The organism is Jeotgalibacillus alimentarius, assembly GCF_000829445.1.
In the GTDB taxonomy this organism is placed as follows: Bacteria; Bacillota; Bacilli; order Bacillales; family Jeotgalibacillaceae; genus Jeotgalibacillus; species Jeotgalibacillus alimentarius.
On sequence record NZ_JXRQ01000030.1, the window covers coordinates 1 to 113937 of the forward strand.

Below are 113937 nucleotides of genomic sequence, written 5' to 3' on the forward strand. Positions count from 1 at the left end.
AATTAAACAACCTGGCACCGATAGAGTATCGGTACCAGGCCGTAGCGTAGTTCTAACCTTTTTTCTTTTTTACTGTCTACTTGACAGGGCGCAGTTCACCTCATCATAGAGGGTGCTTTCTTTTAGTACAAGAAATTGATACGTTATAGATAAGACACATTCTGAGAAAGGGTAACCTATGGATATTGCAATATTTATTCTCATTATTTTATTCGCTTCCATCCTGCAGACGAGCACCGGGTTCGGTTTTTCAATTATGGCTACCCCTTTTCTCCTGCTGCTATTTAATCCAGTTGAAGCAATCCAGATTAACTTAGTTTTATCTATCGTCATATCATTTGCCATGATCAGAACTATACATAAAGATATTGACTATCAATTACTAAAGCGGTTTTCCCTTGGCAGCGTAATCGGACTGCCTATTGGCATATTGATCCTGCTTTTTGTGGATGTGGATACTCTTAAAATAGGTATCGGGTTGCTCATACTCGGTCTTACTTTATTATTAATCATTCGTTTTCGCGTCAATAGAACATCAAAAAGAGATATCACAGCCGGCAGTATATCAGGAGCACTCACAAGCAGCATTGGAATGCCGGGACCGCCACTTTTGCTCTATCTGTCCGGCACTGATACTGATAAAGCCAGGCTTAGAAGCACAACACTCGCTTTTTATCTTTTGATCTATACCGTTAGTCTGGTACTGCAAATCTCCACGATTGGCACATCAATCAGCACATGGACGCTTAGTCTGTATGGACTGCCACTTGTGTTTGCAGGGCTGTATATCGGTCAAAAATTGTATCATAAAATCAACCAGCAGCAATTTCGCCTGATTACTTATATCATTTTGATTCTGACAGGCCTTTACCTATTATTTGGATCTGCTTAACGAATCCGCGGATTAGCTGTTTTAAGCGGGAACTATCATTAAGTCGCCGCGCCGCCGCCCGCACCCTGATTCCTTTTTTCAATCGCATTCACACCCATAATCACTGCAATCAGTTCATCTGCTTCAAATATGTCTGTGTGATTCGTCAGCTCATAGGCAGATGATTGAAAAAAGCCACTTACTTTGCGGAACGCGGCAACCTCTTCCTTCGCGCTGTTAAAAACCGAATACTCTTTTGAAAATGCCGGAGACTCAATATCAAACTCCTGTCCTTTCTTATAGTAGCGGTATTTTTTTGTGAAGAATGACATTGCATATTTAACAAAACCAAGGTCTTCTTCTCCTCTTTTAATGCTCCATTTGTTCGAGAAGAAACTAAAGCCGGCTTCAATCACTGTTTCTCCATAGATATCTTCAATATTAATCCCGGAAGTAAAGGCACTCTTATGATCAATCGCACCGATTTTATCCTTATTTCCATTAAAAATGTCTGTCTTACCCGCCGAAAAGAATTGGTCTGAAAAGTACATTCTGTTTTCCATTTCCCATCACTCCTTACTCATTTATACGATCATAAATGGGAAACGTTTCAAAAAGCCTCTAGCATCAGCTGAAGGCTTATAATAAGTATACTAATTCATTTCGTTATACAGCTTCATTGGATTTTCCACGTCTGCATCAAGCTCCATTTTCTTCATCTGAAGCACACGATCCTCACGCGGCTTCTGCAAATCCGCATAAATATCACCTGACTTGCCAAGCCCTGCTTCAGCTGCTTCTTCAAGGGAAGCGCAGTAATAGATGTCACTGAGTCCGGCAAATGCCATCGTGGTGAGACACATCGGACAAGGCTCACCGCTTGCATACATTGTGTACCCTGACAGATCATGAGATGCTATGTCTTTTTGAAGACGCCTGATCGCAAGCATCTCAGCATGCCCGCTTACATCATAATGCAGATGAAGCTCATTCACCCCTTCCGCTACGATCTCATCTCCCTTTGTAATTACTGCTCCAAAAGGCTGTCCGCCTTCACGCACATTATCAGCTGCTAATTCGACTGCTCTTTTCATAAATGCATCCACATTATCTACCTCCTGTTATCTGATTCATGATCAGTATAGAACAATACCACCCGCTTTCAGAATAAAACGCTTTCAAAAATGTGCAATGTCATAATTGTGTCACTTGCTCTGAAGAAGCATGGCTTGGTACACTTAACAGAACGTTTTAGAAGGAAGGTGTCACGCATGCTATTACAAGCCTTGATTATTTTTATTGCACAGCTGATTTTTGTTCCCGTACTGACCCTTCGTACAATCATGATGGTGAAAGGAATGAAAGGTAAAGCTTCTGCTCTTGGTACGCTTGAAGGCTTTATTTATGTCATTGCTCTCGGCCTCGTTTTTAGTGATCTATCAAACTATCTGAACATGGTTGCCTATGCACTTGGTTTTGGTCTTGGTGTCTACCTTGGCCAGATTCTTGAGCAGCGCCTCGCCATTGGTTTTGTTTCTATAGAAGTAAATATCATGAAGAAAAATGAAGAATTGATTCAGAATCTCCGTAACGAGGGATTCAGTGTATCAACTTCTGAAGTGGAAGGGATGAACGAAGCGCGCCGCTACAGACTCGACTGTACTGCCCGCCGTGACCGCGAACGTGAATTTATTAATATCGTCAGCACACACGAGCCGAACGCGTTTATCGTCTCTTATGAACCGCGTAACTTTAAAGGCGGATATATTACAAAAGCAATGAAGCGGAACCGCAAGCGCGGTCTGCAGAAAAAAGAAGCATTAAAAGATTCTTAAACCGGCTTTGGGCGTTTGCCCGGCCGGTTTTCTATTGCTTAAAGCTTCCGTTCAAACATCACCATATCAAGCGCACGGATTCCATGTTCATAGATTGGCGGCTCATAATCTGCAAAAAAATCTTTCTTAATAGACCCCATACGAAAGCCCGCTTTTTGATAAAATGCAAGGTTTTCAATACTTGAGTTTGCAGTGCCGACAATCATACTTTTATATCCCTGGTCACGATAGAGAACAACCGCTTTTTCTATGACAGCTCTACCTGTCCCTTTCCCTCTCCGGTTTTCTGCGAGCGCGATATTCTTTAATTCTATCTGATCTTCACTAACCGGCGTCATCAAAACCACACCTGATATGTCTTCTTCAATATAGATCAGGTAAAAATCTCCGCTTTCTATGTAGGTAAGTACCGCTTCTTTACTGTCGTCCGCTAAAAGCAGCCAGTCGATATAGTCATTACGCTTTTCAACTGGCACACGCTCTAACCTCATACCTGTTACCCCCTGAAAATAAATAAACCCCCTGATCCTAAGACCAGGGGGTTCCTCAAAATTTGCGGCGCCGGACCACGCTCCACAACGTGATAACATCCGAACGTCTTATGCAAACGAGCTCATCGCAACGTTTACTTTACGTGATCTGCGGAAAACTGTCAATCTATTTTTCCATCTTCGCGCAGCACTTCCTCAAACAAATCGACGACCGTTGCGTCATACAGAATCCCTTTGTTCTCTTTAATCTCTTCCAAAGCACTTTCCGCCGTCCAAGCTTTACGGTAAACCCTGTCTTCCGTCAGCGCATCAAAAGTATCGCTCACCGCAATAATTTTCGCTTCAATCAGGATCTCATCACCCTTCAAGCCATCAGGATAACCCGAGCCATCGAGACGTTCATGATGCTGATGAATAATCGGTGCAAGGTCTTTGTAATAGGTTTGTGCAACCATCTCAGCGCCGTCGGCCGGATGCTGCTTAATGATTTCATATTCTTCTTCAGTCAGCTTACCGGGTTTGTTGAGGATTTCTTCAGGTACATTGATTTTTCCAATATCGTGAAGGAAAGCTGCGTGCGTTAATTTATTCAAATGCGAAGTATTCATTTTCATTTTTCTGGCAATACCAACCGAATATTCAGCTACACGTTGACTATGTTTGGCAGTATAACGATCTTTTCCCTCAACCTTCTTCGCTACATTTTTTAACGATGCGAGTTTTTCACTAATGTGATGAAATGATTCTTCGTTAGAAAACACCAATAATTTTACATCTTCCAATGTTTTAAAGTGCACAGGTTCATCCAAACCTTGCGAACATATATAATCACCAGGATTGAGGTCAATTTTTTCATCATGATAATCTTCGCATCTGATCTTACCTGATAAAACATAATAAAACTCTAAAACATTTGTATGGCTTCCCGGGTAAATATAAAACATTCTATTTTTCTTAATTTCCTGATGCATAATTTCCATATTTGAAGCATTAACTAGTAAATTTATCTTGGTAAATTCATAATCAGCCTTGTCAAGAGACTGACCAGCCTTTTTAATATTAAATCCCCTCATTTCATTGCCTGACCTCCTTCTTTTCAAAATAAAACGAGCTCCGGAGAACTCGTTTTATGTCCTTTAAAGAATCAAACTTACTTTGGGCCAATACCGACAACCTGAATCGGATCAATCCACTCTCTCGTGTCACCAAAGCGTACATGCACCCAGCTGCACTCCGCCAATAATCCGTTTGCTGCAGCCTCTTGAATTCCCTGTTCCGTCAGTTCAAGTGCAATGTCATAGACTTCCTGAATCACTGCATCGCGCTCAGCTTCATAGTCAGAAGTTAATGCAAAATAGTAAGCAATGTTTTCAAAAGATTGCTGTGCTTCTGCAGCCTTTTCGAGGAGAACAGCCTGTCCATTACCTCCTGCTTTACCCGCATTCGCTGTGAAATGTTCAGCATCTTCTTTTAATTGGTCTGCCTTTACCATCAACGCTGCTTCTTCTGATTTAATGTCTTCTTCTTTATCAGAAAGTGCCGCATTCAGCGCCTCATCAGTCTGTCCTGAGGGCTCAAGTGCTATCAGAATCTCCGTCTTTTCCTGCTTCAGCTTCAGTACCTCTGCAGCTTCTTCTATCTCATTGATCTTTTTAAAATAAGTATCTCTTAATGCATCAGTGGCAGTTACGCCATTTTCAATTTCATCATAAATCTCATCGTTCTTTTGTTCTACCTTTTCTACTGCCTCAGTCAGAGAAGCGTCTCCTGAAGCAAAAGCGGGTGTTGCCAAACTTAACAGCAAAATGAATGAAAACATTGTGGTTGTCAGCCTTTTCATTACGTGATCTCTCCTGTCCTATTATTCGCAAAGCACCTACTCTAATCTTTTTTCGAAATAATATCTTCCCCGATATTATTTCTTATTTATCCCCCTTTCATTATACATGTGCTTTATTCAGAACGCTATTATTTTTAAAATATTCCGAACTTTTTTGTATGTTTATACAACTCATATACATAAAAATGAAAAAACTTCCTTTTTTACAAGGAAGTTTATTGTCGAATACTTATTATAATTCAGAAGCATATTTTTTTAACTTTATACTCATTTCTTCGATTTCATCAATGAATGAAGAGATTTCTTCAGTTGCAGAAGCCTGTTCGCGGCCAATACTTACCACGTTTTCAACCATAGACTGGATTTCCTGAATGGAGCCCTGCATTTTTTTCAAAGTAGAGCTGACCTGTTCAGTTGAAGTTAATGTGTCATTCGACAGTTTACGGATTTCTTTTGCCACAATATTAAAACCGCGGCCGTGTTCTCCGGCTCTTGCTGCTTCAATAGATGCGTTCAAGCCGAGAATATTGGTCTGACTTGCGATTTTTTTAATCATATTGATCACTTCATCAGTATTTTTCATCGCATCAGTGGCTGATGTTGTCTGTTCGAGCAGCGAAGAAGTATGGGACGCAAGACCTTCGGAACCATTATGAATAGAAGTAATACGTTCATTTGCATGATTGATCGAATTAAAGATCTGATCAGAAATCTCCTGAAGCGCTTTTTCATTCTGCTCCTGGATCTGGATTGCAATCGCCCCGGTGACGTGTCCATTTTCTATGATAGGTGCTGCAAGTCCTGTGAATGAAACACCAAAGAACTCTTCCGGCACTTCCTGCTTAATATCTTTTTGTTCCCGGATGCATACAGCAAGCGGTTCTTCGGGATCAATAGCACGTCCAGCTCTCGCACCAATATCAATTTTACTTCCCGGATAATACGTCAGCCACTTCTCAGTATCCACTATACCGATGCCGATATCCGGGAGCATCGCATGAATCGTTGGTACGACCTGTAAAAACGCTTCCAATTTGTCTGTTGTTTGTTCAGTACGATTAATAGTTTGCATATGATGTACCCCTTTTTAACGATCTCTTTATTTCTACCCCATACTTTAGAATTATAAACTAAAGACCTATTCTTTGCAGTAGTGATATGTTGCTGAATGTTTACCCCATATTTAAAAGGGAAAATTCATAGAAAATATTGTTAAAAGGAGTTTTCAACTGATGAATATACCTGAATGGACCATGCATGATGGACATAAAATTCCCGCTACAGGGCTTGGTACTTATACGTTAAAAGGAGAACAGGGCGTTGAGTCCATTACGGCCGCGATTAAAAACGGCTACCGTCTGCTTGACTCTGCGATCCGATATGATAATGAAGGTACGCTTGGCGAAGCTGTTAAGAGAGCCGGCATTGCAAGGGATGATCTGTTCCTGACCTCAAAGCTCCGGGCACAATATTATGATTACGACCGTGCACTCGAAATGATTCAGGAATCACTTTACCGGGCGAATCTCGGCTACTGGGATCTTTTTCTGCTGCACTGGCCGAACCCCAAACAGGATCAGTACGTTGAAGCGTGGAAAGCCTTAATCACGGCTCAGGAAAAAGGCTTGATCAGATCAATCGGTGTATGTAATTTCATGCCCGAACACCTCGAACGCCTTGAAAAAGAAACTGGTGTCAAACCGGTTATTAACCAGATTGAAATGCATCCTTACTTCTCACAGGAAGAGCAGCGAGTTTATAATGAAAAACATGAGATCATCACGCAGGCATGGAGTCCGCTTGAAAGAGCCGGCAGTGTCTTAAATGATGAAACACTTCAAAGCATTGCGAACCATCATAACAAATCCGTCGGACAGGTGATTCTCAGATGGATCTTCCAACTGAACACAATTTCACTGCCAAGATCCTCAAATGCGCACAGACAGCGCGAAAACCTGGAACTGTTCGACTTCGAATTATCGGATGAGGAAATCGGAAAAATCAATGGGCTGACTCGTGAAGACGGAAGAATCGCAGATCAGGACCCTCGTGAATATGAAGAATTTTAATTGGAGTCAGGTCAGCCGTTTATACAGCTGACCTGACTTTTTTAATTGAAAATTTTTCTATTTAAGGTTAGATATCCGGCTGAAAAGGGTATGGTATAGGTGGCAGTAAAACTACATATTAAAGGAGTGGAGAAAATGAATCAGGAGCAATTTGACAAGGTCAGGAACGGAAAAGGTTTTATCGCAGCACTCGACCAGAGCGGCGGCAGTACACCGAAAGCGCTGAAAGCTTACGGCGTCGAAGAAAGTGCTTACTCAAATGAAGATGAAATGTTCGACATGGTCCACGAAATGCGTACGAGAATCATCACTTCTCCTGCTTTTACATCTGAAAAAATACTCGGTGCGATCCTGTTTGAACAGACGATGGATCGTGATATCGAAGGAAAACATACTGGTGACTATCTTTGGGAAGAAAAAGGTGTTGTACCGTTTTTAAAAGTGGATAAAGGACTTGCTGATGAAAAAGACGGCGTCCAGCTGATGAAACCGATCAATGACCTGGATGAAACATTGCGCCGTGCAAACGAAAGACATATCTTCGGAACAAAAATGCGATCAGTCATTAATGAACCGAACGAAGGCGGCATCAAACAGGTAATCGAGCAGCAATTTGAAATCGGCAAGCAGATCATTGCTGCAGGACTCGTTCCGATTATTGAACCGGAAGTGAATATCCACAGCGAAAATAAAGAACAGTGTGAAGCAATCATGAAGGATGAAATCTTACATCAGCTGAATAATCTTTCTGATGACCAGCATGTGATGCTGAAGCTGTCTATCCCGACAAAAGCGAACTTCTTTAAAGAGCTTGTTGACCATCCCCGCGTTGTACGTGTAGTAGCACTTTCAGGGGGCTACTCACGTGATGAGGCGAATGAAAAGCTGAAGGAAAACGACGGTCTGATCGCAAGCTTCTCACGCGCACTGGCGTCTGATCTTCGTCATGGTCAGACTCAGGAACAATTCGATGCAGGACTGAAGGATGCGATTGACACGATTTATGATGCATCTGTGAATAAGAAGTAATATTACAGGACTGTCTGGAGCTGAGTGCAGCTTCAGGCAGTTTTTTGTTTTGAGCGGTTGATGACGTATAGGTCTTTTTGCATGATTCTAAGAAGCAAAGACATTTTTCTAAGAACCACCACGTCTATTCTGCGAACCCCCAACCTCGCTCCGAACATACAAAAACGCCACAGCACAATCAAGGCCACGGCGTTTCAATTCAATTATACAGGTGTTGTCTCTGCTTTAATCGGATCCTCAGCCAGCGCGGCCCCTGTGTTAACAAGGCCGAGCGCATCTGAAGTCGTTTTGTTAATTTCCTGAATGAGATCAGGATCATCAAGCAGATTTTTACCATATGAAGGAATCATTTCTTTAATTTTCGGCTCCCAGCCCTTCATTTCCTCAGGGAAGCAGCGGTTCAGCACATCAAGCATGACAGAAACAGATGTCGATGCTCCAGGTGAAGCACCAAGCAGTGCAGCAATCGAACCGTTCGCACCGCTGATCACCTCAGTACCGAACTGAAGTGTGCCTTTTCCACCCTGTTTTGTATCCTTAATGACCTGTACACGCTGTCCTGCCACAACAAGCTCCCAGTCTTCACTGTTTGCATTCGGCACAAATTCACGCAGTGCCTCCATGCGCTGTTCTTTAGACTGCAGCACCTGTTCGATCAGATATTTTGTCAGCGGCATATTCTTCATACCCGCTGCCATCATTGTCGTCAGGTTGTCCTTTTTCACTGAAGTAATCAGATCCATATTCGAACCTGTTTTCAGGAATTTCGGCGAAAAGCCAGCGAACGGACCGAAAAATAGTGATTCTTTTCCGTCAATCAGGCGCGTATCAAGATGTGGCACAGACATTGGCGGCGCGCCAACCGTTGCCTTTCCGTACACTTTCGCATAATGCTTTTCAACGATTTCAGGTTTTTTACACACCATAAAGAGTCCGCTGACAGGGAAACCGCCGACGTTTTTACTTTCAGGAATGCCTGACTTCTGAAGTAAATGAAGGCTTCCGCCACCCGCCCCGATAAAGACAAACTTTGCCTGATGATATTCAAGACGATCATTTTCGAGGTCACGGATCTTCAGCTCCCAGCCGCCATCTTCCGTCCGTTGCATATCATCCACCTGGTGCTTGTAATTAACAGATACACCCTCTTCAGCTAAATGGTCAAACAGCTTACGCGTCAGCGCACCGAAGTTCACATCTGTACCTGCATCAATTTTCGTCGCAGCAATTGGCTCTTTCACCTGACGATCTTCCATAATGAGCGGAATCCATTCTTTTAGCTTCTCAGGATCATCTGAATATTCCATCCCTGAAAATAACGGATTATCTGAAAGCGCTTTAAATCTATTTTTTAAGAAGTTCACGTCTTTCTCGCCATGCACAAGACTCATATGAGGAAGCGCCATAATGAATTCCTTAGGATTTTTGATCAGGCCGCTGTTTACTAAGTGTGCCCAAAACTGCTTTGACACCTGGAACTCTTCATTCACTTTATTCGCCTTCGTTACATCAATCGTCCCATCAGGCATTTCATTCGTATAATTCAGCTCACATAAAGATGAATGACCCGTTCCTGCATTATTCCATTCATTCGAGCTCTCCTCACCTGCACTACCAAGGCGTTCAAAAGCTTTAATATTCCAATCCGGAGCCAGCTCCTTCAGTAAAGAGCCCAAAGTTGCACTCATAATACCGGCGCCAATTAAGATAACGTCTGATTTAATATGTTTGTTACTCATTTTTACCGTCCTTTTGTATATTAAGATTTTATTTAAAAGCGAAGTTGCCCTGTTAAATAAAGCTTCATTCAGGACACGTATCATTTTTCGAACTATTTCTACATATTAATATTGTATCATTACAGGGGGGTGTTTTAAATGTTTATTTGGTTGATGGCAGGGTTCCCATGCTGCACACCATGTTTACGCTCAATCAACCTTCCTTTAACCTGCCAAGCACCTCAGAAACCCCGATCGCAATCGCTGCATTCAGCATAACTAAAACAGACGTAATGAATACGATACCTTCATAGTCTCCAACAAAATTCATAACGAAAAAAAATAAAGCCTCCCGCGAAAACGAGGAGACCAAATATCATCAGAAATCTTTCCATCCGGACCACCTCTTTTACTATACTGAACGTCTGCTATTCCAGCCTGTTTGCAGCACTCCGCTGTCGCTCTATCTCTTTTCTTAATTTTTCACGCTGACCTCTTAATTCACGTGTAATCACGAGCTCATCTTTTACATCAGATGTTTTCAGCTTAAGGTACTGATCAATTGCTTTCTCAAACCCTCTGCTGACTTCATCAATCGCTTCGATCAACGTTGGATGTGTAATCGGAATCTGATCCTGCCCGGAAGCCTTGTTTACCTTTTGCATTAAAATCGTCTCAGCATATAACAGATTGGCATATGTCTCAATCGAATCCTTATTCACTGCCATCTTTTTTATTTCTGCTGCCATCTCAATCGTACGCACGATCATCCCCGTCATCGCATCGGGACTCATCTTCTTTCTGATAATCTTCCTGACTTTTGTTTCACCGACGCCATTCCTTAAAGATCGCTCAAACGTCTGCAGCTCTTTCACAAACGTTGCCCGGAAACGCTGCTCATTCATATTCTTCTTCATATTTTCGAACATGGATATATTCCTCCCTGACTGAAGTGCAGGATTTTAGGCTATTATACCAAAAAGTGGGGACGAAGGTTAAAGTGTCATCTCATGACACTTTAACCTCCGTCCCCACAGTGCACAGCCATCACCTCAAAGGACAATTTCCGCAATAAGGCTGTTCCTGTCCTTCTTTAATCTGATACAACCTGCAGCACGTCTCACGGACAGGGATGATGTCCCAGCTTTCGGGGCGCTGCAGATATTTGGTGAATGGATTTTTTTCGACGCCTGTCCACTGCGCGTCCGGGTCTGTCATTTCGTTAAATAGTGCTTCAAGCTGCGCTGCCTTGTAGGTGCCCGCTTTTTTCCTGAAGACAGCCTGCAGTCGTACCGCGATGTTTTCCCAGAGTATTTTCTGAGGGATTTTACAGGTCTTCGAAAACTGCTGCACCATTGGCGTCAGGTGTTCTGCAAAGACAACCGTTTTCCAGTCGCGCTTCATTTCATGAGAGCAGTCACCTTTAAGTAAGACAAAGTGGTCAAAATGAAACTCTGCTTCTTCAAGCCAGTTTTCCTTTCCTTTATGAAGACCGTAGTATTCAAGCGAAGCTGCAGCTGTCATCACTGCATACCTTTTCATAACGAGTGAAGCTGCAGTGGATTCAAGCTTAATATCACTGACACTCGCATAGCGGCCGACGACTTCTGCAATGACCTCGGGATCTTCCAGCTGCTTAATAGGAATACCAGTTCTGCCTTCTTTTTTCTCAAATCGATATTGTTGTAAGTCCATGATTTATCTCCTTTTAAAAGCGGTATAGTCATCACGTTACTGATTTCGGTATCGAAACAACAGGTACAGGAAGAACGGTGCACCAATCGCCGCCGTGAACACGCCTGCAGGGATATCGAGGGGCAGGAACACGGTTCGCGCGACAAGGTCTGCAATGAGCACGAGAAACGCTCCAATTAAAGCGGTCAATACGGCGAGCCCCGGGAATGATCGGTGCACAAGGCGCCTTGCAATATGAGGGGCCATCAGTCCGACAAATTCAATTCCACCGGCATAAGCAGCAGCCGTCCCGGCAAGCATGACGCTGCACATTAAAAAGATAAACTGCTGCAGCTGCACGCGGATCCCTACACTGACAGAGAAGTCCTGTCCCAGCTCAGTTACATTCAACCCTCTGCCGAATACAATCAGAAACGGAATCGGAATGAGCAGCCACCATATCATGGAGGTTACTTCACTCCAGGACGCTGCATAAATGCTTCCTGTCAGCCAGATATAAGACTTTGTGGTCGTTGCCGTTTCACTCATCACCAGCATAAATGTAACGCACGCTTTCATAATCGCTGAGAGTCCTACCCCGATTAAGACTAGTCTGATCGGGGTAACACCTTTATTCCAGGAGATAAGGTAGATCAGCAAAGCTGCGAAAAGGCCGCCTCCAATTGCTGCGAGCGGCAGGTACTGCATGCTGATAACGCCTGCACCAAATGAAATAAATGTGACAGCCCCAAGAGATGCACCACTTGTAATCCCAATAATATCAGGCGATGCGAGCGGATTTCTGACAAGACTCTGAAGAATCAGCCCTGCCACTCCAAGTGCTGAGCCGACTAAAATAGCCATCATCGCACGCGGAAGGCGCAGCGTTTCTACAACAAACGCATGCTCATCAATTTGTCCGGTGACCTGCATGAACACTTCGGTGAGCGGAATCCAGTTACTGCCTGAAGACAGACTTAATAAAAAAACTGCTGTTACAGCTAACAGCCAGATACCTGTCACCATCAGCCAACGCGCTGAAAACTGAAGGGAAATACGATCATTAAAGAATCGGAATGTCCACTGCTTCATCGTTTCGACACTCCTTTTTTAGCAAGGTAAATAAAGAAAGGTCCGCCTATAAATGCGGTCATGACGCCAATTGGCACTTCCTGCGGCGCGATGACGACACGTGCAATAATATCTGCAGCGAGTAAAACAGCTGCACCTAAAAGGCCGCTGTAAGGTAAAATCCATCTGTAATCATTACCCACCAGACTTTTTGCCATGTGGGGAACGATCAGGCCGATAAAACCGACTGATCCAACGACTGCAACAGAGCCGCCTGCAAGTACAATGACAAGCATACCCATGACGAGCTTTGTCAGCCAGACCTTTTGCCCGAGCCCTTTTGCTACATCATCCCCTGATGAAAACACACCCATTGGACGCGCCATAAAAAGGCTGATAACAAGTGCGCCGAGGAGAAATGGCAGTACTGACAGCAGCATATCCAGATCACGCCCTGCAACTGACCCTGAAATCCAGAACAGCACAGTCTGAATCGATTGTTCATCAAGAACCAGCATTCCCTGGGTAAATGAGACAAATAATGCCGATAATGCTACCCCTGCAAGAATAACTTTAATGGGTGTAAGTCCGTCACGCCCAAGGCTTCCAAGAAAGAACACCGTTCCCCCGGCAATCGCTGCACCGAGGAAGGCAAACCACATGTAACCTGACAGTGAAGACACTTCAAGCCAGGTAATCGCAAATACAATAAAGAAAATCGCACCTGCATTAATGCCCAGCAGATCAGGTGCTGCAAGCGGATTTCGCGTCAGCGCCTGCACAAAAACCCCTGCAAGTGCAAGGTTCATGCCAACAACGAGTGAAATCAGGCCTCTTGATAATCGCGAGGTGCCAATAATGAGGTGATTTGTATTATTCGGATCATAGCTGATCATCGCTTCCCAGGTTTCTGACAAAGGAATTGACGTCTGTCCCACTGCGAGACTCGTCAAAAATAGAAAGATGACAGTAGCGATTAAGCTGATCAATCCAATTAGTTTTAACATCGGGGAACGTAACATCATAACGCCTCTTCTTTCATGAGAAAAAGGGGACGCAATTCGCCTCCCCCATACTCAATTCTTATTGCTCAAGCTCAAAATACTCGTACATATCATCAAGCATCAGGTTTGCAGCCTGCAATCCGCCAGCCATATTCCATGCAACTTCATCTACAGTAAATACATTTTCATTTTGAACCGCTTCCAGGTTCTGATAAAGCGGGTGAGACGTCCACTCTTCAAAGTTTTTCTGAACATCAGGCGTATCCTCCATGAACTGGAAGAACACATCTGCATTCATCTGAGGAATAGCTTCTTTATCATTCAGCATCACAATTTCTTCATTCTGCCCCTGAAGTTCAATCGGCTCTTCAAATCCTGCTTCCTGAAGAATTGAACCGGCAAAACCAGTAACATAGATACGTGCGTGATCTGCACGGTAGTTCAATACAGCAGCACTCATCGGCCAGTTTTCATTAGATGAGATCTTTTCCTGGAAGTCACCAATACGGCTATCCCAGTCAGCTAAAAGTGTTTCGACTTTTTCTTCTTCTCCAAGTGCCTGACCAATCAGGTTTGTTGTTTCTTTAAAATCATAGATTGTTTCATTCACAATCGTTGGTGCTATTTCAGAAAGCTGTTCATAAATCTCTTCATGACGGATCTGTGAAGCGAAAATCACATCTGGATCCAGTGCAGCGATTTCCTCAAGGTTAGGCTGCGTTTCCTGCCCAACATAAGTAACGTCCTGGAGGTCTTCTTTTATGTAATCATACATTGGTACCTGTACCCATGACTCAACTACGCCAACAGGTGTCACACTAAACGCTAAGACAGTATCAGTTGCTCCCTGATAAAGTGAAACGACACGTTCAGGCTTTTCTTCAAGCGTCGCAGTGCCCATTGCGTGTTCTATTTCAATTGCGCTGCTTTCCTCAGCAGATTCAGTTTCCTCTGCAGCGTTAGAGCCGCTATCTGATTCAGTCGCATCTGTTGACTCTTCCTCACTACCGCCACAAGCTGCAAGCACAAGAGCTGATAACAGACATGCAACAATCAATAACAATAACTTTTTATTCATATTTCTAATCTCCTTTAGTGATAATGATTTTCATTTGCAATAAGATTGTAATACAATTGAAAACCATTATCAATACTTAATTGAGAATTAATTTCATTTATATTTAATTTGATGACTTGAACGAAGACGGTTCACACGAAAAAAAGCAGTCCGCAGACTGCTTTTCACCTTTTTCCATGATACAATTTACCAATTGGTCTGATGAATAATGGAATGATACTCATTACCGCAAGAAAGATAAAACCTGTAGCTAGCGTGTAATTGATAGCGATATAACCAAAACCCGTTCCAATTCCTATCAACACTGCATGAAACACCAGTGACTGGAAGGATTCCAGGGTAGCTCTGATCCGGCCGTCTGCTTTTTCATGGAGAGCACCTAAGATAAGCGGTTCAGTCATTCCAGCTGCCAGTAAAAAAATAATAATGGCTGCCGCTCCACTCCAATTCACCTGAAAAGCAGAAAAGATCAGTGCAGCTGCACCAGAAAGGATCACAATCTTCAATAAGCATTCACGGCCAAATTTCTTTCTTAATGTGTGGGCCAATAACGCGCCCGGAATCTGAACGATCAGTATGATGCCGTAAAACACCCCAAAAAAGGATAGTCCAACACCTGCATCGGTCAGATAGAGTTGCCAGAACTCCTCAACAAATCCCGCTGCAAGCCCTACTGTAATACCCAGAAGCAATAAGTAAACCAGAGCAGGCTGCCTGACAAAAAACCGGGCTGCTTCAGTCATTTGGCGTGACATTGAACCTGCAGCTTCACTATTCTTCTGCTTAATCTCTTTTAAAAAGAATGTCAGCAAGAAAGCAATCATTGTACTGATAAGTGACAACCAGTAATTGACCTCCAATGGAACATACATGCCCAAAAAGCTTCCTGACATAGCCGCAATAAATAATGAAATCATTCTCACTGCCTGCAGTCTGCCGAGGTACCAGTCAAACTTTTTTTCTTTATGAATCGCAGCCAGGGAATCATAAAGTAAAGCATGTTCAGCACCGCTTAAAAAGGCTGCTCCTGCTGCTGCAAATCCAATTGCAAGTCCGAACTGCCAGAAAGAATCTGCGATTAGCAGCACTGCAAACATCATGCCTTCAAGAAAAACTCCTGCCACAATCAATGGTTTCCTGCCAATCCGGTCAGCCAGAACGCCAGACGGAACTTCCATTGATAACATTACAATACCGAAAATAATCTCTGTTAAAACAACGTCCAGTACAGACATTCCGCGCATTTCCCAAAATAACCGTTCAATGACATACGCAGGTATCAGTGAAAAGAAAAAACCAATGAAATAGATAAATCTGATATTCCGTTTTGCACTCATCGTTTATCCGCCCCTCTCCTGTATTGATAAGAGAGGTTCTCCGGCGGTTCACGTGCTATGTTTTAACTGGGTGGACGGGGATATGTGTTCACAAGCAACTCCTCCTTTATGTGGTGGTTATCATTTATTATAACACCTTTGACTGAATGTTCAGATTATTGTATAGCCTTTTATTTTAAAATTTAGCTATGTTAAAGAACAATGTTGTTTTAGCACAGCTGTTGATTGCAGCGGAAGGGGGACGACTCCAGCAGGAGAAGCGTCGAGGAGGCTTACCGCACGCCCTGCGGAAAGCGTTCCCCCTGAAGCGGAAATCAACAGCCACCTTTAACAGTGCAAAAATATTAAACCCGGTCAATGATCAGCTGAATGATCAATATTGCTGTGACGATTCTCAGAAGCGGCTTCACCCGGGATGGTTTCATACGTTTTGCCAGACGCACCCCCGCCTGTGCGCCAAGAAATGAACCCGCAAGCAGCGCGATGGTTAGCGGCCAGATAATATGGCCCGCCGCAATATAAGTAACTGCTGCACCGAAACAGCTTGAAAAAGTAGCGAGACGCACAAGCCCGACTGCTTTTACATAAGAGACCTTCAGCCAGCTGAAGAGGTAAAGCATAAGTGTCCCCTGACCCGGCCCGAACAAACCATCATAGATCCCAATACCGTAAAGTCCTGCTGCACCGAATCCACTTTTCTTTAAAGTCTGATCATGTTCAAACGTACTTTTATTAAAAAACGATGTAGTTAACGCAAAAACTAACAGGATAACAGCAATCATCGTCAGGTTTTCAGCCTGCAGTGCAGACGCAATCACCCCGCCTGTGATCCCTCCTGTCAGACTGAAAGGAATGATCCATAATGACTCTTTCAAGCTGATATTTTTATGACGCAAAAGGTAGAAAAAAGCTGAAAATGAGCTGACAGTGTTAGATACTTTATTCGCCCCAATCGCGCTGTGCACCGGTAAACCCAGAAGTAACATGACGGGCAGACTGATCAGCCCGCCTCCTCCTGCAAGGGTACCGAGTGTCGTGGCGATCACTCCTGTGAGAAATATGCAAAGCAGGTCCATATCGATCACTCCTCTTACCTTTTATTGTATGAGGAGGTATGGGATAAGTAAAATTGATAAATGTGATGGTTTGTGATTGGTTTTGGTTATGATTTGAGGGGCACAGCGGGGACGGAGGTTACTGTGCTGTTTTGATAATCATTCTAAATTTGGCCCGCCCCTCCTGTGCCGCACAATAAAGTAGGGAAACCACTCTCGTGGCTTCCCCCTTATCAAACCGTACGTGCCCTATTAAGGCATACGGCTTACCCATATGTTACAATGTTTGATCAAGAGGATGCGTTCCAGGCATTCTGCATCTTTTGGAGTCGGTGAGGAGTGAAATACTCTTCACCTTTTTCTTTTGCACGCCTGTAGGCGCCTTGTTGTTTTCGGACGGTGCGTCCTTTCATCTCTTCGAGATACTCTTCTAATGTGTACCCAAAAGCTTTATTCAGGTATAACCAGTAGCTAGGGATCAGCTTAATGCCTATAAAGAAGCGATTATTCCATTTGTATCGCATTTTCATCTCTTTCCTTTGGTTTGGATGCTTATGTATAAATGCCACACGCAGTCTTTTCCTGATGTAACCATCTATGTTAAGAAGCATTTTCCTCATCCATCGTGTGATACAACGGCTTTTCTGACCTAGCTCATGGTTTGCTTTTATCGCTTTAATAATCATCACATAATAGTTTACTTTCCCTCGAATGATTGGGTTAACCCGTTTAATCCATTCTTCTTTACTAAGCGTTAATGTCTTTTGGGTTTTCGCCTTGATTTTCAGACGAAAATCTTTTATAGATTCTTCTTTAGGCGTCACATGAAAGACAGGCTTTTGATCTTTCTTTCCCGGTCTCCAGTGATGGAAAGTAAACCCCAAGAAGTCAAAGTCATCATGTTTAAAATCCACCATTCTCGTTTTCTCATTTGAGATTTCCAACCTTAACTCTTTTAACTTTGATTTCGTTAAGGCTGATGCTTCGTCAATGGCTTCTTTTGATTTGGCAAACAATAAGAAGTCATCAGCGTATCTGACAAACCGAATGTTGTGTAAATCCCATTCCCAGTCCAATTCATTCAGGTAAACATTTGCGAGTAGTGGTGAAATGACACCACCTTGCGGTGTCCCGTAGTCAGAATGTATAAGTTTCCCTTCTTCCATGAAACCTGCTTTCAACCACTGTTCAATCATCCCTAATACGGTTCTATCTGATACGTATTTCTTTAATACGTTCATCAGCTTTTGATGAGGGATATTATCAAAGAACCCTTTAATATCGCAATCATAAATATGATTGTATCCCTGTTCAATGTTCCATAAAATGATTTGAAGTGCTCTTTGGACACCTCGGTTTGGTCGATATCCTACTGACCAGTTATGAAACAAAGTATCTTCGAACTCGGGCTGAAGCACATTCACTACACTCTGTTGAACAATTCGATCTTCAATTGTAGGAATGCCCAACGGGCGTTTCTTACCATCCTTCTTCGGAATATACACCCTTTTTACTGGACTAGGCTGATAGGTTTTGCTTCTTAGTTTATCTAACAATGACATAATGTTCTTTTCTAAGTTAGCGTCATAGCTTTCAATCGTTTCACCGTCAATTCCACCAGCACCTTTGTTGGCTTTCACCTGATCAAAGCTCTGAGTTAATTTACGGTCAAATAGAAGTTGTCCATAAACACTGTGTAGTTTAAATTTCCACTCTTGATTCATTGCGTATTCCACGCCCTTTCTCGATGTACATTCAAACGGTTTTACCGCAGTAACGTGCTTGTTGACATTACATCTCGTCCATGACTTGGAGCCATAGGTCGTTCCCCTTCCGTTCACCTCACGTTATGGTCATGAAGCTACTTCCGTACTATGAGAACGTCTGAATTCTCCCTCGTTCTTTGTCATTTCGGATTGCCCTTATAGACTAGAACCCTGCCTGTTTGGTAAAGAGAGAACCTCACGGGGTCATCACATTTCCCTTCTAGACATACCCTGCACCATCACGAAATAAGTCACATTCCCTCGATCTGACTTCTAAAGAAAATGCCTGTTAGTGGGTTTCCTCACTTTTCGAAGAGTCACCAACTTATCCCGCCGCCGTGCTTCACACTTATTGCATTAGGGTCTATCTATTCGCCTACGGGTCTCTCGATTTTCCGCATCTCCTTCAGACAACCTTTCACAAGAATTGCCCTAGATTAAGCTTCCCGAGCTAGGTCAGTCTCCTCGGGGATGGACTTCCACCATCTGGGATTCATTTCTCTTTTCTTCAACCAGTCGTTTCATCGAAATGACGTCTCTATCTGAAAAGAGAAAAGAAGAGTGCCAGCTAAGCTAGCACTCCTTGCGACTGCCCATCGCACAAAAAACCGCCCTCTCCAGAGCGGTTTTTCAATCATTCCATTATGCAGTTTGTGCATCTTTTTCAAGCACATCATCATCTTCCTGTTTTGTCATTGTCAGACCGGTAATTCCATAGAAGATCGAAACGATCGGTGTGACGAATGCAAGGAAACAGAACGGCAGGTAAGCGACGGTTGCAACACCGAGTGCGCCTGCTGTGTATAGTCCGCTTCCCGTCCAAGGAAGGAGTGCGGCACTTTGTGTACCGGTATCTTCAAGCACACGTGACAGGTTTTCAGGCTTCAGGTTCAGCCTGTCAAATATCGGCTTCATCAGCGTTCCACCCATCACAGTAGAGAAGTAGACTGATCCACCGATTGCCAGGGTGAAGTAGCTGACAATACTTGTCACTGCAACCAGTACGCCAGTATGCTGAATTTTTTCAGCAAACGAAGCGATCATCGCTTCAAGTACACCTGCTTCAGCAAGCATACCGCCAAGTCCAAGGGCAAATAAGAATAGCGCAACAAGTGCAAGCATACTGACAAGTCCACCGCGGATCAGCAGGCTGTCTACGATTTCGATACCAGATTCAACTGTGTAACCGTTATAAAATGTAGCGATTGTTTCACTGAAACTAAATCCCTGTGCAAAAATCGCCACGACACCGCCAGTGGCAGCTCCGATAAAGATTGCAGGAATTGCCGGCTTTTTCATCATCAGCAGTGCAATTAGTACAACAACAGGAATTAACGGCACAAGACCGAGACTGAAGTTTTCACTCAGATAAGTAGTCATCTGTGCAACAGATTCAGCATTGACTGAACCATTATATTGAAGGCCAATCACTGTGAAAATAATTGCGGTAATAATATACGCCGGAACAGTTGTCCAGAGCATATGTCTGATATGCGAGAAAAGGTCTCCACCGGTTACAGCCGGTGCGAGGTTTGTTGTATCTGACAGTGGCGACATCTTATCTCCAAAGTAAGCCCCACTGACAATGGCACCTGCTGTGATCCCTGCAGGAATACCAAGCGCTGCACCAACACCCATCATCGCAATTCCGGCAGTACCGATCGTTCCCCATGACGTACCGGTTGCCACTGCAACAAGTGAACAGAATAACAGCGTCGTGACCAGGAAATACTGTGGCGAAATCGCTTCTACACCGTAGTAAATCAGTGTGGGTACAGTTCCTGACGCGATCCATGCACCAATTAAAATTCCGACGGTTAAAAGAATCAGTACAGGCTGAAGCGCCTTCCCCATCGATTCAAACATGGATTTCTCAATCTGCTTATAAGTAAAGCCGAGCTTTAACATAAACGGCATCACCACAAGCATACTGATAAACATCAGAATTTGAATAGGTGCATCGAATACTAAAATACCGACTGATACAACAGCGACCGCTGCTGCAAGCATCAGCATTGCATACGTAAATGACGGTTTTTGAATATCGTTTTTAATATCGGGTTCCAACCAACCACTCCTTTTTCATCTACTATTATTTTAAAATAGTGATTATTTTTTCTCGTGAGTAATAAAATTATAGCCCAACCTGAATTATCAGTAAATTTTGATATTCTATTATTTTTTCATGATCATGATGCTTATGCTTGCTGAGCGTACGTTCATTCCCATTATTCATAGAAATACGCTGAAATACTTTGTATTTGTATATAAGTTCGCAATATTGGCAGAAAAAATCGGGCTGTCCTTGTGAGGCAGCCCGATTTTTATAGATCCTCATTTATTTTTAAGCTGTTTCTGATCTCCTGCGTTACCTTTTTTTCGATTGCTCCTTCAAGATAAAGCGGATGCCACTCTCCAATCGCACGGTCAGCCTGATCCAGTGAAGCAAGTGCCTGTGAGTTTTCGCCGCGTACAATCGCCAGGTAAGCATCGCGCATATAGCCTGACACTTCATTTTTATCGCTGATCAGCTGAAGCTTTTCTTCAATATTATCCGTTTCACATAATTTTCCTGCAAAATAAAGCCCTGTCGCTGCTGCTGTATCAATCATATCCTGCAGCACAACTGCTTTATTCGTTCTATTTTTAAACACTCTGCCATCGGTCAGCTCAAGAAAACGCGCCGGGTCAGACCCATAATAATAAGGACCGATCGTAACTAGTAAAAAGGCAGCGAGCGGCCTGTCTGGATAACGTCTTATAATATGCTCTGTCCTTTCAACCGTCTCTCTCTTCCAATGACCAGCACCCGTCGGATCCTCCTGCAGTAATTTGTGGCTGACAAGAATCACCTCTGCACCAGGCTCTCTTTCTTTTAACATAGAAATTATTTTACCATCAGTCATTACACCGGCTGGCGTTTCAATGCTCGCAAGGTTTGTCAGGCCAAGAAACAGGCTGACCATTGCAAACGTTAAAATAATGCCGGACGGCCAAATAAAATAACCAATGATAAGCGCTACACCACCAGTGATAATATTCGAAACAGGCCCTGCATAGATCATACGCAGCAGCTTTTTCCGCATTGCTTCGTCAGACACCTGCTCAGGAAAACGCATCACCGCACGGCCAATATAACCGAGAGACGGCAGCTTAAAGAAAAACCGGCTTTTTCCGTTTACTTTCGCATACACAAGCGGACCATAGGATAAATTCATCACTTCCATGCCACCAAGCTTTCCCCCGATCGCATGCCCTGTCTCATGAATCATCACAGTGACAATAAAACTGATTACAGCCATAAGCAAAATAAATAATACACCCGTCAATGTAATCGTCACTTCTTCACGCAAAACAAAAGATGAAATCATCGCACCCATCAAAAGACCAAAAAGTGCCTGTATTCCCTTCGTCCTGAACCTCGACTTGGGCTGCACCGTTTTCTTTTCAGTAACCTGCGTCATAGCGTCCCTCCTTATCCCGGAAAACATCTGTTAAGTTATGTACGTGTTTAGTAGAGAAAAGGATTCATTAAATAGATAAGGCGGCACAGCGGGGACGGAGTTATGTGTGCCATTTTTAGAATGATTACAAAAATGAATCACACAACTCCGTCCCCAGCGAGCCACCTAATTTATCCCATCAACCAATAAAACCAAACCCACTCTCCTCACTCAAATCCAAAACAAATGCCTTCAGCAATTCCTTCGTTGCATTCAAATCCCCTATATCAATCACTTCAACCGGTGAATGTGCATAACGTGACGGAATAGACAGCACGCCTGTCGGGATACCGTGATTCGCTAAGCTCATCGCTCCTCCGTCTGTTCCAATGCCGGGGAATACTTCAAGCTGGTAAGAGATCTTTTTGTCATTTGCTAAATGAATCAGCTTTTCTTTTACAGCAGGGTGAGAAATCAGACTGAAATCAAGCACTTTGATGCCTGTGCCGGCGCCAAGTGCAAGCGTTGCATCCATCGTCTCTTCTGGTGTATCACTGACCGCTGTTGTATCAAGCGCGATCGCAACGTCTGCCTCCACCTGTCTGGCGGCGACCTGTGCGCCGCGCAGGCCAACCTCCTCCTGAACCGTGAAAACAGCCGTCACTGTCCCGGCAAAATCTTCTCTCTGCAGCTCCTGCAGCGTCTGAATCAGCACCGCACATCCAGCACGATCATCAAAACCTTTCCCAACAAAACGCCCTGTCGTCTCATCACCAAGAAACTCCATATCCGGCTTCCAGGTCACAGGCGTTCCCACTTCAACACCAAGCTCAATCGCATGTGCTTTATTTTTTACACCAATATCTATGTATAATTGTCGATGATTACGCACCTTTCCTGCATCATCAAACTTTGCGTAATGTGCAGAAATACTGCCGATTACACCAGTCAGGAGCCCCGTCCGTGTACGCAGCTGAACCTTCTGCGTCAACAGCAGCCGGTCATCATTTCCTCCAAGCTTCTCGAAGCGCAACAGGCCATTCTCTTCAATTTTTTTAATGATAAAACCTACCTCGTCCATATGAGCTGTCATGACCATTACCGGTCCGGGCTTCGTCCCCTTTTTCGTTGCAATCACATTGCCAAGCGCATCAACCTTTACAGTATCTGTTAAAGGCTTTACCGTATCTCTCACCCATTTACTGACCGGCTGCTCATGGCCGCATGGTCCGTGCAGGGCAGTTAATTGTTCTAAGAGCTTCTGCATGCTGATTCCTCCTTTAAATGTATTAAAGAGTATTATATCCTTTTATTTAGTAAAGCGAAATATCGACCCTCAATCTAGCCACCAATCTTCAAAAATGAGAAACTGGTACAAAATCCATCCAGAAAAGGTGAACCAGATGACAACTGAAAAAGAAAAAATGCTCGCTGGCGAAATGTATGATCCAGCTGATCCAATTTTAATGAAAGAGCGAGAAGAAGCGAGAAAAAAGGTCAGATTGTTTAACCAGACGACTGAATCTGAAGGGGAGCAGCGTGTTAAGATGCTGAAGGATTTACTTGGTTCAAGCGGCAGTCACGTATATATGGAACCGAATATCCGCTTTGACTATGGTTACAATACGCACGTTGGCGAGAATTTTTTCGCTAACTTTGATTGTACGATTTTAGATGTATGTGAGGTGCGTTTTGGTGACAACTGTATGCTTGCACCGGGCGTTCAGATCTATACAGCAACCCACCCGCTTGATCCTGTTGAGCGCAATTCGGGAAGAGAGTACGCAAAGCCGATTACTTTTGGGAATAACGTTTGGATAGGCGGTAATGCTGTGATTAACCCCGGAATCAGGGTTGGAGATAACGCAGTGATTGCTTCCGGCGCTGTCGTAACAAAAGATGTACCGGCCAATGTTGTGGTAGGCGGGAACCCGGCGAGAGTAATTAAGGACATTGAACCTGAATCCATATGACATTCCTGGATATAGAAAAAAATAATCGGCAAAGGACTGACAATATTGAATCAAATCGATGAAATCATTCAATCTATCAACGACTTTCGTGAAGAAAGAAACTGGGGAAAAGCACATAATCCAAAAGATTTAGCGATTTCTCTATCAATTGAAGCCTCAGAACTGCTCGAGGATTTTCAGTGGAAAAGCAGTGAACAGGCGATTGAACAGAATATTGAGAATATTAAGGATGAAATTGCTGATGTCATGATCTATGCACTCACACTCAGCAGCGTACTGGAGCTGGATGTTGAGGAGATTATAAGAGAAAAAATTAAGAAGAATGGACTCAAGTATCCGGTTAAAAAATAACTTTTAAATAGACAGGAGTGACCCCACATGCCTTTATTTGAAATCAATCTTTCCTCTGCAGCGCTTGGCATTGAGACGTCTCTAAATGTTGTATTGCCTATCAGCGCAGACCAGAAAGTGCTATCGGAAGAACATACATACTCATACGGCAGCCGGAAGTTTCCGGTGATGTATCTGCTGCATGGTGCTTCAGATGATTACTCCGGCTGGATGCGCCGGACTTCAATTGAGCGGTATGCAAACGAAAAAGGAATTGCCGTTGTGATGCCGAGCGCAGACCTCAGCGCGTATACAGATATGAAGCACGGCCATGCTTACTGGACGTATATCAGTGAAGAGCTGCCGGCTTTTATCGAAGCGACATTTCCTGTGTCGGCGAAAAGAGAAGATACATATGCTGCAGGGCTGTCAATGGGCGGATATGGTGCCTTTAAGCTCGCACTCCGGAAGCCTGAAAAATTTGCGGCAGCAGCTTCCCTCTCAGGTGCCCTGGATATGGCGGACCGTGTGCAAAAAGACAGAAAGTACGACAATGCCTTCGGTGATCACGCAGACCTTACCGGGACTGAAAATGACTTGTTACACCTGGTGAAAACGGCATCCGGAGATCTGCCAAGGCTTTTTCAGGCGTGTGGCACAGAGGATTTTCTATATGAAGATAATATTCGTTTTAAGAAGCTTGCAGAAGAACACGGCCTGGACCTGACTTATGAAGAAGAGCCCGGAGATCATAACTGGGCTTATTGGGATATGAAGATCAAGCGCGTGCTTGAGTGGCTGTGAATAAGCAGGAAAACCGCCGCCTGAGAGGGCAGCGGTTTTATTGTCATGAATAATTATAGTAGCGGTATAGCTCGACCATTTCATTCGCAGCTTTCTCATGATAGGCTGCGAGCTCAAGCTCAATCCTTTTCATACGCGCTGAGTCTGTTGTGATAAGAGGCTTGTGCTGTTTTCTGGATTCAATATATTGCAAGCGATAGGCCGTTGGCGGGTGGGTATCATCAGCCCTTGCCTTTTCAAGCTCTGAGATCTTCTGGATCCTGAGCTTTTCTTTTGCCGGCATAAGATTGAATTGTTCTTTGAGTTCAGTCAGAAAATGAGTATTGTCATTTGCAATCACCGTTTTTCTGAGGCTGTAAAGATAGGTTTCACTGTACTCAAGCTTTTTAAGCGTGCCAATCAATGCTTCCCTTCCTGCAACTGATGCTGCCAGCTGATCAGCATAATATTCAGCACGCTGCATGTTTTGATATAGCAGATATAAGAGTGTTAAAAAGAGTACTTTTGGAAAGAAAGCCAGTACACGCTGTATCTGCTGACTGAGCCAGTTCAACGGCCCCAGCCCCACAGGGTTAATCTCATCCATATAATCCAGCAGTCCCATATCATATACGGTTTTACGCTCCGGGATTAATACATGAACCCATGTATAGGCAGTAAAAAGCGCTGATCCGATATAGCCGTGCCGGTTCAGGTCTCCATTGACCAGATGCCCGATCTCATGACTGAGCATAGCCGTCCGCTCTTCGTGATCAAGCACTGTCCATAATGAGGATCCGATTTTTAAAATAGCCCGCTTTTTCCATCCGTAATAACCAATTGACGCATTATAATCACCGTTAATGACCACCCCATCAATCTTTGGACTGCCAAGCGCAATTCTAACCTCATCAATCAGATCAAATAACTCCGGCAGCTCGTCTGCTGTATGCACAATTTCATCCTTTTCAAGCTTTTGCACTCTTGGGCGCGCCAGCCATGAAATCGCAAGCAGCACCACACCTGCAAAAATAGCAGCTATATTCTGATTTAATGCGATCAGACAGTAAACTGCAACACCGAATAGCAGCAGACTCGTCATATGGATCAAAGTTGCCATGATAAACGCTATGATCGTTTTAATAGTGATGCCAGGCTTTTCTGTCTGGTGTGAGCGCACTGCTTCAAACAGCTGCTTCCCCTGTTTCCGCCCAAGCCAGTCAAAAACCCTTGCCATCCAGTGCTTTGGCGGTTTTTCATACTTTCTCTCATGAACCTGGTCAAGACAGTATTCACACCACTTCACATAGCCGGGCACAACCTCAATCTCTTCACCACATGACGAACATACCTCTATTTTTACTGCAGCCTCCATCCGTTCCCCTCCGATGTGCTTTTTTATAGTGTAATATATTGACAGATTAAAATGAATGGTTTTCTGATTTTTTTGACAAAATACCGATAGAGTGAATGATTTCATAATTAAGTGACAGTGAGGAGATGCATGTGTCATAATAAAAGTGTTTAAATATGCAACACGTTAGGAGTCGAAATTGTGAAAGCAATGTTAATCGCCCCATATAATGGAATGGCAGAAATCAGTAAACAACTGACACTGCCGTCTGATGTCATGTTGGATATAAAAGTAGCAAATCTGGAAGATGGAGAAAAATATGCGCGTCAGGCTGAAGACGAAGGATATGACATCCTGATCAGCCGCGGTGGAACAGCTTCTGCAATTGAAAAGGCTGTTTCCCTCCCTGTTATTCATATAGATATTACCGGGTACGATATGTTACGGGTATTCACACTCATTAAAAATATTGATAAAAAAGTAGCTTTAGTAGGCTTTTCACCTATTACGCATGGTGCAGCGACATTGTGCAATATTCTGGAGTATGACGTAGAGGTTAAGACAGTACATGCGAGCGGAGACGTTAAGCCGATGCTTGAAGCACTAAAAGCAAATGGATTTCAAATCGTCATAGGAGATGTTATTACTGTTCAGGTAGCTGAATCACTCGGGCTGCAGGGCGTATTGATTACATCAGGTAAAGAAGCATTGTTACAGGCAGTTGAAGAAGGCCGAAGAGCTTTTTTACTCTCGAAGAAAGTGAAGCATAATTTCAGCTTGCTTCACGAAATGTTTGAGTACTTCCCTTACCCTCTCGCACTCTTAAATGAGCGGGCTGAGATTGTTGAACATAATGATGTGTTTATATCTGCTGATTTCAAGGAAAAGATGACATACGCTGCGTTACAACAGGACATTACAGATCTCCTTGAAAGCGGAAAAAGTTACTGGTCAGCTTATTCAACTGAAGAAGCATACTATGCGGTCCATTTGTTCCGTGTGAACAGCCATACTGCAGGCTTGATGTTTTATCCCTCTGCACCTGGTGCGATGTCTGATTCTATATCGGTTCAATATGCAGTCAAGCCCCTCCCTCTAATTGGGGACAGTGATTTTACACAGGGGTTAAAAAGACAAATTACAAAACTGTCACAGCACCGATCTCCTGTATATATCACCGGGGCAGCCGGGACAGGCAGATCCGCACTGGCTGTATTGCTTCACGTTGAACAATTCGGAAGTCATGTACCGCTGATTTCAATCAATGGAGCTGATTTCACTAACGACGATGCTGCATTCCTGGCGCATACCCTTCGCCCGCTTCAGTCAGCCACCATATTAGTGCATCAGTCTGCACTTATGCATGACAAGCTGCAGGAACAACTAAACAACATCATACAATCTCAGTCAGCTTCCTATCAGATCATCTATATTCTAGATCACTATACGACTGACGCAGTGGCAGTTGGAGAGTACATTCATCTGCTACCTCTATCTTTAAGAAAAGACGATATTCCTGCTTTTGCAAATTACTTTTTAACAGCTTTTCATGCTGATAGCGGGAGCGAGACACTGGGCATTAAAAAAGACGCAATGACATCACTTCAGCAATATGAGTGGCCTGGAAATTTAATTGAACTGAAACAGACGATCCATGAGTTAAGCAGAATATCTGCAGGTTATTTTATTGAGAAAGAACAGGTTGAGCATCTCCTTCAGACGAAGAAGAAGATGCAGGTTTCATTACAAATGGATACAAGTATCACGCTGAAAGAAATGGAAAGACGCATGATTTTGCAGGTCCTGCAGGAAGAAGACGGCAACCAGTCCAAGGCTGCTAAGAGACTTGGCATCAACCGGTCTACATTATGGCGTAAATTAAGTGACTAAAAGAGACCTTTAACGGGTCTCTTTTATGTTTCATTTTGCAACACATTTAAAATATAATAATTAAATTTAATATTTATGTTGCAAGAAGAAACTTTCGAGTATAATATAAATTATTGAAAGCGCTTTACATTTAAAATTTCATCAATTATTCACAAAGGGGATGGCAAAATTGAAGATTAAAGCTACACTTGACCGTATTCCTGGTGGTATGATGGTAGTTCCATTGTTGCTTGCTGCAACACTTAACACCATCGCACCTGACCTTCTCAGAATCGGAAACTTCACTCAGCAGTTATTTGTTGATGGGGCAGGTACATTGATTGCACTTTTCCTGTTATGTACAGGGGCACAAATTAACCTTAGAAACGTTGGTGTCAGCCTGGGTAAAGGCGCAACACTTTTGACAGTAAAATGGGCTGTTGGGGCAGTTGTCGGTTTAATCGCGTATATGTTCGCAGGTGATAACGGGCTATGGCTTGGCCTTGCCCCGATCGCAGTCATCGCAGCAATGACGAACAGTAATGGTGGCCTTTATGTTGCACTGGTTGGACAATACGGAGACAAAACTGACCGTGCAGCTTACTCACTTCTGGCATTGAATGACGGACCTTTCCTTACTATGGTTGCGCTATCGATTTTTGGTGCAATGGGATTTGTAGACGGACTGTTCTCGTTTACATCATTCATTTCTGTACTTCTTCCTATTGTCGTAGGTATGGTTTTAGGTAACCTTGACGAAGACATGCGGGATTTCCTGAATAAAGGAAGCTCAATGTTAATTCCATTCTTCGCATTTGCACTTGGTATGGGTATTAACTTTGGCGCAATTCTTGAAGGCGGACTTGCCGGGATCGTACTTGGACTGCTGACAGTATTTGTTACAGGAACAGCAGGCTACTTCGTATTTAAAGCACTAAAATGGAACCCCATCGTTGGCGCAGCAGAAGGTTCAACTGCAGGTAATGCGGTGGCTACACCAGCAGCGATCGCAGCGGCAAGTGCAGGATTTGCAGCGAATGTTGATATTGCAACAGTACAGGTTGCAGCTTCAACTGTGACAACTGCTATACTTCTTCCTTTGTACGTTGCATTTCTGGTGAAGAGGCTGGAGAAAAAAGGCGTACGATTGCCGGAAGACTATTTAACAAAGGAATCAAAGACACAAGCATCTTAGATTAAATGAGGGATTTAGATGGAAAAACTGATCGGAATTATTGCAGATGATTTAACCGGGGCAAATGACAGCGGTGTGCAGCTGACTGAAAAAGGCATTTCAACCTCTGTACTGTTTGATCTTACTGATCAGGCTCAGACACTCGATTCCGGAATTGTCATAGACACAAATGCAAGAGCGCTTCTTCAGCAGGAGGCGTATGAAAAAACGACGGAAGCTGCACGCTTTTTGAAAGAAGCCGGATACCAAACAATATATAAAAAAATGGATTCTACCCTGAGAGGGCACATTGGTACCGAGCTAAAAGCCGTGAAGGATGTCTTTCAACCGGAATTTTTATTCATTACACCTGCTTTTCCTGCTCTGCATCGCACAACATTAGATGGTATACATTATATAAAAGGTCAGCCATTATCAGAAACCGAGATATCAAAAGACCCTAAGCACCCTGTAACTGAATCCTCTATTCCTTTACTGATCGAACAGGAAATTGGAGTAGCTGCCGGACTGCTTAGAAAAGCTGAATTGACAACTGAAGAAGCATTTATAGAAAAAGTTCAGACGTTCAAACAGCAGGGAATCGATTATCTCGTGTGCGATGCAGAAACTGAAGAAGATTTGAAGCTGTTCTCAGCCTGGATGAACCGTTTTTCATCCAATGTGATATGGGCAGGATCAGCGGGGCTCGCGGAAGTTCTCCCTGATATCCTTGCATTCCATCATGCTCCTTCTTTAAGAAAAATAGAGCCTGCTGAACAGATCGTAACTGTCTGCGGCAGTCTGTCTGAAGTAACTCAACAGCAGGTCCTATATGCTGCCGGACGCAGTGATGTAGAAGGAATTGAAGTTGATACACTTGAGATTTTTTCTTCCAATTGGAAACAGAGAGAAGCAGACTATCTCAAGAAGTGTGAAGAGGCACTAAGCCGGCAAAAACATATTGCGATTTTTGTTCCATCTAATCCACAAATCCGAGCAGATGTGAAAACACGGGGTCAGGAGCTCGGTTTATCAAGCTATGAGATTGGCGAACGGATTTCAACAGCTCTTGGTACGATGGTCCAGACGCTATATCATTCCTGTCAACACCTGAACAGCTTTGTACTGACAGGTGGAGATACTGCAAAAGAAACAGCAAAACTGCTGGGCGGTAACGGAATCAGACTGATTAAACAGATAGAAGCCGGTATCCCGGCAGGAGAATTGATTGGTACTGAAAAACCCGTTACAGTGGTAACCAAAGCCGGGGCTTTTGGAGATGAACATTCTATCTACCGCGCAATGTGCCAATTGAAAGGAGCGGCTATTTATGAGCAATAAACCAATTATCGGCATTACGATGGGTGACGGGGCCGGAGTAGGACCGGAAGTCATTGTAAAAAGCCTGCAGCATAAGCATTTATATGAAGAAGCCTATCCAATCGTGATTGGCGATGCTTCACGTCTTGAAAAAGCTGCTGAAGCAATTGGCATCAGCACCACCGTTAAGAGGATCAGCGAGCAGGATTCATTGACCAATACACAGTACGGGGACATTCACTGCCTTGACTTAGACCTGTTATCTGCTGACCTTCCATTTGGTGAGGTGTCAGCTGAAGCAGGAAACGCAGCATTTCAATATTTAAAAAAAGCAATTGAACTTGCAAATGAGGGGTTAATCGATGCAATTTGCACAGCTCCTCTCAATAAAGAGGCACTCCATAAAGGCGGCCATCAGTACCCGGGACATACTGAAATCCTGGCAGATCTGACTGGCACGACAGACTTTTCAATGATGCTGTCTTCACCAAAACTGAAGGTGATTCATGTTACGACGCACGTTGGATTAATTGACGCCATTAATATGATTAAGCCTGAACGTGTACTGAAAGTGATTGAGCTTGCTCATGAGACACTATCAAAGTCAGGAATACAATCACCAAAGATCGGTGTATGCGGCATTAACCCGCACGCTGGGGAAAACGGTCTATTCGGTTATGGAGAGGAAGAAGAAAAAATTATTCCCGCTGTAAATGAAGCCACAGCAAAAGGAATTGATGTAGAAGGTCCCCTCCCTGCTGACACACTGTTCTTCCGTGCCCAGCGCGGTGACTTCGATATCGTGGTCGCGATGTATCACGATCAGGGACATGGACCAATTAAAGTACTTGGCCTTGAATCAGGCGTCAACATTACAGTAGGACTGCCCATTATACGGACAAGCGTGGATCACGGTACGGCTTTTGATATTGCAGGCAAAGGGATTGCAGATGAAGGCAGTATGATCGAAGCGCTTCGTCAGGCAATTGAGCTGGCTCCGGAAAAATAGATGAAAAAAGACAGATCAGGCTGCTGGAGGGCACTGAAAAAGTCTCTAAAAGGGACCGGTTCATTTACGCTCCAGGCGTAGGCTTTCCGGACGGCGGTCGCTGAGCCTCCTCACCTTCGGTTGCGGGGTCTCAGCTATCCCGCTAATCGTCCCGGAGTCCACGCCTTCCGCTACAATAAACCTACGTTTTCAATAACACTCTTATAACCAAAAGGAAGATGACGCTTAAGAAAACAGAGCGTCATCTTTCTTTTTTGTTTATAATAATCGTAACGAATTGAAAGTGGGTGAATACATGATTTCGAGACAACAGTCCTTAAACTTAAGTCCATATTCTGCACTTTAGGCTGCTGATCTGTCTTTTTTCATTAGTCGGGTGCCACAACTTCCACCTTCATCCGGTCAGGATCCTCAAAAAACACTGCATAATGATTCTCTCCGCCTGCAAAAGGGTGACGGTCTTCATATAAAATTGATATGCCTTTAGCTTTCAGCTGATCTGTCAGCTGATCCACGTGCTTTCGGGAATCTGCATGAAAGGACAAGTGGTTAAGACCTGTGCGCTTACGATGATAAGGAACGTCCATGTACGCATCTTCAGTCTGAACAAATACAAGGTACGTCTCACTATACTTCCAGCTCCGCCCGTTCTCCCATTCCTGGAACAATTCGTACCCAAGTTCCTCAAGCAGCCAGCCCCAGAACTCAGTGGATTTTTTTAAGTTTGATACATATAGCTCAACATGATGAAGCATAATGTCACCCCTAATATTTTTGTTGCATTTACAACAAAAAGTGATAAATTAAGTTTATGAGATTATATTGCATTTACAATAAAAAGAAAAGGAGACAGTAATGAAAGATATTCTTCGGGAAATTGGAATGATAGCGAGAGCACTGGATTCAATTAGTAATATTGAGTTCAAAGCGCATGATCTAACGAAGGGTCAATACTTATATCTTGTACGCATTTGTGAACATCCCGGCATCATTCAGGAAAAACTGGCTGAAATGATTAAGGTTGATAGAACCACTGCTGCACGTGCAGTCGAAAAACTTGAGAAGCATGGTTTTATTATAAAAAAAGCTGATCCTGATAATAAAAAAATCAGACGAATCTTCCCTGCTAATAAGGGTTTGGAAATCTATCCTTTCATTATGAGGGAACACAAATACTCGAATCAGATTGCATTAGAGGGATTCTCTGATCAGGAAACTGAGGTGCTTGCTGAAGCGCTTGAAAAAGTAAGAAAAAACATCGAAAAAGACTGGGAATCAGTTAAAAAAGGACATAAACGCATGTACTGACTGCTTAGGAGTGAAAAGAAATGGACGTACAAATTAGAACCTGCAACCTTGATGATCTATCAGTTTTACAAGAGATCAGCTATGAAACATTCAACGATACTTTCAAAGATCAAAACAGTCCTGAAAATATGAAGGCATATCTGGAGAAGGCTTTCACTTCGAAACAGCTTGAATCCGAGTTACAGCAGCCCCTGTCTACCTTCTTTTTTATCCTTGCAGATGATCAGCCGGCAGGCTATTTGAAGGTGAATATTGAAGAGGCACAATCTGAAAACATGGGTCCTGCATCGCTTGAAATTGAAAGAATCTATGTCCGCAAAGCGTTTCAGAAGAATGGGTTTGGAACATGTCTACTCGATCAGGCGATCCAGACAGCAATCGATCATCAAAAAAACAGCATATGGCTTGGTGTGTGGGAAAAGAATGAAGGTGCCATTGCTTTTTACAAACGGATGGGATTTGAGGAAACTGGAGTCCATTCATTCTATATGGGGGATGAAGAACAGTTTGACCTGATTATGAAGAAGCAAATTGATTAGCTTCTAATCCGTAAAGGTGTAAGGCCACCAGCAGGCCTTACACCTTTATTTATGATCTATTCTTTTATGCGCTGTCATACGTTCCCTCTGCGCTCTCAGCTCTCTGCTGATCTTCATTTCCTCTCTCATTCCCTCGGTCCGCAAGTCATAAAAATGATCGACTGTTTTCTCAAATCCAATCGCAATTTCCTCAATCGACTCCTGAATGGTTTCATTTTTAATCGATAACCCATCCTTTTTAGCCTGAAGAACCTGTCTCATTAAAATTGTTTCTGAATACAGCAGATTCGCCAGCAGCTCTGCCCCATCTCTTGATCCCGAAATCTTCTGCACCTTTGCTACAATGCGCGCAGCCCTGATCATTGTCAGATAATGCGACTCAATCGGCTGATTCTGCTTTTGCGCTTTCTTAATCTTTTTTTCGTTTATATGTGAAAGTAATAATCCATGAAATTCATATAACGTATTGATGAAATAGTTACGGAATCTTCTTTGTTTGAAATAGGAGATAAGACTTTTCATATTGTGGCTCCTTTACTGAAGAAATCATTATGTATATTATAACAGGAAACCACTGGGAGTTAGTGTTGTATTAGCTATGCTAAAATGAATATATGAAATTAAAGCTCAGGAGTTGTCGTGATGAAAAAGAAAGTAAAAGTCGTTGCTGCTGTTATTGAAAATGAACATAACGAGATTTTATGCGCTTTGCGCGCTCATGATATGCTGATCCCGAACATGTGGGAATTCCCCGGTGGAAAGGTCGAAGAAGGAGAAAACCTTCAGGAAGCACTGGAGAGGGAAATTACTGAAGAACTTGAATGTGAGATCAAAGCTTGTGAGGTCATTAACAGAAATACACATGAATACGATACATTTATCATTGAACTGATCTCTCTTAAAGCAGAACTGATTAAAGGCACACCAGTCGCAACAGAACACGCCAAGTTAATCTGGATGCCGCGTGAAAACCTTGAATCACTCGTGTGGGCGCCGGCGGATATTCCGGCTGTTAGGGATGTGATGAACCAGGTGAATATATAAAAGCAAAGGGCCGGCGCTCTTTGCTTTTTTATATACAAACCATTCATTGACATTTAACAGTACAGAATGTAATATATAAATTGCATATGCAAACTATATCTTACATCACGTGGGTGAAAATGTGAAAAACAATGTGAAAATAACGAGAATGAATGCTTCAATTACACAGGAGCAATTGGCCAGGCGCACAGGCGTTACGCGGCAGACGATTGGTCTGATTGAAAAAGGGGAGTATAATCCGAGTCTTCAATTATGTGTAGCGATCGCAAAAGAGCTGAATAAAACGCTTGATGAATTATTTTGGGAGGTTGAATGAGATGAAAACGTGGATAGGATTCTTATTACCTGATGATGAATATAAGGAGAAAAAAATACTGATCTTCCTTGCTGAGGGGGCTGTACTTCTCTTTTTGTCTTTAGTAGTGATGACCCTCATCAGCAGATTCATGACACTGGACGCTGAGACTGTACTTCTTATCTCGATGGGCACTTTTGTATTGTATGTTGGAATCAGATACATCACTTCGGGTATTGAGTACACAGATGTGGCTACAGAAAATGCATACAAAAAGGAACGAAAAATCATTCTGTTCAGAACGTTTACTTTTGCTTTCATTTTTCTCATATCGTATATATTTATTGTTGAGATCCCGGCAACAATCGCTGAGTGGTTCGAGATCACCGGATTACTGACAACAGCCGTGTTATTCATGTTCGTTTCAAGCTATGTCTCATTAAAACGCTCATATCACAAGAATAAAGAGCTGATATGACAAGAAGAGATTGCCGACGTCTCATCACGGAGACCGGCAATTTTTTTGTTTGAATTCTACTGTTTCAGCTGACAGGTAAGGAGTGGAATGGACTTTCAAAAAAGCTCCTTCATCATAAAACCGCTTCTCAAAAAAAATTTTAATCAGAATGGTATTTTAGAACCTCCTGGGGTATAGTTAAAACATAGGCATTATGACTTATTAAGAGGTGCATTTAATTGATTATTAAAGAATTAATATCTAACCTTGGCATCCTGATTACATCAATATTTTTATATACACAACTCACTCGTAAATCAGCAGTAAATTTACAGTCTTCATTGAAACGAAAGCTTGCAGCCGGAGCGTTAGCAGGTTTACTTAGTAATGTACTGATGCAATATAGTATGAGTTTTGGATCTACAATTATCGACCTGCGCCATATACCAATTCTACTTGTAGCTTATTATGGCGGGCCAATTCCGGCTTTTACAGCTATGCTTCTTGTTATTGGAGGAAGATTTCTAATCGGCTTTAATATCTCCTCTATTTTTGCGCTTCTGCTGATTGTATCGATTACTTTATCAGTTCTGCTCATTTTCAGAAGCACATGGAAGAGACGCACTAAGATTTTTTGGGCACTGACTGTTTCTAATATTATTTTTACGGTTATCATCACCTTTCTGTTAAATGATTTACGCTCGCTGCCAGCATTGATTTCTGTCTATTGGTCAATCTCCTATGCGGCAGGATTTGCTGCTTTCTCAACAGTCGATTATCTCCGAAAGAATCAAGCGTTGATGGAGCGATTTAAAGCAGAAGCTACAACGGATGGGCTGACTGGTCTTCACAACGTCCGCAAATTTGATCAGGTGTTTAATGATCTCTGTCTGAAAGCTGAAACTAAACAAGAGAGGATGGCTCTCCTATTCATAGATATTGATCATTTTAAGCAGGTAAACGATACGTATGGTCACAATGAGGGAGACCTTGTTCTATCAGAGTTAAGTCAAGTGTTAAAAAGAACAGTCCGATCCTTTGATATTGTCAGCCGGAATGGTGGGGAAGAATTCACAGTCATTTTACCTGATTGTTCTTTATCTAAAGCAAAAAATATTAGTGAACGTATCAGGCAGGAGGTTGAGAAAAACACCTTTATCCTGTCATCAAATGAGAAAATCAATGTGACGGTCTCAGTCGGCCTTGCCTCTTATAGAGAAACAACTTCAGAACCAAAGAAGCTATTACAAGACGCTGATCAGGCATTGTATAAGGCAAAGCGGACCGGCCGCAATAAAGTCTGTACAGCAGATTCATTGTTACGTGCTGAGTCTGTTATTCATCGCCATATCAGCAAATAAAAAACTTCCGGTAAATGCCGGAAGTTTTTTTGCCCCATACCCACCCTCACGATATGAAAATCAGTACCTGGTCGTTAATTGTTATCAGTCATTTGTCATCATGTAATGTGTTCTGGGCATTCATTGTCAGCCGGGTGAAAACCCAATAGAGCAGCCCCTCGCCCTACTAATTAAAGTGAGTTCCAATGTTCCTCATTGGATAAGGTTCGGTACTCGCTTTTTCAATCGCTACCTGCTAATCGTTATTCTGCCAGGTCAGTCAGCCAGTTCAGCTCCTGAATTCTCGTATCGATTTTCCGATAATCCTGAGACAGATCGTCCACCCGCTTTTGTGTTTCTTTTACGTTGATTGTGGAAATTGACTTGATCTCTGAACGTGAATAGCGGTCATGACGCACAGCTGCCTGAGTGGCAAGTTCACTGAAAATGCGCCTTTCCTGACCAATTAATTCGCGTTCGGTCAGCGCATCTGCAAGCGTACGCTTTTCGTCAAATGATGTCTTCAGGTTAGTCCTGTTAATCTTCTGAATCAATGTTTTCAGCTGCTTTAGGATCTGTTCAAGCTCAATCATCAGCTCTTTTGGATCCTCATTCGGCTCTTCCCCTTCCTGCACTCTGACATTCTGAGCAAGACGGTGTCTTAATTGCTCAACCCGCTTCTGATAATCCGCACGCATGATCAATGCTTCAGCTAACTTCATCCAAACCTCTCCTTCAGCGCTTGTTATATATTTCCTTATTTTAGCATTAGATGGAGGGGAAGGACAGGAGAAAGATTTTTTGGGTACGGAGTTGGTACTACGAGGTCAGACCTCGTAGTGCCAACTCCGTACCCGATTTTCAAGTACTACATCTCCTCAGGCGCTTCCACGCCAAGCAAATGCAACCCCTCCTTCAACACAATCTGAACCGCGTGCACAAGCGAAAGCTTTTCCTGTCTCTCTTCAGCAGCATCCAGGATCCGCACATTTCCATAGAATTGGTTGAATACTTTTGCCAGTTCAAGTACGTATTTCGCTGTTTGCGACGGGTCATTCCCTTCGAATGAACGCTTGACCGCTTCAGGAAATTCCATCAGGCACTTGATTACAGACCAGGCCGTCTCACCTGAAAACGCCAATCCATTAGCTTTCTCCTGGTAGGCACCTTTTCTCAAAATAGAAGACGCACGCGCATGCGTGTATTGTACATACGGACCGGTCTCCCCTTCAAATTTCAGCATCGTATCCAGTGAAAATTCCACATCATTCAGGCGATGATTTTTTAAATCATGGAAAATGACTGCACCAGTACCTACCTGATGTGCGACCTGCTCCTGATCAGCAAGTGAAGGGTTTTTATCTGCAATATTCTGCCGCGCCAGACTGACTGCTTCTTTCAGCACCTCTTCAAGCAGCACGACCTTCCCTTTTCGCGTAGACATTTTCTTACCGTCTTTTAACATCATGCCAAATGGAACGTGTGACAGTTCTAGACTCCAGTCATAACCCATCTTCTGAAGCACATGAAACAGCTGCTTAAAATGAAGCGTCTGCTCATTCCCCACTACATACAATGACCGCTCAGATCCATACGTTTCATGACGATAGATCGCCGCTGCAAGATCCCGCGTCGCATATAGTGTCGTCCCGTCCTTCTTTTTAATCAGACAGGGCGGCATGCCTTCTGCAGTCTCAACCACGAGTGCCCCATCAGACTCCTCTAAAAGTTCTTTCTCTTCAAGTAGCTGCACAACGCGATCCATTTTGTCATTATAAAACGCTTCACCCTGCACCGAATCAAACGTGACCCCGAGCAGCTGATAAATGCTGTTAAATTCCTTCAGCGACTCATCTCTGAACCACTTCCAAAGGGCGAGCGCTTCCTGATCTCCGTCTTCAAGCCGCTTAAACCACAGGCGTCCCTCATCAATCAGAGTGGAATCATGCTCCGCTTCATCATGAAACTGAACATAGAGCTTTAACAGCTCTTTAATCGGATTTTTACGAATCTGCTCTTCATTCCCCCAAAGCTTATAGGCCGCAATCAGCTTTCCAAACTGCGTCCCCCAGTCCCCTAAATGGTTAATCCGCACAACTTCAAAACCATTCTTTTCAGCAATCCGCGCAAGCGAATGGCCAATCACCGTAGAGCGCAAGTGTCCCATTGAAAAGGGCTTTGCGATATTGGGCGATGAAAAATCAATCGTGATGACAGCTCCTTCGCCCTGATTCACTGCGCCATAGTGACTTTTCTTCTTGAGCACTTCTTCAACAACAAAAGATGATACCTGACTCTTATCTAAAAAGACATTTACATAACCACCAGCTGCCTCAATTTTAGTAAATGCGTCCGGCAACACAACCTGCTCCGACAGCTCAAGTGCAATCTGATGAGGCGCCTTGCGAAAAACCTTCGCAAGCTCAAAGCACGGAAACGCAAAATCACCCATTTCCTGATATTTCGGTTTTTCAATCAGCTGAATGATCTTATCCTGCTTCAGCTGGTCCTTTAATTGTTTGTATAAAGCTTCTGCAAATAACAATTGATAATCCACTGCAATTCCTCCTCCATATAAAAAACGCCCGTCTCTTCTCCACACAGGAAAAGAGACGGGCGTATCATTCGTCCGCGGTACCACTCTAATTGTTTGTACAACCACTCAAATTGATAACGGGGTTCTCCCCGGCAGCACCTACTCCAGTTTCAGTGCTGCATCTTCAAAGTGCGCTTCACTTCCTGCTTCACAACCGGGCTCCCACCACCCCCGGCTCGCTTCACATCCACAGACAGCTACTCTCTTTGTCATTGACGTTAGCTTTTTTCCTATTATAGAGATTGTTTTGGAAAATACAATCCTTTTTTTGGGGAAGGCGATGGCAAATCATAATTTGAAAATCTATTTTTATTAGGTAAAAAATAAAATTTTAATACGCTATAAAATTAATTCTATTAAATTATTTTTTTGAAATAATTCGAAATTCGTTGACAACGCTTTCATATTTTTGTAATATGCTAGAAGACAAGTTAATAATTGCACGTACAGAATCCAGAGACGAGTGTTGCATACCACCTTTCTAGAAGGTGTGTATTGTGATGCTTGTTTTTTATGCGTCTTAGCTTGAATAATTATACTTAGGAGGTACAATATGAAAAATATATTTAAGCCCGCACCACCGGTTGAGCGTCTTCCTGAAGAAAAGGTAGATGCAGAATATAAACGTCTGAGATTTCAGGTATTTATGGGAATTTTTATTGGATATGCGGCTTACTACCTGATCCGTAAAAACTTTTCCATTGCGATGCCTTATCTACAGGAAGAAGGTTTTACCAAAGGTGAATTAGGGCTTGCATTATCAGCAATCTCTATCGCCTATGGTATCAGTAAATTTGTTATGGGAACCGTGTCCGATAGGAGTAACGCCAGGTATTTTCTTGTAACAGGACTTGTTTTATCTGCATTGATCAGTTTATCAATGGGCCTTGTTCCATTCTTTACTTCATCCGTAACAATTATGTTTGTGTTGCTATTTTTAAACGGTTGGGTACAGGGAATGGGCTGGCCTCCGTCTGGAAGAACCCTTGTACACTGGTTCAGTGTCAGTGAACGTGGCGGAAAAACTGCAATATGGAATGTAGCCCATAATGTAGGTGGTGGCTTAATGGCACCACTTGCAATTGGTGGTGTAGCATTTGTTAGCACTTATTTCGGTGGAACATTTTCGGGGTATGAAGGCGTCTTTATTCTCCCTGCAATTGTTGCGCTAATTGTAGCAATATTTACATTTATTTTGATGCGTGATACACCTCAATCTGTAGGCCTTCCGCCAATCGAGGAGCATCGGGATGACTATCCGAACAAATCACGTAAAACACTTGAAACTGAGCTTACAACTAAGGAAATTCTATTTAAATACGTGTTAAATAATAAATGGGTATGGATGATTGCATTCGCAAATATCTTTGTTTATTTCGTCCGATATGGTGTGCTTGACTGGGCGCCTACTTATCTGACAGAAGAAAAAGATTTTGATATGACTTCTTCAAGTATTGCATATTTTCTTTATGAGTGGGCAGGCATTCCAGGAACTCTTCTTTGCGGTTACTTGTCTGACAAACTCTTTAAAGGACGTCGTGGACCAGCCGGTGTGGTCTTCATGATTGGTGTACTAGTTGCGGTCATTGTGTATTGGTTGAACCCTGCCGGCAATCCAATGATCGACAACCTTGCATTAATTGCCATCGGATTCCTAATTTACGGACCAGTTATGCTTATTGGGCTTCAGGCACTTGATTATGTACCTAAAAAAGCTGCCGGAACAGCAGCAGGACTGACAGGACTATTTGGTTACCTGGGTGGTGCTGTAACTGCTAATGCCTTAATGGGCTTTGTCGTTGAAGGTGCCGGATGGGATGCAGGATTTATCATGCTAATCTTTTCATGTATAATGGCGATTATTCTCTTCTCATTCACATGGAATGTGAGAGGTCAGGAAGTCGTAAAAAGTCATTAGATAATATATTAATCTGGAAAAGCCCGGGATTTCTCCGGGCTTTTATTCTTTCCTTTCTTTTTGGAGACAGAGTTCACACTACGAAGTCTGACATCGTAGTGCCAACTCTGTCCCCAAATCTTAAAAAAATTACCAATCTTATTCTTAAAGCTTTTTTAGATTTTGTTATAAAATAGCAGTAACTTTCAGAATCAGGAGCTGATATTAAATGAATATCCAATTAATCAGAAATGCCACACTCATTGTTCATTATGCAGGCAAAAAGTTTCTTGTAGACCCGTTTTTAGCTAAAAAGGGGGCCTACCCGCCTTTTCAGAATTCAGCGAGACAGGATCAGAACAATCCGCTGGTAGATCTGCCGGTATCAATCGATGAGATCATTCAGGACATTGACGCTGTAATCTTAACGCATCTTCACCTCGACCATTATGACGACGCGGCAAAAGAAGTGCTGCCAAATGGGATGAAGATTTTTGTACAAAATGCAGAAGATGATGAAAAAGTAAGAAACGACGGCTTTGAAAATGTAGAGGTACTTACGGAACAGGCGGAGTTTGAAGGCGTTCAACTGATCAAAACAGAGGGACAGCACGGCAAAGGTGAAATCCTGAAAATGCTTGGACACGTGTGCGGGGTTGTATTTAAACACGAGAGTGAAAAATCACTTTATATTGCCGGGGATACAGTCTGGTACGAAGGAATTGAAAAAGAAATCCGCACGCATCAGCCGGAAGTCATGGTGCTGAACGCCGGGGATAACCAGTTCCTTGAAGGTGGATCACTTGTGATGGGGAAAGATGACGTGTTTGAAACATTGAAAGCTGCTCCAAACGCAGCGATCGTAGCGGTTCATATGGAAGCAGTGAACCACTGGGCCCTACCACGGAAAGAATTGAAAGTTTTTGCTGAGGAGAAGGAGTTTGCCGGCAGATTGACTGTGCCGGATGACGGGGAAGCACTGTCTTTTTGAGTTCTGCTTTCCGGAGGTTTGGGGACGGAGTTAATACTACGACGTCATCGCAGTGCCAACTCCGTCCCCGGTTTCGCCTCTCACACTCCCTGCATAACCGATACGCTATTCTTCAAAATAGTCCCGTATTTCTTCAGGAGGCTCTTCAATATTTAAGATATAAAGCTGATCAGTTCCCGGCGAAGATTCTACCAGATAAGTTCTATCGTGAAATTCAACGAGTGTAAACTGCTCAATTCCAAGCGCCTGGCGATCCGCACGCATCATATGCTCTACCGCTTCAGGATCGAAGTTTTCCTCATACCCTTCAAGCATCAGTGCTTCAACCTCTTCCATATCATCTGCAAAAGCTATTTCCTGATAGAGAGTAAGACTGTTATCGGGTTTTTGCATCATGTCTTTTATTTGCAAGGCACCAAGTATAAGAACTGCGAGCGCCAGGATGGCAATAATCATTTGAGACCTGTTCAATTTAACTATTTTCAACAGATCCCCCCTTTCTAAAAGCTGAACTCAACTCACTCCACACATCAAACAAATTGCCATCCGGGTCTGAAAACACAAAGTTTCTCCCGGCATGTCCTCTATTTTCAATCACACCAGTCTTTACACCCAATGAATGTAATGTATGATGGAACGATTTTAAAGACTCGATCCCATCCACTTCAAAAGTAAGCGAGAAGCGTTCAGCACCCTTTTGATCGAAAAAGTTGGCCTTTTCATTCTCAGATGCTTTTACGAGAAAAAAGCTTTGACCAGCCAGATCTATAATTGCTTTGTCCTGGTCTTCATAGTTAACCTCTGCCCCAAGCTTTTCTTTATACCAGGCTGCAGATACCCGCGGATCTGATACAGGAATATACGTCGTGCCAACTCTGATTAATTGATTTTCCATTCCAGCTTCCCCCTATACCGACACTTCACTCATAAGTGCATGTGTATTTCCTTCCGTGTCTTTAAAAAAGGTCATCCAGGTTTCTGTCTGATTCATTTTCGCTACCACATGCGGCTGATCCAGAAAGGAAACGCCCTTATCCTCAAGCTTTTGATAGGCTTCTTCGATATCCTCCACGCTAAAATAAATCACTGAGCCCGGATGATCAAATGACTCATTTTCCGGCAGTGTCAGCATCAGCCGAAGACCGTTTTGTTCAAAAAATGCCATATTTTCTGTTTCAAATAACAGCTGAAGACCCAAAGTTTCTCCATAAAATGCTGTCGCCCGCTTCACATCTTTCACCGGTATACCAATCTGTCTAACCTGCTGAATCACCATTGATTTCTCCCTTCCAATTCCCATATAAATTTGTATGATAGCAGCCTTTAAGCTACACTCAACTTATATAATACCTTACAAAAAACGGAAAGAACAGGAGGGTTTAGACATGTTATTTGATCCACCAAAGTGTATAAATTGCGGAAAAGAAATCGAAGACGGTGAGCAGGTATACGCAAAGCTGCGCTATCCAAAAAGAAAAGGTTTTACAGAGATCAAAGCTTATTTGCGAAACGAGGCTTCATTTTTATGTGAAAGCTGTTTTGAAAAGAAAGACTGATCGATTTGGGGACGGAGTTCATTTCATCCAAGGATACACAACCTCCCCGCTTTCCTCAATCACAGGAACAGCCCCCCATTTACCAAGCTCATGATCTACTAATTCAGGTTCACCTTTAGAACCAGGGACTATATGACGAACCTGCCACCCATTCGCCTGAAGAAAATTACTGATGATCAGCCTGTGACATCTTGCGGGGTGGTGTTCGGAGCACATATAAGCGACCTGGTGACGTTCGCCAAGCTTCAACAGCTCCCCAGCACCAATTTTAAATTCTTTCGTCAGCGTATAATCTGCATAGTTGTGAAAAGAACGGTTCTTCCAGCCTGCATTCAAGGTCTCGCCAACCTCCCCCGAAACCTTTTTTCTGCCTCCAAGCTCAGGAAAGTGACGGTAGCCAACCCCTGCCCCTTTCAGCCATTTCTCAAGATTCTCTTTTTTAAATTGAGGACTTCTTTTACTCCCAGGAAAAGCACGCACATCTGCAATGAAATCAATATTTGCAGCCTGCAGCATATGTAAGAATTCTTTTTCAGTATGATTGTAGTGTCCGATTGTGTGAAAGATCATGGTACTGCCTCCTTTTTATATGCCTTTACCCGATTTCAGGTCCGCGCATTCTCCGGGGACGAAGTTCACACTGCGAGATCATCGCAGTGCCAACTCCGCCCCCAAAAAGGAGATCCCCCTTACATCCAATTCCTGTACAAAAAACAGAGATATACTCCCCTCCATCCTTTTGTTATAATTTACTGAATATTAATTCACACATAAAAGGAGATGCTTTCGTGGTATGAGAAAGCTTTTAATATTGATGGTTTCAGCTGTTGGACTATTTCTGTTCTACTTTACTTTTCAGGCTGCTGCAGCTGTTTTTTATACAGACTGGGATTTGCCTGATGCGGGTGAGCAGGATGAAAATGTGCCGCGCGTTGTGCTGATTACAAATGAGACTGATCATCCTTTCTGGCGGGATGTGACGGCCGGCGCTGAGAAAAAAGCCGGTGAACTGAACGTGGATCTGGATGTGAGCGGAATTTATGGCAGCAATACAGAGGATTTTCTGAGGAAGATTGAAATCGCCATCTACTCAAAGGTTGATGGGATTATCGTGCAGGGACTTGATAATGAAAAATTTAAAGAGCTGACAAAATTGAAAGCGGCTTCATATGGAATTCCGGTGCTGACGGTTGCCCATGATGTCCCGAAAGAAGAGAGCCTGCGTAAAACGTATATCGGGTCAGATCAGTTTGAAGCCGGTGAATTGCTTGCGCGGGAATTGCTTAAAGACATGGGCACAACTGGTGAAGTGGTTCTGATGATGGATAGTGAACCTGAGTATTTTCAACGGAAAAGGTTTGAGGGCGTGGAGCACGTTCTGGCTGGTTATCCTGATATTGAGATGATTGAAGCCAAGATTGGTGACCGTGAGCAGGGTTTATCGACTGTGAATGATCTGCTGAATCACTTTCCGCAGGCAACATCATTTCTGGCAGTTAATGCCTCATTCACTGAGGAGCTGGTCAAAGAAATTGAGACCAGAAGAAAAGTAGAGCCTTACTATATATACACGTTTGATGAGGAACGTGGAGCGTATGCGCTGCTTGAGAGCGGGAAGATTGATGGGGTTGTTCAGCAGTCTCCTGAAGATATGGGGCAATTAAGCGTTGAACTGATGTCAGACTGGCTTCAAAAAGACAGCCAGCCGCTCGATATTGAAGGGTATTTTACTGAGGTCAGTATTATAAAGGATTTGAGTAGCCAATGAAGCATTTACAAAAGAAAATATGGCTGCTGGCAATTGTTGTGCTGATCATTATGGTGATTATCTGGATTTCCCTTACCTACTATAATCAGAAAATGCAGGATCAGTATAATCAGATTCTTGAACGCTATCTGGTGATGAATGAACTGAATATGATCAGTCAGGAAACGGTCACCTCACTGAATGCCTATCTGCTCGACCCGTCTGATGCCAATTACCGTACCATTGAGCGGAGGAAAAACCGCATGCGTCAGTTATACGAGGAGGTTACTGCCTTCAGAAATACGGATAATGAGTCAGAGCTGACGAATTATACGAATCTCACAGTGAGTCTTGTGGAAATGACAGAGCGCTCCGTGAACTTTCAGATCTCAGGAGAAATCGAAACAGCAAAATCTGCTTTGAATGAAGCCATTCATATTGCCGATTATGTATCTGAAATGAGACTTTCCGTGATTGATAAAGAACTGCGGACGTATGATATCTTCTATCGGGAAATGATTGACCGGTCGGAGAAGCTGACGGAGCTTGGTGTATGGCTGTTAATCACAATTATTCTAATGCTGCTGTTTTTTACTTACTGGTTCTCTCTAAGGATTACAAAACCGCTTGAAAAGCTGACGGAATCAGCGAAGCGGCTGTCAAAGGGTCAGTTTGATAGAGAGATTGAAGCAGATTCAAAGGATGAGACTGCCATTTTAGCAGGAACGTTTGAACAGATGCGGATTAACATTAATAATCTTTTTATTGAGACGAAACAAAAAGCAAGGCTTGAAGCTGAACTCCAGAAAAGTAAGTATTTACTGAAGGAAAGTCAGCTGCTCAGTCTGCAAAGCCAGATCAATCCACATTTTTTGTTTAATACGCTGAACACATTATCTAAAAAAGCTTATATTGAAGGGTCAGAGGAAACGAGTGATCTGTTAGTCAGCATTGCGGATCTGATGCGCTACAACCTGAGACATATGGATAAGCCGACTGCCCTGCATGAAGAGCTTCATGTGCTGAAGCAGTATATTCAGATTCAAAAAGCAAGATATACTGACCGCCTGACCTTTATCACTGAGATCGATGAAACGTGTCTCGATATACAGATCCCGGGCATGACCCTTCAGCCGATTGTAGAAAATGCGATTATACATGCTGTTGAGCCGAGTGAAGACGGGGGCACGATCCTGTTCCGGGTCAGACATGCACTAAACCATGTGGTGATAGAAGTTGAAGATGATGGACCCGGCATGACAGAGGAAAAAATAGAGATGCTGAAGGATGCACGCGCAGTCACAAGTGAAAAAGGAAACGGTATCGGTTTTAAAAACGTGGTGCAGCGCCTGAAGCTTTTTAACGCAAGTGATGACGTTGTAGATATTGTGAGCCAGCCTGGGCAAGGCACGAAGATATCACTGTATATCTTAAAAGAAAGGAGTGGACAGACATATGATCAAAGTTCTCATAGTGGATGATGAGCAGATGGAACGTGACGGGCTTGAGATGATTTTAAACAGGCATTTTGAGCTTGAGATCAGCCAGGCGCGTAATGGCAGGGTTGCGATTGATATGTGTGAGCAGTTGAAGCCTGATCTCATTTTTATGGATATCCAGATGCCCGGCATGTCAGGCCTTGAAGCGATTGAGCAGCTGCACCGGGCCTATCCTGGTACAACATTCATTCTGGTGACTGCTTTTGCTAAGTTTGAATACGCTCAGCAGGCAATGAAGCTCGGCGTGCACGACTATATCGTAAAACCGAGCAAGGTAAGTGAAATTGTGAAGATTGTTGAAGCAGCATTGGATAAAATCCGTGCTGAGAAAAAATCTTCAGAAGAAAGTAAGCGCTATCAGAGTACGATTGAAAAAGCGATGGCTGTTTTTGAAACAGATGTCGTGACACAGCTGCTGTTCGATCATGTTCATGAAGTTCACCTGAATCAGCTTGTTGACCTCCTCCATATTCCGATTACACAGGATAAATTTGTGATGAATCTGCTGATTCCTGAAGAAGCAAAAGGCGCTTATTCCGCCGTAAAAGAAGTAGTCAGAAGTACCGGCAGCGGCTGGACAGGTGCAATGAATGGCAGACAGGTGCCGATTATTGTTTTCCGTAACAGCGGGGAGTCATTCCGGCATCAGGCTATTACGATGGCAAAACGTATTCTCTCACTCAGAAAACCGGATCATGATGCGTGGTTTATCGGGATTGGGGATGTCTACGGGGAGATCGAGCGGATCAAACAGTCTTATCAGGAATCACTCATTGCCACCAGAAACTATCATCAGCCTGTTAAATATCAGTTTTATTCAGATATGCCGGCACTGACGCTTGATTTCTACTCCCAGTCTTATAAAGCGTATGAGCAGAAATTTGATGGGCTTCTGCGTCAGGAGCAGTGGCAGCTTTTAACAGAAGAAGTAAATGAAAGTATTGATCAGTATGAACGGGAAAACAGAGATATCATGCAAACGCAAAAGCAGGTAGCTGAAATTCTCTGGCTGATCTCCTCCATTCTGTCTGATATGGGGGTTGAAGTGGACATGCCTGTCTATGCTGTCCAGGTCAACGGTTACAAGCAGCTGAGAGCTGAAACCAGCTATATGATTGACCGGATGAAGTACGCTCATCAGGCACACAGCCAGAATACTGACGGCGATATGATCGAGCAGATCAAGCATTACATTATTGAACACGCCCATGAAGATCTGTCACTTGAGATCATCAGTAAAGAAGCCGGCTTAAGTCCGATCTATGTCAGTAAATTGTTCAAAGAAAAGCTCGGCATCAACTATATCAGCTTTCTGACTGAGTGCCGGCTTGAAAAAGCAAAAAAATTAATGAGAGATTCTGAAAAGAGTATGAAGGAGATTGCGATTGAAATCGGCTATCATGATCCGAATTACTTCAGCAAGGTGTTCAAAAAAGCCTATCGCCTCTCTCCTACGGCCTACCGGAGTAAAACAGTCACGTGATCACTTATCAGAAAAGGACTGTATGCACATGAATAAACGATTCGTACTGTTATCGGGGTGGGTGATGACGATCCTGTTGATCGCCTGTACACCTGATGAACAGATCAAAGACGTCACGCTGCCCCCTGAAGCTGAATCAAAGAGCCTCGAGGAGATTAAAATCGGTTTCTCCATGGATACACTTCAGGAAGACCGCTGGTTCAAGGATCGCGATCTTTTTGTAGAAGCTGCAGAAAAAGCCGGGGTTGAAGTAGAGGTCACTGTCGCAAATGGAGATGACGTCAAGCAGGTCTGGCAGACAGAAAAGATGATCAGTGAAGGGATTGATGTGCTGGTCGTTGTTCCCCATAATGCAGAATCGATGGCTGCGATTGTGGAAAGAGCCCATGATGCAGGGATCAAAGTATTATCGTATGACCGGCTTGTGAGAAACGCGGAAGTGGACTTATATCTATCCTATGACAATGAAGAGGTCGGTATCCTGCAGGCAAGGGCGATGACAGAGCTTGTACCAAAAGGGAATTACGTCTACCTGGGCGGTGCGGATACTGATTACAATGCCCACTTGATGAAGCAGGGCGTCTTTAAGGTACTGAAGCCATACATTGATAAAGGGGATGTCACTGTCGTATTCAATCAATGGACGAAAGACTGGGTCCCTGAAGTGGCGCAAGCAAATATGGAAACGGCCCTTGAAGTGAATCATCAGCAAATTGATGCAGTCATTGCCGGTAACGATGCGACTGCAGGAGCTGCAATCGAAGCACTTGCTGCATATGACCTTGCCGGCAGCGTCCCTGTCGCCGGTCAGGATGCAGACCTGGCAGGCGTGCAGCGCATCGTCCAGGGAACACAGAACCTGACGATGTATAAAAGCATTGACGACTTGTCCGAACGCGCTGTGGAACTCGCAATCAAGCTCGCATTGAACGAGGAGATCCAGGAAGACCGGACAATCAATAACGGAAAAATTAACGTCCCTTCCATCCTTCTTCCCCCGGTGCCAGTTGACCGGACAAATATCAAAGAAACAGTCATTGCAGACGGATTTCACCAGGAAAAAGATATTTATCAATAAGTCAGATCAAAAAAACTGCGGCCTGAATGGGCTGCAGTTTTTTTGCATACATTTATCTCAATATTAAAAAAATACAGCACAATGATAATTTACTACTAGAAGAAAGCGTTTTCAGTCTATTTTTCGATGCTATATTTACCATGTAATCAACAAACATTTTGAAAGGGGTCTTACAACAATGGGGAAAAAATCAAAAGCATTTGGTTTACTTTCAGCTGCAGTCTTAACATTCGGTCTTGCAGGATGTGGAAGTGATGGGGGTTCAGGAGACGGAAGCGGCCTGGATGTAGGAATCGTATTACCAACAAAGGATGAGCCGAGATGGGTTCAGGATGAAACAAGATTCCAGGATGCACTGTCAGACTCTGATTATACAACTGAAATTTTATTCAGCCAGGGATCTTCAGCAAAAGAAAAAGAAAACGTTGAAACATTGATCAGTAAAGGAATGGATGTCCTCATTATCGCTCCACATGATGGTACAGCTGCAGGTTCTGCTGTTGAAGCCGCTCGGGACGAAGGCATCACAGTTATCTCATATGACCGTCTGATTACAGACACAGAAGCTGTAGACTACTATGTCACTTTTGACAGCGTGGCTGTTGGTGAAGCACAGGGACAGTATTTAATTGATCAGGCTGAAGGTTCAGGCATTCCACTTTACCTTTATGCCGGCGCTGCATCAGATAACAACGCATTCCTATTCTTTGAAGGCGCATGGAAAGTGCTGCAGCCGAAAATTGCAGACGGTACATTCGTAATCGCTAACTCAGGTGAAGCTGAAGCTTTAAAAGATAAAGCAGAATTAAGCCGTGACGAGCTTGGAAGCATTCTTGGCCAGGTAACAACAAACTGGGATCCAAGTGAAGCTAAAAACAAAGCAGAAACGCACCTGACATCAGCAGGCGCTGATATGAAAGGTGACGTATCAATTCTTGCACCAAATGACGGTACTGCCCGTTCAATCGCAGACGTATTCGCTTCTGACGGCGCCATTACAGATTATACGATTACAGGACAGGACGCTGAAAAAGCATCGATCCAGTATATCATTGACGGCAAACAGTCTATGACAGTATTCAAAGACGTACGTACACTTGTTGAAGATGCAATGGGTATGGCAGTAGACGTACTTGACGGCAATACGCCGGAAACAACAGCTACTTACGATAACAACAGCATTGAAGTAGATGCAAAACAAACAGACGTGATCGTGGTTGACCAGGAAAATGTTCAGCAGGAACTAATCGACTCAGGCTACTATGAAGCAAGTGAGTTTGAAGGATTAGAATAACGTAACCATCAGAGTAATCGTGCCGGCTTACCTCCCCTGTCACGATTACTCTATGTTTTACATGAAGCCAGGTGCTTAGGAGGCATGAAAATGAGCGAACCAATTCTGGAAATGAGAGGCATATCCAAAGAATTTACCGGTGTAAAAGCCCTCTCAAACGTTAACTTTAAAGTTGATCAAGGGGAAATTCACTGTCTGGTAGGTGAAAACGGCGCCGGAAAATCCACACTGATGAAAGTACTGAGCGGCGTATATCCACACGGTGAATACTCAGGCGATATCTATTTTGATGGTCAGGTCCAGCAATTTAACAAAATCAGCGACAGCGTTGACCGCGGGATCGTGATTATCTACCAGGAACTCGCCCTGTTCCCTGACCTCTCTATCTACGAAAACATTTTTATCGGTAATGAACTGCAGCGAAAAGGCGTGCTCGACTGGAATGAAGCAGTTGTCCGCTCTAAAGAATTACTGAACAAAGTAAACCTTCATATTAATCCCGAAACATTAATTAAAGAAATTGGCGTGGGAAAACAGCAGCTTGTTGAAATCGCAAAAGCGCTGAGTAAGAAAGTAAAACTGCTGATCCTCGATGAACCGACAGCAGCTCTTAATGATAAAGATAGTGAAAACTTACTGAATTTATTAAGAGAATTGAAAAAACAGGGAATTACTTCAATTATGATTTCTCATAAACTGAATGAAGTAATCTCAATTGCAGATAAAGCGACCGTCCTCCGGGATGGACAGACAATTTGTACGCTTAATGCAGCAAAAGGTGAAGTAACAGAGGCTGCGATTATTAAAAACATGGTCGGCCGTGAAATTGAAGACATTTATCCGAAAAGAAATCACCAGGTTTCTCCTGACAGACTGCTTGAACTCAAGAACTGGACTGCCTATGATCCGAAACTCGGAAGAAATATTGCAGAGGATGTAAATATCCATGTCAATTACGGAGAAATCGTCGGGATTGCCGGCCTGATGGGTGCCGGAAGAACAGAGCTTGCGTTAAGTATTTTCGGAAATTCAAAGAAATATAAAATCTCCGGGGACCTTTTAGTAGACGGTAACCAGATCCAGTTTAAGCATACAAGTGATGCCATAAAGTCCGGCATCGCCTATGTAACCGAAGACCGCAAAGGAGACGGGCTGTTCTTACTTCAGGATATTAAAAACAATATATCGATCTCGAATCTAAAGAACCTGTCAGACTATGGAGTTGTTAATGATAACGAAGAAATTAAAACAGCAGAAGAATACAGAAAATCGCTTGGGATTAAAACACCGTCCATTGAACAAAAGGTCGGGAACCTGAGCGGTGGGAACCAGCAGAAGGTATCCATCGGAAAATGGCTGTTTGTCGGACCGAAGCTGCTGATTCTTGATGAACCGACCAGAGGAATTGATGTTGGCGCCAAGCTTGAGATCTATACAGTGATGAACAAGCTGATCGAAAGCGGCATGAGCATTATTATGATTTCTTCTGAACTTGGGGAAGTGCTCGGTATGAGTGACCGTGTGTATGTCATGGCTAAAGGTGAAATTAAAGGTGAACTGTCTTCAGAAGAAGCAACTCAGGAAAAAATCATGGGACTCGCCACGCTATAGGAGTGAAAAACGATGAATCTATTTAAAGAAGCAAAAGGATTATTAAAGCATAATATCCGTGATTACGGTATGTATATTGCGCTGCTTGTCATTATGCTGATCTTTACCATTTTAACAGACGGCTTATTTATGTCTTCAAGAAATATCAGCAACCTGATTGACTCCTCCGGCTATATCGCCGTACTCGCGGTCGGTGTCATGCTTGTCATTGTCATCAGACATATCGACTTATCAATCGGATTTCTTGCAGGATTTCTTGGTGCAATCGCCGCGATTTTGTTAGTTCAATATGATTTGCCAGTGTTTCTGGTAATTCCAATTATCCTGGTGCTCGGTATGTTTGCAGGTTCAATCACAGGCTTCCTGGTCGCAAAAGTAGGGATTCCTGCTTTCGTGGCAACACTGGCCGGCTGGCTGATTTATCGCGGAGCATTATTGCAGGCAACTGAAAAATCCGGAACGATTAACGTAGATAATGACACGTTCAATGCGATCGGAAACGGCTATATCCCTTCAATTGCAGAAGTTGGCGGGCTCCACCTGCTATCGCTTTTAATCGGAGCAGTCTTTATTCTTTACTATATCTACTCTACGGTTAAAAACCGCAATAACAAGATCAGATATAATTTTGATGTTGTCTCTAAACCGCTTTTCATCATTCAGCTTGTCCTTGTCTCTGCACTGATCGGTTACATCACGTGGATCCTTGCAGGCTACAACGGCTTTTCATGGACGATGATCATTATTCTTATCGTACTGATTGTCTATCACTTCATCACGACAAAAACAGTACTTGGCCGTCATATCTATGCGGTCGGAAGCAACCCTGAAGCTGCCCACCTGTCAGGGATTAACGTGAGTAAAATCACATTTATCGTATTCGGTTCAATGGGTATGCTGTCTGCACTCTCAGGGATTCTCTTCACCTCAAGACTGCAATCAGCCACCACCACAGCCGGAACCTTATTCGAGCTTGATGCCATCGCAGCAGCCTTTGTTGGCGGCGTATCAGCAGCAGGCGGTGTCGGTAAGGTAACTGGTGCTGTTATCGGAGCGGTTGTTATGGCCACCCTTGTAAACGGTATGAACCTGCTCGGCGTCGGCATCGCATCACAATATATGATCCGCGGAGGCGTACTTGCCCTTGCAGTTATTTTTGATGTGATGACGAGGAAACAGAGAGCTTAATTTTAAATCCACCTTAAAAAGGGTGGATTTTTTGTTGGGGACGGAGTTGGCACTTCGAGGTCTGACCTCGAAGTGCCAACTCCGTCCCCAGTTTCTGTTTGACATCTCCTGCTAAACACTGTAAATTACTAAATGTACGAACAATAATTAATATAAACTATTAAAATATTCGCTTTTAGGAGTGTTTCATATGGATAATGTATTTGATTACGAGGATATTCAATTAATTCCCGCAAAATGTGTGGTTAATAGCCGTTCTGAATGTGATACATCCGTGCAGTTTGGCAAGCATACGTTCAAGCTGCCGGTTGTACCTGCAAATATGCAGACAATTATTGATGAGAAAATCGCTGTGCATTTAGCTGAAAACGGTTACTTCTATATCATGCACCGCTTCGAGCCGGAAGCACGTATTGCATTTATCAAAGACATGCAGGCAAAGAACCTGATTGCTTCAATCAGTGTAGGTGTGAAGGAAGATGAATACGGATTTATTGAAGAACTGGCTGCTGCTAATCTGGTGCCGGACTATATCACAATCGATATTGCGCACGGTCATTCGAATGCCGTCATCGACATGATCCAGCATATTAAAAAGCACCTGCCGGAGAGCTTTGTAATTGCCGGAAATGTCGGGACACCTGAGGCAGTCAGAGAGCTTGAAAATGCCGGTGCTGACGCTACAAAAGTAGGCATCGGGCCTGGTAAAGTATGTATCACGAAAATTAAAACAGGCTTCGGCACAGGCGGCTGGCAGCTCGCAGCACTTCGCTGGTGTGCAAAAGCGGCAACTAAACCAATCATCGCTGACGGCGGCATCCGAACGCATGGCGATATCGCCAAATCAGTCCGCTTCGGCGCATCGATGGTTATGATCGGATCGCTGTTTGCAGGTCATGAGGAATCACCGGGCGAAACAACAGAAGTTGATGGAAAGCGTGTGAAGGAGTACTTCGGATCAGCCTCAGAATTCCAAAAAGGGGAAAAGAAAAACGTCGAAGGTAAGAAAATGTTCGTTGAGCATAAGGGCTCGCTTCAGGACACGCTGACTGAAATGGAACAGGATCTGCAGTCATCGATTTCATACGCAGGCGGCAAAACGCTTGAGTCGATTAAGCATGTGGATTATGTTGTGGTGAAGAATTCGATTTTTAATGGGGATAAGGTTTACTGAGTTTGGGTTGTTCGTGGTTTGTGGGTGATGTTCGGTGTAAAACCGGTCAGGTTCGACACATAACACCGCTTGTTCGACGCTGAACCCGGCTGGTTCGCCACTCACAGCACAACCTTCGCCACATAGGGTAATTTGACCCACTAAATTCAAGCACAATAAAGCGGCCAGCACATCGCCAGCCGCTTTATTCACTAAAAGTAATATCTCATATCACTTCAACCTCCGTCCCAACATGCACACGCGCTTCACCAACCCCAAGCTTCCCACGCAGCCGAGCAGGCGAATCAGTAAACACACCATCCACAAATTGAAGTGAAATGCCTTTCAGGTCTTCGGGTTCATTCACAGTATATAATCTGATCGGCAGTCCTGCCGCTTCGGCGCGGAGGGATTCTGCCGTGTGCATGAATCCGGGCCGCGCATGGATGGCATCTGCGCCAAGGTGGCGGGCACATTTGACGATGCCGTCTATGTTGTCCCATACAAGCACAGCAATAGAAACAGAACTGCTGATATCGCGTACACGCCTTAAGGTTTCCAGATTGAAAGAGGAGAGCACCACCCGATCTGCCAGCTCATGACGCCTCACTGCATCGATAACAACCTGTTCGATCCCCGGGTATGGTTCACGGTCTGTTTTCAGTTCGATATTCAGCTTCAGCTCTGTACGGCCAATCCATTTCAGGACTTCCTCTAAAAGCGGAAGCGTTTCTCCGGCGCATGCCTGGTTGTACCAGCTGCCGGCATCGAGCTGCTTGAGTTCAAGCACAGTCATATCTTTCACAGCGCCTGTCCCATTCGTCGTACGGTCTACGGTTTCATCGTGTATGACGACGGCTTCTCCATCCTTTGACAGCTGCACATCAACTTCAATGCCATCTGCTTTTTCGCGCAGAGCCTGTCTGAAAGCGGCCATGGTGTTTTCAGGACACATCGTGCTTGCGCCGCGGTGGGCATAAAAGGTTGTCATATGCGTGCCTCCTTCTGTTCAGTTACCGTTTTTGGCTGCATCCACTTCAAGTGCACGGTTTGTTTCTTCTGCTGCCTGGTCAAGTGCTTCCTGCGGGTCCGCTCCCTGATATAAGCTTTCCATAGCATTGACTACACGCTGTCTTGCTTCAGGGAATACTGAGATCAGTGCGCCGCCTGTTGCTGCATTTGCCTGCGTTTCTTTCAGCTGATCAACTGTTACTTTTAATTGCGGATATTCCGCCCACTGATCAACCACAATCTGCTCCTCGTATGCTGCCGGGTTGATTGCAAAGTAGCCTGTATCCACGTGCCACTGTGCCTGTGCTTCAGCTGATGATGCGTACTTCATGAATTCCCATGCACCCTGCTTCTGCTCAGCTTCGATGTCATCTGCCATCCAGAGTGACGCACCTCCGATGATCACACCGTTACGCTCTGCATCATCCGGTACTGGCAGGTAACCAACACCTACTTCAAACGGGGCGTTATCAATCATCCCTTTTACACCTGCAGATGAATCAAGAATCATCGCTGTCGCACCCGACTGGAACGCTGCACGCATATCATCCCAGTTCTGACCTGAGTTATAGAATGTACCCTCATCATGCATATCCTTGATTAAGTTGAAGACATTTAGGCCCTCTTCTCCGTTAAATACCGCTTCAGTTGCCTGACCTTCACGTCCATTTTCAGCGTCAACGAACAATCCGCCCTGCGCTGCCACAAGCTCTTCAAAGAACCAGCCATAGTTTAAAATTGAGAAGCCTTTCTGCTCACCTTCAGTCAGTGCCGCTGCAGCTTCTTTCAGCTCGCTGTAAGTCATTGGCGACTTTTCAGGATCAAGTCCAGCCGCTTCAAATGCGTCCTTGTTATAAATCAGAACCGGCGTTGACGAGTTAAATGGCATTGAATACTGAACGCCATCCACGCTGTAGTAATTTGTGATATTTTCTTCCCAGATTGATGTATCAAAGCCTTCTTCATCAATAAAGTCCTGAACGGGCTGAATGTGCCCTGAGTCGATCATGAATTTTGTTCCGACTTCAAATACCTGCATCATAGCAGGCGATTCGTCTGTTCCTGCCACTGTGTTCAGCTTTGTCAGCGCCTCTTCGTATGTACCCTGGAAGACAGGCTCAACTTCATATTCCTCCTGGGATGCATTGAAGTCGTCCACTAATGTATTCAGTGCTGTCTCAAGCTCGCCGCTCATCGCATGCCAGAAAACAACTTCTGTTTTACCAGTATCCTCAGCAGGTGCTGCTGTTGCATCTGTTGTCTGTACCGCTTCCTCTGTTTCACTTGTACACGCCGCCAAAAGTAGTGCCATTGCTGTTGAACCGATCCAAAGCTTTTTCATTGATTGTTTCCTCCTTATTTTAGCGCCCCTTGTGTGAGGCCTTCCTGAAGTCGTTTTTGCCCTGCAAATAATAGAATCAATGTCGGTAAAATCACCATGACCACACCTGCCATCACAACGCCCCAGTCACTTGCAATCTCCTGGGTCTGCATCTGCTTTAAGCCGATCTGAACGGTGCGGTTCGCCTCATTATTCGTGACAAGAAGCGGCCACAAATACATATTCCATGCCGTTAAAAAGCTGTAAATCGCAAGCGTTGTGATGGTCGTTTTCGCAACTGGAAGCACGACACCGGTAAAAAAGCGCAGCTTGCTGATGCCTGCAATTTGAGACGCTTCATATAATTCTTTTGGAATCGTCTTGAACTGCTGGCGTAATAAAAACGTGCCAAATGCCATGGCGAAAAACGGAATCGTCAGCCCTGCATAACTGTTGAGCCAGCCAAGCGACTGCACCGTCTGAAAGTTCGGCACCATTGTCGCTTCCCACGGAATCATCATCGTGGAAATGAACAGGTAGAAAATCCACTCACGCCCTTTAAACTCAGTAAATACAAACGCAAAAGCTGCCAGACTGCAAAGAATGAGCTGTCCGGCCATAATCAGCACAGACACCAACAGACTGTTCCAGAGATACGTGAGGAGCGGCACCCGCTCGAATGCAGACACATAGTTTGCAAGAGAAAAAGTTTCCGGCCACAGTGAGCCCTGCAGTACTTCTCCACCCTGCATAAAGCTTATGAGAAAGGCGTAAAGAATCGGGAACACCATCACAAGTCCTGAGACGGTAAGCGTCATATAAAGTAAAACCTTTTTTCCCATGCTCACTGATAGTGCACCTTCCTTTCACCGATTTTGAACTGAAGCACTGTGACGACCAGCACCGTCACAAACAGCAGCACTGCCTGCGCACTGGCGGAACCAACGTTATAGTTGATAAAAGCGTCCTTATAAATGGAATAGACAATCACGTTAGTGGACTCCATCGGCCCGCCTTTTGTTAACAGATCGATCTGGCCGAACGTCTGAAACGCATTGATCAAAGAGACCGTTGTCACGAAAAAGAGCGTTGGTGACAGCATCGGCAGTGTAATTTTACGCAGCTTACATGACTCGCTTACACCTGCAATCCTTGCACTTTCATACAAGGACTGATCAATGTTCTGCAGACCGCCAAGGAGAATTAGAAAAGCAAAGCCAGTATTCATCCAGATCGTTGCAATCGAAACAGAAAGTAATGCGTACTGCGGATCCAGCAGCCACTGCACGCCCGAAATATTCAGCGCTGCGAGTATCCGGTTGAACAACCCTATCGATGGATTAAACAGAAACATCCAGATCACAGAAGATGCTGCTACACTCATCCCCATCGTCGCAGAAAACATCGTGCGGAAAAGGCCGATGCCTCTCAACTTCTGATTCGCTAAAATCGCAAGTGCAGTCGCAAGCACAATCCCTGCAGGAACTGTATAAAGTACAAATAGCGCAGTTGCCTTTGCACTGATTTGAAAACTCGTGGACTGAAACAGATTCAGGAAGTTCTCCCAGCCCACAAAGACAATCGGCACACCCTGCGAATCGGTTAAAAACAAACTCAAGTACACAGTCCTGACCATCGGATAGAAGAGAAAAACCCCAAACAGCAGCAGCGATGGCAGCAGAAACAGCATGCCGGTTGCCCAGTTGGACCAGGCACGCTTCCGCTCCACCTGGCGATCAGCGGTGAATTCGTGCTGCATTGTGGTCATAACGACACCTTCTTAACTGGCGCTGCCTCACATACAATCCGCTCACCCTTTTCAGCTGAAAATAACGCCAGGTGACGATCATCTACGCAGATCCGGATCTGTTCTCCAGGCTGAACGCTGCTCTGACCCGGCCATTTTGCAATCCACTGCGTAGCCTCTCCAAAGTCGAAAGTAACAAGCGTCTCCGTTCCCAGCACCTCTACATTTGCGACCTGAACTAAAAACCCAGGCTCACTATCCTTCGCAAGCGAGATATGCTCCGGCCTCACGCCAAGCGTCACGCGTCCTGAACCGATCTTCTGCTTCATAGCTGCAGTCACCGGCGTCATCCAGTGACCATCAGCAACCAGTACAGAATCCTTCATCTCCGCATCAATCAGATTCATCGGTGGTGACCCGATAAACGAGGCTACAAACGTATTCGCCGGATTGTTATATACATCGAGCGGCCGTCCGATCTGCTGTACGTCGCCGTCTGATAAAATCATCATCCGGTCTGCCATCGTCATTGCCTCTGTCTGGTCATGCGTCACATAAATCATTGTCAGACCAAGCTTTCTCTGCAGCTGCCTGATCTCAGAACGCATCTTTGCACGCAGCTTGGCATCAAGGTTTGAAAGCGGTTCATCCATCAGACAAAGCGGCGCCTGCGTGACAACTGCGCGGGCAAGTGCTACACGCTGACGCTGACCGCCTGATAGCTCGCGCGGCTTCCGCTTCATATAATCTGTGAGCCCGAGCATCCCGCACACTTCCTTACAGCGTTCCTTCTGCTCTCTTTTTGACACCTTTTTAACATGTAAGCCAAATGTGATATTCTGCTCTACTGATAAATGAGGGTACAGCGCGTAATTCTGAAATACCATCGACAGATCGCGTTCGCTCGGAGTTAAAGCATTTGCCCGCTTCCCATCCAGTGCAAGCTCGCCTGATGTGATCGATTCGAGTCCTGCGATCATGCGGAGCATCGTACTTTTCCCGCAGCCTGAAGGCCCGACCAGCACAAAAAATTCACCCGGCTCGACTGTGACGTCAATTGCTTTTAACACGTCCTGTTTTCCATCATAGGATTTCGTAATCCCTTTTAACTCAACCTTCCTCATTGCGTCACCTCCACAAGCGGCTTCCAAAGATGCGTCCTTCCTGTAGAAACAGCTGTCGCACCGCGCTCAATCGCCTTCTCCATCTGTCTGCGGTTCTGGATCAGGCCACCTGTAATAATTGGAATATCCGTTTTCTTTTTTACATGATCAATCAAATGTGGCACCACACCAGGCATCAGCTCCAGAAAATCAGGCTGTACCTGCTCCGCACTCTCAAGTCCGTTCTTTAAAGCATCTGAATCGATTAAAAACAGACGCTGAATCACAATTAATCCTTCTTTTTTCGCAGCCGTCACAAGCGATGACTTCGTTGTCACAATCCCGGTTGGCTGAACATGCCGCGCAATAAACTTTAACCCTTCACGGTCATAGCTGATCCCCGGAATCTTCTCAATATGTAAAAACACATCACGATTATGTGACTTCAGAAAATCCACATACCGCTTGATCACCGTAAGATTTCCAAGCAGTAAAAAGGCCGCCTTAATGTCTGTCTCTACAAATTCCTCAAGCTGTCTGGGCTCTTTGATCGACGCAATCACCCGTGACTCTTTCACTCTATCTAAAAACAAAACGCTCACTCCTTTTCCACCGGTACTGGCATAAAAAAATCCACGAAAATATAAAGAGGCCTATCTGTCTCTCGTTTTCGCGGTTCTCATCAGCCATACCGGACTGCTATTCACTTGTCTTTCACAGCTATGATGTTACAGATGGAATGTTAAGGAAGTTTGAAGGGATTGTAAGGGGATTGATAAGGTTTTGTTAATGCGGGTGTGGGACTGGTGCGGGAATGGTTCGGCGTATCTTGCTGGATGTTCGACTTATAACTGTTGGGGTTCGGCGGATGTCCCCGCATGTTCGACGCTTTCCCCTGTCCGTTCGACACTTCTCACTCAAACTTCGACGTTTAGTGTCATTAGACCCACCTCACAAACCACAAAAACCCCCTGACCGATCCACCGGCCAGGGGGTTTTCAGCGCGAATCTGCAAGTTACGCAGTACGCACATTAAAGCTCACATCAATATTTCCACGCGTCGCATTAGAATAAGGGCACACCTGGTGGCCTTCCTCTACCAATTGACGAGCTGTTTCTTCATCTACACCTTTGATCAGTACATCCATTTCCACTGATAGCGCATAACCTGCATCGCCTTTATTCAGTGATACGTCTGCTTTGATTTCAGAACCGTCATGCTTAATGCCTTTTTGCATGGCAACAATATTCATTGCTGAATCGAAGCATGCAGCATAGCCTGCTGCGAATAGTTCTTCAGGGTTACTTTTTCCTGCTGTATCAGCGCCTGGCATTGGCATTGCAAGGCCAAGGTCGAATGATCCGCTTTCTGCTGTTACGCGTCCTTCACGTCCGCCTACTGCTGTTGCTGTTGAAGTAAATAGCTTTTTCATGAATGATTCCTCCTGTTAAATGTGATATATTTAAGTTGTGTACAATTTAATTTTATACAACTTAAATATTTTTGCAACTAATATGATTCTCTCAGGAGGAGATTTTTTATGAATCCCTTACATTTATCCAATCAATTATGCTTTCCCTTTTATGCGATCTCTAAAGAAATCATTAAGCGATACCGTCCTTTTTTAGCGCCGCTGAATCTGACTTACCCGCAATATCTGGTGATGCTTGTACTATGGGAAGAAGATTTTGTCACGTTAAAATCAATTGGTGGACGGCTTCAGCTTGATTCCGGCACGCTGACACCGCTGGTTAAAAAATTGATCCAATCCGGTTATATAGAAAAAGCACGGAATCCTGAAGATGAACGCCAGCTCGTGATCAGGCTGACTGAACGCGGGAGAAGCCTTGAAGAAGAAGCAAAGGAGATCCCGGCCCGAATTAACGAAGTACTTGGCCTGAATAAAGAGGAGTACGATCAATATAAAGACATGCTCGATGAACTGGCGGGTAAACTGGATATTAAGCGTGAGAATGGGTATTGCTGAGTCGTGTGGAGAGGATGTTCTAGGTAAAACGGCGGATGTTCGCCGTTCACAGTCATAGGTTCGAAGGAAAACCCGGACAGTTCGTCACTTCTCATAACATCTTCGCCACATAGTATAAAAAGACCTATACCACCAATCAACAAAACCGCCGGCTGGATCTGTCATCAGCCGGCGGTTTTATTCATTTGCTCCACTGTCCACTTTTTAAAGTCCGCGGCAGTGAGCGGTTTAGAAAAGTAATACCCCTGAATAGTCAGATCAGCAGACAATGTATGAAGAAAATCAATCTGCTCCTGCGCTTCAACACCCTCGATGATGATTGCGAGTTTGAGAGATGCACACAGGTCGACTATTGCACTCAACAGACCGGCATCTTTTAGTGAAGTTGGTACTTCATCGATAAACGATTTATCGATTTTAATCGTATTAACCGGCAGTTTTCTCAGGTAGGATAGGGATGACAGCCCTGTTCCAAAATCATCGAGAGCAACAGATAAACCGAGCTTTCTGTAATCACTAACGGCTGCGATCGCATTATCGATATCGTGGATTACGCTCGTTTCAGTGATTTCGAGCTCCAGCATGGCAGGGTCAATTCCGTGTGCTGCAAGCTGAGCTTTGATTACGTTCATCAGCTTCGGGGAAGTCAGATAGATTCCCGGTATATTAATAGAAATGGGTCCAAAATTAATATGGTTTCCTGACCAGGAGGCGATTTGTGCACATACCTGCTGTACAATCCAATCCGTGAGATCACACACTTTTTCATGTTTTTCAAGCAGTGGGATAAAAACAGCCGGTGAAATAAATCCGTGTGCCGGGTGCTTCCATCTGATAAGCGCTTCTGCCCCATTAACACGATGCGTTTTCATGCATACTTTAGGCTGATACACTATATAGAGCTGGCCCTCTGCCTTCGCTTGTTCGAGATCGGCAACAACCTGACTTTCAAAGTTGTAAGTGTGAATCAAATGGTCGTATTCGATTACTTCATTTCTGTCATGAGTTGATGGGTGTTCTAAGACGGCAATAGCATTTGAAAACAGCTCCCAGCCGTTTTTCTTTTCAATATAGGAAAACGCAGCAGTCATTTCGACTATAACTGACTGGCTGACAATCTCAAGCGGCTTTGACAATTCATTTAAAACACGTTGCATTGCTGATTTCGCTCTGCTGACAGACTGCTCTTTCAGATTGAGCACAGCAAACCGGTTTTCCTCAAGCCTGTAGATGCGGGCATGCGCAGGTGCGTTCTTTTGAATCACATGCCCAATTTCAGCGACCAGCTGATCACCAAAACCGAACCCCTGGCCGTTGGTAAAAGCAGCGAGGTTCCTGATATGGAGGACTGTCAGACTGCCTGCAATTAGCTGCTGGTTGATATCTTTCTCAAATTGCCGCTGATTCGGAAAAAGTGTCAGGGAATCAAAGTGACTCATCCGGTGATCCACATAACGGTCAAGCACACTGGTGAGTCCCGATATCAGAAGAATTAAAAGCATTCCCACTGCCACGAATCCAACAAGACCCATATCCATTTCATGCGCATGCATATGATACTCGACCGGTTCGTCTGTATAAAAAACGACCGCTGCCATTCCAATATAATGCATACTCGAAATCGCGCCGCCCATCAGTATGGCTGTGACAATTTTGATCAGCTGGTTTCCCATAAAACGCTGAAGATTTGAAAAAACGTAGAGCGAAACGTATGATACAGCAACAGCCACAAGGATAGAGGCAATAAACATCCACGTTTTATAATAATAGTCAACGCTCATGATCATTGCTGCCATCCCGATATAATGCATAGCTGAAATACCAAACCCCATAATCAGCCCTGCTGAGAGAATCGGATATAATGACTTTCTTGGCCGATTCGCAAAATAAAAAGCCAGATAGGATGCTAAGATAGCAGGCACTATTGAAATAAACGTCCATTTTGTATCATAAGACATCTCAACCGGTATCATAAGTGCACTCATGCCGATAAAATGCATCGACCAGATCCCAAGCCCCATCGCAAATGAAGCCAGTACCAGCCAGAAATTCTTATGAAAAAAACTACTCTGCTGCATCCGCTGATTCATCGACAGCGCCACATAAGCAGACACACAGGCAATTACGACAGATAAGACCACAAACCCATACGAAAATTCACCATCCACAACAGTAATCGAATCTAACCCATCCGATGAGAACATACCCTCCAGGCCTCTTTTCTCTTTTATCTACAGCTTGTAAGCTGATATCTATGTATCACTCATTATAAAATATTTATGTATATATATCTATGTGTAATTGAGTTTTTTGGGTATTTAGTATGCATAATACAGGGACGGAAGTTAACGTGTCATCTCATGACACGTTAACCTCCGTCCCCGTAGTGCACAGTGCACACAACTCTTTAATTCGTCACAACTCTCAGCCCGACAACAGCTACAACAATCAGCGTCAGAAAGAAAATACGCTTACGGTCTGCAGGATCGCCGTAGAAAATCATTCCCACAACCACACCTCCGATTGTGCCCATCCCTGTCCAGACTGCGTATGCGACGCCGAGTGGAATGGTGGTCATCGCAAATGACAAGAGGTTCAGACTGGCAACGAACCCGCCGATCAGGAAGGCAAATCCGCTCAGCTTTTTGCCTGATGAGATCCGCTGCATCCCATTAACGCCTAATACCTCACAGAATCCCGCAATAATTAATGCAATCCAGCTCATGACTGCTGCACCTCCTTCTCGTTTTCATCCGTGACAAACTTCAATCCGACTACACCGACCAGTAGGATAACCACAAAGAAAATCACGCCTGCACTGACGCCGGCGTCAAAAAAGATCATATCGACTATGACTGTTCCAAGTGTGCCAAGTCCGACAAACACTGCATATACAGTAGCTGTAGGAAGCTTGGTTGAAGCCTTCAGTAACCCTACGAAGCTCACAATAATTGCGCCAATCGTAAGCGCCCACGTTAATCCATTATGCGCATATTTCAAGCCGGTTGCCCAGCCAACTTCAAATAATGCTGAAATTGCTACTACTAACCACCACACTAAAATCGCTCCTTTTCCAAATAAAATAAAAAACCCAGGACATATCACTTGTTAAGTGGTATCTCCCGGGCTTTTCTCCCTCCGTGTACAAAGATTGCTCTTTGCGCTTTCTCTCGGACCAGACCCGTAATGGCGGAACCCTAGAAAGGCTTTAATGTCTATGGCGTTTTCGTCACTCATATTATTACAGGCTCATTCAATAGTCAAGTAGATGAACCAAGACTTACTGACTCAATCTTATTCTGATAATTACGACTTTTAATGAATATAAAGAACTATAAAAATTAGGACTTTTTTATCAATAAATCCTTTTTTATAGGCATATTAGTGTCATAATCATTCTCGTGCGTTACAGCAACCTTATATTAATATATTATTTTTAACATAATATTCTTAAAATAAGGTTCTTTTGAATCACAAATCTCAAACAGGAAGGTGTGCCGGATGTTAATCGTTGATAACCATATACTATCTCCGTTTCTCATTCAAAGTGCATTAAAACACAGCATACCGATTTATTATCATAACGATAGACGTGAACTATCTGTAGCACCGTTTTCAAAGCTGTTGACCAACTCGGAAAGCTGCTTAACGATTTTAGAGAAAAACAACCCTGATCACCCGCATATGATTGCGTCAAAACTGGTCAAAAACAAGGCCGCTTTCCAGGATCTGATTTCATCTGTAAACCCTGACTACTTCTTCTCACTTGTATCACTTCAGGATTTGCTGACGCTGGATAAGAATGATATATTGATTGAAATAAAGTTTGCAGGGATCTGTCACTCAGACCTTCACACTGCACACGGCGACTGGGGAGAAGTGAACTATCCTCTTGTACCGGGTCATGAAATTGCAGGAATTGTCACTGATGTCGGTGAAAATGTAACGAAATATAAAGTCGGGGACCGCGTTGGCGTCGGCTGCATGGTTGACTCATGCGGTGAATGCGAAAACTGTAAAACTGGCGAGGAACAGTACTGCCTGAAAGGGAATGTGCCTACTTATGCAGGCGTGGATAAATACGGCGAGCCGACACAGGGCGGTTATTCTACACATATCGTTGTTGTAGAGGACTTTGTGCTTGGTATTCCTGAGAGCATTCCGCTTGATAAAGCTGCACCGCTTCTTTGTGCAGGGATTACAACCTTCTCACCACTTAATCATTGGGAGGCTGGTCCCGGCAAAAAGGTAGCAGTAGTGGGAATGGGCGGACTTGGCCATATGGCGGTTAAAATTGCGCATGCCATGGGCGCTGAAGTAACAGTTCTTTCACAGACACTGAATAAAAAGGAAGACGGTCTGGCATTTGGTGCAAGCAGTTATTACGCAACAAGTGACGATGAAACATTTGAAAAGCTTGCAGGTACTTTTGATCTGATTATCAATACCGTCAGTGCGAAGCTTGATATCAACGCCTACCTTTCACTGCTGACACTGAACGGCACGCTCGTCAATGTCGGTGCCCCTGCTGAACCGCTTGAAGTCAATGCATTCTCACTCATCCCGCATCGACGTTCATTTGCCGGATCCATGATTGGCGGTATCCGTGAAACGCAGGAAATGCTCGACTTCTGTGCAGAACATGACATCGCACCAAGCATTGAAGTGATCTCTGCTGATGAAATCGATGAAGCGTATAAGCGCGTGATGGATTCTGATGTGAAGTATCGTTTTGTGATTGATATTAGTACGATGTGATTTGGGCAGCACAATGGGGACGGAGCTTAGTGTGCCATTATAATAATCATTCTAAAACCAGCCCGGCAGTTTCTGCCGGGCTGGTTCAATTATATAAAGCGTATTGAATCAAACAGCTCTCTTTCCCCAGATACACTTCAACACCATCACGGCTCACTTCTCTAAACTTCAGCTTCTCAAGCATCCTGCGTGAGCGGACGTTTGCTTCATGGGTTTCCGCGTAAAATGTGTGGAGGTTCAACTCTTCCACCCCATATTCTATTATAAGACCAGCTGCCTGAGCGCCAATGCCTTTTCCCCACACAGCACTTTTGCCAATCGCAATGCCAAGCTCAGCTGATCCGTTATCGATTGAGGCTAAGTCTGCATAGCCGATCAGCTCTCCGTTCAACTCCACGCCCATCCGCAAAAAACCCTTTTCAGCATTATTCACGCAATGCCTCCACCAGCGCTGCAGTTCGTCTATCTTTCTATTAGACTGCCAGCCATTTGCCTCACAAAAAACTGAATCACGGCTCCACGTTAAAACATCTTTAAAATCCTCTTCATTAATGGATCTTACTCTCATATCCATATCTATCACTCTTTCTTTGTCGTCACTAACAGCTCATCATACAACCTGCGCTTGTCAGGAAATTCGTCGAGCACCTTGTACTCTATAGCCGGAGATGCCGCGATGTAAATAAATGAATCTTCAAGCTCCAGGATGATATCGCCCAGCCAGACCTCCCCTTCATCTGTGAATCCATATCCCCATACATTTTTAATTTCACTCCGAAAGGTTGTAAAGCTTGCAGATGAGACAATATATTTTTGCTGCCCGAATTCTGTTTCTTTATAGTTTAATGGTGCAGGTGTATCCTGCTCTTTAACGATCAGTGCATCATTTCCTGAGTACAGCTCTTCCCACTGAATCAGCCAGAACTTTTCATCACGATCCGCATGTTCCTTCATAAAACAAAGCACACCAGGAGATGCGATGACAGAGATCTTGTTACCGTCTTTATATGTATGCAGCATATCACAATAGATCGCAGAGACATTCATTCCTTTTACTTTTGTAAGAAAGTCGAAGTTTGTTTTCATGGTCTCCCCCCTTTTTAAAATGTGATTTTCATCAGGATTTCAGGTAATTTATATGATCCGTTATCGCTTACTCCACCCTCACACTTCTGTCTCACACATGTGAATTCCTTTATTTTCCTGTAAAATAGAGTAAGATATTATACCGCTTTTACATACAGGAGGAGTACGACATGGTCATTGGCTTACATCACGCTCAAATTACGATTCCAAAAGGGACTGAAGAAGAAGGCAGAAAATTTTATTGCGAGGTTTTGGGCTTTACTGAAAAAGAAAAGCCTGAATCGTTACGGGGCCGGGGCGGCTTCTGGCTGAAAGCTGGCCATGCTGAGGTTCATGTAGGAACTGAAGAAGGCTTTGACCGGACAACCACAAAAGCGCATCTTGCTTATGAAGTGACTGATTTGAGCCATTGGAAGAATACGCTTGAAGATGAGGGAATTGAAATTCTGGAAGGTATTCCGATTCCGGGTTTTGACCGTTTTGAATTCAGGGATCCTTTTGGAAATAGAGTAGAGATGATTCAGAGGATCGACTGATTTAATGAAAAAGGTGACTGAACACTTTGAGGCCAGTCACCTTTTCTCATTAACCCCTTACTTTTTTACACACATAGATCATCTCATAGCTCTCGTTTGTCACTGGAGTCTCTTTCCAATCCTGATAAAGATGTACGATTTCAAATCCATGCGCAATTAGTAATCTTTCCATCTCTTTTGGATACACGTATCTCAAGCTGATATTCGTCCGCTTTTCATCCACAGCCTCATCATTGCTGTTTTTATATGTACGAATGGTCGTATAATGCTGAATCTGCTGAAGCGCGTCATAGCGGCTGATCGTGGAGACGTCCACTTTATATTCCCCGTCCCGATAGGTTCTCCAGTATTCCTCCGTCTCAGGCTGAAGCAGCTCGTCAGCATGTGGAAATCTGGTGTTGAAAATAAAGATGCCGTCTTCTTCTAGATGCCTGTTCACAGAAGAAAGCAGGTCATCCTGATCTTCATTGGTCAGGAAGTGCTGAAAAGAGTTGCCTGCTGAATAGATGAGCGGGCTTTTCACACTCAAATCAAGTCTGGTGCAGTCCTGTTGGATCCAGTCGATGGACAGCCCCGCTGCATTGCTTTCTGCCTGATTCAGCATCCCTTGATGTACATCTACACCCAGCACCTGAAGCCCGCTCTCTGCTAAAGGAATCTTTACCCTCCCTGTTCCGCAGGCGATATCAATGATTGTGCCCTGGCTGTCTGATGCCCACTTATGTAAGAGGGTAAGCTCTGGGATATAATGTCCATTCTCTTTATCATAGAGTTCCGGATCGTCGTATTCTTCAGAATTAAACATGATGTTGCCTCCTTATTGACCTAATCTCATCTCACTGGTTTCAATCAGTGGTTCTGATCTGCCCGTCAGGATATACATACCAGCGTTGTTCCACGTGAAACCCTGGTAAGGCGTATTATGTACCGCTTTTCGTCCCGAAGATTCTATCTTCTTCATGATAGGCAATGACTTTGTTACGCCCTGTCCGCTTTGCTTCATATAGCGCTTTATCTGCCTGGTTCAGTAACTGGAACAGGCTTTCATCCGACAGATGTGTGGCTGTTGCTACACCCAAACTCAGTGTGATGGATAGCAGCGTTTCTTCAGTTTGAAACGGATGATTTTCTATATGCTGACGAAGGCTTTCAGCCAGTTTCATCCCTTCATTCAAATCCTGGTTTTTCAAAGCCAGCACGAATTCTTCCCCTCCATATCGACCGAATAGCTGATCACCTCCGAGCTTTCCCTTACACTGATCAGCCATATGCTTAAGCACCATATCTCCGACAGCGTGTCCATAGGTGTCATTTACTTTCTTGAAATGGTCGATATCCATTAGGATGACTGTCATTGGAAGTGACCTTTCCACCGCTTCAGTATAATGCTGTTTACAGTGTTCAAAAAAAGCACGTCTGTTATAAATTTGAGTAAGTTCATCGTAGTAAGCCAGATGCTCAAGCTTCAGCTGCAGCACTTTTACCTCCGTAATGTCAGTAAAGATCAGCAGCTGTCCTTTATGGTGAAGACCGTGGTGAAGCGGTGTTGATCGTACTTGATAAGTGAAGGAATGCCCGTCTGCCCCTGACAGCTGCAATTCCTGCTGAGCTGCTGTCTCAGCTGCCTGAAAAGGAAACGGTTCTCCTGCCAACTGTTTCCATACTATATTGAATTCATGTCCAAACATTGCTTTGGTCAGCTGAGGAAACATCTGTTCAGTTGTCTGATTGTATTCAATGAGCCGCCGCGAGCTATCCAGCACAATAACCCCGTCATTAATACTGTTAAAAATAGTCGTCTTCGCAATCGGCATAATTCTGAATAGGCGGGAATAGCCAATCGCCCAAAGATATAGAATAGATGAAACCCACATGATCACAGGTACTGGATCAATGCCTGGCGGCGTTAGACCAATCAGATAAATAAAAGCAGTAACCATTGGTATAAACTGTCCCAGCATCAGTGCAGCAAGCTGCTGACGGTACTCTCTATCTATATCCCTCCAATGAGACATTAATAAATATAAAGCGACAAACATACTGGAAAAAGTCGTGATACCATGCACCAGATACCAGATACCAACCTCCTGATAAACATAAGGTGCACCCAGCACAGGATCTACTTCATAGACACGGTAATACAACTGGTGAAAATCATTCGTCGCCACCATCAAAAAAGTCACTAATGGAATGATCAGAAGAGATAGATACCTTTTTTTCAATGCATTGATACCTAAATACTGCATCACAAACAGCAGACCCACAGGCGCTGAAAAAGGCATACCTATATACAGGATTACTGTCCAGAACTTAATTTCGCCAAGCGTTTCAGACATAAGACCAAACGCAGTACCAAAACAGTAAATACTGATCAGTAACGTATAAGCAATAAACAGGCTTGCAATGCTCGTATACTGATGCCGCTTAAAAAAGACGTACAGACTTAAAAACAAATTTAAAACACCTGACGTACAGGTGAGTGTAATATATGTAAATAATTCTAAATTCACGATAAGCACCCTCTTTTTGCAGGAACTTTTTATTTAACTTTAGCATATGTGAATTTAAAATAGAGCGTTTTGAACTATTTCACTTTAAAGTTTTAGTATTTTTTGATCAGTATTTACTATGGGATTTCAAATCACATGTTTGTATATGCTGCTTTAAAAGGATTACCTGTTAATATAATCTCTACACCTGCGTTCGAAATGAATAAATTAAAACGGATAGAAGTTTAGACCAGTTTACTGAGAAAAGATAATCGTTGTTTCGTTAACCCATCTGTTCTTATTCTCCAAAAGAACCAGCATATCCAAATAAAGTCACGAAAAACAACAGAACGAACACGCCACTGACCATCAATGCACTCACTGGAGCCAGCCTTGCTTTACCACTTTCTTTTCTGAGACCCAGCACCCCGAAAATAATACCAAGTGATGCCGTAACGATTGTGAATTGAAGAAACACAACAATTGCACCAAATCCATTTACAAAAATCATACCGAAAACAAAGATGAACTGAAAAACGAATAACAAACATACAGCAATTGAAATTTTCCCCGGAAGAGAGACTGGCATATGATCACTCCTTCTTATCAACTTCAATGTTCCACGTGAAACAAATCAGGTCGTGCTTCTGAGTTTTTCTTGAAGTGTTATATAGATTATTGTCATTTACATTAAACAGCAAAAATATCAGAAAAATTAATCATTTCCTTTTTTTATGATATCACATTTATTAAGTAGGCGGTTTGTTGAGTACGAAAATGAAAAACATTATGTATTTTTCTGCAGGTATTCTTGCTGTTACATTCTTTATTCCGTTGCTAAAGGCAATGGGCCTTCCTCCATTTGACGTTGTTTTGACTGCAATGTTTGGGGAAGGAAATCCACTTGCGCTTGTCTTCTGTGCAGCACTGATTGCTGCTGTGTTGTTTGTGATGAATTTTATCGTAAGAAGAGAGGCACGTGCTGAGTGAATGCGTTTTTGGGCTGTGCACTATGGGGACGGAGGTGAAAGAGTCGTGAGATGACCCTTCCACCTCCGTCCCTGTTTTTTATGATGCATTCCTCCCTTAAAAACGGTACAATCAATACAAATAACTGGAAGGTGTGGTTACATATGAAAAACGCTAAAAATATCGAGGTTACTGGGCTTTAAAACGGGTAGTTCTATATGAATGCCCGTCAGACTGAAACATACAGGGGGAGCATTCTTGTTAAATAACACAGGATTTAATTTATGGGCAAATGATTATGATCAGACGGTAAAGGTGAGTGAGGAAAGTAATACGTATCCTTTTGCCGGCTACAAAGAAATATTGAATACGATTTTTAATGCAGTGATGCAGCAGAAAAATACTGACGTGCTTGATATCGGATTTGGTACAGGTGTCTTGACGAATAAGCTGTATGAAAATGGACATTTGATTGATGGAGTCGATTTTTCTTCTCAAATGATCTCTATCTCCCAGGTGAAGATGCCTGCTGCAAATCTGATGGAGTGGGATATTACAAACGGAATCCCGCCTGTCCTTCAGGATAAAAAGTACGATTTTATTGTCAGCACGTACACACTTCACCATCTGAATGATAATGAAAAGGTTAATTTTATCCGCGAACTGTTATCTCATTTAAAAACAGGCGGTCAGCTATTGATTGGTGATATTTCATTTGAAACGAGAGATCAGCTTAATACATGCCGTACAGATAATCTTGCGCATTGGGACGAGGATGAATTTTATTTCGTATTCGATGAACTGAAGGCTTCACTTGAGGGAAATTGCGAGATTGAGTTTCACAAGGTTTCTCATTGTGGTGGCGTGATGGTCGTAACTGAATAATGTGATTGATATGAGGCAGCTCCGGTTATTTAGCCGAGCTGCCTTGTTTTTATAGACAAGTTGTTAAAATCCGATATCGTATGTGTGCAGCAGACAAATAAAAACTGCTTCATTTAGATCAGGTCTTAGAAACTCCAGTGTCATTTCACGTGGCGGGAGGCTTTTGTTATAAGACATTGTAAGCACCAGTTCATCTTCCAGGTAAACCCTGGTTTCTTTATCACCAAAGTCACTCTCAATATTATATTCTGTATCATCCATGTAAAAGATTGCACGAGGGTGGGTTTTCACCATACTTTTATCCTGTAAAATAAAGTTAGCATCTGATATTAAATTATTTACTTCCCATCTCGGACGACCAAACATTTTTACGGCATCAATCGTTTCTGCAACCGCTTCTCCATTACGATAGACTCTTACATTCGTAACGAAGCCCGGCATAATTCCCGTCAGTACAGACTGCCACTTACTCTGAAAGAACCTTTCAATTGTATACACTTCTTCGTTATATATCCCTTTGACTGAAATGGCTTCCATTGAGTTTGTTAGGGCCGGCATTTGATATTTATATGTATTCATTATTTTAAAACCTCCTGAGTGTTAATAAATTACACTTTAGCGCTCATGAAAATGGATGTCTATGACAAGCGCCAGTGCAATAATCAACGCTGGATCAATCGTTTGCTGATCAAGAAGAATTGTACGATACACATCAGGTGCGACAATCAATTCTTTTAAGCTGAAAGGGGCTGCAGTCTTCTCGACTTTCAGTATATTTTCCCCTGACTCATTGGTAAATGCAAAACGGGTCGCATAAAAATCGGCTGAGCCTCTGAACAGCTCATGACTTTGACTTGATACCGTTACAGAAGGCTTACGCTGTTTAAAATTTGCTTTTGCCTCAATGGTGTAAACTGATTGATCCTCCGAAATAAATTCATATGTACTGCTGAAGCCTTTGTTCTTTTTTAACATACCGGTATGCTGGTCCTGCTGATTAAGGATCTTTAAGTGCATGCTCGTCACCGAATACAGACTGAGTCCTTTTAACAGCAGGTTGACCTTATCCCTTGAGCTTGTAAGATCCTCCTCAATTGTGCCAATGAGCTCCTGTTGATTTCTGATCGCATAGCGTTTGCTTTGGCTTTTTATGCTATTTTCCTGACTGATGATGTATTCACTATATTGCTGCATATGTAAAACTCCTTATTTCTTCGCCAGAATCGTAAACTCCCATGGAATATTCTCCCCCTTCCAGCCGCGGTGTTCATCAAAACGATCTAAAATAAACCCAATATTGATAACAGAATTAATGATTTCGCTTAATGTATAATACCTCAAAGAGACATCAGGAAACGCCTGCTGTTCTGATTCATCAAAGAACTCTTTGTAAGAAATATCCCCCTTAGATAATGGCTGATCAAAATAAACAGGATGATAACGGAGGTCCTCGTCTATGCATCTTTTCACCGGGTGATAGTCGCTTAAAATCATACGGCCGTCTTTTTTCAGCATGGAAAAAAGAATCGTCATCAATTGATCAATATCATTAAAGTAATGCAGGATCCCTCCTTCCAAATAAAGCAGATCAAAGGAATTGCTATATGTTTTCAAATCAATATCATATATGTCGCCTGTTATGTACTGAATCGTCATGTCTGCATGATGAGCTAATTCCAGCGCATATCTTTTATTCTCTTCTGACAGATCGAAAACAGTTACCTCGGCTCCCAATAAAGAAAGAGGAACCGCTTTTCTGCCATTTGATCCGCAAATGTTAGCGACCTTCACGCCTTCTATCTCTTCAAAGTAGGGTTGATGTTTTTTCAGGGCTGCTGTTGGATTGTTTATGATCTCTTTTGCCTTATCCTCCGGGGTACCGTCTCTTTTACACCAGAACTCATATGCACGGTGCTCCCAAGCAAATTTATTTTGCCTGCTCTGATGATTCATGTGGTACATCCTCTCATTTATGGAAGTCAATCTGTGTGACTATTATACACTTAGCTCCGTTATTTTTTCACACACCTCCGTCACACTCTTGCGCCTATAATCATGTAAACTATACACAAAACAACCAGACAGAGGTGAAGACAATGATACATATTCTTGCGGTAGATGATGATGCACGGATGCTGGATTTTACAGGACGCGAGCTGCGTGAAGCGGGTTATCAGACGATATTGGCGTCAAGCGGTGATGAGGCGCTGAGACGCCTTGAGGCTGAACGGGTGGATCTGGCTGTGGTGGATGTGATGATGCCGGGAATTGATGGGTTTGAGCTGACAAAGATGATTCGGGAAATGTATGGGATTCCCGTGATTCTGCTGACGGCGCGGCATCATATTGAGGATAAGGAAAGAGGATTTTCTGCAGGTTCTGATGATTATATCGTAAAGCCCTTTGAAGCAAAAGAGCTGCTGTTCAGGGTGAAGGCGGTGCTCAGACGGGTACACGGGTCTGATGAGACGCTGACGGCCGGTGATCTGGTCATTGATCGCAGAAGCTACGAGATCCGGATTGGCGGTAAGAAACTGATTATACCTTTGAAAGAGTTTGAACTGCTCACACTGCTTGCTGCCCACCCGGGTCAGGCTTTTTCACGCGATCAGATCATTGAGCGCGTGTGGGGATTTGATTATGAGGGAGACGAGCAGACAGTGAATGTACATATTAAAAGGCTTCGCAGTCGGCTCCAGCATTCAGAGGTTGAAATTGTCACTGTGCGCGGTATCGGATACAAGCTCGAGGTCATGCAATGAATTTATATGTGAAATTTATCTGGTTTACTTTCACCACGATGCTGCTCAGCAGTCTGATCGGATTTCTAGTCATGAATGTGTATTATGACCTGAACCTGAAGGATGCGAATAATGATAAAAATATGCGGATTTTAATTGAAGTAGCGGAGCAATTAGAGTCCGGGTCCGGTCAACCTGCTGAAACACTCAACCTTCTCGGAGATGCCGGATATCAGTTTTACCTGACCGGAAATGGCCGGAGTGAATTTTACGGTGGTGAGTACCGGGAGCAGTCACTGAGTGATGACGTTATTTCAAGTGTGTTAAATGATGAGCAGTATCACGGCATCAGTGAGTTTCCACGGTCGGCGTTTATCACTGGATTTTTTGCGAATGAACTGCGTAATACAGTTGGGGTTCCGGTCACAATTGAAGGGGCAGATTATGCGCTGTTTATGCGACCGGATATTGGACTGCTCTTTCAGGAGCTGCACTGGCTTTTTGCCGGGCTCGCTGGCGGTATCATTTTACTAAGTTTTCTGTTAATGATGATTGTGGCAAGGCTTTTAACGCGACCGATTGTGCAGCTGACTGAAGCGGCTGAACAGATGGAACGTGAATCATTTGATCAGCCGCTGAAGGTAAAGCGTCGTGATGAGATCGGTCGTCTCGCTGAGCGATTCACTGCGATGCGGACACAGATTGCCCGGTCCATTCAAAAGCGTGAGGAATTCGTTCATAATGTCTCACATGATATTCAGTCGCCTCTTCATAAAATCCAGAGTACCCTTTCACTGCTTGAAAAAGAAACACTGACTGAATCGGAACGTCAGCATTATTATGGAATGATCCGGGGTGAAGCAGCACAGATTTCCAGTCTGACAAAGCAGTTGCTGATTCTGGCTTCTTTTAACGAAGAGGAAAGCCTCTCTGAACAAGTTGAAGTCAGTACGCAGCTGACAGCGATCATTGAGCGGCTTAGGTATTTATTTGATGAAAATGGACTGGCAGTTGCGGCTGACCTGGAGCATGCGACAGTCCGTGGAAATGGTGTTCTGCTGCAAAGTGTATGGGAAAATCTGCTGACAAATGCGATTAAATACAGTCATGGTGGCGGCCTGGTTGAGGTGATCTGCCGCGCAGAAAAAGATCATGTGGAAGTCATCATTAAAGATGAAGGAATTGGCATGACTGAAGCACAGGTCGCACAAGCATTCGATCGTTTTTACAGAGCAGATGAAGCAAGGTCAGAGCAGGGTTCGGGGCTCGGTCTCTCCATTGTGAAAGAAATCATTGATCTTCACAGCGGGACTGTGCGGATCGAAAGTGAGACAAGTCAAGGCACAACTGTAAAAGTACGGCTGTAGAGCAATTGTTACGCATTGTTCATGCTCCGTTCATCTTTCCTCTATAAGATTGGGCTTATCAGTTCAACAGGAGGAAAAATGATGAACCTTGCATGGAAAGAAATGAAGAAGAACAAACTGAAGTTTTTTATTCTGGGCAGTATCGTCTTTCTCGTGAGCCTGCTGACCTTTGTGATCTCAGGACTTGCGAATGGCTTATCAGAAGATAACGCCTCGCTGATCCGCAATATGCCTGAAGGTCAGTTTCTGATGAGCAGCGATGCAGAAGAAACCTATTCTATGTCTGTAATTGACCCCGGGCTGCGTGATCAGGTGATTAGTGAACATGGCGGCTATGCCATGTCACTCCAGATGGGCTTTCTAACCGATGATGAAGACAGGCAGACGGGTGTGACTTTTGTTCATTCAGGAGATCATCAGGTTTCTAACGGCAGAATCATACTTGATGAATCCCTTCAAAAAGATTATCAAACCGGCGATCATCTGACACATGAACAGTCCGGCACCACATTTACAGTCGCAGGATTTGTTCCGCAGGCAAAGTTCAGCCATGCACCATCTGCCTTTTTATCAGCAGACGACGCTGAGCAGATAACACGCACAAAAGCTTCCCAGCTGATCTTTGTGCCGGGTAGTGATGAACTCAGCGTATCCGGGCTGACTGCCTTTTCTAAAAGTGAATTCTTAAATACAATTCCCAGCTACAATGCAGAACAGCTATCGTTAAATATGATCGTCTGGTTTCTGATTGCCATCAGCGGGATGCTTTTTGGGATCTTCTTTTATATGATGAACGTTCAGAAGATCGGCCTGTACGGTATTTTAAAGGGACTTGGCGTGAAAACACGGGACTTGTTCCGGATGATGTGGACACAGCTCATCATCATCACCCTGATCGCGCTGACTGCGTCACTTTCTATAGGATTTTCACTAAATGCCGTGTCTCCGGGTGACCTCCCCTATCTGCTTGCACCAGCTACAGCTTTTCAGCTCTCAGCTGTCTTCACTTTAGTCGGCTTTTTTGGTGCAACACTATCAGGCGTTCAGATTAAACGAATCGAGCCGCTGCAGGCGATCAGACAGGGAGAGGTGTAAACATGATGGAATTAAAACAGATCGAAAAATCATTTTCAGCTGGCGAAGTGTCTGAACAGGTGTTAAAAGGCGTGACACTGACCATCGAAAGCGGCAAACTGACTGCATTAACCGGTGTATCAGGCTCCGGGAAAAGCACACTGCTTTCAATTGCAGCAGGCCTGCAGTCCACGACTTCAGGCAGTGTGCTTTTTGACGGACGCGACCTGACCTCGCTCGATCAGGAAGAATTAAGAGCACTGCGCGCCGGATCATTCGGCTTTGTCTTTCAGTCATCGCACCTTGTTCCGTTTCTGACAGCCGCTGAACAGCTGGAACTTATGCTGAAAACCTCAGGCAGAAAGCTTTCTAAAAAGGCAGCCGCTGCTGAGATCAGCCGCGTACTCACCAGGGTGGGAATGGAACACCGACGGAACGCATACCCTGACACCATGTCAGGCGGTGAAAAACAGCGGATCGCGATTGCAAGGGCCCTGATTCACCAGCCAAAAATTGTCTTCGCTGACGAACCGACCGCTTCACTGGATTCGAAGCGGTCACACGACATCATGAAACTGTTAAAGGATATAACAACAGACACCGGGACAGCTGTTCTAATGGTGACGCACGACGAGGAAATGCTTGGTTATGCGGATCGTGTCGTGGAGATGCGGGATGGGTTGATCGGGTAATTTGCACTGCCTCCCCGGAGGTTAAAGTGTCCTCCCTTGACACTTTAACCTCCGCTTTAATTTGGTCGTTTACCCATTTTAAAGCTTCATCTCATTCATCCGCTGCTCGTAATAGCCCAGCACATAGCAGTCATATACCTCTGCCAGCTTTACCACCAGCCTCGCACCATCCGGCATTGATTCCCATCCGTTATCTGCCTGTTCATCTAAAGCCCGCTTCATTGCCGATAAAACCTCTTGATCAAAAGGCCTGTTATGTAAAAGAGAACTTGCAAGCGCACTGTTAATAAAGTCGTACACTTCAGCACGTCTCTGTGCTTCATCGAGCAGATTAACAACGTCACATCCCAGTGCTGAAAGTGCCCCCTGTCTCAGGATCTCGGCCTCTTTTGCATGAAGAGAAATGCTGCCTTCATCAACTTCTGTAAACAGGAAGCGCTTATAATCAATTGGTTCAAAGTCAATATTGTGCCCAAATCCCCCATACATCCTGGTCATATCATGATACATCCACAGAATTTGCTTGATCGTATTCCGGCACTCGTCAAAGTGATCCCATGTCAGGATGAAAGAATTGTTCATCTCACCTATCCTCCTAAAACATTTTTTACCATTATACAATACAGTGCGGATTCCAGCCTGATATTAACCCCATCCCCTTGCACTTTCACCCAAATCCTATTAAAGTATATAAAGACCAAAGTCAAGTGTAACCAGTCATTGGTGTGAAAATATATTATTTCGGGAACGTGTTTTCCTTTATAGAAAGGGTTCAGATATATGTTGAAAGATAACTTTTGGCAGGAGTTACCGCGGCCGTTTTTTGTGCTTGCGCCGATGGAAGCGGTGACGGATGTCGTGTTTCGTCATGTTGTCAGTGAAGCAGCGAGACCGGATGTGTTTTTTACGGAGTTTACGAATTCTGAGAGCTACTGTCACCCGCGCGGTAAAGACAGCGTAAAGGGACGGCTTACCTTTACTGAAGATGAGCAGCCGATCGTCGCGCATATCTGGGGCGATAAGCCGGAGTATTTCCGTCAGATGAGCATCGGGATGGCTGAAATGGGCTACCGCGGTGTGGATATTAACATGGGCTGCCCAGTGCAGAACGTTGCAGCAAACGGAAAAGGGTCAGGGCTGATCCGCCATCCGGAGACTGCAGCTGCCATTATCCAGGCAGCAAAAGCGGGAGGCCTTCCCGTCAGCGTGAAGACCCGCCTTGGCTACACGCATGTGGATGAGTGGCATGACTGGCTGAAGCATGTTCTTGAGCAGGATATTGCCAACCTTTCGATTCACCTGCGTACGAAAAAAGAGATGAGTAACGTGCCTGCGCACTGGGAGCTGATCCCTGAGATCAAAAAGCTGCGCGATGAGATTGCACCGCACACGCTGCTTACGATTAACGGTGATATCGAGGACCGCCAGATGGGCCTTGAGCTTGCTGAGAAGTACGGAATTGACGGTGTCATGATCGGACGCGGTATTTTCCATAATCCATTCGCATTTGAAAAAGAAAAGAAAGAGCATACAAGCGAGGAACTGCTTGATCTGCTTCGTCTGCAGCTTGACCTGCATGATAAGTATTCAAGAGAGCTTGAGCCGCGTGCCTTCAAGCCGCTCCGCCGATTCTTCAAGATCTACGTCCGCGGATTCCGTGGAGCAAGTGAACTGAGAAATCGCCTGATGGAGACAGAAACAACAGATGAAGTACGTGATCTGCTGAATGAGTTCATGGAGCAAAATGGTGTGAATGAAGAGCAGGGATTTTCAGTTTCTAAATAAGTGAAGCGCAGTCTGGGACCCAGCCTGCGCTTTTTTTAACGTTTCTCTTTCAAAAAATCCTTTACTCTCTCAACTGAGCCCCCTCTGTCATACCTGCTGTACAGCTGATCTGCAAGCCTGATCGAATCCCCAAAAAAGAACCGTTCATATAATTGCTGCCTTGAACCAAAGGCACTCATCGATAGATCCCATGCAAGCCGGAACAATTTAACCCTTTCATATCCATCCTGACAGACGGACTGTAAATGATGATTCAACAGCTCTTTTTGGTCTGACGCAAAATCCTTTTCAGAAGGAATGGCGACCAGTCCGCTTGCACTCATCAGCTGAATGATTTCGATAAAGCGAGGGTAGATACGCGGGTAATAATTCACCGCAGCCAGAAGCGGGTTCGGATCAGGCGTCATCGTGCCCCACTGGTTGATTTTTGCATTTCGCTCTGATTCGTGTAAGAAGCCCTTCATTGCTTCAAGCGCGATAGCCACTTCTGAAAACTTTTCCCTGACATGCTGGTATTCACTGATATTTATACTGTTAATGATTAATTGAATTGTTCCGGTAATAAACTCCGATTTAACCACGCTTTTTGACACAACCTGGTGCGCCGTCTGTTCAAACATATTACTTTGGCTGTATAAAAGATTTTTTACAAAAGAACTTCCATGCAAAAACACTCGCTCCCACGGAACAAGCACATTGTCAAACACAACAATTGCGTCCATTTCGTCATACCTTGAACCTAACGGATGGTCGTAAGAGGCATCTTTATAGGCAAAAGATTCACGGCATATAAAAGATAACCCCGACGTATCACACGGGATTGCAAACGCGTAAGCAAAAGCTTCATCATCCACGTTTGACGGCACCGGATAGACCAGAATTTCATCTGTCATGCCAGCCTGAGTGGCTAGGATCCGCGACCCATGAATGACAATGCCGTCTTCTGTTTTTCTGACCATCCGTGCTGCAATCTGTTCACCTTCTGCTTCCTGTCTGCCACGGTTATTCTGAGGACTGACAAATACGTGTGTTAACGATAGATCATGTTCCTTTACGTATTGATAGTAATCCCTGATGTTTGCTGCACACTTTTCGTCTTCAGCAGTAAAAAGCTCTGCTGAAGCATTTAACACCATCAGAATTGTATTCATGTAGTCCGGAGATCTCCCCATCATCCCGGCATGGCTCCTCGCCCATTCCTGTATCATCAGCCTTCTTTTCTCTAGATCTTCTTTAGTTTTTGGTTCTAAAAAAGACACTCCTATACGGTTTCCTGACTCTGTAGAGACAAACGTCATTATCTCCTGTAGTTCCGGCTGATGCTGAAGGTCATACAGCTTCGCCTGGCTTGCAATCACCCCTTTAAAGGCTTCATGCTCTGAGATATTACCGGTAACCCGGCTTCCGTCGAGCCATATATTCGTTTTCAGCTGATCAATCCGGCTGACATACTGCTTCCCCGTTGAGATACCCATTAGGACGCACTCCTTTTTTGTGAAAAGTTTCTTTATTATAAGTATGAATTCAAATAATTTTGGTGTGTCAGGACAGGAGATCAGCCTGTTAAGCAGTGTTTTGAGAAGTCACAAAATTGTTACAGCTTATTGCAATCGCTTTAAATCGTGTTGACATCAGGTCCAATACCGTTTAAAGTGATGATAATGATAATTGTTATCAATTAAAAAACTGAAAGAAGGAATTAAATCAATGGGTATGAAAAGAAAGTCTTCTATATTTACATTATCAATGTCAACCATGCTGATGCTTGCACTCGCAGGATGTGCAGATGATTCATCAACTGAAGATAACGGCGCATCAGAAGATACAAATACAGAATCAACTGAAACGGCTGACACTGAGGCATCCTCTTCAGAGTATCCGATCGTCATTGAGCATGCTTTAGGTGAAGCTACGATTGAAGAAAAGCCTGAGCGGATTGCTGCTATTGCGTGGTCTAACCATGATGTCCCACTTGCACTTGGCGTCATGCCGGTTGGATTATCTGCTGCAAACTACGGCGTACAGGACGATAGCGGGATCCTGCCATGGACTGCTGAAGCAATTGAAGAAATCGGTGGAGAAGAACCTGTTCTTTTCCAGGATACAGACGGCATTGACTTTGAAGCAGTTGCTGACGTTGATCCTGATGTGATTCTTGCTACATATTCAGGTCTGACGCAGGAAGAGTACGATACATTAAGCCAGATCGCTCCTGTCGTTGCATACCAGGACGCACCATGGGTTTCATCATGGCGTGAGCAGGTAACATATAATTCAATGGCAATGGGGATGGCTGAAGAAGGTGAACAGCTGATCGCTGATACAGAGCAGCTGATTGCTGATAAAGTAGCAGAATATCCAGAATTCGAAGGGACAACAGCTGCCTTCTTAAGTGTGAATGCTGCTGACCTTTCTTCATTCTTTGTGTATTCACCTGAAGACCCGCGTGGTGCTTTCCTTGGTGAGATCGGCATGGAATATCCCGACAGCCTGTTGAACGAATTCACAGATCCAGGTGCATTCTACATTGAAGCAAGTGCTGAAAATGCAGATATGCTGAATGATGCTGATGTCCTTGTTTCTTACGGAGATGAGAATACATTGGAAGCCATGCAAAATGATCCGATTCTTGGACAGGTGCCGGCCATCGAAAGAGGGTCTGTTGTCATCATCGGAGATAACACACCACTTGCAGCATCAGGAACACCAAGTACACTATCAATTGAATACACAATTGATGAGTACCTATCTCTTATGTCAGAAGCTGTAAGCAAGCTAGAGCAGTAAAATGAGTGATCTTTCCGTTACAGCACAGAAGCAGTGGCATTTGCCAAAGCATTTCTTTAAGCTGCTGGTGATCTCTCTGATCCTGTTAGCGGTATGTATATTTGCTTCACTTGCATTCGGGTCACGGGCACTGGCAATGAATGATATTATTACTGGTCTATTCAATGCCGATGTCCAGACTCATGAAGCAAATGTTGTACGGCAGAGAATTGCAAGAACAGTATTCGGCTTTATGTGCGGCGCAGCACTTGGGGTATCCGGGGCACTATTACAATCCGTCACCCGGAACCCGATTGCTGACCCGAGTATTCTCGGCGTAAATACCGGAGCTGCATTGTTTGTCGTCTGCGGCATTGCATTTTTTAATATTAACAGTTCAGCACAGTTTATCGTTTTTGCCCTGGCAGGTGCTATATTGACTGCGATTTTTGTATACGGAATTGGTGCAATGGGTCGTGGCGGTGCCACGCCCCTTAAGCTCGTTTTAGCGGGAGCTGCAACAAGTGCTGCATTATCATCACTCGTCATGGCTGTGATGATTCCCCGTTCAAGCGTCATGGACCAATTCAGATTCTGGCAGGTAGGCAGTGTGGGAGCCGGCACGTGGGATTCAGTCATGATCTTCATTCCTTTTCTGGTGATTGGTCTCGTTATTGCTGTTGTCACAGCACCTGCTTTGAATGCGCTGGCATTAGGTGATGAAGCTGCTAAAGGACTTGGTGTGAAGACAGGAACGCTCAGACTGATTGCTGCGCTTGGCGGCGTCATGTTGTGCGGGGTAACAACTGCACTGGCCGGACCAATCGGTTTTATCGGTCTTCTCGCGCCTCATCTGATCAGGCTGATGATTGGCCCGGATCTGCGTTTTATGATTCCGATGTCAGCTATCTCAGGTGCAATTATTCTGAGCATTTCAGACGTTGCGGGGCGTGTACTTGGAAGTCCGGGAGAGCTTGAAGTCGGGGTTGTCACAGCCTTTGTCGGAGCTCCTGTGTTAATTCTGATTACAATGAAAGCGAAAATGCGTGCGTTATGATGATAAACGAATTGATTTACCCTATAAAGTCAGGAAGAATAAAAAGACAGCGCAGATTTCTTACTGTGACGATCATTCTGGCCGTCCTTTCCCTTGTACTGGCAGGCGCGATGCTGATGCTCGGTAATACAATCTATCCGGTCTCAGACGTGATTGGCGTATTAATGGGTGAGGATGTCAGCGGGGCATCTTTTGCCGTCGGAACAATCAGGCTGCCCAGAATGATTGCCGGTGTATTTGCGGGATTCGCATTTGGTGTAGCTGGTCATGTGTTCCAGACCATGCTCAGAAATCCACTGGCTAATCCAAATGTCATCGGGATTACAGCAGGATCCAGTGCGGCTGCCGTCTTCAGTATCATTGTGCTGCAGGCAAGCAGTACGTTTGTATCTGTATCCTCTATTATTGGCGGTCTTGTGACTGTACTGGTTATTTTCACGCTGTCGAGAAGTACTTCATTTTCGATTGGAAGGTTAATTCTTGTCGGGATCGGGATTCAGGCGATGCTCAATGCAGTCGTCTCCTACCTGCTGCTGATCGGACAGGAAAATGATATTCCGACTGCGATGAGATGGTTAACAGGAAGTCTGAACGGTGCTACAACAGAAGGCTTATATCCATTGATTATAACGGTTCTTATCTTTTCACCGATTATCCTTGCCCTCGGCAGACGTCTTGATATGCTTGAGCTTGGTGAACAGGCCGCAACATCACTTGGGATTAATACGAGTCAGACAAGGTTTTTACTTGTTGTCAGCTCTGTTATGATTATTGCTTTAGCAACAGCTGCTACAGGTCCAATTGCCTTTATTGCCTTTTTATCCGGACCGATTGCTAAAAGACTTGTCGGTGTAGGATTTTCAGGAACGATTCCGGCAGGCCTTGTTGGGATTATTCTGGTGCTGGCTTCTGATCTGATCGGTCAGTTCGCCTTTACTGCACGATACCCTGTAGGTGTTATTACAGGCATTATCGGTGCACCTTACCTGATTTACCTGCTGATCAGAATGAATCAAAAAGGAGACTTATAATGAAACAGACACATACTTTCCGTGCTGACAGTCTGATTGCCGGATATGATCAAACACCTATTCTCCATAACATTGATGTCACGATTCCGAGTAATGAAATCAGTATTATTATCGGTGCGAACGGCTGCGGGAAGTCTACCCTGCTGAAGACCATGGCGAGGCTGATCAAGCCGACAGCCGGTGAAGTCACAATTGGCGGGACACCTATCCAGAAGATCCCGCCGAAAAAGCTGGCGCGCGTGCTTGGACTGCTGCCCCAGACACCGATCGTACCTGAAGGCATTACTGTGACCGACCTGGTCGGCCGCGGCCGCTTCCCCCACCAGTCATTTATGAAAGGCTGGAGTCAAAAGGATTATGAAGCTGTCAGCGAGGCAATGGATATCATGAATATCACTGAATTCGCTGACCGCCATATTGATGAACTCTCAGGCGGCCAGCGACAGCGTGTCTGGATCGCCATGGCGCTTGCCCAGCAGACTGATATTCTGTTTCTTGATGAACCGACCACTTACCTTGATATTACCTATCAGGTTGAGATCCTTGATCTGCTCACTGACCTCAACCGTAAATACGGTACAACAATTGTGATGGTCCTGCACGATATCAATCTATCTGCCCGTTATGCAGACCATATCTTTGCCCTGCGTGAAGGAAAACTGATTGCAGAAGGACATCCATCAAAGATCATCACAAGTCCGCTGATCGAAGACATCTTCGGATTGAAGTGCTCAGTCATGAAAGATCCGATTTCAGGCTCGCCTTTTGTGGTGCCGATCGGGAGACATCATAATAAAGTGAGGAAGCACTCCTGATTGTGAACCGCAGAGGATTTCTGCGGTTTTTTTGTGCAGTTTGCCGTTTGGGGGATAGCCGGACTCAGTGTTTGAGGGCTGAAGGAATAGCAGAGTGTGCTGAGGGGAATGTCAGCCGGGATGAAGGAAAAACATTGCGTGCTGATGGAATTAGTACCACGCGCCATTGAGCTGACACCCTCATCATGGCAAATTTTTCATACATAGGGACCCGGATCTATCATAGCCTGTCATGATCTTTTTTGTCGATATGAAGCATATTATCCTTCACCATATTGATAGAAACCCCAACAATCACCAGAATTACACCCCCTACCACAAAGACATAACTTCTTACTGTTCTTTCCATGAGTATTCTTTCAAAATCTGAAGAAGACGCAGAAAATGCCCATGTCTGTGTCCATCCATATGTAATAAATACAAGACCAAGCAGGAAAGTGATCATACTGATCCATCTCAAATTTTTCATGATTCACCTCAATTAGATATGTAAGCTCTCACACTCATCTGTATTTTCTTGCATAGACTAATGCTGTCAGCGGCTGAACGACAAAGGTCAGGCCGACGACAATAAGCAGTGGATAGTTTGTAATCTGATTAAGATCTCCAACACCTTCTGATACAAATAGAACAATTCCTGATAACATCATGAGTACATAATAACCAATTTTGGCACTTTGAGATTCAATATGCTGATCTAATTCATCCTTCTGTTCTTTTCCTAAAAAATCACCCCAGGTCAGGGAATTCAACAGATAGGATAAAGCTATAAAACTGAAAAGAAGACTCGATCCGCTCACATACCCTTCATTTAGAAAAACGTATAATGAACGGCCTGCAATGACTAAAAAGAGCACAAGTGAAATATATACAGCAGGTTTCTTTGCACTTAGCATCCCATATCACCTCTTCCATTTTTATTATTCTTTAAACACAAACAACTGATCTACAGTGGTCTCCAGATTTTTTGATAATTTAAAAGCCAGTGCCAGTGTGGGATCATATTTATCATTTTCGATCGCATTAATTGTCTGCCTCGATACACCACACCTCACAGCAAGCTCTTCCTGAGAGATTTTCATTTGCTTTCTTATATCTCTGATTTGATTTTGCACTGCTTGACCGCCTCTCAAAAAGTCAAAAACTTTTTACATTTTGAGCATAAAATAGTCACTATAAAATGTCAAATAGTTTTTACATTTACCAAAAGAATCCCTTCACACAATCTTCATACCTGAACAGAAAATAACTGAACACCTGCAACCCGGAAAACGGCTAATCCGTATAATTGCTATAAAGGCTGAAAACACAGCCGTTTTATTCCAGCCTGCTATAAAATGGAGGATGACACATGATAGAAAATCAAAAGCCCATGACAAAAGAAGACTTCGAACATATTAGAAAAGAAATCACACGTTTTCGCGCAATGTATAAATTTGCTTTAGATGAGATCAGTACAAAGGTGAATATCCTGAAAGAGGAGTTCCAGCTGATTCATACATATAACCCGATTGAACACGTCAATACGCGGGTGAAATCAGGGGACAGTATTCTGAAGAAAATGCAGAAAAAAGGCATTCCGCTCTCACTTGATGCAATTGAAAAAGAGATTAAGGATCTGGCCGGCATCCGGGTGACCTGCTCATTCGTCTCTGATATTTACCGGATCAGTGAGATGATTCAAAATCAGGCCGATATCCATGTGGTTGAAGTAAAGGATTATATCAAATATCCAAAGCCAAATGGTTATCAGAGCCTGCACCTGCTGCTCCAGATTCCTGTTTTTATGTCTGACAGAACCGTCAATGTAAATATTGAGATGCAGATCAGGACGATTGCCATGGACTTCTGGGCAAGCCTTGAACATAAGATTTACTACAAATATCAGGGCAATGTTCCTGAAAAACTGACGCTTGAACTGAAAGAAGCAGCGGATACAGCCAGTGCACTGGACCGCAAAATGGAGCGGATCAATCAGGAGGTTAATATTCTGAAAGAAACGGATCAGGAAAAAGAGATGCTGTTTAACCCAGCTGAAATGATGACTGATTTACTGAAGCAGATGGACCTGGAAAAGAAAAAGTAAACGGTAAACGTGAAATCCCCTTCCCTGCTTTTACTTTATTAAGATGATTCATGAATTGCAGTTCAGCGTCTGGAGTCTGAGACTTATATGAAAGATTGTACTTGACTATGGAGTAGCTCCATCCTTTAAGCTTCCTTTATTAAAGCTTACAGGAGAGTCTGACATGAACAATCTATCTATAAGTCACCATGAAAAACCATATACAATGAGATCTTTACTCGCTTATGCGGCACCAACGATCAGCGTCATGATTTTCGTCTCAATCTATACGATGGTTGATGGGATTTTTGTGGCACGCTATGTGAATGCAACTGCGCTTGCTGCTGTCAATATTTTCATGCCGGTATACGCGTTGATCTTTGCCGTTGCCCTGATGCTTGGTACTGGAGGAAGCGCGATTATCGCGAAGAAAATGGGACAGAATCAATATGGAGAAGCAAGACGGAATTTCACGTTTATCGTATGCTGCGGGTTTATGTTCGGCGTCTTGATCATGGCAGCAGGTTCACTCTTTCTGGAGCAGCTGCTCACACTGCTTGGGGCCGCGGAAAGTGTACAACTGTTTGACTATACGAAGGCTTACGCAAAGATTATCTTACTGGTAAGTCCTTTCTTAATTGTTCAGGCAATGCTTGAAACGCTTTTTGTCACTGCTGATAAGCCGAAACTGAGCTTAATCATCACAATCATTGGCGGAAGTACAAACATTGCACTGGATTATCTGTTTATAGTCGTCATGGATATGGGCATCAGGGGCGCTGCACTTGCAACTGCAATTGGAATTGTCATTCCTGCGATTCTTGGTGTGATCTACTTTTTCGCAGCCAGAAAAAGTAGTCTGTATTTCACACGATTGAAAGCCGATTGGCACGTACTTGTGAAAAGCTGCGCAAACGGCTCGTCCGAAATGGTAACAAACCTTTCGTCTTCCATTGTCACCTTCGCCTTCAATGCACTGATGCTCAAATTTGTCGGCGTAGAGGGTGTAGCGGCTGTGACGATCATGCTGTATGTTATGTTTGTATTAACACCCTTTTTCATGGGCTATTCAGTCGGAATCGCACCGCTGATCAGCTTTCACTTTGGAAGCAGGAACACAGGACAGTTAAAATTGATTGTTAAAAACAGTCTGACCTTTATTGCTGGCAGCTCGCTGATTATCTTTCTATCATCGCTGCTATTCGGGCCATACCTGATACAAATCATGTCACCAGAAGGCAGTGATGTATACGAAATCGCGACAGACGGATTGTGGATTTTTTCCATCAGCTTTTTATTTATGGGTGTGAACATCTTCACATCGATGCTGTTTACCGCGCTATCTAACGGAAAAATATCAGCAGTCATCTCATTACTCAGAACGTTAGTGTTTGTTCTCATGTCACTGGCAACGCTGCCATTTATCTTTGGGCTCACTGGCATATGGATTGCGATACCGCTGGCTGAACTACTCTCTGTCATCGTTTGCGGACTTTTCCTGTTGCGTAACAAACGTAAATATCAATATGCATAGAGCGGGGTGAAAAATAGATGGAGATCAATCCGAAAATCCACCTGACAACCGGACAGTTCGCATCACTGCTGGATGTTAGTAAAGACACGCTGCATTACTATGATAAAGCCGGCATCTTCTCACCTGAGCTTGTGGCGTCTAACGGCTATAGATATTACTCTATTTATCAGGCAGATGTATTTATTGTGATTCAGATTTTAAAGGAGCTGGATATGCCGCTAAAGGAGATTAAGCAGTTCTTGACGTCAAGATCCCCTGAAAACCTGATTCACCTGCTCGAGCTGAAAGAACAGGCTCTTACAGAAAAAATGAATGAGCTTAAAACCATGAAGCAGGTCGTTTCAGATAAGCTCAGCGATACGAAGCAGGCGCTTCGGGCGAACACGTATGATGTCCTGACTGAACACAGACCAGCTGATGAGTATATAGCCGTCACTCATACCAAGCCTTTAACCAATGATCTGAACATCTATCAATCCATGCAGCTTCATTACAGGTATCTCGAGGAGCACGGGATTGCCCCGTCGGCTTCTGAGGGCTGGATGATTCATGTGGACCATGTCAGGGGAAATGCTGTAGAGAAGTATGATTATCTGTACACAAGAGTAAAAGAGCAGAAACAGGCGAACCATGTTATTACAAAAGGCACATACTTGATTGCTTATCATAACCTGGGTTACTCCCGTATCGGTGACACCTACCACCGGCTTTTAAGCTATGCAGATCAGCACCAGCTTACTTTGTCAGGTTATTTTTATGAAGATATTCTGCTGGATGAGCTGTCTGTAGAAGGCAGCGAGAAATATTTAGTCAAGATTTCGGTGAAGGTTATTCAGTACAGAGACCTGCTGTTAAACGAGGAAGGTTGAGACGAAATTCACTGTTGACCAATATATGAGTGCGGGCAGACCGTCAGTGATCATTCTCTACGTCATATCAACAAACAGAAATGGGGTTTCATTGCCGTTTTAAATGTAAACGGCAATCGTTACCACCAGGCTAACGACTGTATAGAGAGAAGCTCCATAGAACAATACCCCTACATAGGTTTTAAACCCTTCATTTTTCTCTACCCTTCCAGTTGCCTGGCTGGCTTCGAACGTGAGTCCTCCTGATAAAAAGCCCCCGCTGCTGCTGAAAAATAATAATATAGCTGTTAGTCCTATTCCGATGAAGAAGCTCCACTCAAAATACGAGTAAGGGATGATTAAACTTCCAATCCATACAAGGATTCCGATCAATACTGCAATTACAATAGACCATAACAATAATTTTTTCAGTTTCATCAACCCCTTTTATCATACGTCTACGAAAAAACTGTAAAATAGTTTCAATTTTTTGCATATGTCCGTAAGGTTGATGTCGGTCGGCTGGTAAACTTTAAAGTTCCACAACAGGAAAACGCATGTCAATCCGATTATTTCTATGTATAAACATGAAAACAGGACACAACAAGCCCAATACTGATGACTCCCCAAATAGTCGTTGCCCTAATGTACCAAATCACTGGTTTTACCGCAGCCGGATCGGCATCAGGGTTATTTTTCACGTACCCAAGCCTAGCTTTGACAGATCTTGAGGCAACTAAGAGAACAATCAATCCAATCATAAAAAAAGCAATTGTGGTCCACCATAATAAGTTCATTTGTGAGCCTCCCGGGTAATCAATTTTTAACGTTTTGACCTTAGAATAAACTACTTATGACATAACCCTTCACTCCATGTCTCCTGCTTTTTAACCTTGTTTATCAGCATTTTGAAAAGCACAATAATCGTATTGATTACAAAGTTAACCACTGCCACAGCCAGTGCACCTGACAAGTAATAGAAATCACCAGGAACTGCAATCTGCATGCCAATTGCAACACCTGTGAATGACAATAGAGCATACCAGCTATATTTCCAGCGGGATTTTAAAAGATGCTTCATGCGTCATCCCCCTAAAGTTTATATATGAAATGTCTTTATCTCCTGTTTTATAAGAATTTTTAAATACTATACCTGATTATACCATTTAACTTCCTTTTATGAGGGTGTCTAGATATAAACAGATGTCAGTTCATCGTTCTTACGGGGTCTGATATGATAGATACAAAGCCGCAAAAACATAGAGGTGCGCATGGAAACTGTACACTGGTTAATCAAAAAAGCACGTCAGAAAATCATGGACCATCAATATTTGATCAATGAAGTTCTGGCTGACCGATATAAAATTGAAAAGGTACTGCAGAATGGAAGCTACGGAATCATTTATTTGTGTGAGGACCTGCCCACCGGCACACAATGCGTTGTCAAACAGATGCGTAAAAGCAAGGGAAAAGAAAACACAGAGAATTACCACCAGGAGATTACGATCCTGAAGCAGCTGAGTCATCCGGGGATCCCCGCACTCATCGAAACTTTTTCATTTGAGGATAAACAGTTCTTTTCAATGGAGTTTGTAGAGGGGAAAAATGTAGAGGATACATTATTTGCAACAGGACAGCAGTATACAGAGAAAGAATGCCTGGAAATCGTCCGCAAGCTGACCGGAATCGTTTGTTATATCCACCAACAGGGCGTATACCATGGTGATATCAGAATTCCGAATGTGCTGCTTCATCACAGCCACCTCTACCTGATCGATTTTGGCCTGGCCAGCAACCTCCATACAGAGAAGAGGCTGAAAAAGCAGCAGACACTGCTCGCTCAGGATGATTTTTTTGACGTAGGCGATTTTCTGCTTTTTCTTCTTTACTCCACTTATGAAGGCAAAATAAAAAAGAGAGGCTCCTGGACTGAAGAGCTCAGCCTCCACCCACAAACAACACTGCTGCTCAAACGGCTGCTGAGTATAACTGAACCGTACAGACAGTGTGAAGAGATTCAGTCTGATATAGAAAAGGCGATCAGCCAGCTTTCCTGATGAACAAAAAAGACTCTGTTTCTTATGAATAAGCGGAGTCTTTTTAGCTGATAGCTGCATCAGCTGCTGGAATAATGTCTACTATTTTTATAACGGCCGGAGCCTCCATACGGGTAGCGTCCGCGACGGCTGCTACTGCTGCTCCCGTGATAGCCGCGCCTCTTTCCGCTGCTTGAACCGTGACGGTAATGCCTTCTGCGTCCACTGCTGCTGCCGCGTTTTTTCAGTTCCTTTGAAATGCCTTTTAAGATCTTCTTAAACATTGAGCATCCTCCTTTTTGAGGTGTTCCATATTTACAGGTAAAGACACCTTCTATCTAAAGCATAAAGCGGCGGGTGATTTTGCACAACTAATATCCTTTAGATATGGCCCTTGTCACAAAGACTTACAACACCATCACCATGGAAGATCAGCGTCCCTGACCTCTCTTCTCCAAAAATCCTTTAATTCACTGATGATTTCCGGCGATAAGCTGCCTCTTTAGATAAGCTTACATTCTTTCTAAAAGGGTAAAAGGGTACAAAATCTATCAAAAGGAGTGCAGGTCCAATGTCCATTATTCTAAAAAGAATTTATGATGATAAAGATCAACTATCTGGTAACCGAATCTTAGTGGATCGTGTCTGGCCACGAGGCATTTCACAGGAAGACGCCAATCTTGATGACTGGATGAAAGAGATCGCGCCAAGTACCTCGTTGCGAAAATGGTTTGATCATGATCCAGATAAATTTGAGGAGTTTAAGAAGGCTTATAAGAAAGAAATCAAAGAAGATTCCGAGAAGCAGGCGAAACTGAATGAGCTGAAGGATAAGTCTGTGAATGAACGCCTGGTCCTGCTCTATGGGGCGAAGGATGAGGAAGTTAATCATGTGGTTGTGTTGAAGGAGATGCTGGAGGATGGGAAATTTTAAACATGCTCGAACTATAAAAGCAAGCGCTGTTTATTACAAAGAACGAACAGCTTTGATTGCCGATTCATTTACGCCGGCATATAAAGGGGTAAATGAAAGAGCAAATGCTATATCCGACAGCAAAAGCACGACTTCATGACGAGATCAGGGATTATATATACTACTGGACTGAATCTGTCTTTCATGAAATTAGAACAACCCCCTCTCCATTCCAGGAAGGGGGCTGCCCTGCCTACTTCTTTACTGTTATTTTCGTTACTGTGCTGGGCTTACCTTCTGCGTCTATTGCAGTGATACTACGGAGTGTGGACTTCGTTTGCTTCTCTATTTCCAATGAGACTTTCACCAGCTTTTACTGTTACTTCATCTACTCTCAGCTTACTTGTTACCGTTACACTCAGTTCCCCACTACATTCTCAGCCTCACCTGTTCCAGTAAATGACTCTGTCTCATTCGAAACCGTCACCACGGTTCCGGCAGCCGCTTCACCAGGTACCTCTGTTGACTGATCTAATACTTATTCATCAGCTCCTCAGAAATATGACAATAATCATCCGGACATTTATCCAGCCGGTCCTGATGCTCTTCTGCACTTCGCACGTAATTCGTGAGCGGCATCACTTCAACTGCGATCCGTTCAGCATCCGATCTTTTTTGGATAAAAGTCCGTGCCGCTTCTAAATGCCGAGGGTCTTCACTGTAAACGCCGGTTCTGTACTTCTCACCGACATCAATCCCCTGCTTGTTCACGCTGTACGGATCAATGATTTCAAAGAAATAAGCCATCAGCTGTTCCATCGTCACCACATCTGGATCAAATTCAGTTTTCACACATTCCGCAAATCCATCATAGTCGCCATCCAGTGTATGAGTTGATCCATTCGCTCTCCCTGCTTCTGTTGATGGTACACCGGGCAGCGTTTTGATAAAAGCCTGCACACCCCAGAGGCAGCCGCCTGCAAAATATATAGTTTCCATGTGTTTCACCTCTTCATTTGCTTATCCATTAATTGTTTCTTCCCATTTTACACTTCATCCTGATTTTGCACACCCGCTTCATAACCATGCATAGAATACCTTAACGTGAAAAAGAAGGTGACCCATATGCATAGACAATTTGAAAACTATGGTGCAACAGGTGCGCTAAACGCTGCTTCATTATCCCTGCCTCAAATGCCCACTTATGCGCTTCAGGACGAGTATCTGGCACAGGCAAGATACAATAACGTGATCGGAACATTCGGTGAGACCAGAACGTTTGTCCAAATCAGAGCAGCAGAAATGAGGCATATCATGGCACTACTGTCCTTTTTCGAGCGGTATCAAATACCATTACCAATGGACGAATCCCAGAACTTTATTACTACTCCCGAAAATCTAAAAGCTGCATATGCACAAGGTGTTCAAGGCGAGATAGATAACATCGCTATGTACAACCGGTTCTTAGCATTCAACCTTCCGAATGATATCAGGTTTATTTTTACACAGCTGCGTAATGCTTCTTTGAATCACTTGGCTGCATTTGAAAGAGGGGTGGCCAGAGGTTAAAAAAGCGAAGTCCGGGGCTGCCCGAACTTCGCTCGTTTTAATCTTCATCTGTTGTTAATTCCACATACATACCCGTTGTTAAAATGAGGACCAGAAAAAAGAAAATTAACGGTAGTACCATTTCAATCAACTCCTCACCATGTGATAAATCCTCTTGACCCCGGTGGTGCGTGTTGGATCATCTGCGCGATCGGGATGGCATAGGCAATGATGATTAATAAGAATGCCATACCAATCCACAGCCACCAGTTTTCAAGGAATTTCGGTGTTGCTCTTTTGTCACTTTCAGCGAGCGGAAACTCAACAAATTCGTCCGGTTCCACAGCTTTTGGTGAGACAAATGCGCTCATGATCACGATGTAGAGTAACAGCATGGCAGAAAGGAAAAGAATGCTTCCGCCAACCGCCATGGTGACGTGGTTTGTTAAGATGCCATCAAACCATTCCAGAGCAGATTCGTGACCGTTGTATCCTGAATAGGCAGTACGACGTGGAGCACCAAGCAGTCCGAGAATGTGCTGAGCCGTACTCATTAACAGCATCCCGACTGACCATAAGCCGATTTGGATAAAGCCTAATTTTTTCATCGTGTTAGAGAATTTTCTGCCTGTCAGATAAGGGATTAACCAGTAAGTCAGCCCCATAAATGTCATGGCAACAGGCGTTCCGACAGTGATATGGAAGTGTCCAACGATCCAGAGCGTGTTATGCACAATCTCATTCAACTGGAAGCTTGCGTTAATAATTCCGCCGGCGCCTCCCGGAATGAAGAAGGCCATCGCGATGAAAATTGATGTGAAACGCAGATCTTTCCACGGCAGCTTTGTAAACCAGCCGAATAACCCTTTCCCGCCATTCTTCCGCCCCGCACGCTCAAAATTCGCAAACATGGAGAACGCAGTCATAAGAGATGGAATAATGACCATGAACGTTAACACGACCTGCAGGAACTTCCAGAAGTCTGAGATTCCAGGCTCCATCAATTGGTGATGGAATCCGACAGGAATAGAGAACAGAATAAACAAGACAAACGCAAGACGCGCAAGTGAATCACTGAATACCGGTACACCAAGAATTTTCGGCACAACTGTATACCATGCCATATAAGCAGGCAGCAGCCAGAAGTAAACGAGTGGATGCCCGAAATACCAAAACAGCGTACGGCTTAACTCAACATTAATCGTATCCACCCAGCCGAACGCCCATGGAATGTACTGGAACAACACAGTCGCCACTACACCCAGGCAGGCAATCACCCATAAGACAATCGTTGTTACTGTCATAAATGCAAACAGCGGACTGAGCTCACCGCGATTCGCCTTTTTCCATTTCATATAGTGACCAACGAGCGCAAATCCCATGATCCATGAACCTACCACAAATAATGCGAGACCTACGTAATACCAGGGGCTTGCCATTAACGGTGCATAAAATGTATAAAGAACGGATGCTTCACCGATCACAATCATGACTGTCGCAAGTACCGTTCCTGTGAGCATAACCACGAATCCAATCCAATTCCAAAGCAGCACTTTCGGTCCGAATGTGCCAAGACTTTTACTCATACCTGAAATGAAAAATGCAAAAATGAAAAATGTCGTAAAAATAAGTGCCAGTAATACGCCGTGTGCCGTTAAAATCTGATAGTAATCCAGCCATGCCGGAAGTTCTAAGCGGTCATTCCGGATAAAAACCTGAAGCAATCCGGCAAGCGTGCCAATTAAAAAAGCGGTATACGCTACACCAATATTCCAAAGCGCTAATTTACGGTCAGCTGCTGCTAACATTATTCTGTCACCTCAATTTCTGTGTACATATAATGGTGACCTGTTCCACAATACTCGTTACAGATAATCAAATATTTTCCCGGTTCTTTGAATGTGTAAGATTTTGTCGTCACCTGACCCGGTACAACCATCATGTTCACGTTTGTGTTATCAATGGTAAAACTATGTACCACGTCTGTACTTGTCAATTTAAAAATGATTTCTTTACCCGCAGGCACCTGTAACGTTTGACCGCCGTCGTAAGCGAAAGCACTCGCAATAATCGTTGCCTGATACGTGTCATCATCCAGCTGCTTTACACCCGGTTCATTAAAAGGAGCGGTTTCCCTCACCTTTTCCGGATCAATCGTGTGCATTCCTCCGGCAGGCGTGTGGTCTTGTGCGAATGCATTCACACCTACGATACTTAAGAATGCAACCAGACATACTATGCCAAATGTTAACCATATTTTTTCATACTTATGAAGATGCATTGTGATTCTCCTTTATGCTTATTGTGATAAATACATCAGATAAACAGCTACCCACATCGCGACGATGACAAATCCAACAAAAAACACACTGATTAACGTGCCTTTCAGATTTTCTTCGTGCTCCTGTTTCTTTTTAGTCACTTCATTTCACCTCGTAGATATTTATATTGTGTTAAGCGTAAAGGAATCACTTACTGATCACTGTGATAAAAGTCACATCTGTGACAAAAATTTACCTGGAACTTTGATTCTTTCATTTTTTCGCCAAATTTTTGTAAAAGGGCTCTTTAAAAGTGGGCTGCTGATTTCCGCTTCAGGGGGACGCTTTCCGCGGACGAACGCTCAAGCCTCCTCGAGCAGAAAACCACTGCTCTGCGGGGTCTTTCACGATCGTTTTTCCGCAGGAGTCGCCCCCTTACGCTCCAATCAGCAGCTGTGCAAAATCAATGATGAATATAACATTGCGTTATGTTCCTAATCGTTTCGCTGCGCTTCGGGCGGATGCTTTCCGCAGGGACGGCGGTGAGCCTCCTCAGCTTCGCTTGCGGGGTCTCACCTGTCCGTCTTCTCCTGCTGGAGTCACCGCCCTACGCTTCGCTACACTTAGATTTTATTCAGTATATTGTTTAGCTTTACAAATTAGATGTTTGAGCCAAACTTTTAATTGATTCATAAAAAAAGGGCAATAAAAAAACTACTATTCTCTGGTGTGAGAATAGTAGTTCGTTAATCTATCCGGCAAAGTGTCACAGGACAGTTTTCGCATTGAATTTCGTTTTTCAAGTATGTCAGATCGCGGATGAGAATTTTTCCATCGCATATAGAAATGACTTCCTTTTTCTTCAGTTCAGATAACATCCGGTTTGCCACTTCACGTGCCATTCCGCAGAAGTTGGCCAGATCCTGATTGGTAAGGGACACGTCAATTAACAGCCCTTCTGACTTTTGAATCCCGTAACTGTTGGATAAACGGATTAACGTGGAATACAGCGCACCCTTCTTACCATGAAGCAGCAAATCACGAAAGCGCGTCTGCGTCTTCCGCTGATTCAGGCACATCCACTTCATAAAAGCAGCAGCCAGACGGGGGTTTTGACTGAACTCTGCCTCCAGCTCATGAATCGGAAATAAGTAACACTCCACATCCTCTTTCACTTTCGCATCCAGCATATAAGCCGCATCATCAGCGTACAAATACACTTCCCCTAGCAGCTGATTCTGCCCGCAGATCCGGAGCGTCAGCTCACGTCCATCCGAATTCATTTTACTCAGCTGGACCTTGCCTTTCGTGATAAAAAACAGATGCTGAATCGGTTCGCTCTCACGGAACAAATAACGATCTTTTGCGAAGCTTTTGACATGATGAGGAAGTGATAATATTTCTTTCAGGTCATCTGAAATCGTATCGGTTTCTGCATACATGCGGGTTGGCCTCCTAAAGATGTATTTATAATACTTGTTTAAGTATAGCATAGGTCTGGTTGGCTTGGAGAAAGATTTTGGAAAAGCTTTATAAAGGTATTCATGAACCTGATCTTTATTCCAATACACTCAGCGGTTCAATTAATTCCTCTCCATCCGTATTATAGAACCGTACGTTCACATTGCCAGGCAAGTAAGCTTCGTCAATCCCATTTTGAAGAGAGATGTTTTCGCTGGCTGTGAATTCCTGATCAGACTGAAACGTGAGCTCTCCTGATGTTTCTCCTGAAGCACCTTCCGCAGAACAGGCAACCAGATAACGTTCATAAGGAAATGCCTCCCATAACTCCTCATGATCAAAAAGAAGCTCTACACAAAAATCGACTGGCTGATCAGACTCACTCAGATAGCTGACAGACACCTCCAGCTCCTCCTGTTCGGGCCAGTATTTCATATAGCTATCCTCGCTATCCATGGTGATTGCTGGTTCATTGCTGCGGCAGCCTGCCAGGAAGATGGTGGTGAAGATGAGAATGATGAGGGGTTTTTTCATATTGAATGCTCCTTTATGTATGTAAATAGTGATTTCTATTATACCTTTTTTGAACGTGTAAAACGTAAGAAAGGTTTGTGATGATTACAGTCTGTCTTTTACAATGGTAATAAACTTTGAGATAGCTGGAGGCAGAATATGAATGCTTATTGGATTGTGAATGCAACGATTGAAACCGGATTTAATCATGACAGCCGCGTGACTGAAACATGTACTGAAACGGCGCATCTGAAAATTGAGCATGAAACCATCACTGAAGTAACGTCCACTTACCCTGCTCAAAGTGATCTTCCTGTAATCGATGCAGAAGGCGCACTGCTCCTGCCTGCGTTCCGGGAGATGCATATTCATATTGATAAGACGTATTATTCAGGACCCTGGAAAGCTGTGGAGCCTGCTGTTGACGGCATATTCACCAGGATTGAAGAAGAACAGACCATTCTGAAAGAACAGCTTCCTGTAGCAGAGGAACGTGCAAAAAAGATGATTGAACTACTTTTGCAAAATGGGCATACTCATATTCGCACGCACTGCAATATTGATCCGGTTACCGGAATTGAAAATCTAAAAGCAACAGTCCATGCGCTAAAAGCATACGAGGCGTACCTGGCCTATGAGATTGTCGCTTTCCCGCAGCACGGCCTCTTAAGAAGTAACGCGGAGTCCCTTGTCCGTCAGGCGATGGAGAACGGTGCCACTCATGTAGGAGGAGTGGATCCTGCAACCGTAGACCGCGATATTAACAGGTCTCTTGAAACGATGTTTGCGATTGCACAGGATTATCAGAAAAACATTGATATTCACCTGCATGATCCAGATTCACTCGGCGCTTTTGAAATGGAGCAAATCACCGACTTAGTCAAAAAGAATGGCTATGAGGGTCGCGTTACGATCAGTCATGCACTGGCGCTTGGTGATCTGAATGAAAAACGGCTGCAGCAGCTGGGCGGCATGCTGAGCGATGCAAAAATTGATGTGACGACTACTGTACCAATCAACCGTCCCACGATCCCAATCCCGGCCTTATGGGAAGCAGGCATTCCAGTCTCAGTGGGTCATGACAGCATTACAGATCACTGGTCACCTTTTGGCACCGGCAATACAATGGACAAGCTCGCCACACTCGGGGAACGCTTCGGGATCAGTGATGAAGTCGGGCTAAACCAGTTACTGAAATACGCAACAGGCGGCGTCACCCCTCTATCAGCAGACGGCAAGCAACAATGGCCAACGCCAGGCGATACTGCATCTTTTATGCTTGTGGATGCGGTGTGCAGTGCTGAAGCAATTGCGAGGAGGAAGTCTATACTGGCTGTGTTTGGGAAAGGGAAGCGGTTTGTAATGGAGGAGTGATTGTGAAGCTGCTGATGAACGAATAAAACTTAAAAAAGCCCGGGGCCGCTCCATTTTATATGGAAGCGGGTTCCCGGGCTTTCAATAACATTTATATCAGCATTTTCGTTGTTAATGATCTATTTATCTTACACTTTTTCTCCTCATCCACTGTGTCGCAACCCACTTTTCCCCTTTAAAAACAGGTGCTCCACCATGAAGCGTTTGTTTGTTCAGTTCTTCATCACTGTAAAAATATTCGAAGTAGACGGCTGAACCCTTTTGAGGCGTAATAGAGATATTTAATTCAGGAAAGTAAGTTTCTCCACCCTCCTCCACCTCATTCAGATAAACGACCATTGTGCTGATGCGATTATTTGAAGCTGCCTTACTCGTTGGTAAAAAGTAATCATGATGCGCTTTATACTCTTGCCCTGGCGTATATTTCAGAACTTGCAATCCCTCTGCGTGTTCGATCGGGACATTCATCATCTTCGCAAGACGCTTTTCAATCGTATGGATCAGATCATTTTCTGATTCCTCAAAGAACATGCCGCTACTTGTTCTCATTTGATTAACCACACGATCACTACTAATTTTTGAGCGCTTCATTCGATCTCCCGATAATTGAATCAGCTGATCACATTCCTCGCAGCTTAGTAGATTCTCTAACTCCACAACCAGCGGCCACGTATGCCGCTTCGCAAAAGGGATCGCCATATCTCCGACTGTCATGACAGACCCGGCAGCATCAAAAAGGTGCTCTTCTGCCGCCTTTTCGGGCTCTGTTTTAAACCCATCCATAAACTGTTCTTCCACATTAATTAAATCATGGTTAGGCGTACTATTCATTCGTCATCCTGACTTTTCAAATATTTAGTATATAAACTTTATATTACTATTAATTTCAAAAAAGTGTTAGAAGAAAATATTTTTTATTCACTTGTTACAGAAAGTAAATATTCGGAAATAACTTTTATTGTCTGATTTGGAGGGTATAGCTGAGTAAAGAGGTGAGTTACAAATGGAAAATATGAAAAAAATCTCCTTTTTGTTCGCGTCAGCATTATTCATTGCCGGATGCTCAGATTCAGGGGAAGAGACAAACTCTCAGACTGCTGATTCTTCTGAGAACGAAGCAGTGGATTCACAAGAGACTGAGGACAACGGCGAAGATCAAGCTGAGAGCGATAGCAACACAGAGACGGAAGAAGATTCATCGGGTGATGCTGCTGATAATGTAGACGCATCAGAAGAAAGTGAAACAGAGAGCGATACAGCGGTTTATGCCGGAGCTCAGTTGAACCCGAACTATTTTATTGACACTCATATCATTAGTCAGCCTGAGCGCTTTTATCTTGCATACGCTATAGAACGTGATAAGGAAGAAGCGCAAACCCCACCAAAACAGCGCTTAGAAACATCATTATTTGAAAACGACCCTTCCGAGCAGGATATACTCAGTTCGTATACTGAATTGACGCTTGATTGGCCCAGCTTAACCATCCAGTTTGATCAGGAGGGAAATGACTTAGCCGCAACTTCTGCTCAAAGTGTTTTATTTTATGACGCATTATTTGGAATTAGTGATCTTTACGGGATTGAAGACATTACATTCTTAAGCCCTGATGGTGAACAAAGGATGACCGTAGCTGAAAGAACCGTCGATGATACGATCAATGTGAAGGATGAAAGAGGAGAAACACGCGGCTACTATGCAATCTATGACAAAGAGCTGCAAGAGACGTTATTCATTCCCGGTGGTGAGTTAGAGGAGCCAGTTGTGAATGAAAGCGGTGAACCGCTGTCTTTCCCGGAAACAATCGAGAAAATGAAGTCGGTTGAGCCCGATACGTTTTATTCAACAGCGATTGTGGAAGGGATCGAGATTGTCAGCTCTTCTATCACAAACGGTGTTGCGACCGTGCAATATACAATGAATCAGGATATCGTAACTGAAGCAGACCGGATCGTATTTGAAAATGCCATTCAACTCGCAGCCCTGGATTTTCATGCCTGGGAGGTTCGACTAATCAATGACACACTGAAAGAAAAACGTACGTATCCATTGATTGGTCAGTAGCTTGTAACTGAAAAAACAATTTCATGTAAGCATAAAAAAAGAGCACTCCGGGGAGTGTCCACTGAAAAAGTCCCTAAAAGGGGCCGGTTCATTTACGCTCCAGGCGTAGGCTTTCCGGACGGCGGTCGCTGAGCCTCCTCAGCTTCGCTTGCGGGGTCTCAGCTATCCCGCTAATCGTCCCGGAGTCCACGCCTTCCGCTACAATGAACCTAATTTTTAATCACTGTTATATGTTTCAAAGAAAGATGACGCTTAAGAAACAGAGCGCCATCTTTCTTTTTTATGCATTCAGGATGCTTACGAAGAACGCGACCAGGCTGCTGAAGGATATAATTCCATACCTTAATAAGACTGACTTAATGCTTAGTTATGGAAAAGTTCATCACGATGTACGAGGTTTTTATCAATTTGAACCCTTATACCCAAAAATCGCAACATACTGATCCTGCAAAACAAACCTATTATCCAGCCACCCTAACGTATTCAACACATACCCCAACGAATCAGCATTATATCTCCCGGCAATTTTCTGATAGGCCAATAACTCATACCGATTATTTGAATCAAAATCCACAGGATATAAACCACTCAGAGGGTTAACAAATCCAGTAATAGGACTCTTCAGATTGCCATTTTCATCATATATTTCACTTAGATATTCGTTGCCTCTTTGTGAAATATCTATAATAAACGTTTGATGATTAATCAGGCTGACAACTTCCACTTTGTAATCATCCTGATAATGTACCTCATATTGATACTGCTCATTATATACATCAACATCAAATAATAATTGTGGTGTATTGTTCACAAAGGAATAAATGTAATGATACATGATGCCACCACTGCCACCTGTCGTAATACTGATTAAAATGTCATCTACACCATTCCCAGTGAAATTCCCAAGGAACAAAGTGGGGTTGTAGCCTGCATTTTCACGAAGCGGCACACTGGTTAACACGCCGGATCTCCCATCCTGGACGAGCAGCGTGATCTGTTGAATAAATGGGCTATCTGGCGTCATGACGCCGGTTAAATAGACATGATCAGGTACTCGATCCCCATTTACATCTCCCTGTGCAAACGACATTACATTTGGAGGATACATATTCGGTCTGGTGTAATCATTATACATAGCATGCTCCTTTACAGTATTTTGCCCTGCCACAATGAGCATTCAAGGCCAAACCACTCTCTATCATATGATTTGTATTAAAAAAATTAGGCTTCATAACTATATGTAGCGGATCCATCACACATATCTTTTTTTCGTAGCAATCTTTTAGTTAATCTTTATTATTTTAATAAAATAAAAAGACCCCTTATCTCAGGAATCTTTTCTAATTTATCAGTAATCTATTCAAGGTTACCAGAGATGGCATGAAAAGCTGTTTCATCCCCATTATTAAATAATTTGATCGTGTCGTACCCTTTATCGAGATTCACTTCATAAAATCGCTGGTTTTCAATATCTGACGAATAATCAGTGGTTGTATCTGTTTCATAAGAAAGATATAGTTGATCCCCTTCTGCTTTCACATCAAAGTTGCTGAAATGATAAGCCGGATCTCCCTGTTTAATCTGATGACCGTTCAAATAAACCAACATGGAATCATTTTTTTCATCATGATACAAATACACACCATTCTCTTCAGTGACACCGTTAAAAAATTGCTGCACCTCTTCCGTAAGCTCACCTTTCACTTTCTCAGAAGACGATAGTGTGTCGTCCGGTTGGCAGGCATATAACAAACCCATACTCAAAAACAATACAAACAATGACTTCCTCATCATGCTCCCCCCTGTCCTTTAATAATATTTATACTGAAAAGTCAGATAATATAAGTTTATCATAAGCCGCGGTAATTGAAAGTTAACTTCCTTTCAGACAGACTGGATAAACCCCAGCCTGCCTCCTACTACCGCTTACCTGCCAACCACTCTTCTTCCAAATCGTCGCGCTTCTCTCGCACGCTTCACATACACCTTCAACAGCTGATAAGACCGGAAGCAGTCATCTACATTCAGCACTTCATCTTCAGTATGCTCATTCATATAGCCAATCGACATATTCACCGCCTGCAGTCCATGCGCTGCCCAGATAGCCGTATCACTGCTGCCTCCCTGGACTGTGCGAAACTCACTAAATCCTTCTTCAGCTGCGATCGTCTCAAGCCACTCTCCAAACTCTGCCGTACAGAAATGACGAAAAGCATTGTGCGTTACAAGGTCTCCGCTGCCTCGACGGTCCAGCACAAAGGCTGCTTCTGTGTTCCATAGGAAAGACTCATTGACAGCTCTCGCACCGTTCAATCCGGTTTCTTCCTCCACCGTAAAGATCACCTTCAGCGTCCCCATAAAATCTCTGCGGCCAAACGTTTTTAATGCCATCAGGATTGCAGCAATACCTGCACGGTCATCAGCACCAAGAATACCTTCTGAACTGGACCAATCCGAGCCGTTTTTAATAATCTCTCTTCCTTCAGCAATGCGATCAACAGTATCCATATGTGCATTCAGTAACACAACCGGACCATTGCCGAACTTCTTTTCAGCTAAAAGGTTGCCTGCCGCGTCCACTGTATAATTAAATCCGAGGCTTTTCAGTTCCTCTGTCAGATACGCTCTGACCTTTCCTTCTCTCCCGCTTTCACCCGGGATCTGAAGCAGTTCTTCAAGCAGCTGTTCAAATAAGAAACGCTCAAAGCTCTTATCAAACAGCTCCTGCTCAGCAACCTCCACATGGTGATCCATATAAGCCGCAAGCATTGGCAGATTGACGAACATCTCTCTTCTCATCACAAGCATTCTGCCTCTCAACTCTGCCTGAATGCCGATACGCGTCACAAGTAATAACGCCAGTTCCGCATCAGAAACCGCTCCAAACTGAATCCGCACGTGGTTTGATCCGTGACCGTCACATGAAAACATAGTCAGCAGACCGAGCCTGTTGAACTGGATGACAAGTCCCGCAATATTCACATCAAGCTTCCAAAGCGGAAGATCCTCAGTTCTAAACAGCATCTCCGTCCGGTAATCGTTCAGTGACTGTACAGCGCGCACCCAGTTACCTTTATCGATAGAAGACGAATAAAGAATAAACGAACGCTCACCCGTTCTCTGATAATCCACCTGTGCCCGGTCCATTACATCAAACGCATACGTCACATTCATTTCATTCAAATACTCAATCTCATAACCGCCCTCTACCTGCTTCACCGGGATACCGTAACCTGCAAACAACTTGTTGATCTGATTCATATTCAACCACTCCTTTTCGTGTGTTGAATACATTATCTCAAGACCGCTGTGACACCCTGTCACGATACAAACGTGTCGTCTGTCGGGTATGCGAGTATGTAGTTATAGTCAGGGTTTAAGCGCATTGTTCTATTTTCGGATGGGGTGAAGAGATCAACTATGAACAGACGCTCTTTTGCATATTGTTTAAGTCTTCTCTTTTTCTGTCTGATATTATCCTCACTGTATTGATGACGAACGTGATCATAACTTAGAGGTTTGTCTTCATAATGTTTAAGTATCAGCTCTTTCAAAAAGTCAGCAGTTTCTGATTGTAAAACGACCTCTGACCGCCCATTTGACAGGATCCAATTCCTTGCGTTATCAAAGAGAATAAGATCATTTACACCCAGATCGTCAAATATATCCTCAGCATCCGTTTTTGAAGTCATTCTTCTTTCACTGCTCTTATAAAGTACATACTCTCTGGATTCCAGTTGTGCCTGTATACTTCGCAGGAATGGCTCAACCGGACGCCCAATATCAGTCTCAAGCTGAAACAAGACATCATTATCCTCCAAAGCCGTTTGGAAAGCTTGTTTAGCCAGATACACGTGACACTCCGCACTGTACAGTTGTGCTTTAATCATCTGATCATCTTTCAGATTAAAATACATGGCAGGCACATTATTTTTATAAGCCTGCTGAAAAAAGAGAGATGCTATCTGCCAATCTTTCCTGGTGTAATATATGTAGGCAAGCCGATAACGGGCTAAAGGATTTTTAGGATCCACCTTTAATATTTGCTTAAACGTACCTTCTGCAATGCCCTTACTCCGCTCTCCAAGCTGCTTCATTTCAAGTGCATACTCGAGCAGAAATTCAATTACAATTCTCGTATTCGGATCTTCTACAGATGTACTATTTTCCTTCATCCATGTCAGAGCAGCCAACTTAACTTTGTATAGTTCTGTAGGTTCACGATCCATATCAGTCCAGATGGTGTCCAGGAGTTGCTGGTTGAATATGATGTTCATGTGGTTGATTCCTTTCTTAGAGAGTGGTTTACCCTTTAAACAATAACAGGTGAATTTTCAGAACAAAATAAAGTATTTGGCTGATAGAAATGAGTGTTTCGTCTTGAATGTAATTCTATCTAATATTCAAATTATTACTTAGATCATTCCTCCCTACAACTTGATCCTGGTCATCAAAATCGACTGAAGACATCTCGTATCGCCATGTGTTTAAGATAGGTTCGATCGAACTTGGCGTACCCATAGCAGATAGAACTTCTTCTTTTGAAGAACCTAATGTAAATGTTGAGGCTGCCATGTTTGTTGATATACCTATTATCAAGTTATTACTTAAATCGTTCCAGCCTACTACCTGATCCTGATCGTTGAAGTCTATTGATGACATATCATATCGCCAATTATTAAGTATAGGCTCTATTGAACTTGGCACTCCCATGACTGCAACAACCTCTTCTTTAGTTGATCCAGTTGTTATGATTTCAGCAGCTGAGTTAGTGGGGAAACTATAATTTAAATTATTGCTCAAGTCATTCCATCCTATGACTCTGTCCTGGTCATCAAAGTCAATTGATGACATATCGTACCTCCACATATTAAGAATTGATTCAATAGAAGTCGGTGTACCCATAACTGCTTGAACCTGTTCTTTAGTAGAACCAACTGTAAACGTTCCATTAGAAGTTTGGATTGACTCCGTATTGGACCCAGCCGGACTTTCCTCAGCAACATCAGCAGTGTATATTTTTTCTGCAGACTCCTCTACTGAAGAATCATTTTCCGTAACGGGCTCTTCGTAGTAAGATAAATCGTCTTCATAAGTATCGTAACTTTCATCTTGATCTTCAAAACTATCCTGAAAACTTTCTATACTTTTTTGACTGGAGCTGTTATTGGCAGTTTCTTCAGACTCACTATTGAACTCTTCAGATATCAAACCTTCCGCGTCAGCTTCATCTTCCAATATATATGGGTCTTCTTCATAAGAGTAATCTTTATAGTCAGGTTGAGAAGTAATATTGGTTACAATAGTAACCATCAGAAGGATTGCTATAACAGCCCCCATTAGCCAGAGGAGAGTATTGTTTTGTTCCTTTTTTGCTGGAGTATGTTGACCTTCACGTAGCTCTTTTTTCAGTTCATCAAATTGTAAAATGACATCGTTATAATCTTTATTATATTCTTTGTAATTGTCAGGTTTTGTTCCTTGTTCAGAAGGTTTTAAAAGACTAATTGTTTCTTTAACTACTTCTTCACTTAAGTAAATGGAGTGTAATCTACTGAGAGTTGAAAATATAGTGTCTTTAAATATGTGTTTTCTAAAGAATCCTTCTTTTTGAAAAGTAGTTATCCAGCACTCCAACCACAATCTACTTCAGCAGCATCCCACAAGACATATGAGCTTAATCCGTCACTACCATCAAAGACCCAATTCTCCACACAATTCAAATAATTCTGTTCAATCAGAATAAAAATATTTCATACAATAATAATTGTTGGTTTGATATAAATCATATTAAATGTGTGAGAATTGTATTTGAAAGATAAGTGCAACTTTACAAATCTTATACAACATCGAATAATTTACAAATTCAATACCTATATTGATATCATCTTTATAGCTTTTTTAGTAATTTTTCATTCAACACTTCTATAGAAGTGATTATTTCAATTAAATCCTCATTAGAGATATTTTTTATTTGCTTAGAAAATTGGTTCTCGACAACTGTAAAAAATTCATTAATTAATGTTTCTCCATCACTTGTTAAATACAAATAATATTTCCTTCTATCTCTTTCATTAACTACTTTTGTTAAAAATCTTTTTGTTATAAGTTTATTGATTTCTCGACTTGTATTAGGCATCGACATTTTCATGTATTTATTAACATGACTTGGCGTTACTAAATCATTAAATTTTACAAATTTTAATATACTCAATTGAGTTGGTGAGATAGCATTAATAATGCTATTTCCAATCAATTTTCTTGTTTTTAATTGCACTGTGTCTGATAGTAACAAAAAACTAAACAGCAAATCATTATGAATCATTTTTACCACCCCTAGATTTAAAATAACAATATAGATATCAAAAAACAATTATCAATTGATAAATAAATAAGGTAATGGTATAATTAATTAAATAATATATAATCTTAATTCGCTGAATTTCTACCTTAATATTTTTTATTTCAGTTTGTTTTTATTTTTTTTATAAAGTATGCTAACTAATTATGCCTCACAAAATATATTTACTACAAAAAAGTTTAACTTTAGGCAGGAGGAAACGAAGTGCACTCATTGATTAATTTAGAGGTTAACAAAGTATATCTTGAAGATTGCTTAGAAGGCATGAAGAAAATACAAGATAATACCGTAGATATTGTAATTGCAGATCCTCCTTACAACTTAAGTAAAGGTGGAAGTTGGAGTTGGAATAATTCCGTAAAACTTCCAGGGTTAGGCGGACAGTGGAATAAAGTAATGCAAGAATGGGATGACATGCCTATAACTGAGTACTTCTCATTTACTTTACAATGGCTAACAGAGGTTAAAAGGATCGTTAAGCCTACCGGATCCATATGGATCCACGGAACTTATCATAACATTGGAATTATAAACTTTGCTCTTCAGATGTTAGAAGTAGAAATTATTAATGAAGTTATTTGGTTTAAAAGAAATAGTTTTCCAAATTTATCAGGCAGAAGATTAACTGCTAGTCACGAGACTATTTTATGGTCTCATACTGGAGGACCAAAAAACCGAGAATATCATTTTAATTATGAAATGTCTAAGAACCACGATTATGAAGGAGACTTAATTAAACAACCTTTTAAACAAATGAGAACCGTGTGGGATATACCTAATAATAAGAAAAAAGAAGAGCTAATGTTTGGTAAACATCCAACGCAGAAAACTGAAAAGGTAGTAGATAGAATGATAAGGATTTCTGCAAAACCAGGTGATTTGTTATTAAGTCCATTTAGTGGTGCGGGAACTGAATGTGTAGTAGCAAAAAAATTAGGATTAAATTACATTGGGTTCGAAACAGAAGAGGAGTTTTTAGAAATAAGTAATAAAAGATTAAATAATATTGAGTTTGGTCAAATGGAAATGAAAGAATTTAGTGAAGTTAGTAGCAAAAAGAAAAACGATAAAAACAAAAACTTTAATGAAGATAATATTTCCAACGATTCTAAAATTGACTCTCCCGAAATAGAAATTGAAAAAGAAGCTCATCAACTTAATCTGGAATTACCTGAAACTGAAATAGAATCTAATACAATCGAAAATGTTATTAATAACAAATCCGAATCATCAATAGATATTAAAAACATAACTGACATACCAGTTTTACAATCTATTTTGAATGAAAATAAAAAAAAACAACCCATACCATCAATTTTAAAATGGACAGGTAGTAAGCGAAAACAAGCCAATCAAATTTTTAATCACTTCCCAAAAGAATATAACAGATATATTGAACCGTTTGTAGGTGGAGGAGCCTTACTTTATTTAGCTGCCGACGATAACTCTATTGCAAATGACATCTACAAACCTTTAATAGAATTTTGGGAATTGGTTAAGAACAAACCTGACTATCTGGTAGACTATTACAATAGAGAATGGATAAACCTCCAACAAAGTTTTCCTGATTATTACTACGATGTACGAGATAGATTTAATAAAAATCCTAATGGTTTAGACTTATCTTTTTTGACTCGCACCTGTGTAAACGGAATTGTTAGATTTAATAAAGAAGGAGGCTTTAATAATTCTATTCATTTATCCAGAAAAGGAATGAAGCCGCAAAATTTCCAGAGCATAGTTTACAAATGGCATAAAAAAATTAAAAATGTAACTTTTACAAACAAAGATTATAGAGAAATATTGAAAGAAACCAAGAGTGGGGATTTGGTTTATTTAGATCCTCCTTATGCAGGCAGCAATAACAGATATATATCAGATTTAGATATTGATAGCTTTTTTGAAGAACTTGAAAAGTTAAACACTAAAGGTGTTAAATGGATCCTTTCTTTTGATGGAAAACGAGGAGACACAGATTTACAATACCCTGTTCCAGAAGAACTTTATTTAAATAAAGAATTGCTTTCAAATGGGAAGTCAACATTAAATCAAGTTTTAAATGGACAATCTCTTGATGTATTAGAAACTTTATATAAAAATTATTGATATTGTATTGAGTATAAAAAAGAGGAGTGTCTGCTTAAGATACTCCTCCACCTCTTTGTTACGGCTTATGAACTATAATTTCAACTTCTGCATTGTTCAAAGTCTGTGCTAGATAACATCCGTATTCATAAGCATCTTTTTCTATGCTAAAAATATGTATAACAGATTTTTTTACCTTTAAATCCAAAATAAAAATCAATTGTGATTGTGAAAATTCAAGTAAATTCTTTACATCTTCGATCTCATTTTTTAGTGGTTGTTTTAGCAGATATGCCACAGCGGTATACGTCTTAAAATAGTCTAATGATAAATTACCACTGCTTGCTTTCCATTTATAATCTTCTGATTTAGAAGCTGTATATTCACGATTCAAAAGGTTTTCCAGATACTTTACCATTCCCGTTCCTACATTCTCTTCTTTATGTTTATATAATTCACTTTTGACTCCCTTAGATTCAATTAAAAGTAATGTCGGCTTTTTATTGTAAATCATTTGATAAATATGGTCAGGTCTTTTAGTATTTTCTTTAGACACACGGTTCATAGAAGTCCATCTGTATTCGACCCCACGTTTTAGTAGTGAAATTCCACTCCAGTCTCCTCCAGGTGGATTACAAACACACTCAAAATGTTGTCCTACATAGCTAAACAATATATGAATTGCGGTATCTACATCATGCTCTCCAACTTTAATAGGGAAGTCTTTAATATTCAAAATCGTTTCTTTTGATTTAGATGGTTTTTTTAAATGCTCTGTCCAATGATTCTTGTAATAAGTATTTTTTTCATACCCTATTCTAGTTGGAGTATCTACTAAAATACCATCTGAAAAGTGAAAAATTGATTGCCATAATCCATTACGTAGAAGTAATGGAGGACTCTTATCTAAATTAGTCCAAACTTCAGGCTTAGCTGTACCAATAACGATAGTTAACAAATCATTATTTAGTAACATTTTTGATAAAGGTGCTAGTCCTCGGTCTGGTCGTGAGTCATCACCTTTGGGTTTAAAACCATTAATCACGCACACAACCAGATCTTCTTCCTTATATATCCATTTCTTAAAATCTTCTGTTATTTTATTTTTATATAGATTATTGCAAACATGGTCAGCTAATTTTTTTCTATTTTCAGCTGGTACAAAGGTGCATGGAATATCTTTCGTCAATAATGCATAAGAATGGTCTTCTAAATCTTTTAATAGTCTCAACATAGGGTGTGATGAACTACCATTAAAATTTAATCTAATCTTACTTGCCAGTTTTTTATTCCATTTTATTTTTTTATTTCTAGTTAAGGTTCTTAAAGTTTCATAAGGGTCTTCGGATTTTAGTATACTAGAATATTCTTTTGGACTAAAAGCATGTTTTTTTATTAATGCAGTCCTTTTTTCTAAAAATTCAACATTTTTGTTATATAATTCTGTCAATTCATCATCGATTGGTTTATCAATTATTAATTTATATAACAAGCTGCTAAAAGTTTCAGTACCATAACATGCATCAAAGTTTTTCCTATGAATATCATCTGCCTCAGGAGCTTCACTATATACGAAGAGTGAAGGCACTGAAGTAGTAAGGGTATTTAAAGAAAAAGATAAAGATAGTGCAGGATTAGGAAATCTAGTACTTAATGATCCTGTTTCTTTTATATATTCTTTTCCTCCAATATGAACTAGATAAAAATAAGGAATTCCTGCTTGAGATAAAGACAGTGCCCGCCCACTTCTCTGCCAAGTATTATTCCCCGCAGGTAGCGCGGCACTAAACTCTAACGCCAAAAGAGGGACTTCTTTATTTTCATCGATTTCAGTTAAAAGCGCATCTGCACCCTCTTTGATAGCACCTCCCGCCTCTAAAACAAAATCTTTATAAACATCTTTATTCCACCTAGTAGCATTTGTACCTGGAAAAAATATAAATAAAAACACCCCAAGATGGGAGTTTATTCTAAATCTAGGTGTAGAAATGTTACTTAAATCTTTAGATACACCTTTAATGCTATTTTTAGGAAATCCATTAATAATATACTTTAAAGTTCTAGAACACTCTACAATATTATCTCCATAAATATGAAAAGTTTTATTCATTGTTTTGCCTCCATGTGTCAAATATGTTTACAATGTAATAAATTTTAACACAAAGGATGCCAATATTCCTATAAATAGTTTTAAATATTTATTATCATTTAAATTATCAAAAAAGTTAAATTTCATTAAAAACCAAATAATTCATGAAGGAGTAAAATAAAAGTGAACAATCCAAAGCTAGCTTTAACTATGTATTTTATAAATAATATTTCCCCTATTAATATTGCTTATTTTGAAGCTATTAATCTTAATAGTTCTAAAATATACTTCAAAATTAATAAAAGTTCTTATAGGAATTATATGTTTATTTTAGATGTCGATATATATTATAAGGATTATAATAATCCTGAAATTTTTAAAATTCTTTATGAATATA

Annotated in this window: 121 protein-coding genes, 1 riboswitch and 1 other annotated feature (1 of these 123 only partly in view); of the genes, 53 read left to right on the forward strand and 68 right to left on the reverse strand. The window is 43.0% G+C overall.

What is annotated here, in order from left to right:
- The first annotated feature begins 178 nt into the window (after positions 1-178).
- Positions 179-892: a sulfite exporter TauE/SafE family protein gene (locus KP77_RS16435; RefSeq protein ID WP_041123850.1), complete on the forward strand. Its 714-nt coding sequence runs from the start codon at positions 179-181 to the stop codon at positions 890-892.
- 38 nt (positions 893-930) lie between these two features.
- Here KP77_RS16435 and KP77_RS16440 read toward each other — a convergent pair whose 3' ends face one another.
- Positions 931-1434, reverse strand: coding sequence for a hypothetical protein (locus KP77_RS16440; protein ID WP_052474381.1), 504 nt, complete (start codon positions 1432-1434; stop codon positions 931-933).
- A gap of 90 nt (positions 1435-1524) precedes the next feature.
- Positions 1525-1977, reverse strand: a complete 453-nt coding sequence (locus tag KP77_RS16445; RefSeq protein WP_052474382.1) for a nucleoside deaminase — start codon at positions 1975-1977, stop codon at positions 1525-1527.
- A gap of 165 nt (positions 1978-2142) precedes the next feature.
- Between KP77_RS16445 and KP77_RS16450 the strand changes: the two genes are divergently transcribed.
- Entirely contained in the window at positions 2143-2706 is a 564-nt protein-coding gene (locus KP77_RS16450) for a DUF2179 domain-containing protein (RefSeq protein WP_041123851.1), read from the forward strand.
- A 38-nt stretch (positions 2707-2744) separates the two neighbouring features.
- Here KP77_RS16450 and KP77_RS16455 read toward each other — a convergent pair whose 3' ends face one another.
- From KP77_RS16455 to KP77_RS16470, 4 genes are all read right to left on the reverse strand, one after another.
- The gene (locus tag KP77_RS16455; protein WP_041123852.1) at positions 2745-3197 is read right to left on the reverse strand and encodes a GNAT family N-acetyltransferase; all 453 of its coding nucleotides are present in this window, start codon (positions 3195-3197) and stop codon (positions 2745-2747) included.
- Positions 3198-3358: 161 nt separating this feature from the next.
- On the reverse strand, positions 3359-4270 hold the full coding sequence (locus KP77_RS16460) for an HD domain-containing phosphohydrolase (protein WP_041123853.1): 912 nt from the start codon (positions 4268-4270) through the stop codon (positions 3359-3361).
- Between the two features lie 77 nt (positions 4271-4347).
- Positions 4348-5037 carry a hypothetical protein gene (locus KP77_RS16465; protein WP_041123854.1) on the reverse strand — a complete coding sequence of 230 codons (690 nt, stop codon included), beginning with the start codon at positions 5035-5037 and terminating at the stop codon, positions 4348-4350.
- Positions 5038-5269: 232 nt separating this feature from the next.
- The gene (locus KP77_RS16470) at positions 5270-6109 is read right to left on the reverse strand and encodes a methyl-accepting chemotaxis protein (protein ID WP_052474383.1); all 840 of its coding nucleotides are present in this window, start codon (positions 6107-6109) and stop codon (positions 5270-5272) included.
- Between the two features lie 160 nt (positions 6110-6269).
- Here KP77_RS16470 and KP77_RS16475 point away from each other — a divergent pair, with 160 nt between their 5' ends.
- Both KP77_RS16475 and KP77_RS16480 read left to right on the forward strand, forming a co-directional pair.
- Positions 6270-7106, forward strand: a complete 837-nt coding sequence (locus KP77_RS16475) for an aldo/keto reductase (RefSeq protein WP_041123855.1) — start codon at positions 6270-6272, stop codon at positions 7104-7106.
- Positions 7107-7241: 135 nt separating this feature from the next.
- Positions 7242-8135 (forward strand): fructose bisphosphate aldolase, encoded by an 894-nt coding sequence (locus KP77_RS16480; protein ID WP_041123856.1) that lies wholly within the window; start codon positions 7242-7244, stop codon positions 8133-8135.
- A 203-nt stretch (positions 8136-8338) separates the two neighbouring features.
- On the opposite strand, the gene KP77_RS16485 is transcribed toward KP77_RS16480, so the two are convergent.
- From KP77_RS16485 to KP77_RS16550, 12 genes are all read right to left on the reverse strand, one after another.
- Positions 8339-9874: a malate:quinone oxidoreductase gene (locus KP77_RS16485; protein ID WP_052474384.1), complete on the reverse strand. Its 1536-nt coding sequence runs from the start codon at positions 9872-9874 to the stop codon at positions 8339-8341.
- A gap of 407 nt (positions 9875-10281) precedes the next feature.
- Positions 10282-10782: a hypothetical protein gene (locus tag KP77_RS16495; protein ID WP_041123857.1), complete on the reverse strand. Its 501-nt coding sequence runs from the start codon at positions 10780-10782 to the stop codon at positions 10282-10284.
- Positions 10783-10900: 118 nt separating this feature from the next.
- Positions 10901-11548 carry an IucA/IucC family C-terminal-domain containing protein gene (locus tag KP77_RS16500; protein WP_041123858.1) on the reverse strand — a complete coding sequence of 216 codons (648 nt, stop codon included), beginning with the start codon at positions 11546-11548 and terminating at the stop codon, positions 10901-10903.
- A gap of 36 nt (positions 11549-11584) precedes the next feature.
- Entirely contained in the window at positions 11585-12619 is a 1035-nt protein-coding gene (locus tag KP77_RS16505; protein WP_041123859.1) for a FecCD family ABC transporter permease, read from the reverse strand.
- The gene (locus KP77_RS16510; protein WP_041123860.1) at positions 12616-13623 is read right to left on the reverse strand and encodes a FecCD family ABC transporter permease; all 1008 of its coding nucleotides are present in this window, start codon (positions 13621-13623) and stop codon (positions 12616-12618) included. Before KP77_RS16510 ends, KP77_RS16505 begins: the two co-directional genes overlap by 4 nt.
- A 58-nt stretch (positions 13624-13681) precedes the next feature.
- Positions 13682-14680 (reverse strand): ABC transporter substrate-binding protein, encoded by a 999-nt coding sequence (locus KP77_RS16515; protein ID WP_041123861.1) that lies wholly within the window; start codon positions 14678-14680, stop codon positions 13682-13684.
- Positions 14681-14844: 164 nt separating this feature from the next.
- A complete protein-coding gene (locus KP77_RS17910; protein ID WP_084218760.1) occupies positions 14845-16017 on the reverse strand; it encodes an MFS transporter in 1173 nt (390 codons plus the stop codon).
- Positions 16018-16361: 344 nt separating this feature from the next.
- Positions 16362-17093 (reverse strand): sulfite exporter TauE/SafE family protein, encoded by a 732-nt coding sequence (locus tag KP77_RS16525; protein WP_041123862.1) that lies wholly within the window; start codon positions 17091-17093, stop codon positions 16362-16364.
- 269 nt (positions 17094-17362) lie between these two features.
- The gene (gene ltrA / locus KP77_RS16530; protein ID WP_041123863.1) at positions 17363-18796 is read right to left on the reverse strand and encodes a group II intron reverse transcriptase/maturase; all 1434 of its coding nucleotides are present in this window, start codon (positions 18794-18796) and stop codon (positions 17363-17365) included.
- Between the two features lie 684 nt (positions 18797-19480).
- Positions 19481-20905: a Na+/H+ antiporter NhaC gene (nhaC, locus tag KP77_RS16535; RefSeq protein WP_235420745.1), complete on the reverse strand. Its 1425-nt coding sequence runs from the start codon at positions 20903-20905 to the stop codon at positions 19481-19483.
- A gap of 257 nt (positions 20906-21162) precedes the next feature.
- On the reverse strand, positions 21163-22302 hold the full coding sequence (locus KP77_RS16545) for a M50 family metallopeptidase (protein WP_041123865.1): 1140 nt from the start codon (positions 22300-22302) through the stop codon (positions 21163-21165).
- 178 nt (positions 22303-22480) lie between these two features.
- Positions 22481-23548, reverse strand: a complete 1068-nt coding sequence (locus tag KP77_RS16550; RefSeq protein WP_041123866.1) for a M42 family metallopeptidase — start codon at positions 23546-23548, stop codon at positions 22481-22483.
- Between the two features lie 136 nt (positions 23549-23684).
- On the opposite strand from KP77_RS16550, the gene KP77_RS16555 reads away from it, so the two are divergent.
- The 3 genes from KP77_RS16555 to KP77_RS16565 are packed head-to-tail and all read left to right on the forward strand — an operon-like array spanning position 23685 to position 25388.
- A complete protein-coding gene (locus tag KP77_RS16555; RefSeq protein ID WP_041123867.1) occupies positions 23685-24254 on the forward strand; it encodes a sugar O-acetyltransferase in 570 nt (189 codons plus the stop codon).
- A gap of 45 nt (positions 24255-24299) precedes the next feature.
- Positions 24300-24605: a nucleotide pyrophosphohydrolase gene (locus tag KP77_RS16560; RefSeq protein ID WP_041123868.1), complete on the forward strand. Its 306-nt coding sequence runs from the start codon at positions 24300-24302 to the stop codon at positions 24603-24605.
- Positions 24606-24632: 27 nt separating this feature from the next.
- Complete coding sequence (locus KP77_RS16565; protein WP_041123869.1) at positions 24633-25388, forward strand: alpha/beta hydrolase; 756 nt, start codon at positions 24633-24635, stop codon at positions 25386-25388.
- Positions 25389-25431: 43 nt separating this feature from the next.
- On the opposite strand, the gene KP77_RS16570 is transcribed toward KP77_RS16565, so the two are convergent.
- A complete protein-coding gene (locus KP77_RS16570) occupies positions 25432-26742 on the reverse strand; it encodes a M48 family metallopeptidase (RefSeq protein WP_041123870.1) in 1311 nt (436 codons plus the stop codon).
- A 189-nt stretch (positions 26743-26931) separates the two neighbouring features.
- Here KP77_RS16570 and KP77_RS16575 point away from each other — a divergent pair, with 189 nt between their 5' ends.
- From KP77_RS16575 to pdxA, 4 genes are all read left to right on the forward strand, one after another.
- Positions 26932-28611 carry a sigma-54-dependent transcriptional regulator gene (locus tag KP77_RS16575; protein ID WP_235420749.1) on the forward strand — a complete coding sequence of 560 codons (1680 nt, stop codon included), beginning with the start codon at positions 26932-26934 and terminating at the stop codon, positions 28609-28611.
- Positions 28612-28780: 169 nt separating this feature from the next.
- Entirely contained in the window at positions 28781-29785 is a 1005-nt protein-coding gene (locus KP77_RS16580) for a 2-keto-3-deoxygluconate permease (protein WP_041123872.1), read from the forward strand.
- An 18-nt stretch (positions 29786-29803) separates the two neighbouring features.
- Entirely contained in the window at positions 29804-31105 is a 1302-nt protein-coding gene (locus tag KP77_RS16585; RefSeq protein ID WP_041123873.1) for a four-carbon acid sugar kinase family protein, read from the forward strand.
- Positions 31095-32093 (forward strand): 4-hydroxythreonine-4-phosphate dehydrogenase PdxA, encoded by a 999-nt coding sequence (gene pdxA / locus KP77_RS16590; protein WP_041123874.1) that lies wholly within the window; start codon positions 31095-31097, stop codon positions 32091-32093. The genes KP77_RS16585 and pdxA overlap by 11 nt, the downstream gene beginning before the upstream one ends.
- 368 nt (positions 32094-32461) lie before the next feature.
- On the opposite strand, the gene KP77_RS16595 is transcribed toward pdxA, so the two are convergent.
- Complete coding sequence (locus KP77_RS16595) at positions 32462-32848, reverse strand: VOC family protein (protein WP_041123875.1); 387 nt, start codon at positions 32846-32848, stop codon at positions 32462-32464.
- Positions 32849-32948: 100 nt separating this feature from the next.
- Here KP77_RS16595 and KP77_RS16600 point away from each other — a divergent pair, with 100 nt between their 5' ends.
- Positions 32949-33401, forward strand: a complete 453-nt coding sequence (locus tag KP77_RS16600) for a MarR family winged helix-turn-helix transcriptional regulator (RefSeq protein ID WP_041123876.1) — start codon at positions 32949-32951, stop codon at positions 33399-33401.
- A gap of 20 nt (positions 33402-33421) precedes the next feature.
- A complete protein-coding gene (locus KP77_RS16605) occupies positions 33422-33940 on the forward strand; it encodes a GNAT family N-acetyltransferase (RefSeq protein ID WP_041123877.1) in 519 nt (172 codons plus the stop codon).
- Positions 33941-33985: 45 nt separating this feature from the next.
- Here the strand turns inward: KP77_RS16605 and KP77_RS16610 are convergent, their stop codons facing one another.
- Positions 33986-34462, reverse strand: coding sequence for a hypothetical protein (locus tag KP77_RS16610; RefSeq protein ID WP_041123878.1), 477 nt, complete (start codon positions 34460-34462; stop codon positions 33986-33988).
- 120 nt (positions 34463-34582) lie between these two features.
- Here KP77_RS16610 and KP77_RS16615 point away from each other — a divergent pair, with 120 nt between their 5' ends.
- From KP77_RS16615 to KP77_RS16630, 4 genes are all read left to right on the forward strand, one after another.
- The gene (locus tag KP77_RS16615; protein ID WP_041123879.1) at positions 34583-34984 is read left to right on the forward strand and encodes a (deoxy)nucleoside triphosphate pyrophosphohydrolase; all 402 of its coding nucleotides are present in this window, start codon (positions 34583-34585) and stop codon (positions 34982-34984) included.
- A 121-nt stretch (positions 34985-35105) separates the two neighbouring features.
- Positions 35106-35300, forward strand: a complete 195-nt coding sequence (locus tag KP77_RS16620) for a helix-turn-helix transcriptional regulator (RefSeq protein ID WP_041123880.1) — start codon at positions 35106-35108, stop codon at positions 35298-35300.
- A gap of 1 nt (position 35301) precedes the next feature.
- Positions 35302-35757, forward strand: coding sequence for a hypothetical protein (locus KP77_RS16625; protein ID WP_041123881.1), 456 nt, complete (start codon positions 35302-35304; stop codon positions 35755-35757).
- A gap of 218 nt (positions 35758-35975) precedes the next feature.
- Positions 35976-37097 carry a GGDEF domain-containing protein gene (locus tag KP77_RS16630; protein WP_052474385.1) on the forward strand — a complete coding sequence of 374 codons (1122 nt, stop codon included), beginning with the start codon at positions 35976-35978 and terminating at the stop codon, positions 37095-37097.
- A 242-nt stretch (positions 37098-37339) separates the two neighbouring features.
- On the opposite strand, the gene KP77_RS16635 is transcribed toward KP77_RS16630, so the two are convergent.
- Entirely contained in the window at positions 37340-37798 is a 459-nt protein-coding gene (locus tag KP77_RS16635) for a DIP1984 family protein (protein WP_041123882.1), read from the reverse strand.
- A 146-nt stretch (positions 37799-37944) separates the two neighbouring features.
- Positions 37945-39633 (reverse strand): arginine--tRNA ligase, encoded by a 1689-nt coding sequence (gene argS / locus KP77_RS16640; RefSeq protein ID WP_041123883.1) that lies wholly within the window; start codon positions 39631-39633, stop codon positions 37945-37947.
- 48 nt (positions 39634-39681) lie between these two features.
- Positions 39682-39894, reverse strand: a binding site (T-box leader).
- Between the two features lie 331 nt (positions 39895-40225).
- Here argS and glpT point away from each other — a divergent pair.
- Positions 40226-41590 carry a glycerol-3-phosphate transporter gene (glpT, locus tag KP77_RS16645; protein WP_041123884.1) on the forward strand — a complete coding sequence of 455 codons (1365 nt, stop codon included), beginning with the start codon at positions 40226-40228 and terminating at the stop codon, positions 41588-41590.
- 208 nt (positions 41591-41798) lie between these two features.
- Positions 41799-42560, forward strand: coding sequence for an MBL fold metallo-hydrolase (locus tag KP77_RS16650; RefSeq protein ID WP_041123885.1), 762 nt, complete (start codon positions 41799-41801; stop codon positions 42558-42560).
- A 105-nt stretch (positions 42561-42665) separates the two neighbouring features.
- Here KP77_RS16650 and KP77_RS16655 read toward each other — a convergent pair whose 3' ends face one another.
- The 3 genes from KP77_RS16655 to KP77_RS16665 are packed head-to-tail and all read right to left on the reverse strand — an operon-like array spanning position 42666 to position 43836.
- A complete protein-coding gene (locus KP77_RS16655) occupies positions 42666-43046 on the reverse strand; it encodes a hypothetical protein (RefSeq protein ID WP_041123886.1) in 381 nt (126 codons plus the stop codon).
- On the reverse strand, positions 43033-43455 hold the full coding sequence (locus KP77_RS16660) for a VOC family protein (RefSeq protein WP_041123887.1): 423 nt from the start codon (positions 43453-43455) through the stop codon (positions 43033-43035). The genes KP77_RS16655 and KP77_RS16660 overlap by 14 nt, the downstream gene beginning before the upstream one ends.
- 12 nt (positions 43456-43467) lie before the next feature.
- Positions 43468-43836, reverse strand: coding sequence for a VOC family protein (locus tag KP77_RS16665; RefSeq protein ID WP_084218763.1), 369 nt, complete (start codon positions 43834-43836; stop codon positions 43468-43470).
- Positions 43837-43945: 109 nt separating this feature from the next.
- Between KP77_RS16665 and KP77_RS16670 the strand changes: the two genes are divergently transcribed.
- Positions 43946-44116 (forward strand): hypothetical protein, encoded by a 171-nt coding sequence (locus KP77_RS16670; RefSeq protein ID WP_041123889.1) that lies wholly within the window; start codon positions 43946-43948, stop codon positions 44114-44116.
- A gap of 18 nt (positions 44117-44134) precedes the next feature.
- Here the strand turns inward: KP77_RS16670 and KP77_RS16675 are convergent, their stop codons facing one another.
- The gene (locus KP77_RS16675; protein ID WP_041123890.1) at positions 44135-44686 is read right to left on the reverse strand and encodes a DUF488 domain-containing protein; all 552 of its coding nucleotides are present in this window, start codon (positions 44684-44686) and stop codon (positions 44135-44137) included.
- 223 nt (positions 44687-44909) lie between these two features.
- Between KP77_RS16675 and KP77_RS16680 the strand changes: the two genes are divergently transcribed.
- The 8 genes from KP77_RS16680 (at position 44910) to guaC (ending at position 55190) form a co-directional block, all read left to right on the forward strand.
- Complete coding sequence (locus KP77_RS16680; protein ID WP_041123891.1) at positions 44910-45884, forward strand: substrate-binding domain-containing protein; 975 nt, start codon at positions 44910-44912, stop codon at positions 45882-45884.
- Positions 45881-47344, forward strand: a complete 1464-nt coding sequence (locus KP77_RS16685) for a sensor histidine kinase (RefSeq protein ID WP_041123892.1) — start codon at positions 45881-45883, stop codon at positions 47342-47344. The genes KP77_RS16680 and KP77_RS16685 overlap by 4 nt, the downstream gene beginning before the upstream one ends.
- Positions 47319-48845, forward strand: coding sequence for a response regulator (locus KP77_RS16690; protein WP_041123893.1), 1527 nt, complete (start codon positions 47319-47321; stop codon positions 48843-48845). The genes KP77_RS16685 and KP77_RS16690 overlap by 26 nt, the downstream gene beginning before the upstream one ends.
- Before the next feature lie 28 nt (positions 48846-48873).
- Positions 48874-49923: a sugar ABC transporter substrate-binding protein gene (locus tag KP77_RS16695; protein ID WP_041123894.1), complete on the forward strand. Its 1050-nt coding sequence runs from the start codon at positions 48874-48876 to the stop codon at positions 49921-49923.
- Between the two features lie 178 nt (positions 49924-50101).
- Positions 50102-51217, forward strand: a complete 1116-nt coding sequence (locus tag KP77_RS16700) for a sugar ABC transporter substrate-binding protein (RefSeq protein ID WP_041123895.1) — start codon at positions 50102-50104, stop codon at positions 51215-51217.
- 90 nt (positions 51218-51307) lie between these two features.
- Complete coding sequence (locus KP77_RS16705; RefSeq protein ID WP_041123896.1) at positions 51308-52828, forward strand: sugar ABC transporter ATP-binding protein; 1521 nt, start codon at positions 51308-51310, stop codon at positions 52826-52828.
- A gap of 12 nt (positions 52829-52840) precedes the next feature.
- Positions 52841-54016, forward strand: coding sequence for a sugar ABC transporter permease (locus tag KP77_RS16710; RefSeq protein ID WP_041123897.1), 1176 nt, complete (start codon positions 52841-52843; stop codon positions 54014-54016).
- Positions 54017-54206: 190 nt separating this feature from the next.
- Positions 54207-55190, forward strand: coding sequence for a GMP reductase (gene guaC / locus KP77_RS16715; RefSeq protein WP_041123898.1), 984 nt, complete (start codon positions 54207-54209; stop codon positions 55188-55190).
- A gap of 205 nt (positions 55191-55395) precedes the next feature.
- Here the strand turns inward: guaC and KP77_RS16720 are convergent, their stop codons facing one another.
- The 7 genes from KP77_RS16720 to KP77_RS16750 all read right to left on the reverse strand — a co-directional run bounded on the left by KP77_RS16720 (position 55396) and on the right by KP77_RS16750 (position 61784).
- Positions 55396-56160, reverse strand: coding sequence for a glycerophosphodiester phosphodiesterase (locus KP77_RS16720; RefSeq protein WP_041123899.1), 765 nt, complete (start codon positions 56158-56160; stop codon positions 55396-55398).
- An 18-nt stretch (positions 56161-56178) separates the two neighbouring features.
- Entirely contained in the window at positions 56179-57522 is a 1344-nt protein-coding gene (locus KP77_RS16725) for an ABC transporter substrate-binding protein (protein ID WP_041123900.1), read from the reverse strand.
- 14 nt (positions 57523-57536) lie between these two features.
- Positions 57537-58343: a carbohydrate ABC transporter permease gene (locus KP77_RS16730; protein ID WP_152614767.1), complete on the reverse strand. Its 807-nt coding sequence runs from the start codon at positions 58341-58343 to the stop codon at positions 57537-57539.
- Between the two features lie 2 nt (positions 58344-58345).
- Positions 58346-59260: a carbohydrate ABC transporter permease gene (locus KP77_RS16735; RefSeq protein ID WP_407637943.1), complete on the reverse strand. Its 915-nt coding sequence runs from the start codon at positions 59258-59260 to the stop codon at positions 58346-58348.
- 5 nt (positions 59261-59265) lie between these two features.
- Positions 59266-60372, reverse strand: coding sequence for an ABC transporter ATP-binding protein (locus tag KP77_RS16740; protein WP_041123903.1), 1107 nt, complete (start codon positions 60370-60372; stop codon positions 59266-59268).
- Entirely contained in the window at positions 60369-60953 is a 585-nt protein-coding gene (locus KP77_RS16745) for a glycerol-3-phosphate responsive antiterminator (protein ID WP_152614764.1), read from the reverse strand. The genes KP77_RS16740 and KP77_RS16745 overlap by 4 nt, the downstream gene beginning before the upstream one ends.
- 414 nt (positions 60954-61367) lie before the next feature.
- On the reverse strand, positions 61368-61784 hold the full coding sequence (locus KP77_RS16750) for an organic hydroperoxide resistance protein (protein WP_039812722.1): 417 nt from the start codon (positions 61782-61784) through the stop codon (positions 61368-61370).
- Positions 61785-61892: 108 nt separating this feature from the next.
- Between KP77_RS16750 and KP77_RS16755 the strand changes: the two genes are divergently transcribed.
- On the forward strand, positions 61893-62339 hold the full coding sequence (locus KP77_RS16755) for a MarR family winged helix-turn-helix transcriptional regulator (RefSeq protein WP_041123905.1): 447 nt from the start codon (positions 61893-61895) through the stop codon (positions 62337-62339).
- Between the two features lie 164 nt (positions 62340-62503).
- Here the strand turns inward: KP77_RS16755 and KP77_RS16760 are convergent, their stop codons facing one another.
- From KP77_RS16760 to KP77_RS16770, 3 genes are all read right to left on the reverse strand, one after another.
- A complete protein-coding gene (locus tag KP77_RS16760; RefSeq protein WP_041123906.1) occupies positions 62504-64543 on the reverse strand; it encodes a bifunctional diguanylate cyclase/phosphodiesterase in 2040 nt (679 codons plus the stop codon).
- 203 nt (positions 64544-64746) lie between these two features.
- Positions 64747-65064 carry a DMT family transporter gene (locus KP77_RS16765; RefSeq protein ID WP_041123907.1) on the reverse strand — a complete coding sequence of 106 codons (318 nt, stop codon included), beginning with the start codon at positions 65062-65064 and terminating at the stop codon, positions 64747-64749.
- A complete protein-coding gene (locus KP77_RS16770; protein ID WP_041123908.1) occupies positions 65061-65396 on the reverse strand; it encodes a DMT family transporter in 336 nt (111 codons plus the stop codon). Before KP77_RS16770 ends, KP77_RS16765 begins: the two co-directional genes overlap by 4 nt.
- A 60-nt stretch (positions 65397-65456) precedes the next feature.
- Positions 65457-65551: riboswitch (guanidine-I (ykkC/yxkD leader) on the reverse strand.
- Positions 65552-65840: 289 nt separating this feature from the next.
- On the opposite strand from KP77_RS16770, the gene KP77_RS16775 reads away from it, so the two are divergent.
- Complete coding sequence (locus KP77_RS16775; RefSeq protein ID WP_407637942.1) at positions 65841-67097, forward strand: NAD(P)-dependent alcohol dehydrogenase; 1257 nt, start codon at positions 65841-65843, stop codon at positions 67095-67097.
- Positions 67098-67182: 85 nt separating this feature from the next.
- Here the strand turns inward: KP77_RS16775 and KP77_RS16780 are convergent, their stop codons facing one another.
- Together KP77_RS16780 and KP77_RS16785 are read right to left on the reverse strand one after the other, a co-directional pair.
- Positions 67183-67671, reverse strand: coding sequence for a GNAT family N-acetyltransferase (locus tag KP77_RS16780; protein WP_041123909.1), 489 nt, complete (start codon positions 67669-67671; stop codon positions 67183-67185).
- Between the two features lie 5 nt (positions 67672-67676).
- Positions 67677-68183: a hypothetical protein gene (locus KP77_RS16785; protein WP_041123910.1), complete on the reverse strand. Its 507-nt coding sequence runs from the start codon at positions 68181-68183 to the stop codon at positions 67677-67679.
- 170 nt (positions 68184-68353) lie between these two features.
- Between KP77_RS16785 and KP77_RS16790 the strand changes: the two genes are divergently transcribed.
- Positions 68354-68719: a VOC family protein gene (locus KP77_RS16790; RefSeq protein WP_041123911.1), complete on the forward strand. Its 366-nt coding sequence runs from the start codon at positions 68354-68356 to the stop codon at positions 68717-68719.
- A gap of 49 nt (positions 68720-68768) precedes the next feature.
- On the opposite strand, the gene KP77_RS16795 is transcribed toward KP77_RS16790, so the two are convergent.
- The 3 genes from KP77_RS16795 to KP77_RS16805 form a co-directional block, all read right to left on the reverse strand.
- Positions 68769-69524, reverse strand: coding sequence for a class I SAM-dependent DNA methyltransferase (locus tag KP77_RS16795; protein WP_041123912.1), 756 nt, complete (start codon positions 69522-69524; stop codon positions 68769-68771).
- 115 nt (positions 69525-69639) lie between these two features.
- A complete protein-coding gene (locus KP77_RS16800; RefSeq protein WP_041123913.1) occupies positions 69640-71229 on the reverse strand; it encodes a histidine kinase N-terminal 7TM domain-containing diguanylate cyclase in 1590 nt (529 codons plus the stop codon).
- Between the two features lie 277 nt (positions 71230-71506).
- Positions 71507-71797, reverse strand: a complete 291-nt coding sequence (locus tag KP77_RS16805) for a hypothetical protein (protein ID WP_041123914.1) — start codon at positions 71795-71797, stop codon at positions 71507-71509.
- A gap of 176 nt (positions 71798-71973) precedes the next feature.
- On the opposite strand from KP77_RS16805, the gene KP77_RS16810 reads away from it, so the two are divergent.
- Both KP77_RS16810 and KP77_RS16815 read left to right on the forward strand, forming a co-directional pair.
- A complete protein-coding gene (locus KP77_RS16810; protein ID WP_152614765.1) occupies positions 71974-72198 on the forward strand; it encodes a hypothetical protein in 225 nt (74 codons plus the stop codon).
- Positions 72199-72435: 237 nt separating this feature from the next.
- The gene (locus KP77_RS16815) at positions 72436-73062 is read left to right on the forward strand and encodes a class I SAM-dependent methyltransferase (protein ID WP_041123916.1); all 627 of its coding nucleotides are present in this window, start codon (positions 72436-72438) and stop codon (positions 73060-73062) included.
- 63 nt (positions 73063-73125) lie between these two features.
- Here the strand turns inward: KP77_RS16815 and KP77_RS16820 are convergent, their stop codons facing one another.
- The 3 genes from KP77_RS16820 to KP77_RS16830 are packed head-to-tail and all read right to left on the reverse strand — an operon-like array spanning position 73126 to position 75015.
- Positions 73126-73641 (reverse strand): tubby C-terminal domain-like protein, encoded by a 516-nt coding sequence (locus KP77_RS16820; RefSeq protein ID WP_041123917.1) that lies wholly within the window; start codon positions 73639-73641, stop codon positions 73126-73128.
- 36 nt (positions 73642-73677) lie between these two features.
- Positions 73678-74256: a hypothetical protein gene (locus KP77_RS16825; RefSeq protein ID WP_041123918.1), complete on the reverse strand. Its 579-nt coding sequence runs from the start codon at positions 74254-74256 to the stop codon at positions 73678-73680.
- 12 nt (positions 74257-74268) lie between these two features.
- Entirely contained in the window at positions 74269-75015 is a 747-nt protein-coding gene (locus KP77_RS16830; protein WP_041123919.1) for a class I SAM-dependent methyltransferase, read from the reverse strand.
- Between the two features lie 143 nt (positions 75016-75158).
- Here KP77_RS16830 and KP77_RS16835 point away from each other — a divergent pair, with 143 nt between their 5' ends.
- The 4 genes from KP77_RS16835 (at position 75159) to KP77_RS16850 (ending at position 78936) form a co-directional block, all read left to right on the forward strand.
- On the forward strand, positions 75159-75824 hold the full coding sequence (locus tag KP77_RS16835; protein WP_084218764.1) for a response regulator transcription factor: 666 nt from the start codon (positions 75159-75161) through the stop codon (positions 75822-75824).
- Positions 75821-77170 carry a HAMP domain-containing sensor histidine kinase gene (locus KP77_RS16840; protein WP_041123920.1) on the forward strand — a complete coding sequence of 450 codons (1350 nt, stop codon included), beginning with the start codon at positions 75821-75823 and terminating at the stop codon, positions 77168-77170. The genes KP77_RS16835 and KP77_RS16840 overlap by 4 nt, the downstream gene beginning before the upstream one ends.
- 81 nt (positions 77171-77251) lie before the next feature.
- Complete coding sequence (locus tag KP77_RS16845; RefSeq protein WP_041123921.1) at positions 77252-78265, forward strand: FtsX-like permease family protein; 1014 nt, start codon at positions 77252-77254, stop codon at positions 78263-78265.
- A 2-nt stretch (positions 78266-78267) separates the two neighbouring features.
- A complete protein-coding gene (locus KP77_RS16850; RefSeq protein WP_041123922.1) occupies positions 78268-78936 on the forward strand; it encodes an ABC transporter ATP-binding protein in 669 nt (222 codons plus the stop codon).
- 78 nt (positions 78937-79014) lie between these two features.
- Here KP77_RS16850 and KP77_RS16855 read toward each other — a convergent pair whose 3' ends face one another.
- The gene (locus tag KP77_RS16855; RefSeq protein WP_041123923.1) at positions 79015-79518 is read right to left on the reverse strand and encodes a hypothetical protein; all 504 of its coding nucleotides are present in this window, start codon (positions 79516-79518) and stop codon (positions 79015-79017) included.
- Positions 79519-79719: 201 nt separating this feature from the next.
- On the opposite strand from KP77_RS16855, the gene KP77_RS16860 reads away from it, so the two are divergent.
- Positions 79720-80721: a tRNA dihydrouridine synthase gene (locus tag KP77_RS16860; RefSeq protein WP_041124017.1), complete on the forward strand. Its 1002-nt coding sequence runs from the start codon at positions 79720-79722 to the stop codon at positions 80719-80721.
- A 35-nt stretch (positions 80722-80756) separates the two neighbouring features.
- Here the strand turns inward: KP77_RS16860 and hpaB are convergent, their stop codons facing one another.
- Positions 80757-82196: a 4-hydroxyphenylacetate 3-monooxygenase, oxygenase component gene (hpaB, locus tag KP77_RS16865; protein ID WP_041123924.1), complete on the reverse strand. Its 1440-nt coding sequence runs from the start codon at positions 82194-82196 to the stop codon at positions 80757-80759.
- A 232-nt stretch (positions 82197-82428) separates the two neighbouring features.
- Between hpaB and KP77_RS16870 the strand changes: the two genes are divergently transcribed.
- The 4 genes from KP77_RS16870 to KP77_RS16885 are packed head-to-tail and all read left to right on the forward strand — an operon-like array spanning position 82429 to position 86390.
- Complete coding sequence (locus tag KP77_RS16870) at positions 82429-83508, forward strand: iron-siderophore ABC transporter substrate-binding protein (RefSeq protein WP_041123925.1); 1080 nt, start codon at positions 82429-82431, stop codon at positions 83506-83508.
- A gap of 1 nt (position 83509) precedes the next feature.
- Positions 83510-84544, forward strand: a complete 1035-nt coding sequence (locus KP77_RS16875) for a FecCD family ABC transporter permease (RefSeq protein ID WP_200889081.1) — start codon at positions 83510-83512, stop codon at positions 84542-84544.
- Complete coding sequence (locus KP77_RS16880; protein ID WP_041124019.1) at positions 84544-85575, forward strand: FecCD family ABC transporter permease; 1032 nt, start codon at positions 84544-84546, stop codon at positions 85573-85575. The genes KP77_RS16875 and KP77_RS16880 overlap by 1 nt, the downstream gene beginning before the upstream one ends.
- Entirely contained in the window at positions 85575-86390 is an 816-nt protein-coding gene (locus KP77_RS16885) for an ABC transporter ATP-binding protein (RefSeq protein ID WP_041123926.1), read from the forward strand. Before KP77_RS16880 ends, KP77_RS16885 begins: the two co-directional genes overlap by 1 nt.
- 220 nt (positions 86391-86610) lie before the next feature.
- On the opposite strand, the gene KP77_RS16890 is transcribed toward KP77_RS16885, so the two are convergent.
- From KP77_RS16890 to KP77_RS16900, 3 genes are read right to left on the reverse strand one after another with little or no spacing between them, the layout of a single operon-like run.
- Positions 86611-86859, reverse strand: coding sequence for a DUF3185 family protein (locus tag KP77_RS16890; protein ID WP_041123927.1), 249 nt, complete (start codon positions 86857-86859; stop codon positions 86611-86613).
- 34 nt (positions 86860-86893) lie between these two features.
- Positions 86894-87286: a hypothetical protein gene (locus KP77_RS16895; RefSeq protein WP_041123928.1), complete on the reverse strand. Its 393-nt coding sequence runs from the start codon at positions 87284-87286 to the stop codon at positions 86894-86896.
- A 24-nt stretch (positions 87287-87310) separates the two neighbouring features.
- The gene (locus tag KP77_RS16900; protein WP_041123929.1) at positions 87311-87505 is read right to left on the reverse strand and encodes a helix-turn-helix transcriptional regulator; all 195 of its coding nucleotides are present in this window, start codon (positions 87503-87505) and stop codon (positions 87311-87313) included.
- A gap of 236 nt (positions 87506-87741) precedes the next feature.
- Here KP77_RS16900 and KP77_RS16905 point away from each other — a divergent pair, with 236 nt between their 5' ends.
- The 3 genes from KP77_RS16905 to KP77_RS16915 all read left to right on the forward strand — a co-directional run bounded on the left by KP77_RS16905 (position 87742) and on the right by KP77_RS16915 (position 90858).
- A complete protein-coding gene (locus KP77_RS16905) occupies positions 87742-88476 on the forward strand; it encodes a GTP pyrophosphokinase (RefSeq protein ID WP_235420746.1) in 735 nt (244 codons plus the stop codon).
- Positions 88477-88639: 163 nt separating this feature from the next.
- Entirely contained in the window at positions 88640-89989 is a 1350-nt protein-coding gene (locus KP77_RS16910; RefSeq protein WP_052474387.1) for an MATE family efflux transporter, read from the forward strand.
- 17 nt (positions 89990-90006) lie between these two features.
- Positions 90007-90858: a MerR family transcriptional regulator gene (locus KP77_RS16915; RefSeq protein WP_041123930.1), complete on the forward strand. Its 852-nt coding sequence runs from the start codon at positions 90007-90009 to the stop codon at positions 90856-90858.
- 99 nt (positions 90859-90957) lie between these two features.
- Here the strand turns inward: KP77_RS16915 and KP77_RS16920 are convergent, their stop codons facing one another.
- The 3 genes from KP77_RS16920 to KP77_RS16930 form a co-directional block, all read right to left on the reverse strand.
- On the reverse strand, positions 90958-91275 hold the full coding sequence (locus KP77_RS16920; protein ID WP_041123931.1) for a hypothetical protein: 318 nt from the start codon (positions 91273-91275) through the stop codon (positions 90958-90960).
- A gap of 137 nt (positions 91276-91412) precedes the next feature.
- The gene (locus KP77_RS16925) at positions 91413-91634 is read right to left on the reverse strand and encodes a hypothetical protein (protein ID WP_041123932.1); all 222 of its coding nucleotides are present in this window, start codon (positions 91632-91634) and stop codon (positions 91413-91415) included.
- Positions 91635-91684: 50 nt separating this feature from the next.
- Positions 91685-91918 carry a hypothetical protein gene (locus KP77_RS16930; RefSeq protein WP_041123933.1) on the reverse strand — a complete coding sequence of 78 codons (234 nt, stop codon included), beginning with the start codon at positions 91916-91918 and terminating at the stop codon, positions 91685-91687.
- A gap of 190 nt (positions 91919-92108) precedes the next feature.
- Between KP77_RS16930 and KP77_RS16935 the strand changes: the two genes are divergently transcribed.
- Positions 92109-92894: a serine/threonine protein kinase gene (locus KP77_RS16935; protein WP_041123934.1), complete on the forward strand. Its 786-nt coding sequence runs from the start codon at positions 92109-92111 to the stop codon at positions 92892-92894.
- Positions 92895-92953: 59 nt separating this feature from the next.
- On the opposite strand, the gene KP77_RS16940 is transcribed toward KP77_RS16935, so the two are convergent.
- A complete protein-coding gene (locus KP77_RS16940) occupies positions 92954-93157 on the reverse strand; it encodes a hypothetical protein (RefSeq protein ID WP_041123935.1) in 204 nt (67 codons plus the stop codon).
- A gap of 287 nt (positions 93158-93444) precedes the next feature.
- Between KP77_RS16940 and KP77_RS16945 the strand changes: the two genes are divergently transcribed.
- Positions 93445-93807 (forward strand): DUF488 domain-containing protein, encoded by a 363-nt coding sequence (locus tag KP77_RS16945; protein ID WP_041123936.1) that lies wholly within the window; start codon positions 93445-93447, stop codon positions 93805-93807.
- Positions 93794-93946, forward strand: coding sequence for a hypothetical protein (locus tag KP77_RS18265; RefSeq protein ID WP_160289548.1), 153 nt, complete (start codon positions 93794-93796; stop codon positions 93944-93946). Before KP77_RS16945 ends, KP77_RS18265 begins: the two co-directional genes overlap by 14 nt.
- A gap of 371 nt (positions 93947-94317) precedes the next feature.
- Here the strand turns inward: KP77_RS18265 and KP77_RS16950 are convergent, their stop codons facing one another.
- On the reverse strand, positions 94318-94785 hold the full coding sequence (locus KP77_RS16950; RefSeq protein ID WP_041123937.1) for a peptide-methionine (S)-S-oxide reductase: 468 nt from the start codon (positions 94783-94785) through the stop codon (positions 94318-94320).
- A gap of 126 nt (positions 94786-94911) precedes the next feature.
- Here KP77_RS16950 and KP77_RS16955 point away from each other — a divergent pair, with 126 nt between their 5' ends.
- On the forward strand, positions 94912-95355 hold the full coding sequence (locus KP77_RS16955; RefSeq protein ID WP_052474388.1) for a ferritin-like domain-containing protein: 444 nt from the start codon (positions 94912-94914) through the stop codon (positions 95353-95355).
- Between the two features lie 134 nt (positions 95356-95489).
- On the opposite strand, the gene KP77_RS16960 is transcribed toward KP77_RS16955, so the two are convergent.
- From KP77_RS16960 to KP77_RS16980, 5 genes are all read right to left on the reverse strand, one after another.
- Positions 95490-97142, reverse strand: coding sequence for a b(o/a)3-type cytochrome-c oxidase subunit 1 (locus KP77_RS16960; RefSeq protein ID WP_041123938.1), 1653 nt, complete (start codon positions 97140-97142; stop codon positions 95490-95492).
- Positions 97142-97615, reverse strand: a complete 474-nt coding sequence (locus KP77_RS16965; RefSeq protein WP_041123939.1) for a cytochrome c oxidase subunit II — start codon at positions 97613-97615, stop codon at positions 97142-97144. The genes KP77_RS16960 and KP77_RS16965 overlap by 1 nt, the downstream gene beginning before the upstream one ends.
- 18 nt (positions 97616-97633) lie before the next feature.
- A complete protein-coding gene (locus KP77_RS16970; protein WP_041123940.1) occupies positions 97634-97756 on the reverse strand; it encodes a hypothetical protein in 123 nt (40 codons plus the stop codon).
- Between the two features lie 585 nt (positions 97757-98341).
- A complete protein-coding gene (locus KP77_RS16975) occupies positions 98342-99037 on the reverse strand; it encodes a Crp/Fnr family transcriptional regulator (RefSeq protein WP_041123941.1) in 696 nt (231 codons plus the stop codon).
- 115 nt (positions 99038-99152) lie between these two features.
- A complete protein-coding gene (locus tag KP77_RS16980) occupies positions 99153-99590 on the reverse strand; it encodes a hypothetical protein (protein WP_041123942.1) in 438 nt (145 codons plus the stop codon).
- A 138-nt stretch (positions 99591-99728) separates the two neighbouring features.
- Between KP77_RS16980 and KP77_RS16985 the strand changes: the two genes are divergently transcribed.
- Positions 99729-100943: an amidohydrolase gene (locus KP77_RS16985; protein ID WP_041123943.1), complete on the forward strand. Its 1215-nt coding sequence runs from the start codon at positions 99729-99731 to the stop codon at positions 100941-100943.
- Between the two features lie 123 nt (positions 100944-101066).
- Here the strand turns inward: KP77_RS16985 and KP77_RS16990 are convergent, their stop codons facing one another.
- Positions 101067-101657 (reverse strand): 2OG-Fe(II) oxygenase, encoded by a 591-nt coding sequence (locus tag KP77_RS16990; protein ID WP_152614768.1) that lies wholly within the window; start codon positions 101655-101657, stop codon positions 101067-101069.
- A gap of 289 nt (positions 101658-101946) precedes the next feature.
- On the opposite strand from KP77_RS16990, the gene KP77_RS16995 reads away from it, so the two are divergent.
- A complete protein-coding gene (locus tag KP77_RS16995) occupies positions 101947-103005 on the forward strand; it encodes a hypothetical protein (RefSeq protein WP_041123944.1) in 1059 nt (352 codons plus the stop codon).
- 403 nt (positions 103006-103408) lie between these two features.
- Here KP77_RS16995 and KP77_RS17000 read toward each other — a convergent pair whose 3' ends face one another.
- The 6 genes from KP77_RS17000 to KP77_RS17025 form a co-directional block, all read right to left on the reverse strand.
- Positions 103409-104140 carry a hypothetical protein gene (locus KP77_RS17000; RefSeq protein WP_041123945.1) on the reverse strand — a complete coding sequence of 244 codons (732 nt, stop codon included), beginning with the start codon at positions 104138-104140 and terminating at the stop codon, positions 103409-103411.
- Positions 104141-104361: 221 nt separating this feature from the next.
- Positions 104362-104799: a hypothetical protein gene (locus tag KP77_RS17005; protein WP_160289549.1), complete on the reverse strand. Its 438-nt coding sequence runs from the start codon at positions 104797-104799 to the stop codon at positions 104362-104364.
- Positions 104800-104931: 132 nt separating this feature from the next.
- On the reverse strand, positions 104932-106266 hold the full coding sequence (locus KP77_RS17010; protein WP_041123947.1) for a M20/M25/M40 family metallo-hydrolase: 1335 nt from the start codon (positions 106264-106266) through the stop codon (positions 104932-104934).
- 59 nt (positions 106267-106325) lie between these two features.
- The gene (locus tag KP77_RS17015) at positions 106326-107282 is read right to left on the reverse strand and encodes a tetratricopeptide repeat protein (protein WP_041123948.1); all 957 of its coding nucleotides are present in this window, start codon (positions 107280-107282) and stop codon (positions 106326-106328) included.
- Between the two features lie 115 nt (positions 107283-107397).
- Positions 107398-108642 (reverse strand): hypothetical protein, encoded by a 1245-nt coding sequence (locus KP77_RS17020; RefSeq protein WP_041123949.1) that lies wholly within the window; start codon positions 108640-108642, stop codon positions 107398-107400.
- Between the two features lie 253 nt (positions 108643-108895).
- Positions 108896-109330, reverse strand: a complete 435-nt coding sequence (locus tag KP77_RS17025; RefSeq protein ID WP_052474389.1) for a MarR family winged helix-turn-helix transcriptional regulator — start codon at positions 109328-109330, stop codon at positions 108896-108898.
- A gap of 240 nt (positions 109331-109570) precedes the next feature.
- On the opposite strand from KP77_RS17025, the gene KP77_RS18355 reads away from it, so the two are divergent.
- Entirely contained in the window at positions 109571-111472 is a 1902-nt protein-coding gene (locus KP77_RS18355; RefSeq protein WP_200889082.1) for a Dam family site-specific DNA-(adenine-N6)-methyltransferase, read from the forward strand.
- Between the two features lie 58 nt (positions 111473-111530).
- On the opposite strand, the gene KP77_RS17040 is transcribed toward KP77_RS18355, so the two are convergent.
- Positions 111531-113561, reverse strand: a complete 2031-nt coding sequence (locus KP77_RS17040; protein WP_041123950.1) for a hypothetical protein — start codon at positions 113559-113561, stop codon at positions 111531-111533.
- A gap of 162 nt (positions 113562-113723) precedes the next feature.
- Between KP77_RS17040 and KP77_RS17045 the strand changes: the two genes are divergently transcribed.
- On the forward strand, positions 113724-113937 hold the 5' portion of the coding sequence (locus KP77_RS17045) for a hypothetical protein (RefSeq protein WP_041123951.1). The gene runs 77 nt beyond the window's last position; 214 of the gene's 291 nt are visible here — the first part of the coding sequence; the start codon lies at positions 113724-113726; its stop codon lies off the right edge, out of view.

What these genes read in the sequence shown, in the direction of transcription:
- KP77_RS16435 (WP_041123850.1), top strand. Translation starts at nt 179, where the DNA reads ATGGATATTGCAATATTTATTCTCATTATTTTATTCGCTTCCATCCTG.
- KP77_RS16440 (WP_052474381.1), bottom strand. Translation starts at nt 1,434, where the DNA reads ATGGAAAACAGAATGTACTTTTCAGACCAATTCTTTTCGGCGGGTAAG.
- KP77_RS16450 (WP_041123851.1), top strand. Translation starts at nt 2,143, where the DNA reads ATGCTATTACAAGCCTTGATTATTTTTATTGCACAGCTGATTTTTGTT.
- KP77_RS16455 (WP_041123852.1), bottom strand. Translation starts at nt 3,197, where the DNA reads ATGAGGTTAGAGCGTGTGCCAGTTGAAAAGCGTAATGACTATATCGAC.
- KP77_RS16460 (WP_041123853.1), bottom strand. Translation starts at nt 4,270, where the DNA reads ATGAGGGGATTTAATATTAAAAAGGCTGGTCAGTCTCTTGACAAGGCT.
- KP77_RS16465 (WP_041123854.1), bottom strand. Translation starts at nt 5,037, where the DNA reads ATGAAAAGGCTGACAACCACAATGTTTTCATTCATTTTGCTGTTAAGT.
- KP77_RS16470 (WP_052474383.1), bottom strand. Translation starts at nt 6,109, where the DNA reads ATGCAAACTATTAATCGTACTGAACAAACAACAGACAAATTGGAAGCG.
- KP77_RS16475 (WP_041123855.1), top strand. Translation starts at nt 6,270, where the DNA reads ATGAATATACCTGAATGGACCATGCATGATGGACATAAAATTCCCGCT.
- KP77_RS16480 (WP_041123856.1), top strand. Translation starts at nt 7,242, where the DNA reads ATGAATCAGGAGCAATTTGACAAGGTCAGGAACGGAAAAGGTTTTATC.
- KP77_RS16485 (WP_052474384.1), bottom strand. Translation starts at nt 9,874, where the DNA reads ATGAGTAACAAACATATTAAATCAGACGTTATCTTAATTGGCGCCGGT.
- KP77_RS16495 (WP_041123857.1), bottom strand. Translation starts at nt 10,782, where the DNA reads ATGTTCGAAAATATGAAGAAGAATATGAATGAGCAGCGTTTCCGGGCA.
- KP77_RS16500 (WP_041123858.1), bottom strand. Translation starts at nt 11,548, where the DNA reads ATGGACTTACAACAATATCGATTTGAGAAAAAAGAAGGCAGAACTGGT.
- KP77_RS16505 (WP_041123859.1), bottom strand. Translation starts at nt 12,619, where the DNA reads ATGAAGCAGTGGACATTCCGATTCTTTAATGATCGTATTTCCCTTCAG.
- KP77_RS16510 (WP_041123860.1), bottom strand. Translation starts at nt 13,623, where the DNA reads ATGATGTTACGTTCCCCGATGTTAAAACTAATTGGATTGATCAGCTTA.
- KP77_RS16515 (WP_041123861.1), bottom strand. Translation starts at nt 14,680, where the DNA reads ATGAATAAAAAGTTATTGTTATTGATTGTTGCATGTCTGTTATCAGCT.
- KP77_RS17910 (WP_084218760.1), bottom strand. Translation starts at nt 16,017, where the DNA reads ATGAGTGCAAAACGGAATATCAGATTTATCTATTTCATTGGTTTTTTC.
- KP77_RS16525 (WP_041123862.1), bottom strand. Translation starts at nt 17,093, where the DNA reads ATGGACCTGCTTTGCATATTTCTCACAGGAGTGATCGCCACGACACTC.
- ltrA (WP_041123863.1), bottom strand. Translation starts at nt 18,796, where the DNA reads ATGAATCAAGAGTGGAAATTTAAACTACACAGTGTTTATGGACAACTT.
- KP77_RS16545 (WP_041123865.1), bottom strand. Translation starts at nt 22,302, where the DNA reads ATGACGCAGGTTACTGAAAAGAAAACGGTGCAGCCCAAGTCGAGGTTC.
- KP77_RS16550 (WP_041123866.1), bottom strand. Translation starts at nt 23,548, where the DNA reads ATGCAGAAGCTCTTAGAACAATTAACTGCCCTGCACGGACCATGCGGC.
- KP77_RS16555 (WP_041123867.1), top strand. Translation starts at nt 23,685, where the DNA reads ATGACAACTGAAAAAGAAAAAATGCTCGCTGGCGAAATGTATGATCCA.
- KP77_RS16565 (WP_041123869.1), top strand. Translation starts at nt 24,633, where the DNA reads ATGCCTTTATTTGAAATCAATCTTTCCTCTGCAGCGCTTGGCATTGAG.
- KP77_RS16570 (WP_041123870.1), bottom strand. Translation starts at nt 26,742, where the DNA reads ATGGAGGCTGCAGTAAAAATAGAGGTATGTTCGTCATGTGGTGAAGAG.
- KP77_RS16575 (WP_235420749.1), top strand. Translation starts at nt 26,932, where the DNA reads ATGTTAATCGCCCCATATAATGGAATGGCAGAAATCAGTAAACAACTG.
- KP77_RS16585 (WP_041123873.1), top strand. Translation starts at nt 29,804, where the DNA reads ATGGAAAAACTGATCGGAATTATTGCAGATGATTTAACCGGGGCAAAT.
- pdxA (WP_041123874.1), top strand. Translation starts at nt 31,095, where the DNA reads ATGAGCAATAAACCAATTATCGGCATTACGATGGGTGACGGGGCCGGA.
- KP77_RS16595 (WP_041123875.1), bottom strand. Translation starts at nt 32,848, where the DNA reads ATGCTTCATCATGTTGAGCTATATGTATCAAACTTAAAAAAATCCACT.
- KP77_RS16600 (WP_041123876.1), top strand. Translation starts at nt 32,949, where the DNA reads ATGAAAGATATTCTTCGGGAAATTGGAATGATAGCGAGAGCACTGGAT.
- KP77_RS16605 (WP_041123877.1), top strand. Translation starts at nt 33,422, where the DNA reads ATGGACGTACAAATTAGAACCTGCAACCTTGATGATCTATCAGTTTTA.
- KP77_RS16610 (WP_041123878.1), bottom strand. Translation starts at nt 34,462, where the DNA reads ATGAAAAGTCTTATCTCCTATTTCAAACAAAGAAGATTCCGTAACTAT.
- KP77_RS16615 (WP_041123879.1), top strand. Translation starts at nt 34,583, where the DNA reads ATGAAAAAGAAAGTAAAAGTCGTTGCTGCTGTTATTGAAAATGAACAT.
- KP77_RS16625 (WP_041123881.1), top strand. Translation starts at nt 35,302, where the DNA reads ATGAAAACGTGGATAGGATTCTTATTACCTGATGATGAATATAAGGAG.
- KP77_RS16635 (WP_041123882.1), bottom strand. Translation starts at nt 37,798, where the DNA reads ATGAAGTTAGCTGAAGCATTGATCATGCGTGCGGATTATCAGAAGCGG.
- glpT (WP_041123884.1), top strand. Translation starts at nt 40,226, where the DNA reads ATGAAAAATATATTTAAGCCCGCACCACCGGTTGAGCGTCTTCCTGAA.
- KP77_RS16650 (WP_041123885.1), top strand. Translation starts at nt 41,799, where the DNA reads ATGAATATCCAATTAATCAGAAATGCCACACTCATTGTTCATTATGCA.
- KP77_RS16660 (WP_041123887.1), bottom strand. Translation starts at nt 43,455, where the DNA reads ATGGAAAATCAATTAATCAGAGTTGGCACGACGTATATTCCTGTATCA.
- KP77_RS16665 (WP_084218763.1), bottom strand. Translation starts at nt 43,836, where the DNA reads ATGGTGATTCAGCAGGTTAGACAGATTGGTATACCGGTGAAAGATGTG.
- KP77_RS16670 (WP_041123889.1), top strand. Translation starts at nt 43,946, where the DNA reads ATGTTATTTGATCCACCAAAGTGTATAAATTGCGGAAAAGAAATCGAA.
- KP77_RS16675 (WP_041123890.1), bottom strand. Translation starts at nt 44,686, where the DNA reads ATGATCTTTCACACAATCGGACACTACAATCATACTGAAAAAGAATTC.
- KP77_RS16680 (WP_041123891.1), top strand. Translation starts at nt 44,910, where the DNA reads ATGAGAAAGCTTTTAATATTGATGGTTTCAGCTGTTGGACTATTTCTG.
- KP77_RS16685 (WP_041123892.1), top strand. Translation starts at nt 45,881, where the DNA reads ATGAAGCATTTACAAAAGAAAATATGGCTGCTGGCAATTGTTGTGCTG.
- KP77_RS16690 (WP_041123893.1), top strand. Translation starts at nt 47,319, where the DNA reads ATGATCAAAGTTCTCATAGTGGATGATGAGCAGATGGAACGTGACGGG.
- KP77_RS16695 (WP_041123894.1), top strand. Translation starts at nt 48,874, where the DNA reads ATGAATAAACGATTCGTACTGTTATCGGGGTGGGTGATGACGATCCTG.
- KP77_RS16700 (WP_041123895.1), top strand. Translation starts at nt 50,102, where the DNA reads ATGGGGAAAAAATCAAAAGCATTTGGTTTACTTTCAGCTGCAGTCTTA.
- KP77_RS16705 (WP_041123896.1), top strand. Translation starts at nt 51,308, where the DNA reads ATGAGCGAACCAATTCTGGAAATGAGAGGCATATCCAAAGAATTTACC.
- KP77_RS16710 (WP_041123897.1), top strand. Translation starts at nt 52,841, where the DNA reads ATGAATCTATTTAAAGAAGCAAAAGGATTATTAAAGCATAATATCCGT.
- guaC (WP_041123898.1), top strand. Translation starts at nt 54,207, where the DNA reads ATGGATAATGTATTTGATTACGAGGATATTCAATTAATTCCCGCAAAA.
- KP77_RS16720 (WP_041123899.1), bottom strand. Translation starts at nt 56,160, where the DNA reads ATGACAACCTTTTATGCCCACCGCGGCGCAAGCACGATGTGTCCTGAA.
- KP77_RS16725 (WP_041123900.1), bottom strand. Translation starts at nt 57,522, where the DNA reads ATGAAAAAGCTTTGGATCGGTTCAACAGCAATGGCACTACTTTTGGCG.
- KP77_RS16730 (WP_152614767.1), bottom strand. Translation starts at nt 58,343, where the DNA reads ATGGGAAAAAAGGTTTTACTTTATATGACGCTTACCGTCTCAGGACTT.
- KP77_RS16735 (WP_407637943.1), bottom strand. Translation starts at nt 59,260, where the DNA reads ATGCAGCACGAATTCACCGCTGATCGCCAGGTGGAGCGGAAGCGTGCC.
- KP77_RS16740 (WP_041123903.1), bottom strand. Translation starts at nt 60,372, where the DNA reads ATGAGGAAGGTTGAGTTAAAAGGGATTACGAAATCCTATGATGGAAAA.
- KP77_RS16750 (WP_039812722.1), bottom strand. Translation starts at nt 61,784, where the DNA reads ATGAAAAAGCTATTTACTTCAACAGCAACAGCAGTAGGCGGACGTGAA.
- KP77_RS16755 (WP_041123905.1), top strand. Translation starts at nt 61,893, where the DNA reads ATGAATCCCTTACATTTATCCAATCAATTATGCTTTCCCTTTTATGCG.
- KP77_RS16760 (WP_041123906.1), bottom strand. Translation starts at nt 64,543, where the DNA reads ATGTTCTCATCGGATGGGTTAGATTCGATTACTGTTGTGGATGGTGAA.
- KP77_RS16765 (WP_041123907.1), bottom strand. Translation starts at nt 65,064, where the DNA reads ATGAGCTGGATTGCATTAATTATTGCGGGATTCTGTGAGGTATTAGGC.
- KP77_RS16775 (WP_407637942.1), top strand. Translation starts at nt 65,841, where the DNA reads ATGTTAATCGTTGATAACCATATACTATCTCCGTTTCTCATTCAAAGT.
- KP77_RS16780 (WP_041123909.1), bottom strand. Translation starts at nt 67,671, where the DNA reads ATGGATATGAGAGTAAGATCCATTAATGAAGAGGATTTTAAAGATGTT.
- KP77_RS16785 (WP_041123910.1), bottom strand. Translation starts at nt 68,183, where the DNA reads ATGAAAACAAACTTCGACTTTCTTACAAAAGTAAAAGGAATGAATGTC.
- KP77_RS16790 (WP_041123911.1), top strand. Translation starts at nt 68,354, where the DNA reads ATGGTCATTGGCTTACATCACGCTCAAATTACGATTCCAAAAGGGACT.
- KP77_RS16795 (WP_041123912.1), bottom strand. Translation starts at nt 69,524, where the DNA reads ATGTTTAATTCTGAAGAATACGACGATCCGGAACTCTATGATAAAGAG.
- KP77_RS16805 (WP_041123914.1), bottom strand. Translation starts at nt 71,797, where the DNA reads ATGCCAGTCTCTCTTCCGGGGAAAATTTCAATTGCTGTATGTTTGTTA.
- KP77_RS16820 (WP_041123917.1), bottom strand. Translation starts at nt 73,641, where the DNA reads ATGAATACATATAAATATCAAATGCCGGCCCTAACAAACTCAATGGAA.
- KP77_RS16825 (WP_041123918.1), bottom strand. Translation starts at nt 74,256, where the DNA reads ATGCAGCAATATAGTGAATACATCATCAGTCAGGAAAATAGCATAAAA.
- KP77_RS16830 (WP_041123919.1), bottom strand. Translation starts at nt 75,015, where the DNA reads ATGAATCATCAGAGCAGGCAAAATAAATTTGCTTGGGAGCACCGTGCA.
- KP77_RS16835 (WP_084218764.1), top strand. Translation starts at nt 75,159, where the DNA reads ATGATACATATTCTTGCGGTAGATGATGATGCACGGATGCTGGATTTT.
- KP77_RS16840 (WP_041123920.1), top strand. Translation starts at nt 75,821, where the DNA reads ATGAATTTATATGTGAAATTTATCTGGTTTACTTTCACCACGATGCTG.
- KP77_RS16845 (WP_041123921.1), top strand. Translation starts at nt 77,252, where the DNA reads ATGAACCTTGCATGGAAAGAAATGAAGAAGAACAAACTGAAGTTTTTT.
- KP77_RS16850 (WP_041123922.1), top strand. Translation starts at nt 78,268, where the DNA reads ATGATGGAATTAAAACAGATCGAAAAATCATTTTCAGCTGGCGAAGTG.
- KP77_RS16855 (WP_041123923.1), bottom strand. Translation starts at nt 79,518, where the DNA reads ATGAACAATTCTTTCATCCTGACATGGGATCACTTTGACGAGTGCCGG.
- hpaB (WP_041123924.1), bottom strand. Translation starts at nt 82,196, where the DNA reads ATGGGTATCTCAACGGGGAAGCAGTATGTCAGCCGGATTGATCAGCTG.
- KP77_RS16870 (WP_041123925.1), top strand. Translation starts at nt 82,429, where the DNA reads ATGGGTATGAAAAGAAAGTCTTCTATATTTACATTATCAATGTCAACC.
- KP77_RS16875 (WP_200889081.1), top strand. Translation starts at nt 83,510, where the DNA reads ATGAGTGATCTTTCCGTTACAGCACAGAAGCAGTGGCATTTGCCAAAG.
- KP77_RS16880 (WP_041124019.1), top strand. Translation starts at nt 84,544, where the DNA reads ATGATAAACGAATTGATTTACCCTATAAAGTCAGGAAGAATAAAAAGA.
- KP77_RS16885 (WP_041123926.1), top strand. Translation starts at nt 85,575, where the DNA reads ATGAAACAGACACATACTTTCCGTGCTGACAGTCTGATTGCCGGATAT.
- KP77_RS16890 (WP_041123927.1), bottom strand. Translation starts at nt 86,859, where the DNA reads ATGAAAAATTTGAGATGGATCAGTATGATCACTTTCCTGCTTGGTCTT.
- KP77_RS16895 (WP_041123928.1), bottom strand. Translation starts at nt 87,286, where the DNA reads ATGCTAAGTGCAAAGAAACCTGCTGTATATATTTCACTTGTGCTCTTT.
- KP77_RS16905 (WP_235420746.1), top strand. Translation starts at nt 87,742, where the DNA reads ATGATAGAAAATCAAAAGCCCATGACAAAAGAAGACTTCGAACATATT.
- KP77_RS16910 (WP_052474387.1), top strand. Translation starts at nt 88,640, where the DNA reads ATGAACAATCTATCTATAAGTCACCATGAAAAACCATATACAATGAGA.
- KP77_RS16915 (WP_041123930.1), top strand. Translation starts at nt 90,007, where the DNA reads ATGGAGATCAATCCGAAAATCCACCTGACAACCGGACAGTTCGCATCA.
- KP77_RS16920 (WP_041123931.1), bottom strand. Translation starts at nt 91,275, where the DNA reads ATGAAACTGAAAAAATTATTGTTATGGTCTATTGTAATTGCAGTATTG.
- KP77_RS16925 (WP_041123932.1), bottom strand. Translation starts at nt 91,634, where the DNA reads ATGAACTTATTATGGTGGACCACAATTGCTTTTTTTATGATTGGATTG.
- KP77_RS16930 (WP_041123933.1), bottom strand. Translation starts at nt 91,918, where the DNA reads ATGAAGCATCTTTTAAAATCCCGCTGGAAATATAGCTGGTATGCTCTA.
- KP77_RS16935 (WP_041123934.1), top strand. Translation starts at nt 92,109, where the DNA reads ATGGAAACTGTACACTGGTTAATCAAAAAAGCACGTCAGAAAATCATG.
- KP77_RS16940 (WP_041123935.1), bottom strand. Translation starts at nt 93,157, where the DNA reads ATGTTTAAGAAGATCTTAAAAGGCATTTCAAAGGAACTGAAAAAACGC.
- KP77_RS16945 (WP_041123936.1), top strand. Translation starts at nt 93,445, where the DNA reads ATGTCCATTATTCTAAAAAGAATTTATGATGATAAAGATCAACTATCT.
- KP77_RS18265 (WP_160289548.1), top strand. Translation starts at nt 93,794, where the DNA reads ATGGGAAATTTTAAACATGCTCGAACTATAAAAGCAAGCGCTGTTTAT.
- KP77_RS16950 (WP_041123937.1), bottom strand. Translation starts at nt 94,785, where the DNA reads ATGGAAACTATATATTTTGCAGGCGGCTGCCTCTGGGGTGTGCAGGCT.
- KP77_RS16955 (WP_052474388.1), top strand. Translation starts at nt 94,912, where the DNA reads ATGCATAGACAATTTGAAAACTATGGTGCAACAGGTGCGCTAAACGCT.
- KP77_RS16960 (WP_041123938.1), bottom strand. Translation starts at nt 97,142, where the DNA reads ATGTTAGCAGCAGCTGACCGTAAATTAGCGCTTTGGAATATTGGTGTA.
- KP77_RS16965 (WP_041123939.1), bottom strand. Translation starts at nt 97,615, where the DNA reads ATGCATCTTCATAAGTATGAAAAAATATGGTTAACATTTGGCATAGTA.
- KP77_RS16975 (WP_041123941.1), bottom strand. Translation starts at nt 99,037, where the DNA reads ATGTATGCAGAAACCGATACGATTTCAGATGACCTGAAAGAAATATTA.
- KP77_RS16980 (WP_041123942.1), bottom strand. Translation starts at nt 99,590, where the DNA reads ATGAAAAAACCCCTCATCATTCTCATCTTCACCACCATCTTCCTGGCA.
- KP77_RS16985 (WP_041123943.1), top strand. Translation starts at nt 99,729, where the DNA reads ATGAATGCTTATTGGATTGTGAATGCAACGATTGAAACCGGATTTAAT.
- KP77_RS16990 (WP_152614768.1), bottom strand. Translation starts at nt 101,657, where the DNA reads ATGACAGTCGGAGATATGGCGATCCCTTTTGCGAAGCGGCATACGTGG.
- KP77_RS16995 (WP_041123944.1), top strand. Translation starts at nt 101,947, where the DNA reads ATGGAAAATATGAAAAAAATCTCCTTTTTGTTCGCGTCAGCATTATTC.
- KP77_RS17000 (WP_041123945.1), bottom strand. Translation starts at nt 104,140, where the DNA reads ATGTATAATGATTACACCAGACCGAATATGTATCCTCCAAATGTAATG.
- KP77_RS17005 (WP_160289549.1), bottom strand. Translation starts at nt 104,799, where the DNA reads ATGATGAGGAAGTCATTGTTTGTATTGTTTTTGAGTATGGGTTTGTTA.
- KP77_RS17010 (WP_041123947.1), bottom strand. Translation starts at nt 106,266, where the DNA reads ATGAATCAGATCAACAAGTTGTTTGCAGGTTACGGTATCCCGGTGAAG.
- KP77_RS17015 (WP_041123948.1), bottom strand. Translation starts at nt 107,282, where the DNA reads ATGAACATCATATTCAACCAGCAACTCCTGGACACCATCTGGACTGAT.
- KP77_RS17025 (WP_052474389.1), bottom strand. Translation starts at nt 109,330, where the DNA reads ATGATTCATAATGATTTGCTGTTTAGTTTTTTGTTACTATCAGACACA.
- KP77_RS17040 (WP_041123950.1), bottom strand. Translation starts at nt 113,561, where the DNA reads ATGAATAAAACTTTTCATATTTATGGAGATAATATTGTAGAGTGTTCT.